The 115,343-nt window shown below is 35.0% G+C and carries 108 protein-coding genes and 4 pseudogenes (2 of these 112 only partly in view); 16 read left to right on the top strand and 96 right to left on the bottom strand.

All coding sequences use genetic code 11. From position 1 onward, the window contains the following. The 9 genes from K412_RS0115415 to yfmF all read right to left on the bottom strand — a co-directional run. Positions 1-513, bottom strand: the beginning of a protein-coding gene (locus K412_RS0115415) for a UDP-N-acetylmuramoyl-L-alanyl-D-glutamate--2,6-diaminopimelate ligase (protein WP_024833936.1). The gene continues 951 nt to the left of window position 1, outside the view; only the first 513 of its 1,464 coding nucleotides appear in the window; its start codon is at positions 511-513; the stop codon falls past the left edge of the window. 69 nt (positions 514-582) lie between these two features. Continuing rightward, positions 583-2,787 carry a penicillin-binding transpeptidase domain-containing protein gene (locus K412_RS0115410; RefSeq protein ID WP_024833935.1) on the bottom strand — a complete coding sequence of 735 codons (2,205 nt, stop codon included), beginning with the start codon at positions 2,785-2,787 and terminating at the stop codon, positions 583-585. A gap of 271 nt (positions 2,788-3,058) precedes the next feature. Next, positions 3,059-3,544 carry a cell division protein FtsL gene (locus tag K412_RS0115405; protein ID WP_024833934.1) on the bottom strand — a complete coding sequence of 162 codons (486 nt, stop codon included), beginning with the start codon at positions 3,542-3,544 and terminating at the stop codon, positions 3,059-3,061. Positions 3,545-3,727: 183 nt separating this feature from the next. Continuing rightward, entirely contained in the window at positions 3,728-4,669 is a 942-nt protein-coding gene (gene rsmH / locus K412_RS0115400; protein ID WP_024833933.1) for a 16S rRNA (cytosine(1402)-N(4))-methyltransferase RsmH, read from the bottom strand. A 23-nt stretch (positions 4,670-4,692) separates the two neighbouring features. Beyond that, positions 4,693-5,124 carry a division/cell wall cluster transcriptional repressor MraZ gene (gene mraZ / locus K412_RS0115395; protein WP_024833932.1) on the bottom strand — a complete coding sequence of 144 codons (432 nt, stop codon included), beginning with the start codon at positions 5,122-5,124 and terminating at the stop codon, positions 4,693-4,695. Positions 5,125-5,360: 236 nt separating this feature from the next. Next, positions 5,361-6,482, bottom strand: coding sequence for a rod shape-determining protein RodA (rodA, locus tag K412_RS0115390; RefSeq protein WP_024833931.1), 1,122 nt, complete (start codon positions 6,480-6,482; stop codon positions 5,361-5,363). An 18-nt stretch (positions 6,483-6,500) separates the two neighbouring features. Beyond that, positions 6,501-7,574, bottom strand: a complete 1,074-nt coding sequence (gene lgt, locus K412_RS0115385) for a prolipoprotein diacylglyceryl transferase (RefSeq protein ID WP_024833930.1) — start codon at positions 7,572-7,574, stop codon at positions 6,501-6,503. Between the two features lie 24 nt (positions 7,575-7,598). Then, complete coding sequence (gene yfmH, locus K412_RS0115380; RefSeq protein WP_024833929.1) at positions 7,599-8,882, bottom strand: EF-P 5-aminopentanol modification-associated protein YfmH; 1,284 nt, start codon at positions 8,880-8,882, stop codon at positions 7,599-7,601. Between the two features lie 26 nt (positions 8,883-8,908). Then, a complete protein-coding gene (yfmF, locus tag K412_RS0115375; RefSeq protein WP_024833928.1) occupies positions 8,909-10,213 on the bottom strand; it encodes an EF-P 5-aminopentanol modification-associated protein YfmF in 1,305 nt (434 codons plus the stop codon). Positions 10,214-10,384: 171 nt separating this feature from the next. Here yfmF and K412_RS22575 point away from each other — a divergent pair, with 171 nt between their 5' ends. After that, on the top strand, positions 10,385-10,561 hold the full coding sequence (locus tag K412_RS22575; protein WP_173585600.1) for a hypothetical protein: 177 nt from the start codon (positions 10,385-10,387) through the stop codon (positions 10,559-10,561). Between the two features lie 68 nt (positions 10,562-10,629). Here K412_RS22575 and K412_RS0115365 read toward each other — a convergent pair whose 3' ends face one another. The 32 genes and pseudogenes from K412_RS0115365 to K412_RS0115210 all read right to left on the bottom strand — a co-directional run bounded on the left by K412_RS0115365 (position 10,630) and on the right by K412_RS0115210 (position 45,900). After that, the gene (locus tag K412_RS0115365; protein ID WP_024833927.1) at positions 10,630-11,847 is read right to left on the bottom strand and encodes an ABC transporter permease; all 1,218 of its coding nucleotides are present in this window, start codon (positions 11,845-11,847) and stop codon (positions 10,630-10,632) included. 27 nt (positions 11,848-11,874) lie between these two features. Then, the gene (locus K412_RS0115360; protein WP_024833926.1) at positions 11,875-13,212 is read right to left on the bottom strand and encodes an efflux RND transporter periplasmic adaptor subunit; all 1,338 of its coding nucleotides are present in this window, start codon (positions 13,210-13,212) and stop codon (positions 11,875-11,877) included. A 28-nt stretch (positions 13,213-13,240) separates the two neighbouring features. Then, on the bottom strand, positions 13,241-13,984 hold the full coding sequence (gene yknW, locus K412_RS0115355; protein WP_242835643.1) for a YknW family membrane protein: 744 nt from the start codon (positions 13,982-13,984) through the stop codon (positions 13,241-13,243). Between the two features lie 55 nt (positions 13,985-14,039). Further along, the gene (locus tag K412_RS0115350) at positions 14,040-14,768 is read right to left on the bottom strand and encodes an ABC transporter ATP-binding protein (RefSeq protein ID WP_024833924.1); all 729 of its coding nucleotides are present in this window, start codon (positions 14,766-14,768) and stop codon (positions 14,040-14,042) included. Between the two features lie 24 nt (positions 14,769-14,792). Then, positions 14,793-15,806: a hydrogenase expression/formation protein HypE gene (hypE, locus tag K412_RS0115345; RefSeq protein ID WP_024833923.1), complete on the bottom strand. Its 1,014-nt coding sequence runs from the start codon at positions 15,804-15,806 to the stop codon at positions 14,793-14,795. Position 15,807: 1 nt separating this feature from the next. Continuing rightward, the gene (gene hypD, locus K412_RS0115340) at positions 15,808-16,893 is read right to left on the bottom strand and encodes a hydrogenase formation protein HypD (RefSeq protein WP_024833922.1); all 1,086 of its coding nucleotides are present in this window, start codon (positions 16,891-16,893) and stop codon (positions 15,808-15,810) included. Further along, the gene (locus tag K412_RS0115335; protein ID WP_024833921.1) at positions 16,890-17,114 is read right to left on the bottom strand and encodes a HypC/HybG/HupF family hydrogenase formation chaperone; all 225 of its coding nucleotides are present in this window, start codon (positions 17,112-17,114) and stop codon (positions 16,890-16,892) included. The genes hypD and K412_RS0115335 overlap by 4 nt, the downstream gene beginning before the upstream one ends. A 104-nt stretch (positions 17,115-17,218) precedes the next feature. After that, entirely contained in the window at positions 17,219-19,585 is a 2,367-nt protein-coding gene (gene hypF / locus K412_RS0115330; RefSeq protein ID WP_024833920.1) for a carbamoyltransferase HypF, read from the bottom strand. A 20-nt stretch (positions 19,586-19,605) separates the two neighbouring features. Then, complete coding sequence (locus K412_RS0115325) at positions 19,606-20,541, bottom strand: bifunctional riboflavin kinase/FAD synthetase (RefSeq protein ID WP_024833919.1); 936 nt, start codon at positions 20,539-20,541, stop codon at positions 19,606-19,608. Between the two features lie 21 nt (positions 20,542-20,562). Next, positions 20,563-21,492 (bottom strand): tRNA pseudouridine(55) synthase TruB, encoded by a 930-nt coding sequence (truB, locus tag K412_RS0115320; protein WP_024833918.1) that lies wholly within the window; start codon positions 21,490-21,492, stop codon positions 20,563-20,565. A gap of 2 nt (positions 21,493-21,494) precedes the next feature. Continuing rightward, complete coding sequence (locus K412_RS0115315; RefSeq protein ID WP_024833917.1) at positions 21,495-22,457, bottom strand: DHH family phosphoesterase; 963 nt, start codon at positions 22,455-22,457, stop codon at positions 21,495-21,497. Between the two features lie 33 nt (positions 22,458-22,490). Then, the gene (rbfA, locus tag K412_RS0115310; protein WP_024833916.1) at positions 22,491-22,844 is read right to left on the bottom strand and encodes a 30S ribosome-binding factor RbfA; all 354 of its coding nucleotides are present in this window, start codon (positions 22,842-22,844) and stop codon (positions 22,491-22,493) included. A 234-nt stretch (positions 22,845-23,078) separates the two neighbouring features. After that, the gene (gene infB / locus K412_RS0115305) at positions 23,079-26,438 is read right to left on the bottom strand and encodes a translation initiation factor IF-2 (RefSeq protein WP_024833915.1); all 3,360 of its coding nucleotides are present in this window, start codon (positions 26,436-26,438) and stop codon (positions 23,079-23,081) included. Beyond that, on the bottom strand, positions 26,425-26,763 hold the full coding sequence (locus K412_RS0115300) for a L7Ae/L30e/S12e/Gadd45 family ribosomal protein (protein WP_024833914.1): 339 nt from the start codon (positions 26,761-26,763) through the stop codon (positions 26,425-26,427). Before K412_RS0115300 ends, infB begins: the two co-directional genes overlap by 14 nt. Further along, entirely contained in the window at positions 26,756-27,028 is a 273-nt protein-coding gene (rnpM, locus tag K412_RS0115295; protein ID WP_024833913.1) for an RNase P modulator RnpM, read from the bottom strand. The genes K412_RS0115300 and rnpM overlap by 8 nt, the downstream gene beginning before the upstream one ends. 61 nt (positions 27,029-27,089) lie before the next feature. Continuing rightward, positions 27,090-28,238, bottom strand: a complete 1,149-nt coding sequence (gene nusA / locus K412_RS0115290; RefSeq protein ID WP_024833912.1) for a transcription termination factor NusA — start codon at positions 28,236-28,238, stop codon at positions 27,090-27,092. 33 nt (positions 28,239-28,271) lie between these two features. After that, complete coding sequence (gene rimP, locus K412_RS0115285) at positions 28,272-28,730, bottom strand: ribosome maturation factor RimP (RefSeq protein ID WP_024833911.1); 459 nt, start codon at positions 28,728-28,730, stop codon at positions 28,272-28,274. Between the two features lie 355 nt (positions 28,731-29,085). Beyond that, a complete protein-coding gene (locus K412_RS0115280; protein ID WP_024833910.1) occupies positions 29,086-33,378 on the bottom strand; it encodes a PolC-type DNA polymerase III in 4,293 nt (1,430 codons plus the stop codon). 75 nt (positions 33,379-33,453) lie between these two features. Beyond that, a complete protein-coding gene (gene ispG / locus K412_RS0115275; RefSeq protein WP_479691923.1) occupies positions 33,454-34,503 on the bottom strand; it encodes a flavodoxin-dependent (E)-4-hydroxy-3-methylbut-2-enyl-diphosphate synthase in 1,050 nt (349 codons plus the stop codon). A gap of 21 nt (positions 34,504-34,524) precedes the next feature. Beyond that, complete coding sequence (rseP, locus tag K412_RS0115270; RefSeq protein WP_024833908.1) at positions 34,525-35,811, bottom strand: RIP metalloprotease RseP; 1,287 nt, start codon at positions 35,809-35,811, stop codon at positions 34,525-34,527. Positions 35,812-35,855: 44 nt separating this feature from the next. Continuing rightward, a complete protein-coding gene (locus K412_RS0115265; RefSeq protein WP_024833907.1) occupies positions 35,856-37,001 on the bottom strand; it encodes a 1-deoxy-D-xylulose-5-phosphate reductoisomerase in 1,146 nt (381 codons plus the stop codon). A 35-nt stretch (positions 37,002-37,036) separates the two neighbouring features. Next, positions 37,037-37,864 (bottom strand): phosphatidate cytidylyltransferase, encoded by an 828-nt coding sequence (locus tag K412_RS0115260; RefSeq protein WP_024833906.1) that lies wholly within the window; start codon positions 37,862-37,864, stop codon positions 37,037-37,039. A 59-nt stretch (positions 37,865-37,923) separates the two neighbouring features. Then, on the bottom strand, positions 37,924-38,679 hold the full coding sequence (locus tag K412_RS0115255) for an isoprenyl transferase (protein WP_024833905.1): 756 nt from the start codon (positions 38,677-38,679) through the stop codon (positions 37,924-37,926). A 71-nt stretch (positions 38,680-38,750) separates the two neighbouring features. Then, positions 38,751-39,011 carry a hypothetical protein gene (locus K412_RS0115250; RefSeq protein ID WP_024833904.1) on the bottom strand — a complete coding sequence of 87 codons (261 nt, stop codon included), beginning with the start codon at positions 39,009-39,011 and terminating at the stop codon, positions 38,751-38,753. A gap of 5 nt (positions 39,012-39,016) precedes the next feature. Further along, positions 39,017-39,574: a ribosome recycling factor gene (frr, locus tag K412_RS0115245; RefSeq protein ID WP_024833903.1), complete on the bottom strand. Its 558-nt coding sequence runs from the start codon at positions 39,572-39,574 to the stop codon at positions 39,017-39,019. Positions 39,575-39,626: 52 nt separating this feature from the next. Beyond that, positions 39,627-40,334 (bottom strand): UMP kinase, encoded by a 708-nt coding sequence (pyrH, locus tag K412_RS0115240; RefSeq protein ID WP_024833902.1) that lies wholly within the window; start codon positions 40,332-40,334, stop codon positions 39,627-39,629. 142 nt (positions 40,335-40,476) lie between these two features. Next, on the bottom strand, positions 40,477-41,124 hold the full coding sequence (gene tsf, locus K412_RS0115235; RefSeq protein ID WP_024833901.1) for a translation elongation factor Ts: 648 nt from the start codon (positions 41,122-41,124) through the stop codon (positions 40,477-40,479). Between the two features lie 125 nt (positions 41,125-41,249). Beyond that, entirely contained in the window at positions 41,250-42,011 is a 762-nt protein-coding gene (gene rpsB, locus K412_RS0115230; RefSeq protein WP_024833900.1) for a 30S ribosomal protein S2, read from the bottom strand. Positions 42,012-42,169: 158 nt separating this feature from the next. Continuing rightward, entirely contained in the window at positions 42,170-43,498 is a 1,329-nt protein-coding gene (locus tag K412_RS0115225; RefSeq protein WP_024833899.1) for an MATE family efflux transporter, read from the bottom strand. A 180-nt stretch (positions 43,499-43,678) separates the two neighbouring features. Beyond that, a pseudogene (locus K412_RS0115220) lies at positions 43,679-44,098 on the bottom strand (sigma-70 family RNA polymerase sigma factor); the annotation flags it as partial. Beyond that, complete coding sequence (locus tag K412_RS0115215; RefSeq protein WP_024833898.1) at positions 44,046-45,704, bottom strand: recombinase family protein; 1,659 nt, start codon at positions 45,702-45,704, stop codon at positions 44,046-44,048. The gene K412_RS0115215 and the pseudogene K412_RS0115220, both read right to left, overlap by 53 nt. Positions 45,705-45,711: 7 nt before the next feature. Then, entirely contained in the window at positions 45,712-45,900 is a 189-nt protein-coding gene (locus tag K412_RS0115210) for a hypothetical protein (protein ID WP_024833897.1), read from the bottom strand. A gap of 205 nt (positions 45,901-46,105) precedes the next feature. Between K412_RS0115210 and cooS the strand changes: the two genes are divergently transcribed. Genes cooS through K412_RS0115190 form a run of 4 tightly spaced genes read left to right on the top strand, consistent with a single transcriptional unit; the run spans position 46,106 to position 50,601 of the window. Continuing rightward, complete coding sequence (gene cooS / locus K412_RS0115205; protein ID WP_024833896.1) at positions 46,106-48,097, top strand: anaerobic carbon-monoxide dehydrogenase catalytic subunit; 1,992 nt, start codon at positions 46,106-46,108, stop codon at positions 48,095-48,097. A gap of 22 nt (positions 48,098-48,119) precedes the next feature. Continuing rightward, a complete protein-coding gene (locus K412_RS0115200) occupies positions 48,120-49,058 on the top strand; it encodes an ABC transporter substrate-binding protein (RefSeq protein ID WP_024833895.1) in 939 nt (312 codons plus the stop codon). Between the two features lie 15 nt (positions 49,059-49,073). Continuing rightward, on the top strand, positions 49,074-49,841 hold the full coding sequence (locus tag K412_RS0115195; RefSeq protein WP_024833894.1) for an ABC transporter permease: 768 nt from the start codon (positions 49,074-49,076) through the stop codon (positions 49,839-49,841). Beyond that, positions 49,831-50,601 (top strand): ABC transporter ATP-binding protein, encoded by a 771-nt coding sequence (locus K412_RS0115190; RefSeq protein WP_024833893.1) that lies wholly within the window; start codon positions 49,831-49,833, stop codon positions 50,599-50,601. Before K412_RS0115195 ends, K412_RS0115190 begins: the two co-directional genes overlap by 11 nt. Before the next feature lie 117 nt (positions 50,602-50,718). On the opposite strand, the gene K412_RS0115185 is transcribed toward K412_RS0115190, so the two are convergent. From K412_RS0115185 to K412_RS0115135, 11 genes are all read right to left on the bottom strand, one after another. Further along, positions 50,719-50,967, bottom strand: coding sequence for a hypothetical protein (locus K412_RS0115185; protein WP_024833892.1), 249 nt, complete (start codon positions 50,965-50,967; stop codon positions 50,719-50,721). A 2-nt stretch (positions 50,968-50,969) separates the two neighbouring features. Next, positions 50,970-51,719 carry an ABC transporter permease gene (locus K412_RS0115180; RefSeq protein WP_024833891.1) on the bottom strand — a complete coding sequence of 250 codons (750 nt, stop codon included), beginning with the start codon at positions 51,717-51,719 and terminating at the stop codon, positions 50,970-50,972. A 60-nt stretch (positions 51,720-51,779) separates the two neighbouring features. After that, on the bottom strand, positions 51,780-52,703 hold the full coding sequence (locus tag K412_RS0115175; RefSeq protein WP_034847600.1) for an ABC transporter ATP-binding protein: 924 nt from the start codon (positions 52,701-52,703) through the stop codon (positions 51,780-51,782). Positions 52,704-52,856: 153 nt separating this feature from the next. Continuing rightward, complete coding sequence (locus K412_RS0115170) at positions 52,857-53,588, bottom strand: CPBP family intramembrane glutamic endopeptidase (RefSeq protein WP_024833889.1); 732 nt, start codon at positions 53,586-53,588, stop codon at positions 52,857-52,859. After that, a complete protein-coding gene (locus K412_RS0115165) occupies positions 53,581-54,036 on the bottom strand; it encodes a CPBP family intramembrane glutamic endopeptidase (RefSeq protein ID WP_198527700.1) in 456 nt (151 codons plus the stop codon). The genes K412_RS0115170 and K412_RS0115165 overlap by 8 nt, the downstream gene beginning before the upstream one ends. A gap of 181 nt (positions 54,037-54,217) precedes the next feature. After that, the gene (locus K412_RS0115160) at positions 54,218-55,576 is read right to left on the bottom strand and encodes a YcaO-like family protein (protein WP_024833887.1); all 1,359 of its coding nucleotides are present in this window, start codon (positions 55,574-55,576) and stop codon (positions 54,218-54,220) included. Positions 55,577-55,600: 24 nt separating this feature from the next. Continuing rightward, entirely contained in the window at positions 55,601-56,707 is a 1,107-nt protein-coding gene (locus tag K412_RS0115155; protein WP_024833886.1) for a hypothetical protein, read from the bottom strand. Continuing rightward, positions 56,707-57,645 carry a SagB family peptide dehydrogenase gene (locus tag K412_RS0115150; protein ID WP_024833885.1) on the bottom strand — a complete coding sequence of 313 codons (939 nt, stop codon included), beginning with the start codon at positions 57,643-57,645 and terminating at the stop codon, positions 56,707-56,709. Before K412_RS0115150 ends, K412_RS0115155 begins: the two co-directional genes overlap by 1 nt. 509 nt (positions 57,646-58,154) lie before the next feature. Further along, positions 58,155-60,083 carry an asparagine synthase (glutamine-hydrolyzing) gene (asnB, locus tag K412_RS0115145; RefSeq protein WP_024833884.1) on the bottom strand — a complete coding sequence of 643 codons (1,929 nt, stop codon included), beginning with the start codon at positions 60,081-60,083 and terminating at the stop codon, positions 58,155-58,157. 267 nt (positions 60,084-60,350) lie between these two features. Next, positions 60,351-60,782 carry a sigma-70 family RNA polymerase sigma factor gene (locus K412_RS0115140; protein WP_024833883.1) on the bottom strand — a complete coding sequence of 144 codons (432 nt, stop codon included), beginning with the start codon at positions 60,780-60,782 and terminating at the stop codon, positions 60,351-60,353. A 104-nt stretch (positions 60,783-60,886) separates the two neighbouring features. Further along, positions 60,887-61,825, bottom strand: coding sequence for a DUF4825 domain-containing protein (locus K412_RS0115135; RefSeq protein ID WP_024833882.1), 939 nt, complete (start codon positions 61,823-61,825; stop codon positions 60,887-60,889). Between the two features lie 190 nt (positions 61,826-62,015). Between K412_RS0115135 and K412_RS0115130 the strand changes: the two genes are divergently transcribed. The 3 genes and pseudogenes from K412_RS0115130 to K412_RS20935 form a co-directional block, all read left to right on the top strand. Continuing rightward, complete coding sequence (locus K412_RS0115130) at positions 62,016-62,228, top strand: spore coat associated protein CotJA (RefSeq protein ID WP_024833881.1); 213 nt, start codon at positions 62,016-62,018, stop codon at positions 62,226-62,228. After that, positions 62,218-62,586 (top strand): spore coat protein CotJB, encoded by a 369-nt coding sequence (locus K412_RS0115125; protein ID WP_242835640.1) that lies wholly within the window; start codon positions 62,218-62,220, stop codon positions 62,584-62,586. The genes K412_RS0115130 and K412_RS0115125 overlap by 11 nt, the downstream gene beginning before the upstream one ends. Positions 62,587-62,592: 6 nt before the next feature. After that, a pseudogene (locus tag K412_RS20935) lies at positions 62,593-62,691 on the top strand (manganese catalase family protein); the annotation flags it as partial. 9 nt (positions 62,692-62,700) lie between these two features. Here K412_RS20935 and K412_RS0115115 read toward each other — a convergent pair. The 5 genes from K412_RS0115115 to K412_RS22570 form a co-directional block, all read right to left on the bottom strand. Continuing rightward, a complete protein-coding gene (locus tag K412_RS0115115) occupies positions 62,701-64,308 on the bottom strand; it encodes a recombinase family protein (RefSeq protein ID WP_024833879.1) in 1,608 nt (535 codons plus the stop codon). Next, the gene (locus tag K412_RS22950) at positions 64,274-64,402 is read right to left on the bottom strand and encodes a hypothetical protein (RefSeq protein WP_278244543.1); all 129 of its coding nucleotides are present in this window, start codon (positions 64,400-64,402) and stop codon (positions 64,274-64,276) included. Before K412_RS22950 ends, K412_RS0115115 begins: the two co-directional genes overlap by 35 nt. Before the next feature lie 117 nt (positions 64,403-64,519). Next, a complete protein-coding gene (locus K412_RS0115105) occupies positions 64,520-67,105 on the bottom strand; it encodes a glycoside hydrolase family 44 protein (RefSeq protein WP_024833878.1) in 2,586 nt (861 codons plus the stop codon). Between the two features lie 375 nt (positions 67,106-67,480). Further along, positions 67,481-69,085 carry a recombinase family protein gene (locus K412_RS0115100; protein WP_024833877.1) on the bottom strand — a complete coding sequence of 535 codons (1,605 nt, stop codon included), beginning with the start codon at positions 69,083-69,085 and terminating at the stop codon, positions 67,481-67,483. A gap of 68 nt (positions 69,086-69,153) precedes the next feature. Further along, positions 69,154-69,306 carry a hypothetical protein gene (locus K412_RS22570; RefSeq protein ID WP_173585599.1) on the bottom strand — a complete coding sequence of 51 codons (153 nt, stop codon included), beginning with the start codon at positions 69,304-69,306 and terminating at the stop codon, positions 69,154-69,156. A gap of 737 nt (positions 69,307-70,043) precedes the next feature. On the opposite strand from K412_RS22570, the gene K412_RS21445 reads away from it, so the two are divergent. The 4 genes and pseudogenes from K412_RS21445 to K412_RS20925 all read left to right on the top strand — a co-directional run bounded on the left by K412_RS21445 (position 70,044) and on the right by K412_RS20925 (position 76,184). Next, positions 70,044-71,024 carry a hypothetical protein gene (locus K412_RS21445; RefSeq protein ID WP_024833876.1) on the top strand — a complete coding sequence of 327 codons (981 nt, stop codon included), beginning with the start codon at positions 70,044-70,046 and terminating at the stop codon, positions 71,022-71,024. Between the two features lie 697 nt (positions 71,025-71,721). Continuing rightward, a complete protein-coding gene (locus tag K412_RS0115080) occupies positions 71,722-72,153 on the top strand; it encodes a hypothetical protein (protein ID WP_024833874.1) in 432 nt (143 codons plus the stop codon). Positions 72,154-72,324: 171 nt separating this feature from the next. Continuing rightward, positions 72,325-73,179 carry a tyrosine-type recombinase/integrase gene (locus K412_RS0115075; RefSeq protein ID WP_024833873.1) on the top strand — a complete coding sequence of 285 codons (855 nt, stop codon included), beginning with the start codon at positions 72,325-72,327 and terminating at the stop codon, positions 73,177-73,179. A gap of 20 nt (positions 73,180-73,199) precedes the next feature. After that, a pseudogene (locus K412_RS20925) lies at positions 73,200-76,184 on the top strand (Tn3 family transposase). Positions 76,185-76,356: 172 nt separating this feature from the next. Here the strand turns inward: K412_RS20925 and K412_RS0115065 are convergent. The 11 genes from K412_RS0115065 to K412_RS22565 all read right to left on the bottom strand — a co-directional run bounded on the left by K412_RS0115065 (position 76,357) and on the right by K412_RS22565 (position 90,138). Continuing rightward, positions 76,357-76,887: a hypothetical protein gene (locus tag K412_RS0115065; RefSeq protein ID WP_024833872.1), complete on the bottom strand. Its 531-nt coding sequence runs from the start codon at positions 76,885-76,887 to the stop codon at positions 76,357-76,359. A 198-nt stretch (positions 76,888-77,085) separates the two neighbouring features. After that, positions 77,086-79,479 carry a VirD4-like conjugal transfer protein, CD1115 family gene (locus K412_RS0115060; RefSeq protein ID WP_024833871.1) on the bottom strand — a complete coding sequence of 798 codons (2,394 nt, stop codon included), beginning with the start codon at positions 79,477-79,479 and terminating at the stop codon, positions 77,086-77,088. A 23-nt stretch (positions 79,480-79,502) separates the two neighbouring features. Then, positions 79,503-80,096 (bottom strand): hypothetical protein, encoded by a 594-nt coding sequence (locus K412_RS0115055; RefSeq protein WP_242835636.1) that lies wholly within the window; start codon positions 80,094-80,096, stop codon positions 79,503-79,505. Positions 80,097-80,193: 97 nt separating this feature from the next. Further along, complete coding sequence (locus K412_RS0115050; RefSeq protein WP_024833869.1) at positions 80,194-81,585, bottom strand: DUF4179 domain-containing protein; 1,392 nt, start codon at positions 81,583-81,585, stop codon at positions 80,194-80,196. A gap of 60 nt (positions 81,586-81,645) precedes the next feature. After that, the gene (locus tag K412_RS0115045; protein ID WP_024833868.1) at positions 81,646-82,164 is read right to left on the bottom strand and encodes an RNA polymerase sigma factor; all 519 of its coding nucleotides are present in this window, start codon (positions 82,162-82,164) and stop codon (positions 81,646-81,648) included. 312 nt (positions 82,165-82,476) lie between these two features. Further along, the gene (locus tag K412_RS0115040) at positions 82,477-83,145 is read right to left on the bottom strand and encodes a hypothetical protein (RefSeq protein ID WP_024833867.1); all 669 of its coding nucleotides are present in this window, start codon (positions 83,143-83,145) and stop codon (positions 82,477-82,479) included. 570 nt (positions 83,146-83,715) lie between these two features. Next, positions 83,716-83,877: a hypothetical protein gene (locus K412_RS22350; protein ID WP_157833834.1), complete on the bottom strand. Its 162-nt coding sequence runs from the start codon at positions 83,875-83,877 to the stop codon at positions 83,716-83,718. A 23-nt stretch (positions 83,878-83,900) separates the two neighbouring features. Beyond that, positions 83,901-85,115: a MobP3 family relaxase gene (mobP3, locus tag K412_RS0115030; protein ID WP_024833866.1), complete on the bottom strand. Its 1,215-nt coding sequence runs from the start codon at positions 85,113-85,115 to the stop codon at positions 83,901-83,903. Between the two features lie 92 nt (positions 85,116-85,207). Further along, positions 85,208-87,661 carry an SIR2 family NAD-dependent protein deacylase gene (locus K412_RS0115025; RefSeq protein ID WP_024833865.1) on the bottom strand — a complete coding sequence of 818 codons (2,454 nt, stop codon included), beginning with the start codon at positions 87,659-87,661 and terminating at the stop codon, positions 85,208-85,210. A gap of 562 nt (positions 87,662-88,223) precedes the next feature. Next, positions 88,224-89,426 (bottom strand): hypothetical protein, encoded by a 1,203-nt coding sequence (locus tag K412_RS0115015; protein ID WP_024833863.1) that lies wholly within the window; start codon positions 89,424-89,426, stop codon positions 88,224-88,226. A gap of 70 nt (positions 89,427-89,496) precedes the next feature. After that, positions 89,497-90,138, bottom strand: a complete 642-nt coding sequence (locus tag K412_RS22565) for a hypothetical protein (protein WP_024833862.1) — start codon at positions 90,136-90,138, stop codon at positions 89,497-89,499. Between the two features lie 415 nt (positions 90,139-90,553). Between K412_RS22565 and K412_RS0115005 the strand changes: the two genes are divergently transcribed. Then, positions 90,554-91,843, top strand: coding sequence for an IS110 family RNA-guided transposase (locus K412_RS0115005; RefSeq protein ID WP_024832178.1), 1,290 nt, complete (start codon positions 90,554-90,556; stop codon positions 91,841-91,843). Between the two features lie 292 nt (positions 91,844-92,135). Here the strand turns inward: K412_RS0115005 and K412_RS0115000 are convergent, their stop codons facing one another. The 12 genes and pseudogenes from K412_RS0115000 to K412_RS0114935 form a co-directional block, all read right to left on the bottom strand. Beyond that, on the bottom strand, positions 92,136-92,534 hold the full coding sequence (locus K412_RS0115000) for an ASCH domain-containing protein (RefSeq protein ID WP_024833861.1): 399 nt from the start codon (positions 92,532-92,534) through the stop codon (positions 92,136-92,138). Continuing rightward, positions 92,512-93,564 (bottom strand): acetyltransferase, encoded by a 1,053-nt coding sequence (locus K412_RS0114995; protein WP_024833860.1) that lies wholly within the window; start codon positions 93,562-93,564, stop codon positions 92,512-92,514. The genes K412_RS0115000 and K412_RS0114995 overlap by 23 nt, the downstream gene beginning before the upstream one ends. Further along, positions 93,533-94,108, bottom strand: coding sequence for an ATP-binding protein (locus K412_RS0114990; RefSeq protein ID WP_024833859.1), 576 nt, complete (start codon positions 94,106-94,108; stop codon positions 93,533-93,535). Before K412_RS0114990 ends, K412_RS0114995 begins: the two co-directional genes overlap by 32 nt. 305 nt (positions 94,109-94,413) lie before the next feature. Then, a complete protein-coding gene (locus K412_RS0114980; RefSeq protein WP_024833858.1) occupies positions 94,414-94,872 on the bottom strand; it encodes a DUF6364 family protein in 459 nt (152 codons plus the stop codon). A 466-nt stretch (positions 94,873-95,338) separates the two neighbouring features. Then, complete coding sequence (locus K412_RS0114970; protein WP_024833857.1) at positions 95,339-96,361, bottom strand: DUF3991 domain-containing protein; 1,023 nt, start codon at positions 96,359-96,361, stop codon at positions 95,339-95,341. An 8-nt stretch (positions 96,362-96,369) separates the two neighbouring features. Further along, positions 96,370-96,969, bottom strand: a complete 600-nt coding sequence (locus K412_RS0114965) for an ankyrin repeat domain-containing protein (protein WP_242835634.1) — start codon at positions 96,967-96,969, stop codon at positions 96,370-96,372. Positions 96,970-97,003: 34 nt separating this feature from the next. Continuing rightward, a pseudogene (locus tag K412_RS21930) lies at positions 97,004-97,072 on the bottom strand (ParA family protein); the annotation flags it as partial. Positions 97,073-97,207: 135 nt separating this feature from the next. Further along, the gene (locus K412_RS22560; protein WP_173585624.1) at positions 97,208-97,381 is read right to left on the bottom strand and encodes a hypothetical protein; all 174 of its coding nucleotides are present in this window, start codon (positions 97,379-97,381) and stop codon (positions 97,208-97,210) included. Between the two features lie 343 nt (positions 97,382-97,724). Next, the gene (locus K412_RS21435; protein ID WP_024833855.1) at positions 97,725-98,357 is read right to left on the bottom strand and encodes a hypothetical protein; all 633 of its coding nucleotides are present in this window, start codon (positions 98,355-98,357) and stop codon (positions 97,725-97,727) included. Between the two features lie 326 nt (positions 98,358-98,683). After that, positions 98,684-98,950 carry a hypothetical protein gene (locus K412_RS0114945; protein WP_024833854.1) on the bottom strand — a complete coding sequence of 89 codons (267 nt, stop codon included), beginning with the start codon at positions 98,948-98,950 and terminating at the stop codon, positions 98,684-98,686. A gap of 1,477 nt (positions 98,951-100,427) precedes the next feature. Next, positions 100,428-100,742, bottom strand: coding sequence for a TnpV protein (locus K412_RS23070; protein ID WP_422784877.1), 315 nt, complete (start codon positions 100,740-100,742; stop codon positions 100,428-100,430). An 880-nt stretch (positions 100,743-101,622) separates the two neighbouring features. Next, positions 101,623-102,399, bottom strand: coding sequence for a hypothetical protein (locus K412_RS0114935; protein ID WP_024833852.1), 777 nt, complete (start codon positions 102,397-102,399; stop codon positions 101,623-101,625). 222 nt (positions 102,400-102,621) lie between these two features. Between K412_RS0114935 and K412_RS0114930 the strand changes: the two genes are divergently transcribed. Then, a complete protein-coding gene (locus K412_RS0114930; protein WP_024833851.1) occupies positions 102,622-103,701 on the top strand; it encodes a type I restriction endonuclease in 1,080 nt (359 codons plus the stop codon). 63 nt (positions 103,702-103,764) lie between these two features. On the opposite strand, the gene xerA is transcribed toward K412_RS0114930, so the two are convergent. Together xerA and K412_RS0114920 are read right to left on the bottom strand one after the other, a co-directional pair. Further along, positions 103,765-104,757, bottom strand: coding sequence for a site-specific tyrosine recombinase/integron integrase (gene xerA, locus K412_RS0114925; protein WP_024833850.1), 993 nt, complete (start codon positions 104,755-104,757; stop codon positions 103,765-103,767). A 154-nt stretch (positions 104,758-104,911) separates the two neighbouring features. Further along, positions 104,912-105,286 (bottom strand): helix-turn-helix domain-containing protein, encoded by a 375-nt coding sequence (locus K412_RS0114920; RefSeq protein ID WP_024833849.1) that lies wholly within the window; start codon positions 105,284-105,286, stop codon positions 104,912-104,914. Between the two features lie 874 nt (positions 105,287-106,160). Here K412_RS0114920 and K412_RS0114915 point away from each other — a divergent pair. Then, positions 106,161-107,159, top strand: a complete 999-nt coding sequence (locus tag K412_RS0114915; protein WP_024833848.1) for a hypothetical protein — start codon at positions 106,161-106,163, stop codon at positions 107,157-107,159. A 7-nt stretch (positions 107,160-107,166) separates the two neighbouring features. Then, positions 107,167-107,613, top strand: coding sequence for a hypothetical protein (locus tag K412_RS0114910; RefSeq protein ID WP_024833847.1), 447 nt, complete (start codon positions 107,167-107,169; stop codon positions 107,611-107,613). A gap of 41 nt (positions 107,614-107,654) precedes the next feature. Here the strand turns inward: K412_RS0114910 and K412_RS22555 are convergent, their stop codons facing one another. The 14 genes from K412_RS22555 to K412_RS0114840 all read right to left on the bottom strand — a co-directional run. Beyond that, positions 107,655-107,825: a hypothetical protein gene (locus tag K412_RS22555; protein ID WP_173585615.1), complete on the bottom strand. Its 171-nt coding sequence runs from the start codon at positions 107,823-107,825 to the stop codon at positions 107,655-107,657. 1 nt (position 107,826) lies between these two features. Beyond that, positions 107,827-108,531, bottom strand: coding sequence for a M15 family metallopeptidase (locus K412_RS0114900; RefSeq protein ID WP_024833846.1), 705 nt, complete (start codon positions 108,529-108,531; stop codon positions 107,827-107,829). Further along, positions 108,521-108,820, bottom strand: coding sequence for a hypothetical protein (locus K412_RS0114895; protein WP_024833845.1), 300 nt, complete (start codon positions 108,818-108,820; stop codon positions 108,521-108,523). The genes K412_RS0114900 and K412_RS0114895 overlap by 11 nt, the downstream gene beginning before the upstream one ends. 139 nt (positions 108,821-108,959) lie before the next feature. After that, the gene (locus K412_RS0114890; RefSeq protein WP_024833844.1) at positions 108,960-109,169 is read right to left on the bottom strand and encodes a hypothetical protein; all 210 of its coding nucleotides are present in this window, start codon (positions 109,167-109,169) and stop codon (positions 108,960-108,962) included. Between the two features lie 12 nt (positions 109,170-109,181). Further along, positions 109,182-109,307, bottom strand: a complete 126-nt coding sequence (locus K412_RS22945) for a CD1375 family protein (RefSeq protein ID WP_278244542.1) — start codon at positions 109,305-109,307, stop codon at positions 109,182-109,184. Beyond that, positions 109,307-109,651 (bottom strand): hypothetical protein, encoded by a 345-nt coding sequence (locus K412_RS0114880; RefSeq protein WP_034847590.1) that lies wholly within the window; start codon positions 109,649-109,651, stop codon positions 109,307-109,309. Before K412_RS0114880 ends, K412_RS22945 begins: the two co-directional genes overlap by 1 nt. 28 nt (positions 109,652-109,679) lie before the next feature. Then, a complete protein-coding gene (locus tag K412_RS21430; protein WP_024833842.1) occupies positions 109,680-110,591 on the bottom strand; it encodes a hypothetical protein in 912 nt (303 codons plus the stop codon). Between the two features lie 4 nt (positions 110,592-110,595). Then, complete coding sequence (locus tag K412_RS0114870) at positions 110,596-111,123, bottom strand: YmfQ family protein (protein ID WP_024833841.1); 528 nt, start codon at positions 111,121-111,123, stop codon at positions 110,596-110,598. Further along, a complete protein-coding gene (locus tag K412_RS0114865; protein ID WP_024833840.1) occupies positions 111,123-112,169 on the bottom strand; it encodes a baseplate J/gp47 family protein in 1,047 nt (348 codons plus the stop codon). Before K412_RS0114865 ends, K412_RS0114870 begins: the two co-directional genes overlap by 1 nt. Beyond that, the gene (locus K412_RS0114860) at positions 112,162-112,584 is read right to left on the bottom strand and encodes a DUF2634 domain-containing protein (protein ID WP_024833839.1); all 423 of its coding nucleotides are present in this window, start codon (positions 112,582-112,584) and stop codon (positions 112,162-112,164) included. The genes K412_RS0114865 and K412_RS0114860 overlap by 8 nt, the downstream gene beginning before the upstream one ends. Next, on the bottom strand, positions 112,581-112,838 hold the full coding sequence (locus tag K412_RS0114855) for a hypothetical protein (protein ID WP_024833838.1): 258 nt from the start codon (positions 112,836-112,838) through the stop codon (positions 112,581-112,583). Before K412_RS0114855 ends, K412_RS0114860 begins: the two co-directional genes overlap by 4 nt. Further along, a complete protein-coding gene (locus K412_RS0114850) occupies positions 112,839-113,891 on the bottom strand; it encodes an XkdQ/YqbQ family protein (RefSeq protein WP_024833837.1) in 1,053 nt (350 codons plus the stop codon). It abuts the gene before it with no gap. 14 nt (positions 113,892-113,905) lie between these two features. Continuing rightward, positions 113,906-114,556: a LysM peptidoglycan-binding domain-containing protein gene (locus tag K412_RS20905; protein ID WP_242835632.1), complete on the bottom strand. Its 651-nt coding sequence runs from the start codon at positions 114,554-114,556 to the stop codon at positions 113,906-113,908. Continuing rightward, positions 114,553-115,343 carry the 3' end of a tape measure protein gene (locus K412_RS0114840; protein ID WP_024833836.1) on the bottom strand. It continues 1,345 nt past the right edge of the window, so only the last 791 of its 2,136 coding nucleotides appear in the window; its start codon lies beyond the right edge, outside the window; the stop codon is at positions 114,553-114,555. The genes K412_RS20905 and K412_RS0114840 overlap by 4 nt, the downstream gene beginning before the upstream one ends.

Below are 115,343 nucleotides of genomic sequence, written 5' to 3'. Positions count from 1 at the left end.
TACATTTTTATCAATCATATCATTGAAAAGGCTCTGTAAATCATATGATTCTGGAGTTGTTCTGGAGGTGTATAATACCTGATTTCCTATAAGATTGGCAACAGTGCCTATCAGTCCCATATTATGCCCTGCAGCCTCTAGAATTGATTTAACCATATAGGTAGTTGTAGTTTTACCTTTTGTTCCTGTAATGCCTATAAGGTTCAATTTTGAAGACGGATGGCAAAAAAATGCATCTGATACTGCTGCAAGTCCAAACCTTGTATCATCTATCTCAACTGTTGTAATCCCTTCAGGTACTTCAACATGCTTCTGAACTAGAAATGCCTTTGTTCCATTTTCTATAGCATCATTTATGTACTTATGTCCGTCAACTACAGTTCCTTCAATACAAACAAAAAGACTGCCTTGTTTTGATTTTCTGGAATCATATGCTATACTGTCAACTTCCACATTAAGACTTCCATTAATTTCTTTGATATTCAAATCTTTTACAAGCTCTTTTAGTTGCAAATAAAAACACCTCCAAATATTAGAATCCAATGCTTTCTATAAGTATTGCCCTGTTTTTTTACCACTAAACTAATCTGAAACTACATTCCTGAATATAACTTCTATAACAGCACCTTTCTTAACTTTTGTACCTGCATCTATATTCTGGCTAACCGCTGTTCCGGTACCGTTGACACGAATATTAAGTCCAAGTTTCTTAAAAGCTTGGGTCGCATCATAAACAGACTTGTTCTTAACGTCCGGAACCTTAACTGTCGCTTCCTCTTTTGCCTTATAGGTATAGAGTATAACTATAGATTGCTCATGAAGTAACGCGCCAAATTTCGGAGTCTGATCCTGTACAATTGCCTTTTTGTCAGTGTTGCTTCCTTCTATTTTATACTCTAGTTTGTTTTGTTTCAACAGTTTAACTGCCTCTTCCACTGTCTTGCCCTTTACATTTGGAACCTGAACCTCCTGAAGCAACTGCTTTTTGTCTTCCTCTGTGTATTCCTTTTCAACACCCTTATAGCTGAGAATATCATCTATAAGCTTTCCTACAACAGGAGCAACCAGCATACCGCCTCCGGGATTGTACATATCAGGATAATCCAATACAACCAGCACACACAGGCTTGGATTGTCAGTAGGCGCAATGGCTGAAAATGAAACTATGTATCTCTTATTTTTTCCTACAATATTTAGTTTTTGAAGTTTTGGGTCCACTATTGTTTCCGATGTACCTGTCTTACCTCCGATTTTGTAGCCCGGTATCTTAGCATTTTTACCTGTACCTACATCTACAACCCCTTGGAGTATAGATTTTAATGTATCGGAAGTTTGTCTAGATATTACTTTTCTTACAACTTTTGGCTCAAATTTCTTTATTACACTTCCTGTTTCGTCTACTACCTCTTTAACAACATGAGGTGTTATCAGGTCTCCTCCGTTTGCAATTGCACCATATGCCTGTATAAGCTGTATAGGTGTTATCTGGAAACGTTGTCCAAAGGAAGCTGTTGCCATGTTTACCTCTGTAGGGTTTGTAAACATTATACCGCGTGCTTCACCGGGTAAATCAATTCCTGTTTTATCATAAAAACCAAATGCTTTTACATATTTAAAAAACAATGGTACTCCCAATTTTTGGGAAAGACGCACGAAAACAGGGTTACAGGAGTTATAAACCCCTTCTCTGAAAGTTTCATGTAAATGGGCGTTTGGTTTCCAACAATTTATGTTCCACCCTCCAACCTTTACAGTAGCATCGGTAACCTGTGTATCAGGGGTAATAGCGCCCTCTTCAAGGCCTGCCGCTGCTGTAATCGGCTTAAATGTGGAACCGGGCTCATATGTATCAACAACTGCTTTATTTCTCCATACCGTCTGTTGGAGATATTCTACATCTTCCTTGCTTTTTCCAGTCCAGGTTTCAGGGTCTTTTCCCTTTGGAACTCCTCTGGGATCATTCAAATCAAAATCGGGTTTTGAAGCTAATGCAAGTATTTCACCGTTTCTTGGGTCCATTACTATTGCAGTAGCTCCGTTTAATACATTATTATCTGAAATTGCCTTTTCCAAAGCCTTTTCAGCAAAATACTGAATTGTTTCGTCTATTGTAAGAATAACATCATTACCGTCCTGAGGCTGTATGAATTTTTCATCGCTCATACTCAATGCCATTCCGCTTGCGTCTGTTTCACTGAGAATTTTACCGGGTACGCCCTTTAAGTATTTCTCCATCATCTTTTCAACACCGTCAAGTCCATCATTGTCTATATTGGTGAAGCCGATAACGTGAGCAGCCAGATTTCTATTGGGATAAAATCTCTTTGTATCTTCATCAACATAAATACCGGATATATGGTTTGTACTCTTCCACTCCCGTACTTCGTTTCCTACTTCCCTATCTACTTTTTGTTTTATAAGTTCATATTGGTTATTCTTAGTAAGCTTCTTTTTAATTGTTTCCATGTCCATGTCAAGTATAGCTGCAAGTTCACTGGAAATCTTGTCTAAATCCAGTTTTTGTTTTTTTATCTCCTGAGGACTTGCACTTATAGTATCTACTGAACCGCTTACAGCTAAAGGTTTCATGTTACGGTCATATATAGTACCTCTTTTGGCACTTATAGTACGATTCTTTGTCTGTTGATTATATGCAAATTCCTGATATTCTTTACCGCTATATATTTGAATCCATGCAATTCTTAACACTAGCATAAGTGTTAGTATGGTAAAAACACCAAGTATAAACAAAAGCCGTTTTTTTATTTTCAAATTTACTCCAGCCAAAGCATTCTCCCCCTTGTTGTCTATTAATGTAAAATGTCCCGTTTAGTAATTAATATTGTATTTTAATAAAATATATTATTAAATTTAAAATAAATTGTCCAAAAATAAAAACTATAGACTTAATATAATGTTATATTAAAAAATCTATAGCTGCTTATTCATAATTAATTATATTCATTTTTAGCCCCCCCATGGATATCCGCTTTGTTTGTTGTCGGATATATAATATATTATCATGGTCTGTTATCTTGAATCAACCAAGGAGATAGGCTTAATAAATCATATTTACGAACTTGTTAATGCTTTTGCGCATACCATTGAACAATGCCGTTAGTTTTGACTGTTCCTTGTTTGCTGTAATCGTAACATCTTTTTTTGGTATACTTACATACACAATTTGTGACTTGTCGGGCTTATGCATGTCCAGCTTTGTTTCTGCAATTTGTCTTATATTCTTTAAATCCATAGCATTCTGTATATCAATAAGCAACAATTGATTTTCATTCTGTATCTTGGTATACTCACTTTTCAGTATATTGCTTTCATAATTTAACTTACTGATTTGTGCATATCTGAGCATAACAACAATAAACATTAGAAAAACAAGAAAAATGCTTGAGATAATTCTGACCTTTACTCTTTTGTTATCCCTTGCTATCTTTTTTGACTTGAGTATGGCATTGTCTTCATATGGGTCATATTGTATTTTTTCCGCTAAGGAACCGTGTACGTAATCATTTTTTTTGGTCTCTGCCACTCTTAAACACCCCCGTCAATAATAAAGATAATTGGGGAATCAGCTATAAAAGCTTGATTCCCGTTTCCATTTTTAAAAGTTTTAGCTTTTGTTTCTCAGAACTTTATCAATAGTATTTAAATTAATTCTTCATATGTTGATATATTATGATTTTCATTTGTTATCTTAATTTTAGGTTTTATACTATATTTTTTGCAGAACTCTTAATTTAGCACTTCTTGCTCTCGGATTTTCCTCAAGTTCACGACTATCCGAAACAATAGGTTTTTTATTTACAAGCACTGCCCTGGGCTCTTTTCCGCAAACACATACCGGAAAAGAAGATGGACAAGTGCATGGATTTACCATTTTATTAAACTGAGTCTTAACTATCCTATCTTCCAGTGAATGGAAAGTTATAATACACAGCCTTCCTCCACTTTTAAGCAAATCTACACAATCTTCAATTGTTTGATTTAATATCCCAAGTTCATTGTTGACTTCTATCCTAATTGCCTGAAAAGTTCTTTTTGCCGGATGAGGACCATCCCTTCTTGCTGAACTTGGAACCGCTCTCTTTATTATGTCTACCAATTCATAAGTAGTTTCTATGGATTTGTTCTGTCTGGCTTCCACAATGAATTTTGCTATACGAGAAGCCCATTTTTCTTCTCCGTAGTCACGGATAATTCGGTATATATCCTCCTCGGAATACTTGTTTACCACGTCGTAAGCCGACAGGCTGGACTTTCTATCCATTCTCATGTCAAGTGGTGCATCATGTTGGTAACTAAATCCTCTGGATGCTTCATCCAATTGATGTGAGGAAACTCCCAAATCCAGAAGAATACCGTCTACTTCATAAATTCCTAACTCGGAACAGGCATTACGTATATTTTTAAAATTGGTATTTACAACCCTGAAATCTGCTGAAGAATTAATTCCACCTAGCCTCTTAACCGATGTTTCTACAGCAAAGTTATCTTGGTCGAGACCTATCAAACAGCCTTTTTCACCTAGTCTTTTATATATCTCTGATGAATGTCCCGCTCCTCCAATTGTACCGTCAACATAAATACCTTCCTGATTTATATTCAGATTTTCTATACACTCATCAAGTAATACGGATTTATGTTTAAATTCCATTATTCACCTCAAAGTTTTTCCGGCTATATACCAAGTAATGCCATCTTTTCCGCAATTTTATCCGCGCTGATGTTATCATCGCTATTGTAAGCTTCCCATGCTTCCTTTTTCCATATTTCTACTCTTGAGGACACACCAATTACATATATGTCTTTTTCAAGTGCAGCATATTCGCGCAGATTCTGTGGTATCAATATCCTTCCCTGTTTATCAACTTCACATTCAGTTGCTCCTGAAAAGAAAAATCTGATAAATGCCCGGACGTCCTTATCGGTAAATGGCAAGGATTTTAGCTTGTTTTCCAAGCTTGTCCACTCCTCGGATGAGTACGCAAATAAACAACCGTCAAGTCCCTTGGTTAGTATGAACTTTTCACCTAACCCTTCACGGAACTTTGAAGGTACTATTGCTCTTCCTTTAGGGTCAATTGTATGTTGGTATTCACCATAGAACAATTTTTACACCCCACATCCGAATAAGTTTCCTCCACTTCCCACCACTTTTCACCACTTATAAACATATTTTATTGCAAAACTTAGTAATTATCAATATATTTCGGATAATTGGAATAAAAAAAATAAAAGACAGGATATTAATCCCGCCTTTTATAGGTCAGTAGTACTAGATTTTATGGGTTTTTGATGTAGCACCTGTAAATCTGATTATTTCCCAATAACAAATACTATACACACTAAGTACTAAACAGTACTTTTTTTCGTCTTGATGAAACACTTAAAACAATACCTGTGGCTATATAATTGGCCAGTACTGCACTTCCTCCCGCACTTACAAAAGGAAGTGGTAAACCTGTAACTGGAAGCAGACCTATGCTCATTCCGATATTTTCAATAAAATTAAATGCAAACATACCTGTCACACCTATTACAAGAAATGAACCATAGGAATCACTTGAGTTTTTTGCAATATAAATACATCTTAAAAGAATTATCAAAGCTAATATTATAATTATAATAGCACCAATGAATCCAAACTCTTCTCCAACCACCGAGAAAATAAAGTCTGACTCGTTTACTGGTACATTCCTGCTTTGGGTTTGCAACCCACTTCCGTAGCCTTGTCCAAACAACTGTCCTGAGCCCACTGCAATCTTTGATTGAATTACATTATATCCGGCCCCCTGTGGATCTCTGTCAGGTGAAATAAAAGTAAGAATTCTCTCACGTCTATTTCCATTCAGAACATAAACCCAGATAAAAGGTAATGAAAGCAGTAATCCTCCACTCAAGATAAATATGTACCTGTAAGGGATTCCAGCAATATATATAAATATAAGGAATATAAATACAAATACAAGGGCTGTTCCCAAATCCTTTTGCAGTAGTACAAAACCTATGGAAACCATTGAGTATACAACGAATTTTATAATATCTGATTTATTCTTTTCAGTACTATCTTTGATCCTCTCCAAAAAAACCGAAGCCAGAATAATATAAGCTATCTTCGCAAATTCTGATGGTTGAACACTAAACCCGGCTATTTGCATCCAGCTTCTACTTCCCAGGTCATCTCCAGAGCCTATAAATAAAACAAGAACCATCAAAGACATTGCACCAAAAAAAATAAATAAACTGAGAACCTTTAAATCCTTATAATCTATTATGCTTAAAATAAGACATAGTGCGATTCCCATTATCATAGCAAGTATCTGAGACTTCAGAATATTCGGTCTGGTTCTTACTGCACTGCTGAGCACAATAAGCCCTACTGCTGATAATACTAAAACCGATATAAACAACATGTAGTCAAATCTTTTATAAGGATTTGATGTTTGCGACTTTTCAACGAAATACATTTTTCACCTTTTCCTAAATTACTTGCTGTCAGTTATTTTATTATCTTCTTCTTCATTATCTTCTTGTGAGTTTTCACTGTTGGCAGGTTCATTTTCACCAGATTCTTCCCCAACATCCTGTGTATTGTCTGCTTCCTGCAAATTCTCAGTGCTTTGCTCATTATTTTCAGCTGCTTGTTCTTCTTCCAAATACTTAAGAACATTTGCATATACGCTTGGTTCTGTTTCTGCCTCTTCACACACTGCATTTTTTGCTTTGTTTCTCAGAACTATCACCAATACACTGAAAGCGATTATCATTATAATAGATAGAAATTGTGACACCCTTAGATTACCAAGCATCAGACTATCTGTTCTAAGACCTTCTATAAACGCTCTTCCTAGACTATAGGATATAAAATACAAGCAGAATATCTCACCGCTGAATTTCTTTCTTTTTCGCATCCACATAAGAAATGCAAAAATCAAAAGACTCCATAAGCTTTCGTATAAAAATGTTGGATGAACGGGTAAATCAGGATTTACAGTTATACCTAACGTTTCTTGAATTGAATCGGATTTATTTGTTAAATATGAAGTTATTGTAGAACTGGTCATCCCCCATGGAAGACTTGTATTTGCTCCAAAAGCTTCCTGGTTGAAAAAATTCCCCCAACGCCCAATCGCCTGTCCCAGAGCCACATAGGGTATCGCAAAATCAAAAAGCTTCATTGTAGGAATTTTTTTATATCTTGCAACAAAATAAGCAGTAACTATAGCACCTATTATTCCTCCATAGACTGCTAAACCGCCTTTTCTAAGGTTCACAATATCAATGAGGTTGTCTCTATACTCAGACCAACTGAAAACAACATAGTATATCCTTGCACATATTATAGCTGCCGGGGCTGCAAACAGCATCAAATCTATTATTGTATCCGGAATTAGATCGTATTTTGTTGAATCTTTCATTGCCCATAACACACATATCAAAAAGGCAGCGGCTATAATAATTCCATACCAGTATATTGGTTTACCAAAAATGTAGAAAGCAACTCTTGGTACCTGGAAACTCCAACCGAGTTCAGGAAAGCTGACTAATGTACTATCCATTTCTAACCTCCACAAAAACACTTTTTATTTCTGCTTAACAACAGATAACGCCATGCGCTTAATGTCAAAATGACTGTCAAATACATCTGTAATATAATCAAATTTCATTTTATCATAAACTTCTAGATAATCAAACAATGTAACCCCCTTAAAATATAAATTTATAAAGGATCTTGATATATTTTCCAGTGAATTTAACTGTCTTAAAAATCTTCCTTTTGAAGCGTTAAGAAGTCTGTTAAAGTTCTCCTGATCAAGCCCTTGTTTTTTCAGTAATTTAATTTCCTTTGTAACCATATCCTGAACCTCTTCCGGGTTTACAGATTCTCCTCCGAACATTGAATATGCATAACTATTCTCTAAAGAAAAATCCATTTCAAAGCTGGAATTTATAAGGCTCTTGTCATACAGTTCTTCGTAAAGTCTTGAACTTTTTCCCATAAGCATTGACAACAGAACTTTTATAGCAATCTCATATCTAAGGATTTCATCACCTTCTAAGTCAAAATTGCTGTCTTTAAATCCCATATAAAATATAGGTGTTGATACCGGCATATTTTGCTCGATATAACTTTTGTTAATATCCGAACTTTCTTTTGGAAAGATTCTTTTAATTTCAGTAGACTTATCCGATGTCTGTATGCAATTCTCAACCTGCTCAAAAACTTTAATGTGATCCACGTCACCAACCACTGTTATGAGCATATTTGATGGATGGTAAAAGGTCTTATAGCATTTATACAAGGTTTCTTTTGTAATTTCACTTATACTGTCAATAGTACCCGCTATATCATACCTTACAGGGTGGTTCTTGTACATTGCCTTAAGTAGATTGAAGTTTGCACGCCATCCTGGATCGTCACGGTACATATTGATTTCCTGACCTATTATCTTCTTTTCACGTTCAACGCTTTCATCTGTAATATACGGATTTTGAACAAAATTTAATAAAAGCTTGAAGTTTTCGCTAAACAAGTCTGTACAAGAAAAAAGGTATACAGTTTGGTTAAAGCTTGTAAATGCATTAGGTTTTGAGCCCAAAGCTGCAAACTTATCCATGACACTTCCGTCTTTTTGCTCAAAAAGCTTGTGCTCCAAAAAATGTGCAATTCCGTCAGGAACTTTTGTGGGTTTACTTTCTCCTGGTATGACAAATTCATTATCTACGGAACCGTATTGGGTAGAAAATGTAGCGTACTTTTTGTAATAGCCTTTTTTAGGAATTACTATACAATTTAAACCACTGGAATGTTCATACCGGTAAAATAATTCGTTATACTTTTTATATTCAATAGTATCAAAATTCATAAGCTCCTCCGCTTCGTATACCTTTTTTAATTGCTGTTTTCATGTGATTTTGAAGTCAAGAAATATATCGTATCCAACTGAACATTATCTGCCACCTTGATAATATCATCAACCGTAACTCTATTTACTTTTTCAACCAAGGTTTCCATGGTATCATGTGTACCGTTTATCAATTGACTCAAATAAAAATCTACTACATAAAGCTGACTGTCCTTTAGTGACATAATTCCAGTTTTTATAGACTTTAAGGTAGCCTCATATTCATACTCTGTTATGTTCCCTGAACGTATTTCATCCAACTGTTTCATAATTATTTCTTGAGCAGTGTCTTTATTCTTAATATCAATACCACTTGCAATAACCATTAAACCCTTAAACTTTTCCAAACCTGCAAACACATAGTATGCAAGCCCTGCTTTCTCTCTGACATTCTGAAAAAGCTTTGAATGCATACCTCCTCCCAGCAAGCCGTTAAAAACCAATAGTGCATAATAATCATTATCAGCAGGATGTACATGTGTTCTGAAACCCATACACAGCTTGGCCTGATTAACATCCATTTTATCTTCGTATTCTTTTACTTCTTTAACACATTTAAATATAATACTAGAATTCAGTTTTTGAGTTGGACTTCTTTCCACAAGTGACAGTTTTTCTTTTATAAAAGCTTCATCTTTCTCTTCCATTTCTCCGGTTATAAAAATCTCTGCAGGGAGTGATGCTATTTTTTTCTTGTAGTGCTCGTAAAGTTTGTCATTAGTTATTTCATCTATTTGCTCTATCGTGCCGTATTCATATAGCCCAAATGGTTCATCCTTGCACATTAGTTCATAGCATCTTTCCATGCTGTACTGAATCTTATCATTTGTTCTGCCTTTGACAATCATTTTCAGATTATTTTTTTCCTGTTCTACATACTGTTCATTAAAGGAACCATTCTTTAGCTCAGGTCTGAAAATGATATTCATAAGAAATTCAAATGCCTTTTCAAAATTTCTTTGCTTTTCATTAGTATACTTATCTGAAATATATTCAAAATAAAAATGTATTATCTGTCTTTCGCCTTTTTTTACAATGCCACAGTCAAACACTGCACCATACATTTTTTCAAGATACAAATTAATTTCTTTTATATTAGGAAGTCCCTTGCAGCCTCTTCTCAATACTGAAGGGAAAAGTGCGTTTAGAGCAACCGTATCCTTATTCAAATTATCATGAAAGAAAATATTAATTGTATTTGTTTTGAATCTATTAGATTTAATATTGTAAACCGTTATCCCATTCTTTTCAAACAATTTACACAGCTTTTCCTCTACATGGGTATCAATCATAAATAACTCCTTTAATTACAAATTATAGAATTTTTACTTATCATACTATAGTATAATAAAATTTTTCGTTTATATTCAAGCTAAACAAAGTTATTGAGTAATTAAATATGTTATTAATGCAAATAATAGAATTGAATAAATAAAGTTTCTACGTAAAAGGGAGGGCTATAATTGAACGGACGAAACAGAAAATATGCAAGAACAACAAAAAAAAGTCAACAGTTGCCTGATACATCTGAGGATACAGAATTTTCACTTTCTACTACAATGGCTTTAGGAATTGTCGGGGGAGCTTTTCTAATCGGAATGGTGTCTGGAACACTGGTCTCAATGTGCAGAAGAATTTAAAACCGTAGTAGAAAAGTTTAAGCGGCCAAGCTCCATAAAAAGGCTGGCCGCTTAAAGGAAAGTTCTATTTATTCGTACCTCAGTGATTCTATTGGGTCAAGGTCGGCGGCCCGTTTTGCAGGATAAACTCCAAACAACAGTCCCAAAGCAATAGAGCCCAAAAAGGCAAGTACAATTACCTGTATATTCAGAACTGGTGGGATTTTTACTATTGATGAAATTATAAAGCCTCCTAAAATACCCATAATTATACCAATTACACCACTTATTCCCGTAAGTATAATTGACTCGGTTATAAATTGAATTACTATATCTCGTTTTCTAGCACCAAGAGCCTTTCTCACACCAATCTCCCTTATACGCTCAGTTACAGAAACCAGAAGTATATTCACTATTCCTATACCTCCTACAATCAATGTAATTACAGCTATAACCAGAAGTACTGAGGAAATAACATTAAGTACAGTATTCAAACCATCCTGAAAATCAGAATAGAATTGTATTGAATATTTATCCTTATTTCCATGCTTATTTTCAAGGGTTTTTATTATTTTATCGGCCATGTTTTTCAGAGCAGTTTTATCCTTTTCATCTACCGAAACATAAATATAATTAAACTGCTCTGAATCAGGATAATATGATTGAAGGGTAGTCATAGGAATTATAAGGGTTACCGGTCTGTTTTCATTATTAATCATTCCTCCAAAGGGAGTTTCTTCAGTTTTTGTCACTCCTATTACCCTAAGCCTTAAAGTACTTCCTGAGCCAAGTGTTACCTTAAGTTTTTGTCCAATGGGATTTATCTTTCCAAAATTAGCTTCTGCAAATTCTTCATCAATTACAACTACATTTGATCTTGTAGAGTTATCAATCTCATTTATCATTCTGCCCTGAGCCATATCCACAGGTACAATGTCCTTATACTGAGATGATATACCGTGTATACTGGCATTTCTTGTTTTGTTATCAAGTCGGATAGTTCCTGATCTGTTCACATCTGTTCCAACATTTTTTATCTCTTTAACGCTTTTACTTATTGCTTTCAGATCATCGCTGACCAGCATATCATTGGTACTCAGGCTATCAGTCTTGTAAGAGACAATCAGTATATTCGCTCCGATTTTTGCAAATTCGCTATCTACATAGCTTTGCGTCGCATTTCCGATTGCCACGATAGTTATAACCGAAAATACACCCATAATTATACCAATCATCGTCAGGACGGAGCGGAGCTTGTTTGCTCTGAGACTGGATAAAGCCTGTTTGAAGCTCTCAATTATATTCATTTTCTGTTTATCCTCCAATCCCGTTTACTAATCTTTAATTTTAACACGGGCTCCATCCTTATAAGCAGGAGTTGGATTCATAACAACTAGATCGCCTTCCTTTAATCCGCCTCCTACCAATTCTGCTTTCATATCCGAAGTTGTGCCAAGCTCAATTTTCTTTTTATGCATAGTCTTTTTGTCAGGGCTTATTACAAATACATATTTATTATCATCTTTGTCCTGCCCCAGCATATCAAGGTCCACAGTAAGTACATTTGAAATATCTACAGTTTTAATATCACAACTTACAGTGATACCAGGCTTCATAGAAGGAGTAATATTATCAATGCTGACAACTACAGGAATAACCGTTTCAGCAGAACCGGTGTTGGTGGTATTAGACTTTGCTATAGGAGCAACGCTTTTAACCTTACCTGTAACTTCTTCTGTTTCAGGAATGGAATCTCCGTTTATTTCCACAGCTTGTCCAGGCTTCAAAAGTTTGGCATTAAATTCATTAATATTAAGCTTAACTTCTAACTTATTTGGATTAATAACCACGAACACAGGCTGGCCTGCTATTGTATAAGAACCCTCTGCAACATTTACCTGAGAAACTATCCCATCCATTGTACTAAACATCAATGCCTTGTATTTCTTAATCCTATTTTCGAGATCCTTAATTGATAATTCTGTTGTTTGTATTGCTATTTTCTGTGACTCAATATCTATTTGCTGAATTGTTTTAGATTTACTGTTTGCTTTACTGGTCTCGTTTTGGGCATCTTTCTTTGCCTGAAGTGTTAATTTTGCAACACTAAGCATATCCTGGGCATCTTTTAATGTATTTTCAGCACTATCAAGTTCAGCTTTTGATATAGCATCTGCATCATATAAAGCCTTTTTTTCGTTGCGGTTTTTAAGTGCCTGTTCATAGGCCCTCTGTTTTGAAGCAACATCATTTTCTGCTGCCTTTATTTCATTCTGATTGTTTACAGTACTGATGGTTGTATCAGATGCCATTGCCTTTTTTAACAGCAATTCCTGACTTTTCTTCTGGAGTTTTTGAGTTTCAAGCTGGGTATTCAGATCATCTAAATCTATATCTGCAAGCTTTTGTCCCTTTTTAACAGTGTCGTTTTGCTTAACATATAGTTTGGTCACTTTCACTGGATTATCAATGTATACCTCAGATTTTTCTATTTCAGAAACTATACCATTTGCAGAAATAAATGAACTGACATCACCTTTTTTTATTTCACCAGTCTGTACTGTAAAAACAGCACCGGAACCCACTGAGCCGGCATTTTTCACAACACCCACAGTAATTAGAGCCACTATAACAACAGCCAGGCTCACCCCAATAAATATCTTCTTTTTCATTTCAACCTCCGTGTCCCCGAGAAAATTTCTATAGTATTCCTGATATTCTAAATTCTGTTATCCCTGCATACAACACTTGAATAACAAATATAGCAGCTACAATCAAATACGCTTTCTTTTTTGGCATCTTACTAACTGCTGCAACACCTATAGCAATTACTACATATTGCCATATACTGAACACGTCCAAAAATTTTGCCATACCATATATAAAGTTTCCTTCCATCTTAGGCATTAGTACAGCAATACTGGTATAGCTCATAAGGTCGTAAACACCTGTAATATTTGTTTTAATTATATGTACCACGGTTGAAAGTATTGTAATCACGCCGGCATACCCAGTTATAGATAGTACCTGTTTAAAACTTCCCTGTCCCTTGAATATTTTAATGATTCCCCACAAAATCAAGGCACCAAGAACCCAGGTTATAACAACACCTATAGCCCCTGCAACTGGTCCTGTAATCGTAGCAAGATTTACGGCATTGTTAAGTTGCTCTGCAGTCATTTCAAGATTTTGTTGAAAAACCAATTCTTCTGTGCCAGTCCTTACAAACTCTTTATACATTGGAATCATTGCGAGAACAGCAACCAGTTGAACAACTGGCAAAAAAATAAAAGGAAAAGCTATCCTGGGCCTTTCAGCAAGGTTCTCCATTACTTTACCCGGCCATAAAAATACTCCTGCCACTCTTTTAAAAAAATTCATCTCACTTTTTTGCGGGAGATTAACAACTCCGTTAACAGATACTTGCGTATTTTCTTCCATCATATTACCTCCGTGGCCACTTATTGCGGCAAAAATTATATATATAAGTAATCAACTTCTAAGCTTCTTCCTTGTACTGACTTAATACAGTTCTTGCGTCAAGTGGGTTCTGGACTATTTCATCGCTTCTTAGCATACCGTCTTTAAAGCGTAATATTCTTTTAGTATGCTCCGCAATGTCCGGCTCATGAGTAACAAGTACAATAGTAACTCCTTCACGATTCAAGTCCTGAAATACTGTCATTATTTCTTCCCCTGCCGTACTGTCAAGGTTTCCTGTTGGTTCGTCGGCAAGTATAATAGCGGGAGAATTGACAAGGGATCTGGCTATAGCAACCCTCTGTTTCTGTCCTCCGGACATTTCGTTAGGTTTATGATGCAGCCTTTTCTCAAGTCCAACCCTCTCCAATGCCAGCATAGCTCTTTTGCGTCTTTCCTTAGCACCTACCCCCGCATATATCATTGGAAGTTCTACATTTTGCAGTGCAGTAATTCTTGGAAGTAGATTGAATGACTGAAAAACAAAACCTATTTTTCGGTTTCTAACCTTTGCCAGTTCAATTTCATTTAGAGTAGAAATATTGACTCCATCCAGCCAATATTCACCTGTAGTGGATTTGTCAAGACAGCCAATAATGTTCATTAACGTTGATTTTCCTGAGCCTGACGGCCCCATTATTGCAACAAATTCTTCTTTGTCTATATTTACATTAACATTCCTTAACGCCTCAACCTCTATCTGTCCATTTTTATAAACTTTACCTAAATTCTTTATTGATATAATCAATTTTTTTCGCCCCCCAAAATAAAATTAGCATATACGAGGGAGCTGATCCCCTGCAAGAACACTGATAATTCTGTTACCACCACTAAGTGCCTTTAGCAGAACCTTTGGTTCACCTGCCCCAGTCACTTCTCCTATTATCCTTGCATCTTTTCCGTATTTGTTCTTATGAAGAGCTTCCAACACTTTATCCGCCTTATCTTCACTCACAAAGCAAAGCATTTTCCCTTCATTAGCCATATATAAAGGGTCCATCCCCAAAAGCTCGCAGACGCCCTGAACCTCTCTTTTAACAGGTAAGCTGTCTTCTCTTATCAAAATTGAAACATTACTTTGAAGAGCTATCTCATTGAGGGTTGTGGCTACTCCTCCCCTGGTAGGGTCTCTTAAAACATGAACGTCCGGCACAACAGATAATATATCTTGAACCATGCCGGATAAAGGAGCACAATCACTCTTTATATCAGCATTAAAACCTATGCTTTCCCTTTCGAGAAAAATACTGCTTCCATGGTCGCCTATGGTGCCAGATACAATAATTTTGTCTCCAACCATAGCATTTCTACCAGAAATGTTTAATCCATCTGGGACTATCCCTATGCCTGAAGTATTTATAAATATTTTGTCAGCCGCTCCCTTTTGAACTACCTTAGTGTCGCCTGTTACTATTTTGACACCGCACTCACTGGCAGTTGCACTCATAGCTTCAACTATTCTCTCCAACTCTTCCATACCAAAGCCCTCTTCTATAATAAATCCGCAGCTTAAATAAAGAGGCTTGGCTCCGCTTGTTGCCAAATCGTTAACAGTACCGCATACTGCCAGCTTACCTATGTTGCCGCCATTAAAAAAAATGGGAGTCACAACAAAACTGTCAGTAGTAAATACCAGATTCCTTGCATCGCCTAGATTCAATCTAGCACTGTCATCACCTTGTGACAGTATATCATTGCTAAAATGCTTCTTAAATATTTGCTCTATCAGCTTTGAAGTAGCAGTACCTCCGCTACCGTGAGCTATGGTTATCATGTTTTTTTCCATTTTATCCTCCATATTTATAATAAGCAGCACAGGTTCCTTCAGAAGAAACCATACACGAACCTACCGGGTTTTCCGGAGTACATCTTTTTTTGAAAAGTTTGCAGTCTAAAGGACGTTTTTTCCCCTTAAGAACCTCACCACACAAACATCCTTTTGGCTCAGGTGTATCCTTTTGCTTAATATCAAACTTTTTTGCAGTATCGAACATTTCGTAATTTTTTACAAGGCCAAGACCTGATTTAGGAATCATTCCCATTCCACGCCAAACTGAATCCACAGGCTCAAAAACTTCATACATTTTTTGCTGTGCCTTTACATTTCCTTCCTTTGATACAATTCTAGAATACATATTTTCTAAAATTATTTTCCCATTTGTAATATTATCTATCAGTACTTTAATGGAATATAGGATGTCCAAAGGTTCAAAACCTGCTACTACACCTGGCTTTTGCATATTATACGCAACATAATTAAAAAAGTCTGTACCTATTATTGCAGAAACATGTCCCGGATACAAAAATCCATCAATCAACAATTCTTTGTCTCCTGCCAAAGTTTTTATTGCTTCGGGCATAGTCTTGTTTGCAGTTAAAACCGAATAATTCTTAATGCCCTCACTTTTTGCCTTTGATACAGATAGTGCTATTACCGGAGTTGTTGTTTCAAAACCAACTGATAAAAAAACAACCTCCTTATCTGGATTTTCTCTCGCCAATTCTACTGCATTAAGGGGAGAATATACCATTTGGACGTTGCTGCCTTGAGCCTTTTTGTGAATTAGTGTACTGTTATTCCCCGGGATTCTCATCATATCCCCGAAAGTTGTAATAATAACATTTTTATTATCTGCAAGTTCTGTAGCACTGTCAATATATGATGTAGACGTTACGCAGACTGGGCATCCCGGCCCTGAAATCAATTCTATCTGAGGGGGCAAAAGCGAGCGGAGTCCATATCTTGAAATAGCCATTGTATGAGTTCCGCATACTTCCATTATCTTTAGTCTGGGCCCAGAGTAACCTTGAAGACTTTGCACAATTTTACTTATAACTTCGCTGTCCCTGAATTCATCTATATAGTTTCTCATTTAATGCCTAGCTCCTTTATTTCGTTGAAAATATCAATAGTTCTAAGTGCCTCTTCCTCATCAAGAACCTGTATGGCACATCCTGCATGCACAAGAACATAGTCACCCACCTGTACGTCATCCAAAAGCTCTATTGAAACCTTGTTTGTTACTCCCATCATTTCAACATTACCGCTGTTTCCATCAATACTTACAACCTTTGCAGGCAATCCTAAACACATATATTAATCCTCCTATTATTATATTTATCAATCAACTATATTTTATAAATAAAAATTTATACATTTACACACATTAATGAGTATATACCCTGCTAAGTTACATTTCAATCTTCAAGAGTTGGAAAATCATGCTCTTTCTTTTTCAACATTTCTGCAATTGCCATTATTGACTGTCCCAATGAAATTCCTCCGTCATTTGATGGAACCTGAGAATGGGCAAATACCTTAAATCCTTGCTTTTCCAGTAAATCAACTGTTATTTGAAGAAGAGTTATATTTTGAAATACTCCTCCGCTTAAAACAACATTATTCAAATTACTTCTGTTTCTGATATTCAAACATCCTTGAAGTACAATATCCGCTATTGTGGCATGAAATCTGGAAGATATGTATTCCAACCCGTTTTCTGTCAGAATATCATTAACAATCTGCTTAATAATGCTGCTTGTATTAACTTTAAAGCCTTCTTCTGAATTTTCAATATCAAAGTAATATGGCTCAGTACAGCAAACATCAGCATAGTACTCCAGTTCAATAGCCGCCTGTCCTTCATAGCTGATATCTGTCTTTATACCGAGTAAAGCCGAAACCCCATCAAAAAAACGACCCATACTTGAAGTCAGAGGACTGTTTATTCTCTTTTCAAGCATTTTTAATGTAAAAATAATCTCTTCCTTATTTCTATTTTTAAATGCGGGAAGCCTATCCGTAATTTCCATTATATTGTCAAACATGTCCTTCTCTGAGGCGTATAAATAACTTAAAGCCATACGCCATGGATGTTTTACTGCCGAATCACTTCCCGGCATCATAACATAGTCCAGATGTCCGACTCTGCGAAAACCAAAATAACCTCCCGTAAAAAATTCTCCGCCCCATATGTTACCATCCTCACCGTAGCCTGTTCCATCAAAGGAAACTCCTATTACATTACCTTTCAGCAGGTTCTCTGCCATACAAGAGGCAATGTGTGCCTTGTGATGTTGAACTGCAATTTTATCAATGTCTGGTTGACTAAGTGCATATTGAGTTGAATAGTAATTGGGGTGAAGATCATACGCAATACACCGAGGTAAAATATCAAACAATCTTTTAAAGTGTTCAATCCCACTACGAAAAGCAATATTTGTACTTTCGTTTTCTAAATCCCCAATATGATGACTCAAATAAAAGTTCTTTCCTTTATTCAGACAGAAAACATTTTTGAGCTCTCCTCCGCAGGCAAGTATTGACGGTATTTCAACATCTTCATCCAAACCAAGCAGTTCTTGAATATTTATATGGATGGGTTTAGGCACATAACCTCTCGCCCTTCTGATGATATACTCTTTGTCCCTGAATATTCTGGTTACTGAATCATCAGTTCTTATATAAATCTCCCTGTTGTTTGTAAGGTAGGCATCTGCAATTCCCTCAAGTCCTTCCATCGCTTCCTCATCCCTGTAAAAAATAGGTTCACTGCTTAAATTTCCGCTGGTCATAACCAATAGCTCCGGAAAGCCTTCTTCTTCAAACAGCAGATGATGAATGGGAGTATAGGGAAGCATAACCCCAAGATACCTGTTAAGATGAGCAATGGCATCTGGCAGTATACCGTAATCAATTCTTTCAAGTAAAACTATAGGACTTGCAGGTGAATTTAGTATACTCATTTCAGCAGGACTTATTATACAGTACTTCTCAACTGTTTTTAAATCTTTTACCATAAGTGCAAATGGCTTGTCATCTCTATGTTTTCTGTATCTGAGTCTTTCAACGGCCTTATTATTCAATCCATCGCATGCCAGGTGATATCCTCCTATGCCTTTAATAGCAACAATATAGCCCTTTTTAATCATATCAGTAATATACTTTATACATTGACTGCTGGTTTTTATATCTTGTATCACTTTACCTGATTCATCGGCAACACTTAGACTCGGACCGCAGTCATGACAGGAAACAGGCTGCGCATGATACCGTCTGTCTGAAGGTTTTGTATACTCTTGCCTGCAATTTTCACACATTTCAAAACAGTCCATAGTAGTCTTATCCCTGTCATATGGGATATTCTTGATTATGGTAAACCTCGGACCGCAGTTGGTGCAGTTTATAAATGGATACTTATATCTTCTGTCGTTTTTATCTTTCATCTCTCTAAGGCAATCACGGCAAGTTGCAACATCTGGTGAAATGAAAACAGGCCCCTTGGAATCCTTATGACTGTGCCTTATTTCAAAATTCCTAAAGCCTTGATATTCTATCTCTTTATATTCTATTGATTCAATTACCGATAAAACTGGTGCCGATTTTTTTATTTCATCTATAAAATCGGCTACCATATGAGAATCCCCATCAATCTCTATTATTACGTTACTGTCATAGTTGCCTACCCAACCTTTCAGACCAAAAGCTTCAGCAAGATTAAAAATGAAAGGTCTGAAGCCAACTCCCTGTACAATACCTGTTATGATAATTCTGTAACCTGTCATATATAACTATAATTTATCTCCTAACTAACTATGCTTAAGTAATCTCTTGCAATCTTCATATCCTTTGTGATTTGATTTACCAATTCTTCTACATTGTTAAATTTCTTTTCATCACGTATTTTTTTCAAGAAAAACACTTCAATTTTTTTACCATATATATCCTGATTAAAGTCCATAATATGAGTCTCAACTGTTATCTGTTTTACATCCTCAAAAGTAGGGTTATAGCCCACATTAGTCATACTATTGTATAGTTTCCCGTTTAGAAGGGTTTTGGTAATATATACACCATTGTGGGGCAGTACAAGAAACTTTTCAGGATGTATGTTTGCTGTAGGAAAACCTATTGTATTACCTACACGCCTCCCATTAACAACCTCAGCAATAATTGAATAATTTCTCCCCAACAGTTTATAAGCTGTTTCAAGATTTCCGCTGATAATAGATTGTCTAATACTGGTACTGCTTATTATCTCACCATCACAGGTAATAGGCGGGATAACTACTACCTTAAATCCATACTTCTTTCCAAATTCTTTTAATAAAGGTATGTCTCCCTCACCCTTATAGCCAAATCTGTAGTCATGGCCTGCAACAGCAAGCTTTATATTTAGCTTATTTTTAAGAATATTAACAACAAATTCCTCAGGAGACATTCTTGAAAATGCTTCATTAAACTCGTCAAGATAAAGATAATCAAGAGTAGTTTCACTTAAAAGTTCTATTTTCTTTGTTTCTGTAAGAAGAAGAGGCGTAATAAGCTTTTTTCTCAGAATATTTTCAGTATGTTTTGTAAAAGTATATACCACCGATGACAGCCCGTTTAATTTTGATTCTCTTATTAGTGTGTTAATAAGTGCCATATGTCCTATATGCAAGCCGTCAAAATTACCAAGGCCGACACCAGTATAACAGTTGAATATATTATTAGAATCATTTGAATGAATAACCTGCATATAATGTCTCCTTAACTTTCGTCATTTAAAGAACTTCTTTGATTTTAAATAAAAAGTATTTCCCTTTTCAAAAACTTCTCCCAGCCCGAGAAAATTATTATTATCATATACTCTGTAAAAAGTTTTTTTATATTTATTTCTTCCTACTTCCAACCAGACTCCGTTATTATACTTGAAAAGTTCTTCCTTATTCAAATTTATACTATCATACTCTTCAAATATCTTTTCAACAGGCAATAAGTAACCTTCAAGAGATTTGGTTTCCGACAAATGTACTACTTCTTCAATTGTCAAAGCGTTGTCAAGGTCATACTGTCCTGCTCTCTTTCTAACGAGAAATGACATATGACCGCCGCAACCAAGCTTTTCTCCAATATCATTGCATAATGTTCTTATATATGTTCCCTTTGAGCAGTGAACATCAAAAAGGACTTTTTTTACTGTAAACTCTTTTGCTACTCCTTCAGTTTCAAATGTTACACAATCATCCCAAATTCTGATAAGGTCTATATTATATATTTCAATGGTCCTTGCTTCCCGTTCTATAGTCTGACCTTGTCTGGCTAATTCATAAAGCTTCTTACCTCCAATCTTTATAGCTGAATACATTGGAGGAAGCTGCTGAATAGCACCGACAAAACTCATGATTGTTTTTTTTATTTCATCATCATTAACTTCCACGGGAAATGAATCCAATACTATGCCGGAAGAGTCCTGGGTATCAGTTGAAATTCCCAATGTCAACTCTGCACGGTAAACCTTATCCTTGTCTATCATAAATTCTAAAGCTTTGGTAGCATTACCAATACATAACGGTAAAACTCCAACAGCTGAAGGATCAAGAGTACCTGCATGTCCAATCTTTTTTTGACCGGTTATTTTTCTCATACATCCAATTACATCAAAGGATGTCATTCCTGCAGGCTTTAAAACATTTAAAATACCATTCATACTTATCCCCGTTTAAGTTTGTCCTTAATAGTGTTTATCAATTGCTCTTTAACGTCTGATATACTGCCATTTATTGTACACCCGGCAGCCCTTTTATGTCCACCTCCGCCAAAAGAGGCTGCAATTTCAGAAACGTCTACATACGCTTTTGACCTTAAATTCACACGAATTTCATTATTACTTTTTTCTTTTATTAAAACCGAAACCTCAACTCCTACTATGGACCTTCCGATATTTACAAGTCCATCGCAGTCCTCATCTTTAGCTCCTGTTAGCCGTAATATGTCTTGTGTTATAACTGTTACGGCCAGCAAATCATTTTCATACAGCTCGAGAAGCTCTATTGCTTTCTGGGTAAGCTTAAGCTTTACAAAAGATGTATTATCAAATATTTTCTGTGACAGATCAGCAACATCAATACCTGTCGATAGCAACTCTGCTGCTGTCCTATGGGTTTCGGCAGTTGTATTGCCGTACTTAAAACCACCTGTGTCTGTTGCAATGGCAGTATAAAGGCACTTTGCCATATCGGTATCTATTTCATATCCAATTTCATTGAGAAGTAAAAATATAAGTTCACCTGTTGAAGCCGAAGAAGCATCAACATGGTTATACTGAGCAAATTTAGTATTTGTAATATGGTGATCAATGTTTATGGTAACTGGAGCCTTAAAAAAGCGGTCTGCTCTTGTACCAAGCCTTCCGTTGTCACCAGTATCGAGTGCAATATTCAATCCCATAACTTCATCGCTTTCACTTATAAATCTCGCAAGCTCAATTCCAGGAAGGAATTTGTAATTGTCAGGTATACTTTCTTCCATATACACAATTACCTTTTTGCCGGCTTTCTTTATTGCCAAAGCCAAAGCCAGGGATGAACCTATAGCATCTCCATCGGCAGAAACATGGGGAAAAATAGCTATGCTTTCTGCCTTTTCAATTGCCTTTATTATTTCTTTTTCCATCGTTTTATCCCCCGATAAAATTAATTAAACATGCTACTCGGTAAATTCCTTTTTAGCATCATCAAGAAGCTTGTTAATATGAATACCATGTTCAATAGAAGTATCAAGTTCAAAGTGTATTTCAGGTGTATATCTGAGCTGTACTCTATGCCCAAGCTCACGTCTTATGAAACCTGCTGCACTCTTTAAAGCACTAATTGCATTTTTCTTTTGCTCGTCATCTCCTAAAACACTGATAAATACCTTTGCGTATCTTAAATCTTTGGTTACAGTACATGAAATTATACTAACCATATTTGGAAGTCTAGGATCCTTTATTTCATTTTGAATTATATTGCTTATTTCCTTTTTTACTTCTTCTGATATTCTTACTATTCTATCTGCCATACTATTAGCCTCCGTCTGCCGCTATCGGCTGAATATTTTTTTAATACTTCTCCCTTATTCACATGCAAAGAATAAAGGAGGCTAATCATACAATTATACTATTGCAATTATTGACATTTATCTGTGGTTAAATACAGTATGTCAATTCATATTCAAATTTCATTTTAATATGTAAATAGGCTGAATTGGACAAACCTCCAACTTCAACCTATTTTAATTACAGTACTATTGTTGTTATCTCTTTACTTCCTCCATAATGAAGGCTTCGATTACATCGCCTTCCTTAATGTCATTGAAACGCTCTATAGATACACCACATTCAAAGCCTTGAGTAACTTCCTTAACATCGTCTTTGAACCTCTTGAGAGAAGCAAGTTTACCTTCATGGATAACAATACCATCTCTAACAACTCTAACCTCGGAATTTCTCTGTACCTTACCGTCAGTTACATAAGCACCACCGATGGTTCCCACACCTGAAACCTTAAATGTCTGCCTGATTTCAATATGTCCGAGTACTACTTCCTGATAGGTTGGTTCAAGCATACCCTTCATAGCAGCCTGTACATCTTCTATTGCCTTGTAAATAACGCTGTACAGTCTCATGTCAACTTCTGCATTCTTTGCAGCCTCAGTAACATTTGCACCCGGTCTTACATTAAAACCAATGATTATAGCATTTGATACCTGAGCTAAAGTTACATCTGATTCGGTAATGGCACCAACCGCACCATGTATAATCTTGACTCTTACCTCTTCATTGCTCAATTTTTCAAGAGACTGCTTTACGGCTTCAACTGAACCCTGAACATCTGCTTTTATTATAATATTTAAATCTTTTACTTTACCTTCTTTTATCTGAGTAAACAGATCCTCAAGAGTAACCTTTGCAGTTGCTTTAAATTGTTGTTCCTTCTGTTTGAACTTACGCTTCTCAACAAGCTGCTTTGCTACTTTTTCATCAGTTACTGCATAGAATACTTCTCCTGCTTCAGGAACCTCGTCCAAACCTAGTATTTCAACCGGCATTGAAGGTCCTGCTGCTTTGATTGAATAACCTTTGTCGCTTGTCATTGCTTTGATTCTACCAAATGCTGAACCTGCAATTAACGAATCTCCGATTTTCAATGTACCTCTCTGTACAAGAACAGTAGCAACAGGTCCTCTTTCCTTATCAAGCTTAGCTTCGATAACTGTACCTTTTGCCTGTCTTTCAGGGTCTGCCTTCAATTCAAGCATATCTGCAACCAAAAGTACCATTTCAAGTAATTGATCTATATTTTCTCTCTTTTTTGCGGAAACAGGAACCATTATTGCATCTCCGCCCCATTCTTCCGCAACAATTCCATATTCTGTAAGTTCTTGCTTAACCTTATCAGGATTTGCACCTGGTTTATCTATCTTATTTATTGCAACTATAATTGATACATTGGCAGCCTTTGCATGGTTAATTGCTTCAATAGTCTGCGGCATAACACCATCATCAGCAGCTACAACGAGTATTGCAATATCTGTTACCTGAGCTCCTCTAGCACGCATTGCAGTAAACGCTTCGTGACCCGGTGTATCCAGGAAAGTTATAAGCCTGTCATTTGCCTTAACCATATAAGCTCCAATATGCTGTGTAATTCCACCTGCTTCGCTGTCTATAACATGTGCACTTCTGATAGCATCCAGTAATGAAGTTTTACCATGGTCAACATGTCCCATTACAACGACAACTGGAGGTCTTGGCTTAAGCTTTGATTCATCCTGAGTTTCATCATCATCAAATAGTATATCCTCTTCGCTTACCTGAACAGCTTTCTCTGTCTTTACTCCGTATTCTTCAGCAATTATGGTAGCTGTTTCAAAATCAATCTCGTTATTGAGAGTCGCCATTACTCCATAAGCCATCAATTTCTTAATAATTTCTGTAGATGTCTTTTTAAGAGACTCAGCCAAATCTTTTACTGTAAGCGACTCTGGAATAGTTATTGAAGTAAGTACTGCCTTAGGAGGAATGTACTTCTCCTTAACCTTTTCATTCTTTTTATTTTTGTGCTTTTTCTTTTTACCATCATCGTTATAAAATTCATTAAAAATATAGTCTTCAGATAGAATTTCAGAAACTCCCTTCTTTTCTATAACTATCCTCTGAGGCCTGAATCTTTGCTTTGTAGCTGAACTGTTGTTCTTAGGAGTTTCTTTCTTTTGCTTTTCTTCCCTCTTAACACTCTTGTCGAAATCCCTGCCTTGGAATTCTCTTCTTGCCTCATTTCTCTGTGAGTCAAAAGCTTCCTGTGCTACCGAAGCATCCGGCTTTGGTATATCCAGATTTTGTTGTCTGGACTGACCCTGTGGTCTATCATGCCTCTTACCATATTGACCTTGCGCTCTATCTGACTTCTGGTTATTATACTGACCCTGTGGTCTGTCTGTTCTTTGGTTATTGTACTGACCTTGTGGTCTGTCCGACCTTTGGTTATTGTACTGACCCTGTGGTCTGTCTGTCCTTTGGTTGTTGTACTGACCTTGTGGTCTGTCCGACCTTTGGTTGTTGTACTGACCCTGTGGTCTGTCCGACCTTTGGTTGTTGTACTGACCCTGTGGTCTGTCCGACCTTTGGTTGTTGTGCTGACCCTGTGGCCTGTCTGTTCTTTGGTTATTGTGCTGGCCTTGTGGTCTGTCTGTTCTTTGGTTATTAAACTGACCCTGTGGTCTATCTGTTCTTTGAACAGGCTTTTCTGTTGCCGAAACGTTGTTTACGGATGAGTTGTCGTTTTGAGCAGCTACCTGAGGTTCAGATTTACCCTGAACTTCTTTATTATCAGGTGAACCTGTCTCTTCCTGATTCTTAGTCTCGACACTCTGATGTGGCTTTATTTCCGGCTGTGTAGGTGATTGATCACTCTCAGCCTTATTATTACTTTTTTGTCCTTCTTTTTCAGCAGCAACCTTATTGTTTATCTGTGCTGCTTCCGCATTTGAGCTATCATTTAATACCTTAGATTCATTTCCCTTGTTATCCGCCACAATTTTTTCCTCTTTATGAATGTCCTGATTTATTTTTGAACCACTTAAACTTTCTTCTTTTGCTACTGGTGCTTCCTTTGGCAATACTTTTTGTTCATTTTTGCTGACTGCCGAATTCTGTTTATTTTTAAATTCTGGTTTAACTTCTCTTACAAATCCAGGTCTTAACCCTGATGTACTTGATTCTACTTTAACAAAATCATTTCTATAATTTTTCTTTTGGACATTTTTTGTTTCATTCTTTGAAAAATTGTTTGACTGCGATGAATCATCTGTTTTAGTGTCAATAATTATTTCAGTTGTTCTTATAATTCTTGGTGCACTCTTATTTTCTTTCTTTACTTCCTTTTTTACTTCTTTCTTCTTTTCTACTGTTGTATTATTACTTTCTCCAACCTCATTCTTTTTATCATCATGTCTTATAACACCTATATGATTATATAGTGCATCTAATTCATGAGGTTCAAGAAGGCTCATATGATTTTTGACGTGTATATTTATCTCAGCAAGCTTTTCCATTAACCTTTTACTTGTAGTATTAAGTTCTTTGGCAAGCTCGTATATTCTAGCTTTTTCCAAAACCTTCACCCCCTGTTTCGTTTGTTGAATTATCTATTAATTTAAGAAGGCCATTTTTAAAATCTTTTGATATAATTGAAACTACCGCTCTTAAATCTTTGCCCGTATACTTGCCAATTTCAAGCTTTAGTCCATACTCCCTGTACGGAACAGAGTGGTAATTACACATACTTTTAAATTTGTCCTTCGTGTTTTCAGAAGCATCCTTTGCAACGACAACAAGTTCAGCTTTTCCAGACTTTATTGTCCTTTCACAGGTTTCATCGCCTGATAACAGCTGACCTGCCTTCTTTGCAAGTCCTAATAAGGAATAAACCTTATCCATCGTTTTCCTCCAATTGGTTTTTTAGATTATCATAAATGTCCATGTCAATTGTAGTCTCAAAAGCCTTTTCCAGTCTTTTAGCCTTAATCGCCTGTTCAAGACAATGGGCACTTCTGCATATGTATGCACCTCTGCCAGGCTTTTTACCAACGAGATCAATACTGATTTCTCCCTCATTATTTTTTACCACGCGTATTAATTCCCTCTTTGGCCTCATTTCCTTACAGCCAAGGCACATACGCAATGGAATCCTTTTTTGCTTCATCCATCCACACCTTCCATATTTTAGTTTAATATCTCAAAATTCCCCTAAAGGTGGTAAAGGGTCATTCAATCGTAAAATCTTCATGGTCATTATTATCATAATTTATACTGTCTGTATCTGTTTCGTCAAAAAAGCCACTGTTTATACTATCGTCAAAGAGTTGTTTCTCAATTGACTGTCTCAGTTGGGATTCACTTTTTATATCAATTTTCCAACCAGTAAGCTTTGCAGCAAGCCTTGCATTCTGGCCTTCCTTTCCTATAGCTAATGAAAGCTGATAGTCAGGAACCACAACTTTTGCAGACTTTTCATCCTCGTCCACGTCTACCCTTACGACCTTAGCAGGACTTAAGCTGCTTGATATATAATCTTTTGGATCGTTACTCCATTTAATGATATCAATTTTTTCGCCTCTGAGTTCATCAACTATAGCCTGAACTCTGGTACCCTTTTGTCCTACACAAGCTCCAACAGGGTCTACATTTTCATCTTTAGAGTACACAGCTATTTTAGTCCTTGAACCCGGCTCTCTTGAGATACTTTTTATTTCAACAGTACCATCATGTATTTCAGGCACTTCTAATTCAAAAAGCCTTTTTACAAGGCCTGGATGTGTTCTTGAAATCATAATCTGAGGACCTTTTGTAGTCTTTTTAACCTCTACAATGTAGGACTTCAAACGTTCATTGAATCTGTATTCTTCACCGGGAGTCTGTTCAGTAGGTCCAAGAACTGCTTCAGTTTTACCAAGGTCTACTATTACATTTCTCTTTTCTATCCTTTGAATTATTCCCGTTACAATGTCGCTTTCCTTATTATAAAACTCATCGTAAATAATTCCTCTTTCTGCTTCTCTCAGTTTTTGAACAACTACCTGTTTAGCTGTTTGGGCAGCTATTCTACCAAAGGACCTTGGAGTTACTTCCAATTCAACGTAGTCCCCTATTTCAAGTGTAGGATTAAGCTTTGCAGCCTCCCCAACGGATATATCCATTGCCTCAACATCAGGATTTTCAGCAACTTTCCTGAGTGCAAATACTTTTACATCCCCTGTTACCCTATCTATATTGACTTTAACATTCATTGCTGAACCAAAGTTTTTCTTATATGCAGAAATAAGTGCAGCTTCAATAGCCTCAATAATTATTTCCTTCTTGATTCCTTTTTCCTTTTCCAGCTGTTCAAGAGCTAATATCAACTCAGCGCTCATCTTCTTGTCAACCTCCGTTTACTAATCAAATATTTAAAATTTAATAACCCTTTTTACTATAGCAACCTTGTCTCTTTCAAACTGGACATCGTGGCCATCTTGATTAATCACAATAAAATTATCCTTTAAGCCAACCAATTCGCCTTCAAATACTTTTTTGCCGTCTATAGGTTGAAAAACCTTTACTTCAACAAGTTCTCCCTTATATTTAGTAAAGTCTTTCTCTGTTTTCAATGGTCTGTCAAGGCCTGGTGAAGATACCTCTAAATAATAGCTCTGATCAATAGGATCGTTTTTGTCAAGTAAATCACTTATCTGTTCGCTAACTGCCTGACAATCATCAATACTGATACCGCCGGGCTTGTCGATATAAACTCTCAAGTACCAGTTGGCACCTTCTTTAATATACTCAACATCCACCAACTCATAGTTTAAATTTTCTACGACCGGTGATACAAGCTCTGTTATAGTTTGCTGAATATTTTTCTTCATGTTTTTTTCTGCCTCCGTAGTTAGGGTTTAAGACCGGTTCAGTGTTGCCTCTTTCTATATTTAATGGCACAAATTTTTGAAACACAAAAACGTAGGCACTATAAGTGCCCTTGTAATTATTTCAACATGAACCAGACAGCTTACTGCCCTTGTTATAAGTTTACCCAGTTATACTATTTTAAGACCTAATAGAGTTCGGATAAACAATAAAGAGTGGGATTTCCCACTCTCGGTAGTCAAGTCTATTAAACCTCTATCCTAGTGTATTATATCACTATTATATCTAATTATCAACAGTTTATTGCTGTTTTATAAAAAATTGCTTATATTTTAAAGTACTTTTTATATTTGATTACTAAAACAAACAAAGCTGATTACTCTCCGGCATTCCTTCCAGTACGTTATTTCTTTCCAGAATTTCAATAACGGATTTACTGATTTTTGCCTTAGTCCTAAGCTCGTCAATAGACAGGAATTCTCCGTTTTTACGGGCATCAACAATGTTCTGTGCCGCAGCCCCTCCCAGACCCTGAAGTGCATTCAAAGGAGGCCTTATACTTTTATCTTCAATTATAAATTTTGTCGCTTCTGAACGATATAAATCTATCGGAAGAAAATTTATCCCTCTTGCGTACATTTCATTTACAACTTCAAGTATAGTAAGAACATTTTTCTCTTTTGTAGTAATATTATTACCCTTCATTTCAAATTCCTTTATTTTATTTCTTACCTTGTCCTGACCGTGAGCCATCATTTCAGCATCAAAATCATCAGCTCTTACCGTAAAGTATGTTGCATAGAATGCCTCAGGATAGTATACCTTGAACCAGGCTATTCTGAACGCCATCATAACATACGCAGCAGCATGGGCCTTGGGGAACATGTACTTTATTTTTTTACATGACTGAATATACCAATCAGGAACGTTATTTTCTTTCATTATTGCCTCATACTCGTCTTTTACACCTTTCCCCTTACGTACATCCTCCATTATCTTGAAGGCAGTTTTTGGGGGTAATCCTGCGTGCATCAAGTAAATCATTATATCGTCACGACAGCATATACTCTGTGATAGAGTGGTGATTCCATCTCTGATTAAATCCTGAGCATTATTAAGCCAAACATCAGTACCATGTGAAAGTCCTGATATCCTAATCAATTCAGAAAAGGATTGGGGTTTTGTGTCTAGAAGCATTTGTCTTACAAACTTTGTTCCGAACTCTGGAATAGCAAAAGTTCCTGTCTCACTTCCTATATCTTCAGGTTTCACACCAAGTGCTTCAGTGCTGCTGAACAAACTCATGGTTTTTTCCTCACCTATAGGAATTGTTCTGGCATCCACTCCTGTTAAATCTTCAAGCATTCTGATTACCGTAGGATCATCATGGCCCAGAATATCAAGCTTTAGTATACTTCCATGAAGAAAATGGTAGTCAAAGTGTGTAGTTACTATTTCTGATTGGGTGTCATCCGCAGGACGCTGTATTGGTGAAAAATCAAATATTTCCTTATCCTTGGGTACTATCATTATTCCGCCAGGATGCTGTCCTGTAGTTCTCTTTATACCTGTACATCCTTTTACCAACCTGTTTATTTCAGCGTTTGTTACCACTATTCCTCTTTCGTCAAGATAATTCTTGACATATCCATATGCAGTCTTTTCGGCAACTGATGCTATTGTACCTGCCCTGAATACATAGCCCTCTCCAAAAAGTTCTTCTGTATATTTATGTGCTACAGGCTGATAATCCCCTGAAAAGTTCAAGTCAATATCAGGCTCCTTGTCACCGTCAAAGCCAAGGAAAGTTTCAAAAGGAATATCATAACCGTCTTTTTTAAGCTTATTGCCACAATTAGGACAATCCTTTTCTGGCATATCAAACCCGCAGTCATAGGTACCGTCAAGAATGAATTCAGAATATTTGCACTTTTCACATACATAATGAGGCTGCAAGGAATTAACTTCTGTTATGCCCGACATATTTGCTACAAAAGATGATCCGACAGATCCTCTTGAGCCAACCAAGTATCCGTCACTTAGAGACTTTGAAACCAGTTTTTGTGCTATGAGATACATAACAGCAAACCCATTTTTTATAATGGAATTCAACTCTTTTTCAAGCCTTTGAGCCACAACCTCTGGCAATTCTTCTCCATAAATTTCTTTTGCACGGCTCATTGCCATATTCTCTATGTCCTGCTCCGCACCCTCTATATTCGGAGGATATGTTCCCTCAAGTACCGGGGCGATGCTTTCAATCATATCAGCAATAAGATTTGTGTTTTCTATTACCACTTCCCGGGCTTTTTCTTCACCCAGATAGCTGAACTCCTCAAGCATTTCTTCAGTGGTTCTTAAATAAAGTGGTGCTTGGTTATCCGCATCGGTATACCCTTGTCCTGCCATTAGTATTCTTCTGAACACTTCATCCCTTGGGTCCATAAAGTGAACATCACAGGTAGCAACCACTGGCTTTCTATGCCGTTCTCCAAGTCTTATAATTTTTTTGTTGATTTTCTTTAATTCTTCTTGGGATGAAACCTTACCATTATTAATTAAAAACTGATTGTTTCCCAAGGGCTGAATTTCCAAATAATCGTAAAAGCGTACTATTTTGGAAATTTCATCTTCACTCTTATTATTTAATATAGCTCTATATAACTCCCCTGCTTCACATGCACTTCCCAGAATAAGTCCTTCTCTATATTCCATAAGAAGTTTTTTAGGTACTCTAGGCTTTTTATAAAAGTACTTCAAATGAGATTGGGAAACTATTTTATAAAGATTTTTAAGTCCCACCTTATTCTTTACCAAAATAATGGCATGATAGGAAGTTCCTTTAAGGTTTATCTCCCCATCAAATGCATTCTCTATATCCCTTATGCTTTTACAGCCCTTTTCTTTAAGCATTTTTATACAATGTATAAATATTTTTGCAGTAGCCATTGAATCATCAACTGCTCTGTGATGATTTTCCAATTCAATTTTCAAATGCTTTGCAACAATATTGAGCTTGTACTTGCCAAGTTCCGGAAACATTTTTCTACAAAGCTCCAATGTATCTATATATGGGTTTTTAATCTTTTCTCCCATTAATTTTGCATTGTGCTTTATAAATCCAACATCAAAGTTTGCATTGTGGGCAACTAGAACACTCCCTTGAATAAATTCCATAAACTCATTCAAAACCTGTTCAATTGGAGGGGCATCCTTTACCATATCCTCAGTAATACCTGTCAGCTTAACTATAAAGCTTGGAATAGGTACGCCAGGATTGACAAAAGCACTAAACCTATCCACAACCTGCCCGTTTCTGACCTTGACAGCTCCGATTTCTGTAATTCTATCCTGCTGAGGGTTTAAACCTGTTGTTTCTATATCGAATACAACAAAATCATCTTCCAGAGAATGTTCTTTTATATCATATACTATAGGTGTATTATCATCCAGAAGATAACATTCAAGTCCGTAAATGACCTTAATATTGTTCTTCTTAGATGCAGCGTAGGCATCAGGATATGCTTGAACTACACCGTGGTCTGTTATGGCTATTGCCTTGTGTCCCCATTGAGCAGCACGTTTTACCAAATCTTTTACTGGAGTTACTCCGTCCATTGAACTCATTTGAGTATGGAGGTGAAGTTCAACACGCTTTTCCTCTGCATCGTCATGCCTTATTTCCTTTTCTGTTTCAGTAATGTCATATGCCATTATGGCAAGCTCTTTTGAAAATTTGTCATACTGGGCATCACCACGTATGCGTAAGCAAACTCCTTCTGTTATTCTCTCTGAAATATTAGCGAAATCCTTCTTTTCAACAAACATTTTTACAGTAACAGAACTGGTATAATCTGTAACATCAAATATGTAAATGAATTTGCCGCCTCTGATTTCCCTAGATTCTGTTCTGAAAACCTCACCTGTTATGGCAACTTTTCCTGAATCTGGTGTTACTTCGGATATCTTCATAATACTATCTGTAAAAGGCTTTCCTGTAATAACACCTCTTTCTCCAGAGCCATTTGACTTAAACTCCTGCTTTTTCTGTTTTTGCTCTGGAGGAGGAGCAATTATTGCAGAACTAACTACTTTTGCCTCATTCTTAACCTTTTCTGCAACATACTCCTCCATTATTGCATGGTCTACATGCATATCACAAAATTCAACCTTTACACTTTGGCAAATAGTATCCTTAATATGCTGTTCTAACATCAAATGGCAGTTTTGTGATTTTAGAATATCAGAGCCTGTTGTCATCAGTTTTATTAGTATTTTGTTACCTGAAACCTCATATTTTGAGCCAGGAAGAATACCCCTGCACAAGGCAACCTTTGCAGTAAGCATCTGAATAAGCTCATTCCACATGGTGCTCAGGTACTCCTCTATGCTGCAATTCCTGCTGCATTTTACTATTAAAGTAAGATTTGGTGCTCCAAGCTTTTGCCTGAGACATTCTTCTGCTTTCATAACAAGAGCAATACTCACAATATCTGAACTTATAGTATGTATTTCAATCTTGCTTGTCTTTATGAAAACACTCATTCTTTCTACTTTTAAATGCTTTAGCGTAGAAAATTCCCCGTCAAAATCCATTTCATCGGGGAATAAATCACATAAAAATCTATTTGTATTATTTGCACTGTCCATAGCTTGACCCCATTTTATATAAATCTTTTGTGCCTTGTATTTATGTTGAATATATGCTTTTAATCTGGCACCAAACTACATCTGACTTATCTCTTTTATTAATTCCTCAACTACATTTTCCTGAGGAATTTTTCTGACTATACGACCTTTCTTAAACAGCAGAACCTCATTTATACCGCCTGCGATACCTATATCAGCATCCTTTGCTTCTCCTGGTCCGTTTACGGCACATCCCATAATTGCTACTTTGATATTTTTATCCATTTTTTCCAGATAAGGCTCTATACTGTTTGCAATATCTATAAGATTAACTTGAGTTCTTCCGCAGGTGGGACAAGAAACAATCTCTATACCTTTTCTTAATATTCCCAAAGATTTCAGTATCTGCTTTCCTGCTTTTATCTCATCAACCGGATCTCCCGTTAATGAAACCCTGATGGTGTCACCGATACCTTCAGCAAGAAGGCAACCTATGCCAACTGCTGATTTTATAGTTCCTTTATAAACTGTACCTGCTTCTGTAACTCCAACATGTAAAGGATAGGAACATTTTTCAGAAAGTAACCTGTAAGCAGCTATTGTCATTGGTACACTAGATGCTTTAATGGAAATAGCTATATCATTAAAATCAACATTTTCCAGCAAAGCAACGTGTGCTAATGCACTTTCCACCATACCTTCCGCTGTTACACCGCCGAATTTCTCTAGAATTCCTTTCTCAACTGAACCAGAATTAACACCGATTCTGATAGGAATTCCCCTCTCCTTAGCCATACCGGCTACTATCCTGACCCGGTCATTTCCGCCAATATTGCCAGGATTTAAACGTATTTTATCAACTCCGTTTTTCATACATTCTATTGCTAGTCTGTAATCATAATGAATATCAGCAACAATAGGAATTTTTACATGCTTTTTTATCTCACCTATGGCCGTTGCAGCTTCATTATCCAGAATTGCCAATCGTACTATATCACATCCAGCCTCTTCAAGTCTTTTAATCTGGTCAATAGTAGCCTTAATATCTCTTGTATCGGTATTGGTCATAGATTGAACAGAGATTGGAGAATCTCCTCCAATGAAGATATCTCCAACTCTTATTTTTTTTGTTTGCTTTCTTTGTATATAGTCTTCCAATTTAAACCCCTATCCTCTTCCTATTCTTAATATATCATTAAATGTTGCATATATCATTAGCATTATAAGGAATACAAATCCTATCATAGAAATCAGAGCTTCTCTTTCAGGACTCAGAGGTTTCTTACGGATACCCTCAACAAGTAATAACACCAGCTTACTTCCGTCTAGTGCCGGGAATGGTATAAGGTTTACCAGTCCAAGGTTCAAACTAATCATAGCTGTAAATGATAATAGGTTAATAAGTTTATCCATTACTGACGGTCCCTGCTGCACTACATCTTTTATTGTAGTAGTTATTCCTACTGGTCCCATAAGTTCACTTGCAGGAACTGTTCCGGTAAACAACCATCCTATTGAGTAATAAATTGACCTTGCAATTGATATGTTATATTTTACTGCTTGACCTAAAGTAGCAAATATTCCGCTTTTGGTATGATTAAAATCAACTCCAATAGCATAGTATTCAGGATTTTTTCCTTGCATTGGCACTACCGGAGTCAATTCTATGTCTTTACCGTTTCTGTTAACTGTTATAGTTACGTTATTCAACTTTATTTTTTCCAATGCTTCTGCTATATCCTGACGGGAATTAACAGGTGTTCCGTTAAGCTTTACAATTCTGTCTCCATCTTTAACTCCGGCCTTCATAGCAGGAGATTTGTCGCTTACATTTGCTACTACATTGGATTCACTGCCATTTTCCGCCTTAGGTGAAAAACCGAGCTTATATCCGGACATTCTGTCTGGTTTAAAACTAATAGTCTTACTTTCACCATTTCTTCTTATTTGAAGGTCTATGCTTTCATTGGTAAGAGGGTATGCAAATATCTCAAGGTCATTTACCTGATATATGTTTTTCCCATTATATTTTTCAAGAACGTCTCCAACCTGTATTCCGGCCTTTTCGCCTGCTGAGCCCGGTAATACAGCCTTAACCTCATTTGTATAAAACCCTGAGTAAGCCATAATTGCAAATGCAAATAACACTGCAATAATTATGTTCATTATTGGTCCCGCCGCTATTATTGCAGCTCTTGCTCCAATGGGTTTTTTATTAAACGCCCTATCGTCATCAGAGGCTTCTTCTTCTCCTTCCATTTTTACATATCCGCCTAATGGAATTAGCCTTAATGAGTAAGTTGTTTCGCCTCTGACAAAACTAAAGATTTTAGGCCCCATAAAAAGTGAAAATTCATTAACTTTTACATTGAATGCCTTTGCAACTAAAAAGTGACCCAATTCATGAATTATTATTAAAAAACTCAAGGCCAATATAGCCAGTAAAATACCCATACAATCCTCCATAAGCCGTAATCGGCAGAATAATTTAATTTTAGTTAATTTATAAGTTGTTTTGCTGTTTCCCTTGCCCAGCAATCCACTTCTATTATATCATCCATACAAGGAGAAATATTCACATTATGTTTTTGCATTACTTTTTCTATTGTTTCTGCAATTTCAGTAAAGCCTATACGATTATCCAGAAATGCTGCAACCGCAATCTCGTTTGCAGCATTCATAGCCGCAGCCATTGTCCCACCTATATCCAATGACATATATGCAAGACGAAGACATTTAAATGTGTCTATGTCTGGTTCTTCAAAGGTTAACGGAGGACATTTAAGAAAATCCAGCTTTTTAAAATCATTTTGGCATCTGTCTGGGTAGGTTAATGCCAACTGTATCGGTATTCTCATGTCAGGAGAACCAAGTTGCGCCATAACCGAACCATCCACATATTGTACCATTGAATGTATTATGCTTTGAGGATGAACCAAAACCTGAATACTGTCCAACTCCCTCTGAAACAGCCATTTTGCCTCGATTACCTCAAGTCCTTTGTTCATAAGAGTTGCTGAATCAATTGTTATCTTGTTTCCCATACTCCAATTGGGATGTTTTAATGCCTGTGCGGGTGTTATATTTTTAAGCTCTTCTATTTTCTTACCCCGAAATGGGCCCCCTGAAGCAGTTATTATTATTTTTTCTACCTGCTTGTCTTTATTCCCCAAAAGGCACTGATATATAGCCGAGTGTTCACTGTCCACAGGGAATATATTTACATTATTTTTTTTTGCCTCTTCCATTACCAGCTGCCCTGCAGTTACAAGTGTCTCCTTGTTTGCAAGTGCTATATTTTTTTTGTGCCTTATAGCATGCATTGTGGGTACCAAACCTGCTGTTCCCACTACAGAGGTAACTACGGTATCAGTTTCAGAGTGCTCTACAACCCTTTTCATACCGTCTTGTCCCCACAGCACTTCTACGCCGGTATCTTTTAATCTATATGACATTTCTTTTGCCAACTCACTATTCCCAACCGATACAATATCAGGAGAGAATTCACGTACCTGCTTTTCCAAAAGCTCTATATTTGAATTAGCTGATAAAGCAGCAACTTTAACCCCAAGGTTTTTTGCTGCCTCTAAGGTTTGTCTACCTATGGAACCTGTTGAACCTATTATGGATATAATTTTCGCCATTGTTACACCACCGAAAGCCTAAGAAAAGCCCTTAATTATTTTATAAATAGAACCAATACGTAATATATTACAGGAGCAACAAACAAAATACTGTCAAACCTGTCAAGTACTCCACCGTGTCCCGGCATTATATTTCCAAAATCTTTTACATTTACATATCTTTTTATAGCTGATGCAGCCCAATCACCTATCTGTGATATAATTCCGCAAAATAGGCCAAGTAAAACCAATACAACATAACTCATCTTTAACCCAAAGAAATTATAAACAATAATACCAAAAACTATCATAAGCAAAACACATCCAAGTACTCCGCCTATAGCACCAGCAATTGTTTTCTTGGGGCTTATTTCAGGCATTATCTTTCTTTTACCAAACAATCTTCCAAATGTATATGCCAGAGTATCAGTTCCCCATGCCCCTATAAAAATCAACCATATGAGTATGTTTCCATATTCCATGTTTCTTAGCATTATCAAAAAACTCATAAGAAATGGAATATACGCTACACTAAAGGCTGTTGCACAGGCATCAACTATATTGTATTTCTTATGTCCGAATACAATAACCGCCATACTAGCAAAAATAATAAGGCAAACAGATATTCCGGTCATTGTGCCCAAATCCAAACTATACCAGCCTGTTTTTTCAAGTCCCAAAATCAATAATGGAGCAATTGATAGATATCCAACTATTTTTATAGGCTGTATTCCTTTTGTTTTGGATATGGAATTATAAAATTCATACAAACCAATTGCAGCTATAATGCTAACTGCAATTCCCAATACAATAGAGCCCATATATAGAACACCAATTAATAAAACCAATCCAACCAGTCCGCTTATTATTCTTGTTCTTGCCATAAGAACCTCCATGTTTTTTTAAAACACTGCATGATTAATTATATTCATGTTTAGTGTGATTAATTTTCTATTCCGCCATACCTACGATTTCTTTTCTCAAATGCTTTTATTGCCTCGGCAATATGGCTCTCGTTAACATCAGGCCATAGTGTATCAGTAAACCAAAACTCTGTATATGCACATTGCCAAAGCAGATAATTACTGATTCTCTGCTCCCCGCTTGTTCTAATGAGTAAATCTGGCTCAGGTGTACCTTTTGTATACAAATGCTGCTCCATTTGATTTTCATCTATATCATTTATTGTTAGTTTTCCGTTTTTTATTTCACTAGCTATATTTTTAACTGCATGTAATATTTCAAACCTAGAACCATAGTTTAGTGCAATATTCAAATTCAATCCATTATTTACACTGGTCATCTTTTCAACTCTTGCAATTTCCTTTTGAAGTTCCTCCGGAAGTCCGTTAATATCGCCGATAACCTTTATTTTTACATTACTTCCTTCCAGCTCTCTTTCTGCGTTACGAAGGAATTCTAAAAGTAAGTTCATAAGTGCATCAACTTCGCTTTTGGGTCTTTTCCAGTTCTCGGTGGAAAAGGCGTATACTGTCAAGTATTTAACTCCCACCTTTGAGCAATAAATGACAACCTTTTTAAGCGTCATTGAACCTTCTCTATGTCCTACGTTTCTTGGTAAGCCTCTCTTTTTTGCCCACCTTCCGTTACCATCAGGAATTATTGCTATGTGTTGCGGAATACATTGAAAATTATTGTCTAATCTCTTTTGGGGGAATATCCTGTTAAAAAACCCCATATATTTTCCAACTCCTATTTATATGTATTTTTACATACAATACGTAATGATATTTAAAATAACCCCTCGATTTAGAGGGGTTTACAAACAAGTATATTTAAGCTTTTATTATTAATAGCCTTTGCTCTTATTACTCTGAATGAATCATCATATTCAGTAATACTCATTTTAGGCGGTGATGAAATAGAAATACCGTCTATGGAATATCCCCTGTATTCGGCCGCTTTTAGTGCATCTCCCACCGTATATCCGATAAGGCTGTTACAGAAAGAGGTCATCTTAACCTCTTCATTTCCTGTACAACCATTGTTTTCTATTTCCGTATAACCCAACGAAGTTATACCTCCATTATTTCCTTGTCTTTTGCTTCAATAATTTTGTCTATTTCTGCAATATATTTGTCAGTAAGGTTTTGAATATCCTTTTCTGCATCCTTTAAATCATCTTCTGTTATTTCGCCACTCTTTTTCTTTGCTTTCATGGTTTCAATAGAATCTCTTCTAATTGATCTTATAGCAACTTTTGATTCTTCGCCTTCTTTTTTTGCTTGCTTTGTAAGTTCTTTACGTCTTTCTTCTGTTAACGCAGGGAAAACAAGCCTTATAACCTTACCGTCATTGTTAGGATTGATTCCTATATCAGACTTTTGAATTTCCTTTTCAATGTCTTTTAGCAGTTTCGCTTCCCAAGGCTGAATTGTGATAACTCTGGCTTCAGGTACAGATACTGTTGCAACCTGCTGAATAGGAGTCGGTGCACCATAATAATCAATTGTCAGTTTATCCAATATTGCAGGATTCGCTCTTCCTGCTCTAATTCCAGCAAGATTGTCTCTTAATACATTTATGGTTTTTTTCATTTTTTCTTCGATTGGCTTGTAAAGTTCCTTATCCATAAATCTCCTCCTTAAATTGATAATTATATAATACATTTATTTATGAAGGATTTCAATATATAGTAGTACCAATCTCTTCACCTTTTACAGCTCTGATTATATTATCCGGATCATTTAGGCCAAAAACCAAGGTTGGTATTGCATTATCTTTGCAAAATGAAGCGGCTGTCAAATCAAGTGCACATAGTCCTTTGTTCAGGTACTCCTGATAGCTAAGCTTGTCATATTTTACCGCATTAACATTCTTTGAGGGATCACTGTCATAAACTCCATCAACGTTCTTTGCCATTAATATAATTTCGGCATCTATTTCAGCTGCTCTTAATGCTGCCGCTGTATCAGTTGAGAAATAAGGATTCCCCATTCCACAGGCAAATATTACTATTCTTTTCTTTTCAAGATGTCTTACAGCTTTTCTTCTTACATAAGGCTCAGCAATCTGCCTCATTTCAATAGCAGTTTGAACTCTAACGGGAATATCTCTAGATTCAAGTGCATCCTGCAATCCAAGAGAATTAATTACCGTTGCAAGCATTCCCATATGGTCTGCAGTTGTTCTGTCCATACCTTTTCCGCTTCTGCCTCTCCAGAAATTACCTCCGCCTACTACAATAGCTATTTCAGCACCCATTTTATGCACTATTGATATTCTTTCACATATTTCGTTTACTGTATCGGTATCAATACCGTGTCCTTTATCACCGGCAAGTGCTTCCCCGCTGATTTTTAGCATTACTCTTTTATATTTTAGTTCGCTCATGGATATTTCCCCCGTTCAATTCGTAATATATGTAATCATTGGGTGAATACATATCTATAGTAAAATTGTTACATATTTTCGAGTATATTTTCAAAAAAGGCCCGAATAAAGGGAACATACAATAAATATGTTCCCTTTTATATTAACCATTTATTTGTTTCATTACTTCATCAGCAAAGTTTTCTTCTTTCTTTTCGATACCCTCGCCTCGTTCAAATCTAGCAAACCTTCTGATTGAAATATTTTCACCGATATGAGCTATCTTTTCAGTCAACAACTGTCCAACTGTCATATCCGGATCTTTTATAAATGATTGTTCCAACAAACAGTTTTCAGCATAGAATTTTTCAATTCTGCCTTCAACCATTTTTTCTATTATCTTTTCAGGTTTTCCTTCATTTCTTGCTTGAGCTCTTAATATTTCCTTCTCCCTTTCAATAACTGAAGCAGGAACATCTTCTCTCTTAACATATTCAGGCTTGCTTGCAGCTATCTGCATTGCAACATCCTTAACAAACTGTTTGAATTCGTCTCCTCTTGCAGCAAAATCTGTTTCAATATTTACTTCAACAAGAACACCAATTCTTCCATCGCCGTGTATATATGCCTCAACCAAACCTTCAGCTGCAATTCTTCCAGCTTTCTTAGCTGCGGCAGATAAACCTTTTTCTCTCAACAATTCAATAGCTTTTTCAGCATCTCCGTTTGCATCAGTGAGTGCTCTTTTGCAGTCCATCATTCCTGCTCCGGTTCTTTCGCGGAGCTGCCTTACCATTTCAGCAGTAATCATCTTTGAATCCTCCAAACCGTTATTATCCTACTATTAAAATAAGACTAATATTTAATTATCATTTTATTATAAACATAAGGATAATTATCAGGCTTTGCCTGATAATATACCCTTTTAAAATCAAATTATTCTGCTGCTTCTACAGCTTCCTGTACTTCTTCAACAACTTCAGCTGTTTCTTCAACAGGAGTTTCTGAAAGTTGTTCTCCCTGACGTCCTTCTATAACAGCATCAGCCATTTTAGCTGCAATAAGCTTAACAGCTCTGATTGCATCGTCATTACCTGGGATTACGAAATCAACTTCATCAGGATCACAGTTTGTATCAACAATAGCTACAACTGGGATACCAAGTCTCTTTGCTTCAAGAATAGCATTTCTTTCCTTCCTTGGGTCAACAACAAACATTGCACCAGGAAGCTTCTTCATGTTCTTGATTCCGCCAAGATTCTTTTCAAGATCAGCCATTTCTTTCTTTAGCTTGCTTACTTCTTTCTTAGGAAGAACTTCAAAAGTTCCGTCTGCTTCCATAGCATTTAACTGATTAAGTCTGTCTATTCTCTTTGTAATAGTTTTGAAGTTTGTAAGCATTCCGCCCAACCATCTGTTGTTTACAAAGAACTGTCCGCTTCTTTCAGCTTCTTCCTTGATTGAATCCTGTGCTTGTTTCTTAGTTCCAACAAACAATACATCCTGTCCGTTCATAGCTACTTCTCTTATGAAGAAGTATGCATCGTCAACCTTTTTTACTGTTTTCTGAAGGTCTATGATGTATATACCGTTACGCTCTGTAAAGATATATTCTGCCATCTTAGGGTTCCATCTTCTAGTCTGGTGACCGAAGTGAACACCTGCCTCCAAAAGTTGTTTCATTGAAATAACTGCCATAATATAAACACCTCCGTTAAAGTTAATACCTCCGCATTTCTGTCTCATCGGACCTGTCCGACACCTTAACTTAAAAATGCGTGTGTATTTTGCCGTTTGATAGTATAACACATTGAAAAATATTTATCAATCTTTTTAATAATTTTTTAGAAGACACTTCATTTATCTGTTTGTGGCAAGTATTTTTCATACCGCCTTGCAAATACTCTTCCCAAGAACGGAATTCCCCTTGTTACCCAGTCAAAGCACCAGGCTACCCATATTCCCATAAGTCCAAGGCCTGTAAATCTAACTAACATATAACCTCCAAAAACCCTTATAACCCACATACTCATTATGGAAATCACTGTTACAAATACAACATCCCTTGTACTTCTCAGACATGCTGGCAGTAGAAAGGCCGCTGGCCAAAAAATCGGTATACATATAAGTGTAAGATATGTTATATGCAATGCAAGACTTGCCACATCTGGTGCAGGTGAATACAGTTTAAGAAAATGGTGTACAAATGGGAAAAATACTAGAGAAACAGCACCTAACAGTACCATTGTATAAACCATTAGCTTTTTTATAATCTTGTTTAAATCCTCTTTTAATCCTGCTCCGGCATAGTGGCCTACAACTGTTACTGCTACTATTGTTATTGCATTCCCCGGTATATTCAGAAGTGAGTTGGTGGAGCTTGCAATACTGTTTGCAGCAAGTGCAGCTGTTCCAAGGGATGCCACTATTGTTTGCACCAAAAGTTTTCCTCCGTTAAAAACAAGACTGTCTATCCCTGCCGGAAGTCCTATATATAAAACAGGCATTAATATTTTTGAAGTAATCTTAAATGAGCTGTGCAAAATATCCAAATGATGTGACTTAAGTAACGAATATCCTACAATGATTGCTCCTGTTAGTCGAGCACATATCAGGCCGATTCCGGCTCCCAGTACCCCGAAATCAAATTCAAAAATCAAAAGGGCTCCAGCCATAAAATTAACCAAATTTGATGCAACAACTGCAAACATTGATGCTCTGAAATTATTGCTTGCCCTTAATATACCTGTACATACATCAAAAAATCCCAGTATCGGATATGATATAGCTGAACAAACCATGTATGTTCTGGCAGCCGACTTAACAGTGTTTTCGGCATCGCCAAAAAGGAAATTTATTATCTGGTTTCCAAACACATATAGTCCAAGTCCTGCTATTGTAGACATTAAAAGCACAGCCGTAATTGCCTGAGCTGCAGTCTTTGAAGCGTCTTTCCTGTTTGATGCTCCCAGATGCTGTGCTATAGTAACTGTGGCACCTGTGGACACAGCAACAAACAGATTCATAACTACAAAGTTGATAGAATCTACTATGCCTACAGCTGATACTGCAAATGCCCCTAATCCGCTTACCATCATAGTATTTACCACACCTATTGCCGTAGAAAGAAACTGTTCGGTCAGAGCAGGAAAAAAGAGGCGTAATAAATCTTTTTTGGTATACAAAGTATTATCACGGCCTTTTGTAATTTAATCAATAAATTAAATAATTTTCGACATTTTTCACATATATTTTAACTCTGAAAAGTATTATATGCAACTTTCGAATACCAGTATACAAACGTATATTTTCTATTTGAGCCATGATATGTAGAAACTGCTATCTTTACATCCAAAAGGCTGCCATTAATGGCAGCCCTCCGGTTTAAGTTCCTTGCTTAATTTTTTTATTGCTTTCTTTTCAATTCTTGATACATATGATCTGGAAATTCCCAACATTTTAGCTATCTCTCTCTGGGTTTTACTTGAACCGTTTAGGAGTCCATACCTTAATTCCAAGACTACCTTTTCTCTGTTTTTCAAGGTACCTTTCATTTTGCTGTACAACTTTTTAACCTGCATTTTTAATTCAACCTCGTCGACTACGGACTCGGAATCATTACTGATTAAGTCTATTAATGTTATTTCGTTCCCCTCTTTATCTACACCTATAGGGTCTTGCAGAGAAACTTCATTCTGAATTTTCTTGGATGCTCTGATTTGCATTAGAATCTCATTTGCAATCCTTACACTCCGGCAACATTTTACTGCTGTTAAGCCAAATCTTTATCTGTATGCCATCCCATGAAATAAGTTCAATTGCACTTTTTAAAATCTCCCTCTTTTCCTCCGTATCCATTAGATTCATAATACAGTAACCCGGATTGGATAACATTTGCACAAATTCCTCTTGGTTGACCTCTTCAATGTATTTTTTTTCAGGAGCTTCATCCAATTGTTTGATTTTGCTTTTATATATTTCGATATCATTTGAAATATTTTTCATGCGATTTAATATCAAGGATTGTATATTTTCGTCTCCTTGTTTTGCTGCAAGTCTTATAAGGTTCTTCATCTCTGTTTCTGCTGCTACAAGTTTGTCTTTTATTAGTTTTAATTCAGGGTTTTGAATAGTATACAGGCTATCATTCAGGGTCATTAATAAGCCGGGGCTAACTTTCGGGGGATAGTCTTTTATGAGACTGACTAATCTTTTAAGTATTAAGGAGTCCAAAAGATTTCCGTTTATATTTGGAGTATCACAACGAATTTTATTACTTTTTTCTTTCAACTCACAAATATAGTAGTAAACCTTTTTCCCTTCCGAATCCAGTCTTGAAGTTGTTTTGGGTCTCATATAACTGCCGCAGTTTTCACATTTTAGTATCCCAGACAGCAGTGCACTTGTATTTTTAATTTTCCTATAGGCTTTTGTTTTATTTCTTTTCAGCAACTTCTGAGCTTCTATCCATTTACCTGACGGTACTATTCCCGGATGCATCCCTACGGCTATTATCCAATCCTTTGGCTCTCTGTATTTTTCTCCTAATGTGTTCTTCCCCTGCCTTGTTTTGTTGTAGGCCATAAGTCCGTTAACACCGTTGAATTCCTTTATATCTGAATATATCTCATACCCCTGTTGGGATAAAAAATTGTATAAATTCCTATCAGCAATTGCATATACGGGATTTGTAAGTATAAATCGCAAGGAGAACCTTGAAAAATCCACTCCATTTTTTGTTGTAAGTCTGTTTTCAAGAAGGTTTTTCTCTACCTTTGTTATTGATTTGAAAATAATAAATTTATCATAAATATCTTTTACAAGTTCTGCTTCTTCAGGTATAATCTTAAGCCTGAAAATTCTGCTCTGCTTTATGGACGAATCATTTTTATCCAGCATTTCGGATTTATACCCTGTTGGGGTAATACCTCCAAGCCATCTTCCTGTTTTTGCAAGCTGCAGCATGTTATCTCTTATTCTTTCAGCAATGGTCTCTCTTTCCAGTTGAGAGAATACCGATGCTATATACATCATAGCCCTTCCCATGGGCTTAGTTGTATCGAATTGCTCCTTCACAGAAATAAAGCTTACGTTATATTTTTCAAGTTCATTTATCAACTGTGAAAAGTCAGATACATTTCTGCTTATACGATCCAGCCTGTAGCAGATTATTATATCAATTTTTTTACTTCGTGCTTCCCGCATCATTTCCTTGAACTTGGGCCTGTTTGTATTCCCCCCTGAAAATCCCTCATCTTCAAAAATTACAAATTCGTTTTCAGATAGTCCAATATTTTTTATAGCATATTCTTTGCACATTTGAATTTGATTTTCTATACTTTCTCCTCTCCCGGTAAACCTGCTTTTTCTGGAATAGATAGCAGCTCTCATGGAAAAATCACCTGATTTCCTTTATTATTCTTCTAAATATACAAGACTTTTGTTTATTAGGAATTTCTAATTTAATCAGATGTTTTATTATAAATTCACCATATGCTCTTCCTATTTCATTTTTAAGACACATAGCTTGTTCATTAGTCTCAGGAGTAAAAATAATAATTTCATATTCCTTTTTCTTCTTTCCCATCTTTGAACTCCCTGATTTACTCGCTGTTTATCTATATGATAGTACTACTCGTACAAATGTGTTTCAGAGAATTCTTTTTAATTACATAGTATTTATATATGAATTATTTAAAATTATTATTGACTTTTTATAATTAGGTTATTATAATCATTTCATACTATTTTTACCGGTTTTCTATGGATTAATTAAGGGGAGAGCAAAAATAATGGATTTTAGATATCATCATATAAAATTTGATCATTCAGAAAATCACCACCATAATGATTCAGGCTGTAATGATTATGCTACAGCCGTAGCTGAATACAGGAGAAGTTTTGCTTCTAAGAAGGATGTTCTTCAAGAAACTCCTGATCCTGCAGTTAAAGCTATGCTTTTACATATGGAAGAAAAAGGGATTGATACTGTTTTCGACAGATTTGATGCCCAAAAGCCACAGTGTAGCTTTGGTCTTGCGGGAGTTTGCTGCAGAATATGCAACATGGGGCCATGTAAAATTACAAAAAAGAGTCCAAAAGGTGTTTGCGGAGCTGATGCCGACGTAATTGTAGCAAGAAATATTCTTAGGAGCGTAGCTGCAGGCGCTGCAGAACACGGTGGCCGAGGACGTGAAAGTATGCTGGCTTTGAAGTACGCCTCTGAAGGTATAGCAAATATTCCTATTGAGGGAGAAAGTAAAGTATTAGCCACTGCTAAAGCATTTGGTCTTGACACTGAAAATAAAAGCATTAAGGAACTAGCGGGATTAATTGCCGACATCCTTCTGGAGGATTTGTCCAGAACTGTTCCGGGACCTCATCGTACTCTTAATGCATTCGCTTCTAAAGAACGAATTAAGGTATGGAGTGAGCTTGATATTCTTCCTATCAGTCCTTACCATGAAGTTTTTGAGAGTCTTAACAGAACAGGTACAGGAAATGACAGTGATTGGTATAACATTATGAAGCAAATGATGAGGACAGGAATAGCCTTCGCATGGTCCTGTGTTTTAGGTTCATCCATTGCTATGGACAGTTTGTTCGGACTTCCTGTAAGAAGTACTTCAAAAGTTAATATTGGTGCTTTAGAAAAAGGTTATGTTAACATAGGAATTCATGGTCATTCTCCGATTTTAGTAAGTGAAATCGTAAAGCTTGGCAATTCAGATGAATTTCAGGAATTAGCAAGGAAAAACGGAGCTTTGGGAATCAAGTTTTACGGTATTTGCTGTTCGGGGCTTTCTGCAATGTACAGATATGGCGGAGTTATACCCCTTTCTAATGCTATCGGTGCTGAGTTGGTTCTTGGAACAGGAGCTTTGGATTTATGGGTAGCTGACGTTCAGGATATTTTCCCTTCCATTATGGAAGTTGCAAAGTGTTTTAAAACAACTGTAGTTACCACAAATGATTCTGCAAGATTGCCCGGTGCTGAGCATTACGGTTTTGACCACCATCATTCTAATATGAATCAGACTACTGAGCTCGCAACAAAGATTCTAAATAGGGCTATTGAAAGTTTTACCCAACGAAGAGAGATTCCGGTTTATATTCCACCTTATGAAATTGAAGCTGAAGTAGGTTTTTCCGTTGAATATATTAATAAGCATTTCGGAAGTGTAAAGCCTATTGCAGAGGCCCTAAAAAGTGGAGAAATTCTTGGTATTGTTAACCTTGTGGGCTGCAACAATCCACGTATTGTTTATGAAAAGGCCATAGTTGAGCTTACAGACATTCTTTTAGAGAACAATGTTCTGGTTCTAACTAACGGGTGTGCCTCCTTTCCGTTGATGAAGCTTGGATATTGCTCTACTGCTGCTTTGAAGCGTACAGGTGATAAACTAAAAGGCTTTTTAAAGGATCTTCCTCCTGTATGGCACATGGGAGAATGTTTAGATAATGCAAGAGCATCCGCATTATTTAAAGCTGTTGCAGAGGCTTCGGACATTTACATAAAGGATATGCCTTATGCTTTTGCCAGTCCTGAATGGTCTAATGAAAAGGGAATCTGTGCGGCCCTTAGTTTCAGATTGCTGGGAATTGATTCTTATCACTGCGTTTATGCACCTACTCAAGGCTCAGATAATGTAACAGAATTTATGAGTAACGGATTTAAGGATATTCTGGGTTCGAGAATGATTGTAAATGTTAATCACACCGAATTGGCAAATGAGATTGTCAACAACCTCAAAGAGCAGAGAAAAGCTCTGGGATGGGATTAAAATGATTTTATGGAGGGTAACTATGAATTTTAAAAAGTTTATTATAGCATCTTTGCTTTTAGGAATAATTACAGGTACTGCAGCCTGCGGAAAAACTGCAGATATAAAAACCGTAAAAATTGCCTATCTTCCAATAACTCACGCTCTTCCTGTGTTTGTGGAAAATGAATTACAGGATAAAACAGGTCAAAAATATAAAATTGAACTGGTCAAGTACGGCTCATGGCCTGAATTGATGGATGCCTTGAACACAGGTCATATTGACGGTGCATCAGTACTTATTGAGCTTGCCATGAAAGCAAAGGAACAGGGTGTTGGAGTCAAGGCTGTAGCACTTGGACATAAAGATGGCAACGTAATTGTTGTATCCCCTAATATTAAAACTGCATCGGATTTAAAAGGTAAGAAATTCGCCATTCCCCACAGACAATCCTCACATAATATCCTTTTGGGACAAATGCTTCAAAATGCCGGACTTTCTTACAAGGATGTAGACATTGTTGAACTTCCTCCTCCTGAAATGCCGTCAGCCCTTGCTCAAGGCCAGATAGCTGGATATTGTGTTGCAGAACCATTCGGTGCAAAGTCTGTGGCTTTGGAGGCAGGAAAAGTACTTTTTGAATCAAATGAATTATGGAAGAATTCCATATGCTGCTCTCTGGTTTTGTCTGACAAATTTATTAGCAGCAATAGGGATGCAGCAAAAGAGGTTGTATCCAAATATAGAGAAGCCGGTGAATACATAGATTCCCACAAGGGCGAAGCAAATACTTTTGCAAAGAAATATCTTAATCTCGACGACAAGGTTCTGGATTTATCCATGAAATGGATTTCCTACAATGACCTTGAAATTACAAAAGAAGCATATGACAGTCTTACTTCTAAAATTAAGGAATTCGGTATATCTTCAAATCCTCCGACTTATGATGATTTTGTAGATTCAAGCCTTTCCAAAAAATAGAAGGGAGAATAAATCATGAAGAAATTGATTCATATTATAGTGTCGTTCACATTATTATTGATTTTATGGCAGACAGTCGTGTGGTTTGGACCCTGGAATCAAGCCCTACTTCCCTCTCCTGCAGATGTAGGAAAAGGATTTGGGGAGCTTATTCTAGACGGAACTCTTTTTACAGGTATTAAAGCCAGTATGTACAGGTTTTTCATAGGATATATTTTAGCTGCCATTACGGCAATTACTCTGGGTCTTATTCTGGGTTGGTTTAGAAATGCATGGAGTTTTGTAAATCCTGTAGTACAATTGGTAAGGCCTATTTCACCAATAGCATGGTTTCCTTTTATTGTACTTCTCTTTGGGATAGGAGACCTTCCTGCAATTGTCATAATTTTTATTGCAGCATTCTTTCCTATACTTTTAACAACTGTAAGCGCTGTAGGTAAAGTTGACCCAACTTATATTAAGGTTGCAAAAAATTTTGGTATTAAGCAACCCCATCTACTTACAAAAATAATTCTGCCTTCCGCTTTTCCTGCCATTGCTTCAGGTCTGCATATAGCATTGGGTACAGCGTGGGTGTTTCTGGTAGCAGGCGAAATGGTTGGAGCTCAGACCGGATTAGGTTTTATGATTATTGATGCAAGAAATAATCTAAGATCAGATTTATTGCTATCAGGAATATTATCCATCGGTCTTATAGGACTTATTTTAGACAGTTTGATTGGTCTTGCAGAGAAGCAACTCTTGAAAAGATGGGGAGTTATTGGAGGTAACAATGTTCATTGATATTAATGATGTTTCAAAAGAATATTTACAAAGCAATTCAACTTTTAAAGCCTTGGATCACGTATCCTTGCAAATTGAAAAGGGAGAGTTTATATGCCTACTGGGTCCAAGCGGCTGCGGCAAGACTACACTTCTAAATTCCATTGCAGGCTTTGAAAAAGTTAACACAGGCAGTATACAAATAGACGGTAAGCAGGTGTTGGAGCCGAGCATCAGCAATGTAACCATTTTTCAGAACTACGGTCTTCTTCCTTGGAGGACAGTGCAAAAAAATGTTGAGTTAGGTTTGGAAAGTAAAAAGCTATCTAAAAAGGAAAGACATGATATTGCCAGTAAATACATTGATTTAGTTGGACTTTCAAAATTCAGCAAAAGCCATCCCTCTCAGCTATCAGGCGGTATGCAGCAACGTGTTGCTATAGCCCGCGCTCTGGCTGTTGATCCTGAAATTATTTTTATGGATGAGCCTTTCGGTGCCTTGGATGCATTAACAAGGCTTAAAATGCAGGATGAAATTTCAAATATCTGGGAGAAGCAGAAAAAGACTATTATCTTTGTTACTCATGATATTGAAGAAGCTGTTTTCCTTGCTGACAGGATTGTTATAATGACTCCTAATCCTGGTAAAATTAAATCTATTATTAGTGTTCCATTGGCAAGAAAACGTGACCGAACAAGTCATGATTTTTTGAAAATTCGTGACAGAGTATTTTCTGAGTTTAACATGAAAAGTCCTGATAAGACAGAATACTATATTTAGCATGTTTAAATTGTTTCTGTAGTGTTAGAAATCCTTTTTTCTCCAGACACTACAGAAACATTTCTTTTCATCTATGTTTCAGGTAATGTTGTCAATCCCAATTAATGTTTCTTTAGCCTACTTTACACAATTATGTAATTTTTTTAGTTTACTACTGATCATTGACTCAATTAGCTGTATAGTATCAAAATTCTCAATTACCAATTCTTCATCTTCAAAAAAAATACCATACTTTTCCTCAATTTCAATTATTAAATACATAAAGAAACTTTGGTGTATTTTACCCTGTAAAAATAAACTTTCATCTTTTGAAGTAATTTTAACCAAGTTATTCTTTTCTATAAAATTCAAAATAAAGGTATCCACTCTTACTCCCACCTGAAAAATTTTATTGATAAAGCAAAGCATACTGCCATAACACCAACAAGTATTAAAATACTCTGCCAGCATGAAGAAATGCCATCCCCTAACCATACATGTTTCATTGCCTCAACTACATGAGTCACAGGTAAGACTTTTGAAATGCGTTGCATAAAATCAGGCATAATCTCTATAGGAACAGTCGCCCCTGTTAAAAAAAGCATTGGAAAATAAATAAGATTTGCAGTTGCGCTGGCAGCCTTCATGTTTGGTGCAATACTGGCAATGAGAAATCCTATGGAAAAAATACTAAAAATCGATAAAAGAAAGACAAGTATAACTTCTAGGGCATTTCCTGTAAAATTAAGATTAAATACAATCTTTGCAACTACAATCAACAAAGCCATTCCAGTAATTGTCATTAATGTGTTAACACATACTTGCGAAACAATTACATACGCTGGTTTTATTGGTGTGGCCATATATCTTTTGAGCACTTTTTTCTCTCTGTATTCACATATAGTGAGAGGCAAGCTCATAAGTCCCGTTACCGAAATAATCATTCCTGCATATGCCGGTACTGATACATCTACCATTCCTGCCCCACCATACAATTCATTAGGAGTATTTCCATATATCCCCCCAAAAAGTAAAATCATTAGAGTAGGGAATACTAATAGGAAAAATATATTGATAAAATTACGTAAAAACAATTTAAATTCAAATATTGTTAGCCTTAACATTATTTTTGATTTCATTGTAACCTCCACTTCGCCACCCCATGGTGGTTCAATTAGTAATGAATAATGGCATATCTTTTAATTTTTATCATGAGTAACTTCATCTTCCGGCACATATCCAACCATATCCAGAAATACATCTTCTAAATCTGGGCTTTTAACAGTTAAATCCTTATACGCTATATTATTCTCAGTTAAATATGCTAACACGCGACTTACATAATCATCAGCTTTACCAAGCATAGTAATAACATCATTTTCCTTTTGTACGGTTACTTCAAACCCTAACTTTTTCATGCTTTCAATATCAAGATTGGCAGCCTTGAAAGATATTTTTTGCTTTAAATTGTATTTGCTAATAATACTGTCAACTGTCCCTATGTTTTGTATGTGACCCTTACTCATTATTGCAATTCTGTCACAAAGGGTTTCCACCTCATCCATAAAGTGTGAAACAATTACAATTGTAAGCCCATTTTCACGCAGCTTTAAAATCAAATCCCACATCTGTCTGCGTGCTTTTGGATCCAAACCTGTTGTAAGCTCATCCAAGAAAACTAATTTAGGATTTGAAATTAACGATAATACTATAGCCAATTTTTGTTTTTGCCCACCAGAGAGTTTGGAAATATATGACTTCCTTTTTTCTTCTAACCCCATTGTATTAAGTAATTCATTATAGGGCATAGGATTATTGTAAAAAGAAGAAAACAATTCACAAATTTCATATACTTTTGCCCGGTCCTGATAAGAAGTATCCTGTAATTGAACTCCCATTATTTCTTGTAGCTTTTTTCTATCCTTCCAAGGATCAAGCCCCATAACACTAATTCTGCCACTTGTTGGCTTACGAAGGCCTTCAATGCACTCAACTGTAGATGTTTTTCCCACTCCATTAGCTCCAATAATACCAAAAATCTCACACTTATTTACCGAGAAGGAAATATTATCCACAGCACAGAAGTCTTTATACTTAATACTAAGTGAATCAACTGTAATCATTATAGCAATACGCTCCTTTACTAAATAATGTTCAAAGCTTATGAAATACGCCAGTGCAGGCGTTTGGCATTTGCTATATGTATCCAAAGATTAATGGTAAGACGCCTTACCATAATATTCCAAGTATACAATAATTATATCATAGTTTTAAACCTATGACTTATAATCATTTCCGTTTGCATAAAACCCTGCAAAGGAAGCATGCATAATCATGGACGGAATAATGCTACCAGTTGCAAAAAACATAATACTTCCTACTATAGAAATAGAAAAACTAGAAAAACCAAGAACCAATCCCTGTACCTTTGTATCTGTCAATAAAACCTGATTTAATACAAAAGCTACAGTAATCAGAAGAACTGCTATACCAGTATTCATACCATTTGAAACCAACCCTTTAAGAAATACTCCTCTAAAAAATACTTCTTCAAAACTTGCACTTAAAATCGGTAATAACCATGCTACCTTTTTTGGTATTTGAAAAATACCTTCTATCCATTTAATTCTGGATATCTCACTTGCAATATCCATACTCGGCACTAACTTCAGGCTAACAATAATGAATACAGATACTAATGACATAGCAGCCACGACTCCAAGGATTATCGTTGCAAAAATCTTAAGACTCATCACAAAGGGAAATAAGTTAAAAATATGGATTTTTGCCGTTCTTGCCACAACAATACAACTTATTGTAGGCAAAGCACAATATAAAAAAGATGCAAAAACCGAATAAGAGTAGGATGCCGGTAATCCAAACAAGGACGACATAAAAAGGGTTATCCTATTTTTTGTATATGTATTTTTATAAGACTGCTTAAATATAAAAAGCCATACAAACATACAACAGTAACCAACAACAGCAACAATTAAAGATTTATCCATTTTTCTTGCATCTCCCCATAATTAGAATAATTATATTCTGTAATGAATGTGCAATAAGCGGAACAAGGATACATCCTCCACTAAGCAAAAATATAACTGCAAAGATAATCCCACTAATAGTTTTTTGCAAAAATGTCGTAAATCCATAATAGAGATGGTTTAAACCATACACAACGGAACTTATAAATACAAATGCACCAATACCCCAGTTTAAATTATCTATAATTACAGTACTCCACAGTTGTCTATATATAAGTTCTTCAATGATTGCAAGGAGGACAGTTAAAATGCATCCAAATACAGAAATCCTTGACCAGTTTGCATTTATGGAAATCCCTTTGACCTTTATTTTTAATAACCTAAGCATTATTCCGCCAACAGCTAATTCTATAGCAATTAACACAGGCGCAGAAATGATTGCCATTATATACCATATAAATTCGGACATAATAACAATCTTACCGTGCATAGGTATTAAAATTAAGCTTAGTAATAATAAAGCAGAACTTACGATTACACAATTCATTAAATATAAAATTTGTTGATTTTTTCTTGGGTACCCTCTGGTAAAGTTGAGAGCAATTTGTGGAATCGAAACTGGGTACACCGTTGCTAATAGTACTAAAAGGCTATGGCAAAGGATGTGGATATTCATTTGTTACACCACCAAATTTCTTCATTCTAGGATGATTCTTAAAAGGAAAACCAGGTAAACACATACCACAAAGTTCAGGTATCAATGTTCTTATAACACTCCACCCTTTATCTATAACCTCAGGCGGTGTAATATCTACATAAACTGCATATTCACTAACTTTTGCTACTTCTTTTAGCAAATGTGAAATTTGAGCATCAACATCGTTTTCCCAACGAGATTCTATTTCCGACAATTTTATTGTCTCTCCTGTAAGTTGCTCCAATAAAGCATCAATTTCTTTTGCTTTATCGGGAACCCCATAATATAAAACATTGGTATCCAAATCTGCAAATGCAGATGTGGTATTAGAAAATTCTATTTTTTCAGGATCAAACAATGCATTAAACATATGCATAAATATGATGGCTGTCGCCTCCATTGAGCCTCTTAAAACACCATTTTTTGCATTCAAATCTCCTTGGGTACCAACAATTAAATATGGAAGCTTTTTATCTTTTCTCTTAAGTATATTAAGATAAACCGGTAAGTCCATATCTGGCATAGTTACAAGTAATGGAATCACCTCATAAGGAGAATCCTTTCCAAGTCCGCAATCTTCAAGACATTTTAAAACATCCGGGTCATCTATTATAACTCTTTTAGATTTATGCTTTGTGTACCATGAAAGGACAAAAGAATCTATTTGGATATATTCCACTAATGCATTTAATAAAGCTTTTTTTAATGAACGATGGGATGCAGTTCCTGTTGAAAAGGAAGGTGTAAAGAATTTTTCACCTTTCTCAGAATTCTTAACAAATCCGATACACAATATTTGCATAGGTACCCATACGTCTTCACCAGGATGAACCAATGATGCACATTTAATCCACCCGATGATATCGTCTTCTGTTGCATGTACAGGTGAATATTCTGGCATCATCTGGGCTAAGACCTTTTGCTGCTCACTGGAAAAAATATTAAGGTATTCTAATGGCATTACCTTTCCTTGCTTTTTCATTTCTTTATAACTACAATAAACTGCTTTCTCTCTTAAAATCTTTTCTGTACTTACAGACGAATAACGTTCTACACTTTCCCCAATTAACTTAATCAATGCTTCCTCATGATACATTCCATATCCACTCAGATGGTACTCAACATGTTTCTCAGGATTATTGAAAGTTATTTTATGATAGTTGGGCATACGTCCTGTTACAGATTTTAGACAAGGCTCAGGCGGCATGTGAACCATAGGTGCTAAAACCCCATGCAAAATGCCTGTTTGATTTCCACCAATATATTTATATTGATTCATAATATGTTCATACGATGGATAAAATCTTATCATATTACCACTCCATATTTTTAATATTTATTTAATCTTAATTGTATTAGCAACCATTTCATCTACTAATGCACGTGACGAAATATTTTTCTCTTCCAACTTAATCTTAGAAACAGCACCACATGCAGGACAGAACGGCACACGTAAAATATCCTGAGCCTGTATCTCAAGAGTTGGAAGGTAAATAGTTAACAATCTTCCGGTAAATTTAGAAACCCCGATTTTTCTTATCAAATAAGCCTCAGAAACTGCTAAGTTCACCAACAAGTTTAATAATGGAACAAGTCCTTTATTTCCTTTAGACGTATACTTCGATGAATTTTTTTCAACCTTAACAAAATTGTGATATTGAACATGGTCTTCCAATCTTGCAAGGGCTCTCAATTCAAAGCATTCTAAGCATCCTGTGGAATATGGATTAGTAGCAAGTGCACAAACCACTGGTCCATCAATAAAAGTAAAAACTATTGGAATTTCAGCTTCTAGACAAATTCGATTTATGTTTCTCATTAAAATAATAGAGAGGTTTTTCATACAACCAACAACAGCATCATACTTCTTAAACATATCTTTAAAATGACTCATCTGTTGTACACGAGACAAGCCATCCATATTGGAAGTCAAATCTGCATTTTTAATTTCCTGCATTGTTTGAGCATCCATGATATTTAAATTAAAATTCATTTCTTTTGCAAGACTTATAGCCGAATTCACAGTATATTCATCATCTGCAAAAAATAAAACTTGCTTTTTATCTGCATCATCTTCCGATTTAATATCTTCATGTTGTAAATATCCTAACAAAGCTAGTGTCAGCTCTTCATCTATACCCTTTGTTTCAACCGATGTAATATAGTTTGTTGCACGAAGCTCGTTTAATAATGATTGCACCACTTCTTTTTCATATGGCTCCAGAAGTACTTCATTAATAGTTTCCTCATTGTACCCCTCTTCACTTTGAAGATCATTAAATACCTTTCTCATAAAAGTAGCCAAATTTTCTGTTAATGTAGACAAATCTAATTCTGCTTCCTCATAATTTAATACGCCCATACGCAAACGAATTTCATTTGCACCATTATCATAAACATTTACATTATCACGAAAAACCAAATTATTAGAATCTTTAGACATTAAATAACTCCTCCATTTCCAAAAACTGTAAAATGTATGACTTGCTTACTAAGTCCATCAAGGCCAAATCTTTTTTCAATAAATTGCTTATCATATCCTCCTAAATCACATGCACCATATCCCAGTGCCGTTGTAGTCAACTGTGCATTTTCTGCTATTTCCCCTGCTTCAATGAATGCATACGCAGCACCCGCATTACCGTATTTATGAGAATTTGTATACAATTCATATACATATGCAATACAAAAAGCTGAATCTTCAACTTTTATATCTCCAAAACCAGCAAGAGCATTCAAATCTTCCTCACTATATCCCTTCTCTATTAACCTGAGAGAATGTGTATAAGGATAATATTCATAAATCCCCTTCTCCAGTCCATCGATATTCCATGCAACAATATATAGTTTAATTGGGTAAAAGCCGCCTCCTGATGGAGCAGCACGAAGCATAATACGTTCTGCATCCGCCTCTTTATCTTTTAATTGCAGATATCCTGTAATCCCCTGTGAGTAGTAAAGAATGGTTGCGAAGTCATTTAAAGGAATAGAGCCTTTAAATGTTCTTACACTTCTTCTAGCTTGTAACACTGCACTGAAATTAGCTTTTATTTTTTTTGCCTTGGGGAGTTTTATTATGTCATCATATGCCTGTTCTTTTTTATTACGCATTGCAAATGAAAGCATTGCATCCCTTGCACGAAATCTGCTAATTCCAATTCTAAAGTCAAGCCTTGCGCTGTATGTACGAAAATTAAGCAAATACTCTTCACTAATAAATCGATTTACCCTAGAGTGATATATTCCCTTTAGTACTACTTCAGGGGTGCAAACAACTGTAGTATCGGCATAAGGTGAAATCAAAGCATATTGTGAACTCATACTTATAGTTTCACGATAATGTGCATGTTCTTCTAAATACTTCTTCCCCTTGCTATCCATGTAAACATCTCCTTTTATATTTAACCTCTTTATAAATTAAAAGGTGTTATTTGTACTTTATGAGCAGGTTAGAATTGTTACATAAACTCCAACCTGCTCATTCTTCGATAAAGATACTTGCAAAGTCGCAGTTTATAAAATGCAACCAATTAATCTTTATGAAGATTAACCTAGAATAATCTTATGTACTATCGAATTAGCAACATGTGCAGCTGCAACATGAACAAGCTGATCCAGTACATGTAGTCGATGCTCCGGGGCTTACTTGAACTGTCCCCGTTACGATACTTGTTGCACAATTGTATCTGGTGTGCTTTAACATACGTTTCACCTCCTTTGTTCAATAAACCAAGTCTTGTACCGCTTTGCTCAAATGTCAAACACTAAGCACAAAACTTTATTTATCATTTGATATATGATAAGATTTCCTCTTAAATAATTGGATTTATCCAAATATAAAAGGAATTCTTATACATAAATTATTTCATTGTATTTATGTAAAACCTATTCTAAACAAATTTTCCATAGGCTGATTCAAAAAGCATATGTGTTGTAATCACATAAATCATAGTCATATCTTGTGTAATATTTCTTTGAAAATTATCTGAATTTTCCTTTAATTCTTTTATTAGCTTATGGACTTTACCGTAATCAAAAACACCATACTTATCAAAGGTGTTTTTAGTCAAATAGGTTTCAAATTGATTAATATTTTTTAAGAAAAGCTCTACTCCTGGTGTAGAGTATTGATACTTGGCTCTTTTTATGATTGGTTCAGGTACAATATCAGAAAATGTTTCTTTTAAAATATACTTTTCATTGTAACCTGCTAACTTTAAATTGTCTGGAATAGAATATGCAAGTCTAATTAAGCGACGATCAAGGAATGGATATCTTCCCTCTACGGAATTTGCCATTAGTACCCGGTCCCCTTGTGTTGATAAAAGATAACCTGATAAAAGTAATTGCATCTGAACAGCTTGACACTTCTTTAACACAGTCAACTCTTTTGATTCCAAACTAAATTGCTTAAAGACCTCGTCAGATATTTTTTTCAAGTCAATGCATGCCTTGTTTTCTTGATTGAAATATTCTAGAATAGAAGAACTGGCTGTAATGCGTGACTGCATAGAATAGATAAACTCATTACTTCCCTGGAAGAAAGTTGAATAATATTTTTTATAACCTTCTAGTACATAGCTGCTAATCATATTGCCCGATGGAATGAAATTTTTAATTCCATCTGTACGAATATTGGATGCGGGATTTAGTGAACAGTACTTTCTATAAAGTGTTTCTTTATAGATATCATAACCATAAAACAGCTCATCTGCTCCTTCTCCACTCAAAACAAACTTGACACCATTTTTATGCGCTGCTTTGGAAAGCATATACATTGGAACAGCACCCAACTTATATAGTGGAACCTCACAATGTTTTATTACTTTTGAAAGTTGTGAAATGATATCTTCATCACTGACCGTAATTTTTGTGTGTTGCCCTTTATTCCCTTCTAAACCCAATGCCTGGTATGCAGATTCATCAATTCTATAATCTTTAAATCCTAGAGAAAATGTAGGAATTTCATCATATCCACATTCGTATAATAATTTTATCAAAATCGTAGAGTCAAGTCCTCCACTTAAGTAAATTCCCCATTTTACATCTGAATCACACATAAGCCTTTCTAAAATGGCTTTCTTAAGGGTTGTACGTATTTCATTCTTAAGCTCATTAATACTACTATAATCAAACTCTTGAGCATAGTCACTAAAACGATGGTATAGTTTTACCTGTAAACCATTTTTTTTATCAATTATGGCATACCCTGATGATGGAATCTGATAGATATTCTCAAAAACCGTTCGTCTCTCTGCAGGTGACCAGTATACAAACTGTTCGTACAACCCCTGCATACTTGGACGAATTTCAACTTCATCCACCTGCGCAATTGCTTTAATCTCCGATCCAAAATATACTGTATTATTTACTACAGAATAAAAAAGAGGACAAATGCCATTCCTGTCTCGAGCGATAAACACCCTACTGCCATACTGGTCGTATACTGCGAATGAAAACTGGCCATCAATTTTTTCCAGCATTTCCACTCCATATTCCTCATATAAATGCACAATAACTTCAGCATCGCATAATGTATTAAAGGCATGTCCCTTTGAAATTAACTGATTCATTAATTCTATATAATTGTATATTTCGCCGTTAAATACTGCAACGATGGACTTATTCTCATTAAACATGGGTTGTCCCCCATTCTTCGTGTCAACGATACTCAGTCTTCTCGCGCCTAATTGAACCATAGAACTATAATAGTAACCCTCACCGTCCGGTCCTCTATGTACGATAGCACCAGTCATTTTTTCAATTAACCGGTCAGGAATACTATTTTCTAACGAAACAGCTCCCACAATACCACACATTATAATTCTCCGTTCTACAGACGAACCAAACATTTAAACTTTAGTTTTCTGTTTTTGTAAACACCTCAAACTCCTCACGGTAAATTACATAATTTTATAATCTGCAACATATTATGTGATTCATATTTTCTCTTTATTACCAAATTATACCACTGTTTACCATTATTTTCAATACTTTCTCCAAAAGTTTACATTATATTGGTTAAAACAAGTTTTAGTAATATGTAACCTTTATACTTAAATTTGAAAACTTAAACCCTTTACTTTTTAATTTTTTGACAACAGACATATCTGAAATGCTTTCCAATGTAGAGTAGTGGTATTAGCCTCTGAATGTTTCCGTAGTGTTAGAATTGCATTTTCTATACACCTGGCAGCATAGGTTGCAAGACGAGTTCCTTTATCCATATTAAATGTAGATATTGCTTTAATCAAACCTATTGTACCTATTGAAATAAGGTCATCACTGTCACTGCCGCACGAACCGTATTTTTTTACTATATGTGCAACCAGCCTCAAGTTTCTTTCAATTAGAATGTTTCTTGCTTCCTCACTACCATTTTTGTATGCCTCAACATAGTATTGCTCCTCCTCCGGTTTTAAAGGCTGGGGGAAGGAATTCACATTTGATACGTACCCAATCATCACGAAAAAATTGCTTAATACATTAAATATTGTGTAAAATAGTATATCAATCAAGCAAGGCACCCCCCATGATAATGAAGTAATTAATACCTCAAAATAGTGTACCTTTCCATTCTATGATTATATATATAAAATGATGCATGTCCAAAAATAAAATGTTATTTTACATCTGCTATGACATTAGTATTTTCTTCTATAGTATATACTATACCTTCTTTGTTAATGCAAAGTATTTGCTCAGCAATCTTTATTCCTTCGTTTAGCGCTTCAACTTTAACAGTTATTTTATCAGCCTCGGAACTTGTATCATCTCCTGTAATTGGACTCCAATAAATAGGTGTATCTGTCGGGACTGTCAATGTCTTCTCCCGATTTTCGGAACTAATATTTATCATTAGTATGCCATTTGTTGCTGTATATCGTATTTTATCTGCTTTCCCCTCATAGGTAGACATAATTTTCAATCCAAATACACTGGACATGGCAGGAGAATAATTTTTCATTGAATGTATTATTAGATTGTCATTATTTAATGTAATAGCAAAGTCGCCGAACTTATTTTTGTCCTTTGAAAATTCTCTTAAATCTTCATTATAGTCTTTTTGTACTTCTTCTCTGGTATAGTTGTATTCAACTGACCCATTATTTGTATGACATATAAAGGTAATATTATCCAGGTTTTCTATGAGACAAAACATCATTGCAGCATTTCTTTTAAAAGCAAGTTTCAATCGTTCTTCATTTTCTATTTTTGCTTTTTGGTAATCTCCTTCAACTAAATTCTGAAAATTATAATTAACAGTCACTCCATAAGGAGCTTTTTCAGTTTGAAGTGATACTTCTTCTCTGTAGTTGCTAAACTGCAGGTTGTCAATAATATGTAAAACCTTGCTGTTGTTTCCTACGTAGGGAGTTTTATTTTCAAATAAGTTATCTGCATTGTAAACTTGTCCTTTTGCATCCATCTTTGTACTATTGTTAGAATCAATAGTTTCGGGGGTATTCCCCTTGGTAGCAAATACTAATATAATTACTAATGCAAAAACACACATAATAGAAATAAGTACTGTCACAACTTTTTTTGCAGACTTATTCATAATAGATTACCCCCTCATAAAGAACTGATTTGTTTTATATTAAATATTACACTTGTAAGATATTTCCTGTCAAGCGCTATTCATTTATTTTCATAATTAAATTAATTCAACTTTATGTAACTTAAATAATTATGTCTTCATATTCTAGATATAGAGGAAGTTATTCGTTTTATTTGAAAGGAGAAGCATAATGGATGACTTAGTAAATGGTTACGATTATCAGGAAAGAGCCGACAGTGCTATAAAACCCTTTAACTCTTCTAAAATATCACTAGCAATGGCATTTGTTCCTGCACAGCTTTGGGAAAAACCCTTTGATGTGAATGAAGGACTAGACAGAGGTACTCTTTTCCCGTCACTTGATAAACCTTTCTTGGGAGGGGGAAACAGGTATGAATACTAACATAGGTATGGGCGGCATGGGCCATATGGGAAATATGGATGATTGCGGCAATATAGGCGGCATGGGGCAACCAGGTATTCCCAGTGGTATGAAGCCTCTCAATGAGCGTGAAGCACTGCTTTGGAAGATTCAGGCTTACGAATTTGCCTGTACAGAAGTAGGTTTGTTTTTAAATAACAATCCCAACGATAAGACAGCACTGTCTTATTTTAAACAGTACCGTGACATGAAAAACCAGTTGGAATCTGAATTTACCAAAAGGTTTGGTCCCCTTACCGCTACTCACATGGATAATGATTTATCTACCTGGAAATGGATTGAAAATCCATGGCCATGGGAAATCGGACGGGAGGTGTAATAACATATGTGGATTTATGAAAAAAAATTGGAGTACCCGGTAAAAATAACCAGACCAAATGCGGCTCTTGCTAAAGCTATAATAACTCAGCTTGGCGGCCCGGATTTCTAGTTTTTATAAATTAAAAGTATATTCAAACTCAAGAGAATAATTATCATTAATATATATTTTGCTTATTAATTTACGTATTATTTCATACTGAAATTCAGAATCTTCATTATGTAAATTTACTATTATTTCTTTTATCTTTTTTACTAGCTCCAAATAACTTGTTTCGGCAGGTATGGATTTTATTATTTCAAGTTTATTTAATAAAGAAAGTTTCTGAAGGCGAAGCTCATCTAACCGTGTTTTATATTCCTCTATGGTAATTACTTCTTCTTCGTAAGCTATTTGTTCTCTTCTCATTGCGTTTTCAACAGCTTGAAGCTTGTCTTTAAGTCGTTGGTAATCCATTTTCTCTTTATTAAATCTTGTATCGTAAAGGAATTTCTTACTATTAATTATTTCCTCCAGTTTGTCATAGGATAAAAGAATATCTTTTACCTTTTCAATTACCTTTCTTTCAACAATATCCATGTGATAATTTGCCTTTCTGTTCTTGCAAACACCGGAGGTTTTTCTGTCAAAGTAATAGTAATAGTAATCCTCTCTTGTTCTTTCTGACTTATTTTTTAACTTTGCCTCCTTTTTTGGGAACCTTCCTCCATATAATTTACTGCCGCATGACTTGCAGTATACCAGTCCTGATAAAAGGTATTTTTTCGTGCAGCTCCATTCTTTTACTTCATTTTGCTTTTTATCCTGAATCAACTGCTGAATTCTATCGAATTTTTCTTTTGTAATAAGCGGTTGGTGGGTATTTTCCCGTACTATCCATTGTTCACGTGGTCTTACCATTCGTTTTGCCTTACCTGTATCATCACGTACTGTCAAAGTTACATTGTATATGGTTATACCTAGGTATACAGGGTTTGTCAGAATGGCATATATGGAATTGGTACTCCAATTGACATTTCCCCTGTTTGTCCTAATTCCTTGTGAGTTAAGATATTTGCATATTTTAAGCCTTCCCCAGCCTTCAAGAAATTTATCCACTATCATTTTGTACACTTCTGCTGTTTCAGGATTTATTACAAGGTGCTGACCGTCAGGAGACAACATGTATCCGAAAGCAGGCGTTGGTACATTGGTTTTTCCTTCCCGTGCCTTTATCATCTGAGTTATTTTAACTCTTGAACCAGTTACTTTTCTCTCTTTTTGTGCAAGTCCTGCATGTATTACTAGAAGAAACTCATCATCGTCAGTCCTGCTGTCATAGCCTTCTTTTATAGAAATAAAAAAAGCTCCTTGATTTGCAAGGCTCCTTTTAAGTTCAATTATGTCAAGTATATCACGGGAGGTTCTGGATATTTCCTTTGATACAATGCCTTTTATTTTTCCTGATGAAATATCGTTTTTCATCCTCACCATTTCCTGTCTTAGGTAACTGTATGCACCGGTCTTCATGTCTATGTAAAAATCAATTATTTTATAACCATTAACACTTGCCCATTCTGATATATATTTTTTTTGATTTTCAATTGAAGATATCTGACTGTCCTTTTTTGTAGATATTCGTATGTATCCTCCTACCTCCAAGCCAACTTCTCCTATAGAATTTCTGATATCATTATACTCTTCGAACTTATTTGCAATAACCAAAGGAGGAATATACTCCATTTTCTTTTTCACCCCTTGAATTTAGCGTTTTTTCTTCTAAGGCTCTTTTTATAAGAATTTCAATAACTTCATCAATCACTTCATTTTTAGTCATAAACCCACCCCAAATCTATTATATGGGGGAGAAATACTTTTGGTGATTTGCTTCTTAGTAAAACAAATGCTCCCAAGGGTAATAACCCTTTGGAGCATTTGTTAATTTATTACTATATTACCAATCTATTGAATCTACATACATTGTAAAGTTGCCTTCTCCAGATGTTTCAACCTGTATACCAAACTGGGCCTGGGTTAAGGTAGTATCTGTAGTAAGAGGAAGTGTTACTGTAAATTCATTCCAGTCACCCTTCTTTATCATGTCGTAGCTCTTCCATGAAGAATTCCATTCTACTGCTGTCCAATCAGGATTATGTGGCATATAGTATGGCTGAATTGATTTTATTGGAGCTCCTTCAGGAATCCAAATTCTGAATGTCATTGATTCTCCTGGTTTTAGAACATGTACGCTGCTGTTTATTTCAGCGTCTACTTTACCGTCTTTTGAACCTACAGCTTCCCATTTAAGTGACTTATTTCCTTGGAAAGCCTTTTCAGAGGTAACTGATAATTTTGTTGTTGTAGGTTCATTTGTTGTAAATCCGTTTAATTCTCCATCTTCAAAATTAATATCAGCATTATCACCTGTAGCTGATTCTATAGCAACTGTATCCGTTACTGAATTTGACAAGCCTTGTTCATCAAAAACTGTCAATTTTATTGTATATGTTCCTGGAGCTTTGTACTTGTGGATAATTTTAGCGCCAGTACCTTCTGTTCCGTCACCGAAATCCCAAGAATAAATATGAACATTTCCGTCAGGGTCAGATGAAGCAGTTGCATCAAAATTTATGTTATCTCCAGTAAATGCTGCTTTTGGTGATACTGTAAAGGCAGCCACCGGTGGTTTGTTTTCTGTTATATTTTTGAGTGGTAAGCTAGATATTTTTCCAAGCAAGTATTGTCTTAATATTCCGAAATCTACTGCGTCAACAGAGTTATCAAGATTTAAATCATATTTTTTATCATAATTTGATTCAGCGTTCAATAAAAATTTCTTAAATAATGCATAGTCTATAGCATCAACAGTTCCATCGTCATTTGCATCACCGTACAGTAAAGAAGGAGTATTTGAATCAAGCACTATGTGGCATACGGTTAATGCAGGTATTGTGTAAGTTAATTTGTTAGCGTTTATAGCATCTATAGGAGCTTTTTCTGTTATATTTGCACTACTTCTGTCAAATGACCATACTCTTCCTGATGTATACTGCTTGTCGCTGTTTATATCAAAGTTTACTGTCATTGGACTATCATAATTTTTGTTAATTAGTATAACATGTAATTTTGAATCGTCTTTTGAATCAACTGAAGCATATACAGAAGTATTTTCTATATCAGAAGTTTCTGCTTTTACCTTTATGTCTCCATATTTTGAACCGTTACCGTCGTAGTTTGTATACATGTTTATACCTGCTGCTGTGTAGCTTCCGCCACCCCAAACAGTTGCAAGATAAACACCGTATTTACCGAATACACCCAATACGTCGGCTTCAGCTATACCACCAGTTATGTGGTTATCAGCACCATATGAATATTCTGTGAAAGCAAGCTTTGTTCCAGAGTTGTATTTATCTATGGATTCCTGTACCTTTGGAATCAAAGGAAGTCCAAAGCTGCACCACTGTGCTATCCAGCTGTCTTCTGTATATGTAGGATCCCATAATGTTCTAGCTGCCTGTAGACGTGCTTTGTTACATAATATATTTGTTGGGTCTTCTCCAAAGCATATTCTTTGTCCTCCACCCTTTGCTTCAGGATACCAGTGCAAATCAAGAACATCTATCAAACGTGTTCCTGCTTCAGTTGAAGCCTTTTTCATGCTGTCCAGATAATAATCAAGGAACCATGTGTAATCGCCCTTTAAACCTGCCCAATCTGGTGCAGACTGAAATTCGTTATATTCAGCAAATCCATATGCTACAAGACCAAATGTTTCTGCACTTGGGTCCACGCCCTTTACTGCTTTTGCAAGGTTTATATTCTTGTCTACAATCTCTGCACAGGTTGGCTGTTCAGGATGAATTCTTGGGTGTGTACTTGGCCATAGAGCCGGCTCATTGTCAATAGCATATCCTTTTATACCTGTTGGTGTAGAGGCAGTTCCATATTTATTAACAAGGAAGTTTACCAACTCATCCATGTATACGTAGTTGTCAGTTGTATCCGGAGTAAGAGATAAAGGTCCATCTTTTTTGAATTTTACCTCTTTCCATCTTTCTGACGGTGCTACTTCTTCTTCTGTTACAGTTCCATTCGCATCTGCAGATACATATCCAGCTGCCTGCAAAGTTACTAATGAATACTCTTCGCCTGCTGCAATATTTTTGTCTTGGAAATCTGTTATAACTACGCCCGGTTCATCCCATTTTTCTTCAGGGATATTGTTGCTTGTCAGCAAATAAGTGTCGCTAGAATGCTGCCAGTCACTACCTGCGTTGGAGTAATTGTTTTCCCAGTTGTAACCTGTTGTTCTGTTACCACCTAATCTTTTTGAAGTCAACTTTGCATTATTGAATTCCCAGTTACCTCCATAAATATAAGGGCTTATTGCAGCTCTCTCAGCATTTGTGTCTATACTTACATTTATTGCTTCGCTTGCAGCTACTGAAGAGATGCTTGCAGGAATCATAGTTGTAAAAAGCAATGCAGATCCAACAACCAATGCTCCAACCTTTCTCATTTTTGTTACTTTCGCCATTTAACTTAAGTCTCCTTTTATATTTTTTTTACTCATTCGATTCCACTCGGGCAAATTATAATTTCTATATCCTCCTTTCTTTTTTAATTTTCGCCCTAATGTTCAAATGATAATTTAAATCTGTTTTTTAACATATTTTTACTATATTAACTTAAATTATATCATAAATTAAAGTAATATATTGTTAAAATTTCTTCATTTTTGCATGATTGTGTTTAAAGGGCGAATTTGTAAAAACTTGAAATCCGGCGGGCCTGATGGAGAACTTGCTGCATCTCTACGTTACCTGAATCAGAGATATACAATGCCCTATGAGCAAGCAAAGGGTACCCTCACAGATATAGGTGTATCTGTATCAGTAGGGTACATCTTAAATCAATTGTCTATAAAGCTGTATTCAACACTATAGTTACCATTTTTACCTTTGCTTTTATACTTTAGTTTTATTGGCTCAGGCATACATGTTAAGTATAATTCCATAATGTTATTTTTATATAAGATAACCTTTTTTACTGTCAGCTTAAATACTTCCTCTGAATCTTTTTCTTCAATCCGGTTAACCAGAGAATTTATCCTGTCTATATATAGCTGTAGCTTATCTGCATTCCTGCTATTTATAAGATTGATTTCTTCAATATTTTTAATCTCCGTTTTAGCTTTATTTATCTCAAAGTCATACCTTTTATTCATTAAAACCATATCATCCTTAGATATGCTTCCTTCAATCATTAGGTTAATTACTTCCTGCTTTTTACGGTTCAGGTCTTCTATTTTTCTTGTAAATGAATCCGTACTCTTTATATCAGTCAACTTGTTCAATTTCTTAATTTCCGATACCAACTCGGATATTATTTTTTCTTTATTTGAATTTATTGAGTACAAAACTGTTTTTACTATTTTACTCAGCACTATGTGATTAATGCTCTTATTGTTGCAACCAACCTGATTTCCATTTACATCAATCTTGAGACTGCCATAACTTTTAGCCTGATTACATCTCCAAGCCTTGTAAACTTCCCCGTTTTTTAGTTTTTTGCTTCTCCCCACAAATTTACTTCCACATTCGCCACAAATTAGCTTTCCCGAGCACCAATATTTATTGCTGTATTTGCTTTTTTGCTCCTTTGATGCTGATCGTTGACTAATCTGTTCTTGTGTTGCATCCCATAATTCCCTTGATATGATAGGTGTATGATGGTTTTTTATATAAATAATCTCTTCTTCTCCCCTGTTGTATTTCTTTTTATGATTTAAGTAATTTGGAGTTATGGTCTTTTTTTGGGCCAGATCTCCAACATATTTTTCATTTTTCAGAAGTCTCAAAATTACGGTATTTGACCACCTGTTTTTATATCTTTTTGATTGTATATTGTCTTCATATAGCTCTCTAGCAATTACATGAGTACCTTTTCCTTCGATGGTATACTTGTGAAAAATTAATCTTACTATTTCAGCTTCTTCCTCATTAACAGTTAAAACGCCTTTATATAAGTTGTATCCAAATAGCTCTCTTCCAAAAACAACACCCTGCTCCATCCTTCTTTTTTGTCCCCACTTTACCCTTTCGGATGTTTTTCTACTTTCATCCTGGGCAATAGCTGACATGATAGTAAGCCTTAATTCACCATCTCCGTCAAGAGTATTAATATTATCATTAATAAAGATGACACCTACTCCAAGCTCTTTAAGCATACGTGTATAATCAATACTAATCTTTGTATTCCTTGCAAATCTTGAAATCTCTTTTGTTAATATCAAATCCAACCTTTTGTATTTAGCATCAGAGATCATCCTCTGAAATTCCATTCTGTTCTCGGCCTGGGTCCCACTAATTCCCTCATCAGCATAAATGTCAACAAATTCCCAGTCAGGTCTATTCCTTATATATTCTTCAAAATATTTTTTTTGGCTCTGAAGTGAATTTACCTGATCATCCTTTTCCGTTGAAACTCTGCAGTAAGCACCAACTTTTACTTTCATACATTTACCTCTGATTATATAAAATAAGAGCCTACTTTTAATTACAAGCAGGCCGTTTGTAGGAATCACTAGCTATTAATTGCTTTAATCACCTGATCATATTGCTCACCAGTCAGCAGCTTCTCTTTATACAGCTGCTTGATTATTCCTATTTTAAACTGGCGGGTAAATATGTTACTTTCTTCTGAAGTAAGTTCAATCCTGTTATTTTTAATTGTCATACTATCAACCCCCAATACATTCTATTCAAAAGTAAATAAATGGTTAATTCATTTTCACAGCACATCCACGCACTGGCATATGGAAACTGCATTCCAGTGCATGGTCTATTGTGAAAACACATAAATTAAATTATCTTTTTCGCCAATTCAAACTTTAATTATAATTTCCTCGCAGGGTTTAACCTCTTGGCTCCGCTCCGGTATTATCAGCAGCTATTTGTGCCTGGCATATTGCCATTATCCATGTGAACCGCCGAATGCAGTTCTCTTTATACATAGAACACAAAATTTATTTCACTGCTGTACAATTGGCGTACATATTCCACTCCTCATCTATAGTCAAATGTCCAAGCAAACCCATCTCACATTTAACTATTTATTTCCTTTGCTGTTGACGGACGCCTGAGACACCGATACAATTAATGGGGTATAGGCAGATTTTTGCAAAAATCGTACGCTAAGGGTATCTATATAGAAAATCATTTTATTTTTGTAAGTTAAGAAGTGAGTTTCTTGTGTAGCATCTTGTTATCACTGGCAAGTAAGCTTCCATTTTAAAAATATAGTATGATCAAAACCACTTTACTATAAAATCTACTATCACTATAAAGGTAATACAACATAATTGAATAAATATAGTCAATTTTATTTACAGTTATTTACAATTATGGTATCATGTTAATAACTTAACTAGTTGAGAAATTTAATTTACAATCAAGCAAGGAGAAAATTTTTATATGAAAAAAAAGATATCTGCATTACTTACGGTAACTCTCATATTTAGTTTTTTATCAACAGTAACATTTGCTGCTGACAGAGAATCGGATATTATTAAAATGCATCAAAATCAAATTTCCATTAGTTCACAAAACTTTTCATATGAAAAGCCTTTAAGCAAAGATGAAATAAACAAAAAAATCAGTGATATTCAAGAAAACTATCGAAAAAGCCACAAATCAACTGAATCTGAGAGAAAGGCGGCTTTAGAGAAAGCATCAAGGATTGAATCTATTTTTAATACAAGTAATAAAAATATTTCCGATCCTCAGCCATCATTTAACACAGCAGCTGCCTCATCTTCATATGATTCAAATAAAGCGAAATTAAGAGAAGGAAACTTTATTGAGGGGATTTTAGATGATGATGAAGGGATGACTGCATCTCAAATATATGCTTTGGGTATAACAACTGCCAATAGTGCTAGAAGTATTGCAGCATCTCAATATCCAAATGATGTTATGCTTCAAGATGCATATAGACATTTTACATGGAATTTTATATCTACTTTTAATAGTTCTCTCGGAATGAACCCTACCTACATAGGAACTGTTAATCATGAATGGGGATTACTTTTACTAGAACCGATGACAAACTATTATGATTCTCAATATCAAAGCTATATAAGTGACGGGTATTCTAGTGAAAATTCTTCAGTATGGGCTTTTTCAGATACTGTTAATTACATTCCTATTATGAAAGAGACAATAGTTAGATATTGTAAAGCAGGTTACAGTTTCTTTAGTGGTTTCATGGATGCAAGTAATATCATGGATTTAACTAACAACTTTGAAGGCAGATATTACACTTTTAATTTTAGTGCTAGTAACTATAAGGGTGCTTTTGACAAAGCAATTGCAGATGGTGCTATTATAAAAAGTGAAAGTTCAGTTGGAGATACACAGAAAAGAAATTTGTGGAATTTGCAAGCTTATTATTAAAATTATTAAGTTAAGTATAAAAAGTAACATGGTTCAAAACCATGTTACTTTTTATACTACGTGAATAAGCGAGGAAGATATATGATTTATTTGATTTGGACAATAATTACATTGGCTCTATCAATTACAGGAATGATAGAGTTTAAACCATACTACCATACTGATGATATGGCAAATCCTTTATTTACTGATTTTACTGCCATAGCACTTTTTTTACCTTCGTATTTCATTTCGTTATGGTTGCTTACACATATTATTTATATATTTGTGTCCAATCAAAAAATAAAAGTAATATCTATTGCATTTGTACTTGTCGGTGGATTCATACTATCGCTCAATTTCCTGGATTTTTACTCTATTACGATAAAAATATTAGTTTCTGTTATAGTCATGTCTATAACTTTTATTTATTTTCTTATTACAACATTTCTATTTCGAAAAAGTAAACTTTTTAATAAACATGTATGAGTCTTTTTTTTAGAAATTTCAGGCGTGTGCTCTGTACATGAGGATTTGTACCTCCAATTCTATAAAGACATCTAATACAACACAATATAAATTGTATTGCATAGTTAATCAAAAAATGGTAGTATATCCTTATATTATGCAACACAATTTATGCAATTAACAAAAATACTGATGCAACACAACTTAACTCATTATTATGTGAATAGAATTACCAGGGAGGATTAATGTCATGGAGATGTTAAATGACAAAACTGATTATACTGAAATTTACCAATCACTTGAAAAGAAATTTCAAGAAGAGCGGATGCCTTGGGAACCAAATAGTGTATCTGAGAAATTCTTCGCATTTGGGACTTCTCATAACAAATATACAAAAAAGGCAAAAGAAAATTTAACACTTATATGTATGCTGTGTGGAAATACTGATACTGTAAGTAAATTATTTCATGTTCCAGAACCTACTTTAAAAACATGGCTTTATAAGGTAAAGAAAATGAACCCAAATTATAGGTATGAATGGTATCCTCTTATATTAGATTTTGATTTAAATACTAAAATAAAAATATTATTCGATTTTTTATCTGAAAATGAGACTCATGTTTCATATCTGACAAGACTGTCCACAGAAGTTATAAGTAAATTAGTAAATGAAAATAAATAGGGGTAATGGGAGCATTTGTGTCATGTAGTGAAAAGTAGCTTATTATTCACAGTTAATGACAATAGCCTTTTGCGCTATTTACGTTGCCCTTGGTGACACGGATGCTCCCACTGCCTGTTTATAAAAATCGGTGAATTCTTCACCAATAAATATTTTAAGAATAAGAGACAGGTGAAAATTTTGGATGAATTTATGCAATACCTTACCAATGAAGGGAAAAGTATCAATACAATAAAAGGCTACATATCAGATATAAGAGACTATTTCAAATGGTTTGAGGAATCCTTCTCAAAGGAGTTTACAATACTGCTCCATCAGAATGTAATGGAGTATAAAAGCTATCTTCAAAATATCCGTAGAAATGATGCCAAAACCATTAATCATAAACTAAGCAGTCTGTTGAAATATAACCTATTTCTTATTGCCAATAACTATCAGGATGATATTGCTATTGATAACAGTGATAAAATAAAAGTGCAGCTTCAATATGCTTCACCGACTAAGGTAACTGAATTGGAAGTAAAACATTTTTTACAGACTGTACTTGAAAGCAGGAACACCCGTAATTATGCATTGATGGTTCTTATAGCTTATACCGGCATGAGAATTTCGGAAGCTCTTAATATCAGGATGGATGATTTTGATTTATCCGGAAAAGAGTGTGTTATCAGAAATGGCAAAGGTGATAAGCAAAGGACTGTAATACTTAATACCAAGGTTATAAATGCAATTAGAGGGTATTTGAAAGACAGGGATAATATTAAATCATCACAGAACTCCGATTACCTTTTTGTCAGCAAGAAAAACAAAAAATTGGACAGAACAACGGTCAATAGGATATTTCAAAAGTATAGTGATATAATCACTCCGCACCAGTTAAGACATTTCTTCTGTACCAATGCTTTAGAAAAAGGTATGCTTCCACATGAAGTTGCAAATCAGGCCGGGCACTCTAACATTCATACTACTTTACTGTATACGAATCCTGATAAAAAGAAGCTTCAGGAGAAAATGGAGAAACTATAGAAATTATAGGGGAATAATTTATGGGGTACTTAAAAAGTAGAGAATTATTAACAGAGGAACAACGTCAGGAACTAAAACAAATACCGGCTGATCTGAATGCAAGAGAAATGGCAGCATACTATTCGTTTTCTCAGCATGACATTGGAATCATAAACCGTCACAGGAGAAGCCACAATAGGCTTGGCTTTGCAGTACAGTTAAGTGTACTTCGCTATCCGGGATGGCCTTTAACCGAAATTGACAGTATCCCATACAATGTTCTTGAATATATTGCTAGACAGATTGATGCAAGTCCTGATGATTTCTTTTTATATGCTCAAAGAGATCCAACCAAACGTGAGCATCTTGAAGAAATCCGTCAGGAATATGGCTATAAAAGCTTTTCTGTAATAGATTATCGTGGTATAGCTTAGAGCCTTATCCCCTATGCCATGGAAAATGGCAATTCAATGTATCTCATTAGAACGGCACTTGATGAACTGAGAAATAAGAAGATCATAATTCCGGCAATAACTACTGTTGAAAGAATCGTTTGGGATGTAAGAAATAAAGCAGAAGCTAAGATATATAAAATTGTAAATGACTGTCTTGATGATGAACAAAAAAGACGATTAGATGGAATGCTTAATACAAAGGTTGAAAATGGTATTACTCGTTTGGCATGGCTCAAGGAAATACCCGGCAACCACTCCCCTGAAACCTTTATCAAAGTAATAGAAAGGCTCGAATATGTCCGTTGTCTGAATCTTTCTATCCATACATCAGGTATACATCAAAACAGGCTCAGACAATTATCAAGGCTTGGGGCAAGATATGAACCATACGCTTTTAAAAAGTTTGATGCATCAAAAAGGTATGCTATACTTGCCATATTCTTACTTGATTTAAGTCAAGATTTAGTAGACCAAGCAATAGAGATACATGATAGGCAAATGAACAGTTTGCTATCCAATGGCAGAAAAATTCAGCAGGAAATGCAGGTTCAGAATGGCAAGGCCTTAAATGAAAAAGTGGTGTATTATGCAAGCTTAGTTAAAGCACTTGTAAAAGCAAGGAATGAAGGTCTAGACCTATTTCAGACTATTGAGGTTGCTGTCATGCCGTGGGACAAGCTCATTTCATCTGCTGAGGAAGCCGATAAGCTGGCTCGGCCTATGGATTATGACTATCTTGATTTATTGACTACCAGATTTAATTATCTCAGAAAATATACCCCAACACTTTTGAGTAGCTTAGAATTTAAGTCCAGTAAATCAACCAAACCACTGGTTGATGGATTAAATATCATAAAAGATATGAACAAAGCAAAAAAGAGAACTATTCCATCGGATGCACCAATATCCTTTATTCCAAACAGATGGACAAAACATGTATTTCAGCCGGACGGTTCAATTAACAGACAGTATTATGAATTGGCTGCACTTACAGAATTGAGGAACTGCATACGTTCCGGTGACATATCTGTTGTTGGCAGCCGTCAGTATAAGCACTTCGAAGATTACCTGTTTTCAAGAAACGAATGGGAGTCGGCTCGTGATGCAGGGACAAGGTTAGATGTTAGTACTTCATTTGATGAATACATTCAGGAAAGAATGCAATCACTGAATGAAAGGCTGCAATATGTATCCAAAAGCATTGAAGGCTTGGATGGTATAACTATTGAAAATGGTGAGATTCATGTAAAAAGGCTTGAAAAGGATACTCCTGATGAAGCAAAAGCTTTCAGTCAGCTCCTTTACAGTATGCTACCAAAAATAAAGCTTACGGATTTATTGCTTGAAGTAGCGAACTGGACTAATTTTGATGAACAGTTTGTACATACGTCCACTGGCAAAAAACCCAAGGAAGAAGAAAAACCTATTGTCATGGCTACACTTATGGCAATGGGCACAAATGTCGGTCTTGTAAAAATGGCAGAAGCCACACCTGGTATCACATATTATCAAATGGCCAATACTGTTGAATGGCGAATGTATGATGATGCCTTTAATAAGGCTCAGGCCACCCTTATAAACTTCCATCACTCATTGTTATTGCCGACCTATTGGGGAGAAGGAAAAACTTCATCAAGTGACGGTATGCGTGTACCTATCGGTGTAAATGCCTTGAATTCTGTTCATAATCCGCACTATGGCTCAGGCAAAGGAGCAACTATTTACAGATGGGTTAGTGACCAGTTTTCATCTTTTTATGCTCAGGTTGTTAATACAAACACAAGGGATGCCATTCATTTCGTAGATGGGCTACTGCACCATGAAACAGATCTGGAAATACAGGAGCATTACACCGATACTGCCGGGTATAGCGACCAGATATTTGGATTATGTCATTTGCTTGGATTCAGGTTTGCCCCAAGGCTCAGGGATTTATCAGATTTGGATTTATTTACGTTTAATCAGCCTTCGGAATTTCCTAAAATAGAAAAGCTTTTGAAATCCAAGATAAATAAAAAACTTATTCAGGAAAACTTTGATGATGTACTGAGACTTGCCCATTCCATCCGGGAAGGTAAAGTGTCAGGTTCTCTCATAATGAGTAAGATTGGTTCATATGCAAGACAAAATAAACTGGCTGCTGCCCTGAAAGAAATGGGCAAAATAGAAAAGACAATATTCATCCTCGATTACATATCCAACGAAGCTTTACGCCGAAGAATTCAGAAAGGACTTAACAAAGGTGAAGCCACAAATGCATTGGCTAGAGCTATATTCTTTGGCAAACGTGGTGAACTGCATGAAAAGGCACTGAAAGACCAACTGCAAAGGGCAAGTGCCCTGAACATAATCATCAATGCTATAAGCGTATGGAATACAGTGTATCTTGAAAAAGCTATAGAATATCTGAAGGAGAAAAATGCCCTGAAGGAAGAGCTGCTTAATTATATATCTCCTTTGGACTGGGAGCATATAAATTTCTTGGGCGAATACACCTTTAACATGAAAAACATTACATCATTGACCAACTTACGGTCACTAAATGAACCAAGCAATTTGAATATTCCTTAGCGTACAAATTTGATCAGAATTTAAGGGGTATGGAAGCTTAGCGTACGATTTTTGCAAAAATCTGCCCATACCCCTATTTGTAGTGCTTTATTTAAAGTAATTCTCTTTTCTTAATTTTTTAATTAACAATAGTAAGTGGGTACCTTTATTATAATTGTCCTCATATGTTAAATTAATTTACGAAAACAACATATGTATAGCCTTTACCACCATTTATCGTTGCAAGATAATCTAACCTAGCTTGTATAGCATTAACAGGTCCTTCAAGTGCAACAGTTATTATATAATCGTGGCCCGCAATAGCTTGGAATGGAACTAGTGCTGCTTCACCCCCACCAGTATATTCAACATGTTGTTCAGATACAACATTATTAGCAGTTATATCATAGATTGATAAGTAAGTATATGCATCAGTGACTCTTAAGGATGAATTATTTTGAAGTTTTAAAGTTCTTGTTTGCGTTGTAGGACTTTGAAATACATAATTATCAGTATCTTCAATATATCTTATTGTACCAAGACATAGATAAGGACCAGTAGATGTTCTCCAAAGTATTGTTGCATCTTCATCATAATCATTTGGCTCTGCTTCTAAAGTTTGTCCATCACTTGTTCTTATTGCTGGAGTATACGCAAAAACCGAAGTACTAAACGTAGCTAAAATAGTTACAATTAAAATAAGAAAAACTAATCCTTTTTTCATAAATACATACAACTCCTTATTAAATTATTTTTTAGTAAGGATATTATATACAAAGCTGTGAAGGATGTTGCACCTCCGTATTCGCACTCCCTTTCTTACCATAATTTGTATATATTACCTTTTATTTACATATTATATATTTTTCGTTATGACTTGTCAACTTTCTAGGTTTTACTTTATCATCGCATTTAATTTTTACTAATAAAAATCATCCTCCCTCCTTGAAATTGTTCTCCTTAAAAGATTTGGCTGTTGCTGTGGTTGCTGCATCCCCTCGCATTGTTTCTGCCAATACTTCCAACACTCGCTCCAAAGCTCTATTTTTTCTGCTTCCTGTTTGGTCATTCTCTCAATTCTTTGTTTTTCTCTGTAATCTCTTACCTTTTCATTGTGTTTCTTATTACCAAGGCCAAGCATTGTGTTGAAGTTCCATTTTGACAAATCCGGGGAATACATTATTGCCGGGTTTTCCTTGGATGTAACTAGGCTATATGGTCTGTCAATTTGAGCTATTTCGTTTGTCATTAGTAATGCTCTGCCTGTCAGGTTTACACTTGCGGATGATGAAGGTGTTTGGTATTTACTGCTTTGACTGGATAGTGAATAGGTTGATACAGTGTAGTTTCCAAGCTTTTCTGATATTTCTTTCAGAGTTTCGGGAGAGTTTGTCTGCAAGTAATCCCATACCTGACAATTTCCTTTTATTGTTTTAGCAACCTTTTCATCGTACTTGCTTTCCAACTGAGCAAAGTCCTGAAGGAATAAGTTGAATCTCATTCCTCTGCCTCCGCCAACTGTAAGTAGTGTGTCAAAGGAAGGTATAGCAGCAAAGTTTCCAAATTCATCAAGTATAAAGTTTACTCTTTTTTTAAGACGTCCTCCCCTGCCATCACTTTCATTTACCAACTGTATGTAATGCTGAAGAACAAGTAATGATGCAATGCTGTAATATGTTGTTCGCTCATCTGGAAGTACCATAAACAGTGCTGTCTTTTTTCTGCCGAGGTCTTTTGGGTTGTAGTCACTTGCCATGGTCATTGCATTTATGTAACTTGATGTAAAGAGCTTCAGTGTAGTAAGTGCTGCAGTATAAAAACTTCCTCTTGTTCTCTCAGGAGCTATTTCAGATATGGCTACCAACGGCTTGGCAGGATGATTGTCCGGCAATTCTTTGACGTATTCCACTATGGGAATATTCTTTCCAATTGGCTTGCACATTTCAGCTATGAAGTAATATACATTGGTCAATGTCTGGTACTTTCTACGTTCCCCTTCTCTGTTGTCATATACAACCGACATTATGGCACAGGCTATTGTTGAGGCTTCACCGTTGTTCCATATTTTTTCGCCTTTCGCATCTCCAACCAGGATACCGACTAAATCCCATACACATTCTGTTGCCTTGGGTATGTTATCTTCATCTATTGCATCTATTATTGGCTGTAGAAGATTGTACCTATCGCTTTTTAAGGGATTCTTGAAGTCCAGGATTATAACGTTGTACCCAAGTCTTTTTAAGAAGGTTCCTGTATACTGGTTCAATTCTCCCTTTAAATCCGATACAATCATACTTTCTCCCGCTAGAGCTAAAAAACATATACTTTGTATTACCAGTGTTCGACTTTTACCTGAACGGGTTGCTCCTATACCTAGTAAATGTGTATCATCGCCAATGTAATAAAAGAGTTCCTTTCCTCCACGAAGCTTTTTCATTCCAATAACCATTCCACCAGAACTGAAGCATTGAGTATCGGTCTGGGCAATGGTTTCAATACTTTTTGGTTCTATATCAGCCTTTGAATCTTTTTTTGAAACATCAAATTCACATTCAAATAAATCGGCAAGCTTGTCAATGTTCCGCTGCTCTTTTATTTGCCATATACTTGGGAAGTATTTTTTCAGGTTGTCATCTACATATCTCCTGAATCTTTCTTTTAGTGTAGGCTTAACCTTCTTTGTATGCTGCATACTTTCCCATATACTCGGAAAGTACTTTCTAAGGATTTCATCATAATATAGTCTGAGTTTTTCTCGGAGTATATGCCTTTTTTCTTCTGGCAGTACCTTTTCCACAAACCATTTAATATATTGAAAATGTAACTTCTTTTGCTCCTGCTTATCTTCCTTGTCAATAACATGCTTTTTTATTATGGCCCTATCCTTTTTCCCAGCTTCTAACAAAGCTATATAGAATTCATCTTTATGATTTAAAACTGCTGTATCAAAGGCTTTTGTTTTTTCCTTTTCAGTCATCCATCTGGCTGATCCGAACTGGTTCTGCCCTGCGGCTACCGGTGTATATATCTTGGGTGTTATACACTGTAGCTTGCTAATATAGTTTCTGCTGTAACTTACCATAAGTGCTGCTGCTAGACAGAAGGATAGTCCCTCAAAGCATAAAAAAAGCAGTCGGTGTTTTTTGACTGTTTTTATGCTTTCGATACATTCTTTTATAGGGTAATATGTTGGTGCGCTGTCAGCTCCTATTAATATCATATGAAACGCCATTGAGGCAAATACACAGAATACTGACAGTATTATAAATACAAAAAATACAGTGGCGTACTGTACTTTCAAATGTCTGTTGTGCATGAATATGTCCCTCCTTGCACTATTTATTTTTCAATATCCCAACCGGTTGATTCCATTTCCTTTGCTTTTTCCTTTCTGGCCTGCTTGGAAAGGTCGCCACCCATAACATGCTTACGGGATATGCGATTCTTCCTATTATTCTTTGTAAGCCTTGCCAGAGTTGAAAAAATTTCTGTTAACAACTGTCCTGTCGCCCGTTCTCTAATACCGGCTTCAAACTCTTCATTTTTTATATCCCACTCCTTTTTAATAAATTTCCTTGTAAGCCCCAAAAGCTTGTTTGCGATAATCTTCTCAGCCTCCTTTTCATATTCATCAGCTTTTGCATCCAGTTCCAATTCCTTTAATGAATACATTCCGGCAATGTCCAGCTTTGATTCAACATACTCTGATATGGCTTCCTGTAGGTTTTCATCTATGTCAACCAGCTCTCTAACTAAAGAAATAAGCTTGTCCTTTACATCAGGCTTGAGATACTCAAACTTTAATGAACCTTTTGGTATCTCTTTTCTTATTTCAAATAGCCTTTGAGCCAGGTATTTGCAGAATTGACTATCCGGTTTATCAAAAAAGAATAAACTTGCGGAAATCCACCAATGAAAAGAATTTATTGACAAAAGTCGTTTTATCTTTATTTGAAAAAAATACATAAAAATCGGGAGGTGGACTATAAATCCAACCTCCCTTATTTACTCATATATTGATAAGCTCCAACTATTCACATAAAAGAACTTTTACATCCTCAGCTATTTGAAATGTGTTCTCATAGCCAACACTTGGTTCAAAACAATATACTTGTATGCCATCTTCACCTTTAAAATAATGATTGCATGATATAATCGCGTCGTCAGTTTTTAGAGATATCTTCATAATATCAACTGCAGGAGAGCCATTATCTGATTTAATATATACTCTCGTTTCACTTGCAGAAAAGACTACACGTTCTATTTTATAAGTTTTACCATTGTAACTGAAGTTTTTATTTATCTCTAATTTTTTAGTATAATTCCCATCTAAATTCGCCTTCTCCAAATTAAAATCAAAACTCCAATTGCCATTTATACTTGTGTTATTAGTATTAACACAATTTGCAATAACATTTATTCCTTCTGTGGCAAGAGTATTATTCTCAACATGATACCTTCCAATAAGTTTATATGATTGATACCCAGCACTTACTTTTTTAGATGATTGATCATTATTGGAATTAATTGTGAAAGGTATTATTTGTTCATTTATTGTTTCCAACTCCTGACCTTTCTCGTAAACAAGTTTGAAAAATACCATACTATCTTTATATTCTTCCTTTATTTTGTATTCAATTTCTATAGATGCTTCTCCTTCCGTTACTTGGTACCTTCTAATTACGAAAGATTCAATATATGGTATTATCTTATCAAAGTCTTTTTCTAAATTATTAACACTCTTATCGTTTAACTGTATCCCAGTATTAAATTCCGATAAGCTTTCCTTATTATTATTGGTGTTTATCTTATTAATTTTTAATATAATGTTCTTATCTAAGTAGCTACTTAGGGGTTCTATAGAATAAACAATCTTTCTTTCATTTTTTTTATTATCGTAGGAATATCTCATTATACCACCTGTTGAAATACTCTTACCTTTTCTGTCCATAATTTGAATACTATCAATAGTAGCGTCCTTAAGATTCGTTTTTTGACTATTGAGTGATAAAAGTAGTACGGAACGATTTGCATCATTAATTATTCCATTAATATTTACCGTGACTCCATTATCAGTATGGCTCTGATTTATGACTTGCCCAATCCCTTTATCTATAGCACCACTGACTCCTTTGTCATGGTATGCATTACCAAATATTTTGCTTATACTATTTTCAATATATGCCCGCGCAGGAGTAAACGTAAATGTTAATAGTAGTGTTAAACATGCAGCTGTTGCAATAGATAATTTCTTGAGACGATTCCTCTTTTTATCAGAATTACAAATATTGCTTCTTAAACTATCCTCCCGGTAACTGTTATCTTCCAAATCCCGTATCTCGTTCTTGATCTCGTCAAATACTTCCGGGATCTGCTTTTGAATTCCTGACGCCAAATGATTAAGTATTTCCTTTCTTTTCATAATAAACTCCTCCTTAAATCACTGTTGCTTAAATTTCTATAGTATTAATTTTAAAAATTTTTATTCTTGGCTTAAATCTATATTCTTTCTAAGCTTTTCTAATGCCGATCTATATTTCCACAATACTGTCCCTAATGGCATTTCAACTATTTTTGATATTTCTCTATGCTTTAACCCCGAAATGGCCTTGAGTACTACAATCTGTCTTTCACTATAATCTAAGACCTCTAAGTATTTTAACATTGTGACCCTTTCGAGTGGATCTTCGGATAAAAATTCTATATTATCAAATACTTTATTATCAAAGTTAGTTACTTCATTAAGTCTTTTCCTATAAATGTCTAATGCCGCATTTCTTGATACACTTATAAGCCATGCTTTTACATTTTTTATGCTGTTTCTTTTTAAATGTAAAAAAAGCTTAATAAATACCTCCTGTAATATGTCCTTAGACAGTTCAGTATCCCTTAATATGGAATACGCAATTGCAAATACGTCCTTCTTATATTTATTATACAAACTTTCGAATTCTTGAATATTGCCTAGTGATATCTCTATTAGTTGTTTATCATAATCCACATCAAATTCTCCTTTCAAATATATAGACGTATGAAGATAAGGTTTTTATTGGTTAAAATAGATTATTTAAAAATATTTGATTTTATCATATAATAATTTGGTAAATTTGTTAACATACATGACTATTAAAGCTATCACATTGATTTAAAAATAAATGCAAACTGTATAGTTCCCCAGTTCATGGTAGTAGTTTGTCACTCCTTTATTATTGTTAAATGCTTAAATTCTAATATATATAGAATGGCTGTCTCATTAATAAACAAGACAGCCATTGATAATAAATTTTATTATTTATTGTAAAAGTATTTAGTATTAAAGAGTATACCAGAATTTCGCAAAATATACTCCATTGGGGTCATACGCGTAACCTGTAGCATAATAGGTATCATCTGCTAAAATATTGTCTGCCCATACATCGTAGGATACCTTATGGAATGTTGCATAGGTTTTTACATTAAGTTTCTTTCCGGCTGGTACAGGTGTGGTACTTGACTTAGTTAATGTCACTTCTCCCGTAACACTAAAACCAACCTTGGCTGAAATATCTGAAACAGAAACACCAAATTCACCACTATATGTAGCTGAAACTTTCTCTGATATTTGTACTACCGCCGTGTCTGGTCCATTCCAGGTTGAATCGTCCAAAAGGTCATCTGTACTGTTGTACCACCCGCTGCCATAATCAGTTGTTGACTTAATATAATAGTCCCAAACTACAGCATTAGTTCCAACAGTGTTTGTAGTGTTTTGGGGGGCTATAGTATTATCTGCCCTAACAAGTTCTACCTTTTCTATTTTATAACCATCAGGCGCCTTTTCATTATATAACTCCATTAAATCTTTCATTTCCTGCTTGTTAGTAAATTCCGTCTTTGTATATAACTCCCCGTTTTCAAACACCTGGGTTTTTTTGTGAGACTTTGAATCAACTTTATCTATGAAATCTAAATTGATATATCCTCCGTTTTTTGCTTGACTCAATATGGTTTTAAAATTTTCGTTAGAACTTATATTTGTTTCAGACTGGGCAAAAACGGAAAATGACTGAACACATAGAGATGCAATTATTCAGCTTGCAATTAAAACTTTTTTTAATCCTTTCATTTTTAGACCTCCGTAAATTTTTTTGGTTAAGTAGTGTTACTCCAATAATCCATATACACTAGAAATATAATTCATATCAGATTATTACTTTATTTGACTCTATAGAGCAATAGAAGACATGTCTCTTTTATACTAACATTTATTTCCATTTTTGTAAATATATTTATATCTCCCTCTGTAATCTTTCATTGTTTCTTATTGCCAAAACCAAGCATAGTGTTGAAGTTAAATTTTGAAAGATCGGGAAAATACATTTTTCGGGGTTTTACTTGGATGTAACGGTTGGTTATAAGTAACGGCCTTCCTGGCAAAATTTACACTTACCAAAGATGAGGGTGTCTGTAGGTAATGCAATTACTGACAAGTTCCTTTTATTGTTTTGGCACCCTTTTCATCGTACTTGCTTTCCCACTGTGCAAAGTCCTAAAAGAATACATTAAACCTCATTTATACTTTCAATTCATTTTTTATAGGGTAGAATCTTGGTGCTCTGTCAGCTTCTATTAGTATTTTATGAAATGCCATTGAGGCAAATACACAGAATACTGAAAGTACTATAAATACAAAAAATACAGTGGCGTACTGTACTTTCAAATGTCTGTTGTGCATGAATATGTCCCTCCTTGCACTATTTATTTTTCAATATCCCAACCGGTTGATTCCATTTCCTTTGCTTTTTCCTTTCTGGCCTGCTTGGAAAGGTCGCCACCCATAACATGCTTACGGGATATGCGATTCTTCCTATTATTCTTTGTAAGCCTTGCCAGAGTTGAAAAAATTTCTGTTAACAACTGTCCTGTCGCCCGTTCTCTAATACCGGCTTCAAACTCTTCATTTTTTATATCCCACTCCTTTTTAATAAATTTCCTTGTAAGCCCCAAAAGCTTGTTTGCGATAATCTTCTCAGCCTCCTTTTCATATTCATCAGCTTTTGCATCCAGTTCCAATTCCTTTAATGAATACATTCCGGCAATGTCCAGCTTTGATTCAACATACTCTGATATGGCTTCCTGTAGGTTTTCATCTATGTCAACCATCTCTCTGACTAAAGAAATAAGCTTGTCCTTTACATCAGGTTTGAGATACTCAAACTTTAATGAACCTTTTGGTATCTCTTTTCTTATTTCAAATAGCCTTTGAGCCAGGTATTTGCAGAATTGACTATCCGGTTTATCAGAAAAGAATTCTGCATCTGTAAGTGTTGAATATTCTCTCTTGCTCATTTTATCCAGATAGGCTTCAAACTCACCTGTCATCTCATTTGTAATATCCCTAAGTAAATACTTTTTCTCATCTCTTTTCTCATAATATTCTTTCAGCTCATCCTCAAATATGTTCTTGACCAGTTTACCTCTGATTTTGTCCGGTACTTTGGGATTGACCCAGTTTTTTCGTATCTCCTGACGTTCATCCCAGAAAACAATATGTACATGGGGATGGCTGGGTGTGTTATGAGCTGCAGCAACCCATTTGAAATCTGACATCTTTATGTTGTTTCCCTCTGCAATTATCCTGATTTGTTGTTTTATAAGCTCTTGCCATGCCTCTTTTGTTATCGGTTCTCCTACCTTTATTGCTGCATTTTCAGGAGAAAATGAAATTACTGATCTGAAAATGTTTTTTCCTTCTTCGGACTTTTTCTTGACTATATTCATTACATCCTTTATCTTATGTTTGACTTCGAGAGTATCGGAATCATACAAGTTACCGAAAAGTCCATGCTTTTCTCCCTCATTTTTTATTGCTCCGGGACGAGTACCAATATACCGGATATGCTCAGCATTTTTATTTGGTGTGCGAGTTTCATTTACTGGCTTAAACCACTGTTTATAGAAAACTGCTGACAAAAGTAATCACCTTCTTAAATGGATTTTGGGTAGAAAAAAGATGTATGCATCTCAGCCATACATCTTCATAATTTGAAATTTACAATTGCAATTTACTTTGCATCTAATAACTCTTTATATTTATCTATCCCAATACCTATTTTCGCTCTTTCTTCAAATTTCATTTCTCGTTTCCTATCCAAGTCACTAAACTTGTCATGTTGTTTTAGATACTTGAATATAGATATTATCATTGAATAATAAAATTCATTATACCGAAATAGTTCCAATCCCTCAAATAGCTTTTCTAATGCAGTGTTAATACTATTTCTAAATTCACCACTGTTTAATTCTTTATCTTGTGCCAAATAAAAATATGTTTTACCTAATGAATGAAGTGAATGTGGAAGGTTTTCCTTATTTTGCACATTTGTATCAAAACACTTTAGTGCATCCTTATATAATCTTTCTTTAAGAAAAAGCTCACCCTTCAGGTGAATGATGAAAGCTATATTCTTACTATTGTAGAATTTATCTATAGCAGCATCTAAAATTTCATAGCAATCATTATTTGTTAAATTTCTTTCATCATCTGATATTATTGCATTTAATACTGAACCAATAAATCGTTCCTCATAAGGATTTTCTGTAACAGCACTTATTAGAGATAAAATATCTTCCTTTTCATTTTTAAAACTCCCCTTATAATGGATATCAATAATAAATTTCGATATGTAACGGTGTCTACCTCTAATAAAATGATTACCTTGGAGAAATTCTTCAAATAAATTTCCTCTCGCATCGCCTTTAAATATTTTCTTAATAAAGTCATCCCATTCAAAAATAAATTTTTTTTCTATTGCACGCCTTAATACTTCCCATTTTATCATTAAATCGTATTGGTATGTCTGAGATACAAGTCCGTATGCCATTTTTGCCTCTGGAGACAGATCCTCATATTCTGAACAAATAGACTTTGAAATATTACTTCTATCAATGATTTCTAATAAAATCTTAATTAGGTTCTTACTTGTACTAAATTTCTTTATCATTGCACTTTTTTCAGCCTTATTACTTATAGTTACCAAATTTATTTCACTCAATTTGGATAATAACTTCTCACACTCAATCTCTTCAATAAAGTCTTCCATCTCCACTTGGTAATTAACTGGTTCTAACTTTGCCTTATTAAACTCATTCACCGAATTTTGCCATTCAGAAAATCTAGTTGCCATACAAAAAGTAATAGGAATATTATTTTCAGTAGCTTCTTCTATCATTTTATGGATTTCACCTATATTTATAGTTAAATTGTCAATAAAAACTACAAATCCACTATGAATTTGTTGATTTACATCTTTTAATATTCCCCTCTTATAGTTGGCTTGTTGTTTAAATACTAAACACAAAATATTTTCTTTTATTAAATTATATGCAATTCTATATAATGTCGTAGTTTTTCCTGAAACTGCAGGGCCACATAATAATACCTTCTTTATTCCAGTATTATGAATATCAGAAAATATCCTATGAACATCGTACGAAGTATAGTCTGTACATGTTTTGGTTTTTAAATCAACTACTTTTAATTTCCTGCTTATATCATACTCTTTAATTATTATTCCCCAGTCTGCATTACCACCTCTATAAAAATATTTACCATCAGAAGGGTACAAACTTTCAGGGTTATAATATTCAAAACATTCTAAAATATTGTTAATAGTTCTTGGTTTTAATCCTGATAAAGGAGAATTTTTTGTAACCATTGCTTTTATCCGTTGCAATTTAATCTGATAATCAGATTGTGATCTATTATCTAAATAATCAAAAAAGTCATCTGATGATGCTTTAATGTGCTTTATATTATATATACTTAATTGTAGCTCATCGTCTTCAGACAATTCTGGTGAAACAATGTACTTCTCTTTAATCGATTCCCATCTTGGCGTAGCCATAAAGCAATCTAATATATCTGTAATAATTTTATCCTGAAAACTGTATCCTATGAAAACAAAAGTATCATTTAAGTCATCAGTTAATCTGGAAACAATCCTTTCATTGGCAATTTTGCTTTTCTTTAAATCTGTCATCGTTATAATTAATGGATGTTTCTCATCAAATGCTTTTCTAATATCACCGTTAAGCTTATATAACGGTATATCATTATCGTTGTACATATAACCTGGATTTTCTATATCTTCGTTAACATACTGATAGTAATCTTGTTTTTCATATGATTTCTCAATTAAATCATCATAATTAGTTGTGTAAATTGCTTTCCATGGTAACGATGAAATTTTTCTAAAACTTTCACTTGGTTTCTGCTTACTAAACCTTTTTCTAATTATTTTCTCAATTTCTTCTCTATAACCACTACCTACTAAAAGTTGTGTATATTTAGCTAAATCTTTCGAAAATTTTATTTCAGTATTTATTTGACCATAAATATAACGTGAAAGGTCTTCTCCAAAGCATCCACCTGATTGTACTGTGGCACCCGAACCTAAAAATAAAATACACTTTTTATCTTTAATTTTATAATACAGGCTATCAGGGAAATTTATCATAAATAATACTCCTTAATCTCTTTTTATTTAGTATTGTATAATTATTATATACCAGATTTTTCTATATTTCATTGAAAATAATTTTTTAACTAAAAAACATTCCATAAACTGGATAATATGTTATAATTATATGAAACTTAAAATAACTTATAATAAGGATGTGATTTCTATAAAAAAAAATTTAAGCTTTTTCTTAATCTTTTTAATTGGAATTGGGTTCATGTGTGTATCGTTATTTGAAAATGCTACAAGTTATAGTATTATAAACACAAACTTTTTCGAAGATTTTTCTGCAATTCTCTATTTTTTAGGTTATTTAATAGTAGTATTATTTGGACTACTTACTATAATAACTGCAATAGGAGAAGTGCTTAAAAATAAAGTTAAAAAATAAGTGAAAGGTTCAGTCATGACCACCCGTAGCAGGTGGTTAATTATTTCGCATGGCTCATTTCTCTTCCGAGAAACTCGCCTCATGCTCAACAGGCTAAAGCCCATAATAGAAAAGGGGTTTAATATCCGACAATTTGGATATTAAGCCCCTTTTCACATATTAAAAGTATTACCAGCTTATCCCACTTATTCTATCTGGTAAACATGTTAATTTACATGTAAAATCAACCGCAGTAACTGGCGATGTTGTCCATGAATCGACAGTATAGATATTCCTTAATGCAAATAAAGCAGAAGTTGTACTTTGTGGTACGTAAGCGGTGATTCCTGGTTCAAATGTGAAAGTACTGTGTCTTGCATCACCTAGGCTATCAAATTCCGCCGTCCAATTTGGTGTCCATTTGTCTGGAACGTTTGCAGTAATATCTACATCTGTATTATTTTTTGTCCAGCTAAAACCTGGTGCACTATCGATACCTACACTAACGGTATATGTACTTGTATCAATAGCATTATATGGACCATATTTGTAAATCATGCTGTCAGTTTGTGGAGTAGATAAATACATTTGAGTAACCATTTTTTCACTTACCCACTTAGAATCATATCCTTGTGTAGTTAATGCCTCACCTGGAGTACATGTTATATAAGAGTGAATACTGTAGTAGTCTCTACTATTTGTATCTTGTAGAGTTTGTACCTCATAAGAAATCTGCATGTATCCATAAGGGGAACCTGCCTTGCTATTACCATAAGTTCCTATTGATTTCCAACTTGAAGCAGCCATGGCTGTTATAGTAGGATTAATATCTTTAATTATTTTATTCTTGTCTTTCTTCAAACGCGGTTTTACTATTTCCTTTATTACTCTTTTTACTTCTTTTATACTATCTTCTTTAGAATAATTTTTTGCGACTGATATGTCTTGAATATTAAACTTATTGTCTTCTCCAATATAAAATATTCTAGCAACGGTTTTTAAATTTTCATCTTTTTCAGATTCAACAGTAATCGGATACTCAATTTCATTATCTATTCTCAAACCGGTACCATCATAATTATATAATGCAAAAAGTTTACCCTTTCCCAGTAGTTTTTGTATTTTACTCTTGTTATTCTTTATATCGCTAAAATTTTCTTGTGTAATAATCATATCGCTATTGAAATCCATAGTCTGACCTTTTACAATATTTAACGAAGATTCGGATAATGCCTTGAACGTATCACCTAATTGTGAATCATTAGAAAAAACAGTGATGGATAAATAATCCGATTCAGAGTTTACTGCAAATGTAGTTGGAATACCTGAAAAACATATGCACAAAGCAAGTACCATAGTAAAAATTTTAAAAGTTGCTTTTGTTTTTTTCATAGTTTAATCTCCCTTTTATGTATAATAATTTAATTTATGTAATATTATGGTGCCATATTATAATAATTTATCAATAGAAAGAATTCGACATAATATTTAATTCATTTTTCATCTTAGGAATTTTATATCCCTTTCCTTTTCCTACTTTTCCAATAAAAATATCAACCGGATGCTCCCTATTTCTATTCTTATAATCAACAATATCTATTGTCACAAGTTCACCGTTTGCATTTCCATTCCCCACGTAATACCCCTGTTCCGAATCATCAGATATGTAATTAAGTAGGCTTTTTATATCAATTGATTCTTTTTTACAGTTAGTCCCTTTCATTTCTATTCTACTTTTTATATCCAAGTTTTCTTCAAGCACTGACAGAAGGCTATTCATAATTCTTTTTTGTAAAAAGTAGTCATAGTGTAATAATGAATATGTTTCATTACAAGCTCGTTGATATAGTCTGTCAACTAATGCTTGCCTTACAGGATCAATATACGTCAAATATGAGAAATATCCAAAGTCAGTGCTGGCACAATATTTTCTATCCGGTCTACACTTTTTGTACTCATTGTAGAACTTTACTAAAGCTTCTCTTGCCTCAAGATTCTTTGCCTCTGTACACTTATTTGACCAATCACTATTCCCGTCCAATATTTTAGTCAAAAGCCTATATTTTTTTAAATAATAACCGCTCCATTTATCTATTCTCTTCATTTTTAATTCACTTCCTTGTACAATTATTTTGTATTAAATCAGTGACCAAAGCCACTGTTCGACCCATTAAAAGTCATAGTTAACATAACACTTCAAATTTTATTCTTTTCCAAACATCAAGCACATCATCCGGCTTCACATCTTAGCCATTATGCCAGCGTTTGTTGGCCTGAACTTTGACAATCATGTATAATATCTTCCGGACTTGGAAGGTGTGTGTTTCACCTCCTGGGACGGACCTTGGCGGGCCGATTACCCGTATGAAAGAGTATTTTTCCATTCCGGTAAGTCTACATGATTTGGCTGGTTGAGGCCAGCTTTTTAGCTGGTTCCTCGTGTCACATGCAAGGTTGTTTGCTTACATGAGAAGGAATGGAGGCTTTTAAGTCCATTAATTTTTTAAGGAGGCATTTTGATGAATTTCAGACCTATTGCAGGAATCGATGTAGGTAAATTCTTCAGTGAGATGGCAATTCTTTCTCCATCCAATGAAGTGATTGCCCGCATGAAGATCCACCATGATTCCAGTTCTGACGTTGAAAGAGTCGTTGAATTACTGAAAAAAACGGAAAAGGACTTTGATTCTAGGCCTTTCGTCGTCATGGAATCCACCGGGCACTATCACAAAATCCTTTTCCATTCACTTTGTAAAGCTGGATTGGAGGTCTCCATCATAAACCCCATCCAGACTGATTCTATCAAAAATATTGGAATCAGAAAAGTGAAAAATGATAAAGCTGATGCCCGGAAAATTGCCCTGCTATACAGATTTCAGGAGCTTAAAACTACTAATATCCCCGATGAGGATATTGAATGCCTGCGAAGTCTTTGCCGACAGTACTACAAGCTCTCTGACGAACTTACTGCCTACAAAAACAGGCTTACGGGTATTGTTGACCAACTCATGTTAAACTTCAAGGATGTATTCCCCAACATCTTTTCAAAGGCTGCTCTTGCAGTATTGGAGAAATATCCTACGCCTGCGCATATTCTTAAAGCGAACAGGAACAAGTTGATTGCACTGATCCAGAAGAATTCTCGCAGAAGCCTTAAGTGGTCAACTGCAAAGTATAATCTTTTGGTCTCCAAAGCCAGAGAGTTTGCGCCTTTGACTGTTCATAATTCCTCGAACATTGCTATGCTGGGTGTCTACATATCCATGATCAGAACTCTGGAAGATAACTTGGCGAAGGTCCTAAAAACCATTCATCTATTGATCGCTGAAGATATGGCAAAGGATATGCCCATGCTAGCATTAACTCTTGAACTTTTTCAGAGCCTGCCAGGTATTGGCCTTCTTACTGCTGCCACCATTCTAGCAGAAATCGGCGATTTTTCCGCTTTCTCTAAGCCGGGAAAACTGGTTGCTTACTTTGGCATTGACCCCTCTGTGATGCAATCCGGAGAATTTACCGGCACACGGAATAAAATGTCCAAGAGAGGTTCCAGGCTACTTCGCAGGGTTCTTTTTACAACTGCTCTTGCCAATATCCGAACTAAGCGGAATAAAGAGGCTTGCAACCCTGTATTACTTGAATTCTACAAGCAAAAATGCCAGAGTAAACCTAAGAAGGTAGCTTTGGGAGCAGTTATGCGTAAGATCATCATTTACATCTTTGCTGTTCTAAGGGACAGAAAACCGTACCAGTTACGCAGTCCTCAGGAACATGCTCAGATATTAGCAGCAAAGCATATAGCAGCTTAGCAGTACCTGCACTTGATGTTTAGTTTTCAAGGATCAGTATTTCATTTTAGACCAGCTATTTTATGTCTACTTCGCAAAGGTGGTCTTGTTGTTATGCATTTTTTCTATGTCAGGAGTTTTCAAAAATTCATAAAGCTTTTTCTTAAAAACTCTTGACTTTAATTAGCTGGTCTTAAATTATAATTTTTTAGTTATAATTCTTGTTTAGCTTTCTTTTCATAAATCTTTTCATAATAAAAAAACACGCAATCACTAGAGATTACGCGTTTCTTATATTGATTCGTATAAATTTTTACGTATCCAAAAGAGCTTCCTGTCTTTTATCAAAATACCTGTAAGATTGAGGTGCAACGAAATTATCAAATATCTCATATGGATTAATTGGTTTATCATACATATGGAAGTCTTTTATTTTTATAGCATAGGCTTCATCCCGGCCTTTAAAGTAGCTGTTAAAAAACTCCTTTGATATACCTGCATATTTTTCAGTTACTTCCCATAAATCATCAGGTGACTTAGAAATTATATCCTCAACCTTAAATTCACCGACTATTTTTCCTACTGGCCTACAAGCATAAATTACAACACTATCAACATCCTGTTTAAAAATCCTTCTCCTATATTCAAATCGTTTTCTACCTCTTGCCATTTCCTGTACAAAATCTGGTTTAATCGATAATAAAACCTTCATTTACCTCGCCGCCTATTAAAATATTTTGGAATTGCTCATCAGTTATCTTAAAAAATCCCCAATATATATCTCTGTCGAACATTAGTTCTTCTATCATTTTATGCCTATTAATTTTTTTAGTCAAGGCGATATTATATGTCATTTTTATAACCGTACAACCACCTTTGTTGTACCAGTACTTTAAATCTCTTTTGTCAAAAACACTATATTTACTTGCATACTTATAAAAATGATTAAAATCTTTAAATTCATTCTGTTCTCTGACTTCTTCAACAACGCAAATTGATGTAACAACCGATTTATATTCTGCTTGCCCAGGTTCCGGGGATGTCCTATAAATAATTAGTATGTCTCCATACTTTAATTTATTCACATCTCTCATACTGCAAACATAAATTTTATGTATTGAGTTGGTATATGAAACATCAGTAAGAATGTCCATTTTTTCTGTTCGTAAAATTGAATCCGGGAACATTATGGAATGATATTGAGGATAGATACTTAATACATATTTATCTCGTTTTTCTGGTTTTATAAGCGGATAATCAATATTTACATCACCTGTGATTTTACTTAAATTTTTCAAGAGGACAATTTCTTTTCCATTTGGCGTTTCCTTTACGCCATACTCTAAAAAGCCATAATTTTGGAATAGTTTAATTAGTGTAGTTTGTTTCCCAAATACAGTTACGTAGCAAAAACTTGCATTATTAATGATTGCATAATCTAATGATTTTTTTATGAATCTCTCGCCCAGTCGTGTTCCATGAGGATTTATTTTAAATGTTCCAATTTTAAGTACATTTTTAGCTTCTATTGATGGTGTTATATCATCAACGGTATCATGCTCCATCTTAAAGTATAGAAATCCTTCGATATTATTTTCATCATCATACTTGATATATGCCTTGCTATTTCCTTTACGTATAAACCAATCTTCAAATTCCTCGTAATCCGCCTTAAGTGAATCAAAAAACCTATCATTTAAATCTATCTCATTAAATTTTAAGAGTTGCAAATTGTCGCTCATCAAACTTATCCTTTCCTAAATTATTGTTAAGGTAATCCAAAATAGTATCAATATTATCTTTTTGAATATCATACGTTAAATGATTTACGTGAAGCTTTTTGGCTACATCTTTTGAATAATTAAGTTCAGAATCTTGAAAATCACTAATGAAATTTTCAGTGTATTGAGAATTATCTCTTAAATTAAGGCGATTTTTAATGATATTAGGCTCACCAACCAAGGTAATAATAGCGATTATATTTAACTGTTCGAATGTACTATACGGAATCCTTTTTATGTTTTGATTACTATCTAGCAAACAGAAATGTCCATCTAATACTAAACATATATTCTCAGGTACATTTTCTTCTATTGCGGTAATTAAAACATCTTGGTTTTTATTAATATTGGGGACTCGTTTATTAATATCTGTTTGATCCTTTTGGAATATTCTTATTAATTCACTTGCCGAATATATATTTAGATGCGTCTTTTCTTTCAATAATTCACATAAATAACTTTTACCAACACCATGAATCCCACCTATAAATACAACTTTTCGCATGCAACACCCCCCTCAATGTCAATAGAACCACAAATAATTATACAATATACTTGCATATATGTAAATTTATTGTAATTGTAAGTTTACTATATCTCAAGCGGATTAATTCTCTTACACTGATGTTCAGTCACTCCTTCTTTCATCAGCGCAGTATATTCAACCTCTGGATCAACTACTATCACCTTGCACCCATCGGATTTTTTTCATATATTCTCCTACAGTTGTCACATACCCAACTCCCAGTGAATTTTTTTTGTTTTCTGTTTCCACAGTCTCACTCTCCTGTTCCCTTAAAAATAATGGCCTTACTTCACCCTCCTACTATCCTTACCCACTTCATCAGCCTGGCTCAAATATTGGTCTATCTCTACATCCTTCTTCTTCATATACTCAACTCCAAGCCGTAAACTTCTGTTAATCATCTCATAGAAAGCTTCCTGATCCTCGTCACTTATCAGCTGAATAAGTCTCAAATTTGAATACATAGTTCCAGCTGATGCTTTTCCTATTTTCATAAGCATTTTTACTATTCTGTTTATTTGCGGTTCCAGTACTTCCTTCAGCTCTTTGTGAATGATTTCTGTAATAAAATCAATGTCCCTTTTATAGCCGTCAACTGTTAGACCCTTTTCAACAAACTCTCTGACTATATCTGAAACGGATATACCTCTGACAGCTGCAAGCTTTTTCATATCTTCAATACTTTTGGCTTTAAACCTAATTGACCTTTTGAGTTCCTCCGGGTTAGTTTTCTTTTTAGTCACTTTGCACCTCCTGACAAAACAAAAGTCGTAGCATTATGCCACAGCAACACAGTTACCTTCTCTTATTTATTTATTTAATTTTTTTGTTAATTTCAAACTTTATATATTCCTATTCTAAACCACATATTACTCCAACCTCTAAAACCCTTACTACATCAACATTACACCTTTTCTGCCACCCCTTTGCCACCCATATATTACATCGTCACCCGTTGCCAACTCTGTTGGCAAGCTGTATACCGTCGGGTGTGTCACCCGACTATTCCTGCCGTACATACCCGCCCCAAAAAGGTGCGGTTTTCTGTACGGAAATCGGGGGATTCTCCCCCATGCCCCCTGTTTTTTCAGAGCAAAACTCTGAAAAAGGATACTGAAAAAAGAAATATTTTTGAGTAATTTTCATGTTCACCTCAATATTTTAAGAAGGCTGCCGGAAATCTCATTATCCAACAGCCTTCCATCTTGTTTATAAAGCTGCCTCAAGTTCTTCATTGCTTCCCATAAGAAGCTGCAAACGGTCTTCTTCATGTCTGTTCGCTAAGTCCTGCTGTACAAGTCGTATATTCAGCAGATCCTCATTCCAATCCTTCGCAAGAGGTTTTTCTATAGTTGTGTTGTAACCTAGTTTTGCATATTTCTCTGCATACTTATTAGCTGCTTCTTGTCCCCAGTTTGGTGCAGGTTTTCCGTTAGAGAACTTTGCCTCATCATCATTATCCAATGCAAAGGTTATATTTTTTATTTCCGGATGTCGCTTTAAGTAACAAGCCAATGCATTATCAGATAGACAGCCTAGTGCTATCCTGTGTTCCTTTTTCCATTCCATACCAAGACTTTTATATATACTTGCATGACTTATTGCATCTATTGCAGCTTCGTATACTGTGAGGCTGTCTCCTTTACCTTCCATTTCAAAGCAATAGTTCATATTACTTCCCGGAACAATTCCTTTGAATGATAAGCCGGTTACTGTTCCACGCTGAAAGGCCTGCCTTGCTTCACCATTTTCATCATAACCTACAAATACAATATTGTGATGAGGTAGGCTTTCATATATTTTTTTCTTGTAAACAAGATCGGTTACTATATCCTTATCCAGCCCGCGGGTTTTTATAAGGTATGCAAACAATCTCTTGTACGGACTGGCTTTATCCGGAAGTTTGAATTCTACCTGCTTTTTTTCTACAGGTTTATGCTGTTTCAAGCTCGCTTTTTGAGTTTGTTGGATTTCTCCGTCACCTACAAGGTATTTCATAGAATCTACCCAACTCATATTTTCAATAAACATTAAGAACTGTATTGGGCCACCTCCACGTTCAGCAGCCCAGCAATAGAATGAGTTTTTGGTATCGTCGATATACAGGCCTCCATGATTCTTGATATGATAGTTTGAACCACGTTTTTCCGGATTATATCCAAGCTGCTTTGCTAATTCGTATATGCTGACGTGATTCGCTTGATAAATTTGATCATCTGTAAATCGTTTCATCTATCGTATCACTCCCAACTACTATCAAATCCATCATACACACCATATTCACCAACGACTTCATCTTCTGGTGTCTCCTGTACTGACTGCAATTTATTGTCTAGTTCATTTTCAGTTATTCCACTGTGTTTACATAGCTCTTGTAAGAAATGAATATTTGGTCTTACATCTTTTATTTGACTGATATAGTTTGTAAGGTAATTGATATCTGCCCCATAGTTTATTAGGACTTTTGCTGCCTCAAGCTTGTTGGTTTCATAGCATGTATAGAGGGCTTCACCATTGTTTGAATTAACATCAGCTCCTCGGCTAATAAGTGTATGCATTGCATCAGCATCCTTATGCTGTGCTGCATAATAGAAAAGTGCCGGTGCATGTTCATCTATGTTTCGGCATTTCATAAGACCTGAATTGAGTAGTCCATATTTTCCGGCTCGTATTAATTCTTTGAATATTACTGTATCATTTAAGGCTTTTGAACTTGACTTAATAAATTTTTCTGCATCTGCATCCGGTAAGGTGGTTAATGCATGACTGAGAAACCCTCTCATGGTATCAAACTGTGCTTCTCCATGTAGGTTTGCATCTGCATATTTGTATATACTCAATGCTGAATCAATGTTATTGTCTATTGCTGTTACAAATGTTTACAGCGGTTGTGGTTTTACCTACACCGCCTTTTTGATTTGCAATTGCAATTACTTTTCCCATTTTTGTTTTTCTCCTCTCATTATTCTGGAATAATTTTTTATAAAAAAATAACAGGCAATAAGCCTGTTTCTTTATGTATTGATTTAATTTCTATAGAAAACCGTACTCCTTACGGTGATTTCTCATCGACGGATACTATTTTTCTTTAATAAATTTGCTTGGTCCAAATATTATAACAACTGCTATAAGAATTATTATTATTGAATATACATTATCTGAGATTAAATGTGCCCTTTTTGAAACAAGTGTCATAATTAATAATACTGATAGAATAATTCTAATAATAAGAAGCTTTTTTTTATTTTCCATAAGTGATTTCTCCTTTCTATTAACAGTAAATACCTAGTTAATATATTTAATAATTTTAAAAAAAGAACACTAAAATCAATAGCTACTATAATAAGAATACTAGGTATTCAAATCATAGAATAAAAATATATGTATAGTCAAGTAAGATATCCTTCTCAACAAAACCGAAGATTTCATACTTGTTTTTCAAGTATACAAAGTTATCCCATTATGATATTTTATTTTTTAATTTTCCACTAGAAAATTGATCCATAGGATTTTTATTGTAAGAGAAAAAAATTGCAAATCCTGCTCAATAATATTAAGCAAGATTTACAATTATTATACACGGTGTATATTTGTTTTACTGCCATCCGTAAAATGTGCAAGCATTAAGTGGAACATCGATTGGTGATATAAAATTCCAACCTGCAAGCCATAAGTTGCAGTCAATAATTACTCCCCCTGGGCATAATGCCAATACAAATCCTACAGAAGCTATAATTTTGGTAACTACTGCTTCTGGTATCCATATCATTCCAAACCCAATACCATTTCCTAAATTATTTACCACTGTTTTGGATAAGTATATTCTTGCACCCCACCAATACATATCACATTTTGTTACTCCTTCATGATAAGTTGTTGCTGCAGCAAATGTATTGTTTGATTCTGCATTCGCTTCTTGTTTTTTGGGGTCAACTATCATAATAGAATCTTTATTTATTTTATTAATTATTTGATTATTTTTGTTAATATTAAATTCTAATTTATCATACTCACTATCTGATAATTCTTTTTTTGCAATATTATCAATAGAGAACTGACCATTTTTTAATGAGACATACTGATTAAATTTGCTTATTTCTTTTTGTGTTAATATGTACTTTTGTTGCGAGGTTGTATCACTTTGAAGTGATTTAGCGGAAACAGCTGAGGTAAACGATAATAAAACTGTAAAAACTAATAAAATTGCTAAAAAACGATTTTTTTTCATATAAGTCCTCCTAAGGTGAAATATAGTTTTTTAATGAAAAATTGTAAATATTTACTAAGTTATGTTACCAGTTAATTTCTTAACTATCAACTGGCAGTATATTGATATTTAGCAAATACTCCAGATTATACGAAGTTGACTTACAATATCTGCCAATTGCTTATTCTTATTTTAATTTCTTTTTTGGCTACGTAACGTAACCATTTGATATGAGAAATCCTTGCAAAAGAGGTCTTATGTTCGACAAACATCGCTTTTCAGTCCTTTGATTTTGACATCCTAATACTCAAATATCCATAAATTTTCCTCACCCTTTCCTAAATTATTTACATCTCCATTTCCTGCTCTTCTTCATCAGAGACTACATACGAAGCATTTATTGCTACCTCTTTGTCTTCAATTGATGCCTCATCTCCCAAAACTTCATCCTGTTTGTTTAAATCAAGCTCAATGTTTAGTTCTGCCTGACGTGCTAATTTTGTCTTGTATTCTTCCTCGTAACGCCACGGTTTTTCATATTCTGCCTTTGCTGTTTCAAAGTCCTGGTTAAGTTGTTCCAACTGATTACAACATCTTTGCAATGTCGGTTCCATTCCTTCCAGTGCATTGTCTATACGTGTGATATTCCCGATGGGATTCCCACCAAGCTCAATTGTGTACTGATATTTGCCTGTAATATGTAGATTAAACCCGCTCAGAAACTCATTGTATTCAAGCTTTAAATCAAAACCTTTGTAGGTTCCGACACTTATGTATAGTTTTTGACTTCCGGCTCTGCAGGGATATATTCTTCTTCCTGATTTTCTTTTCCGGTATCATTTGTATCTATCCTTGCATGTAGTTTTTCAACTACTCTGTCAAGTACTTCTACTAAATTGAAATTGTCCTCTGCAACAAGGCTTGTATATTTTCCGTCACTTCCAAACATTCTTTTATCAAAAATCATTTTCCCAAGGAGCATATCAGGATTATCCAGATAATACTGATTTACAGGTACTCCGTCATCAGTCTGTCCCAGTCCTGTCCAAGCCGGTTCTTCATCTAAAATAATTGCGTGCTCACGCTTCTGAAGAAAAATGATATCTGTTGTTACATCTGTATTTGCTATCTGCCTGAAGGCATTGTTTGGAAGCCTTATTGCTCCTATCAGTTCGGCACGTTCCGCAATGTATCTTCTGAAAGAACCGTTTGCCTTATCCAGCGTTCCTTTGCTGGTTATATATGCTATAATTCCACCGGGACGAACCTTGTCCAATGTCTTTGCAAAGAAGTAATCGTGTATGTTAAGGTTGAGCTTGTCATATCTTTTATCATGGAGCTTATAGTCTCCAAAAGGTACATTTCCTACTGCAATATCAAAGAAATTATCCGGATAGTCTGCATCTTCAAACCCCTGAATCCTTATATCAGCCTTTTGGTAAAGCTGCTTTGATATTCTACCCGATATGCTGTCCAGTTCTACGCCATATAACTTGGACTTATTAGAAACATCTTCAGGAATTAAAGAATAAAATAATCCAGTACCCATAGAGGGTTCAAGGATGTTACCTCCTTTAAAGCCAAACCTGTTTAAGGCTTTGTATATAGCTTTGATTACTTGTGAATCTGTATAATGGGCATTGGGCGTAGATGCTCTTGCACTGATATATTCCTCATCAGTAAGAAGTTCTTTTAATTCCTGGTACTCCCTTTCCCAGCCTTTAGTTTCAGCATTAAATACCTGTGATAATCCACCCCATCCAGTGTATCGAATAAGAATACTTTGTTCTTGGCTTGTTGCAAGACGGTTTTCCTTTTCGATATCCTTGAGCAGCTTAATTGCTTCGACATTGGCTTTATATTTTGTCTTTTGACCACCAGCACCAATATCATCTGAAGGATTATAAGTATAATTTATTCTAGTTTTATTTGAAGCAATATTAAAAGTTATGTTTTCACTTTCTACATCTTTCTTAGACCGCTCAGATTCTTCATCTTTAATAAATTCCAAAAGCGTTTGCTGTTTTTGAGGCAAAATAATAGAGCCACCATTTTCTGATGACTCTTTAACTTCGTCACTTTTATTATCCTTTATCTCGGAACTCTGACTACTTCCTTCATTACTATTTCCTGAGCCGTTTCCCTGATCCAGTTGTTGTATCTGGCCAACTCGGTAAAATCCTCCGTCTGAGGTATCGGGTGTTTCTTCTTCAGTTCTTGTTGAACCTTGTCCATCATTTCCAATGCCTGATTGTCTATCTGATAAATTGTACTGAACCACGTACCCTGTATTTTCAATTCTTGTACTCTTTTGGGGTAGTTCTGCACTAGGTATTTCACTGCCTCCGCTGCGAATATCCCTTCCGGTATTTTGTCCAACTCCCGATTCTCGTCCGGTGATATCATAGGATATAATATCCCGTCTGCTCCCTCCCGATAATCTGTTTTGGATATCGGTTCCTGTTTCTTTATTTCCCTTGCTTCTTTGCTCATAGCTTCCTGCATTTCTTCCGGTGTCTCCGGATACTCCACCAATCCAATTCCTTCTATGTATTTGGCTCTCATTTCTATTTATCTCCTTATTTTCATAAATTCGTGCCGGCTTTTCCAAAAGTCTTAAAACCTGTTTGCTTATTTCACATATTATTGAAGCATACTCAGTTGCTTGGCCTATGTCAATCTGTTTCAAAATATCCTCAAAATGAAATTTTCCTTCAGTATCAAACTTAAGCCTGCTGAACACAGAATATACAACACTTTGTTGTACAAAGTAATCAAAGTATTCTCCCGGGTACTCATGTTTGTCTAAAAACTCAGTACATAAACTTTCTACAAAGCCCTCAAAATCCCTTTCTTTTTCTACACCTAAATATTCCATAACGAAACTTTGTGCTGCATCTGTTTTTATTGTGTAGCTTTTAATTCTACTTGTATAGTTACCGTGTGTATCTGATATATCAAATAAATACCGTACACCTTTACTATTAGCATCATAAACCTTAATTGCCCTGCTACCACGATTTATCCATCTTCCTACTCTTTTATTCCATGTATCCATATCTGCAACAATAGTTGCATCAGGTCTTTGATTGTAAATAAGGACAGTTTCGTAAAAACCATACTTGAATAACTGTCCTGAGAAACCTAGAAACTTTTTCCACTCGCTGTCACTCCTCGTAATCTGCTTCATAGTTTCATTAAACATTGTTTTGAAACTAAGCATTTTCCTAAAAATCCTTTCTGTATTAATATATTTTATTTCGTAAGATAAGAAATGACTTTTCACTTACCGAATTTCTTGATCATATAGCTCAATATCTTCCTCAATAGCTTCTGATTCATTAACTAAGTTAGTAATAAACCTAGGATCATTCCTGTAAATCCTTGCTTCAATATCAGGAATTATGTCTTGTATTTTTTCTTTTATTTGTCTAAATATTTTGTAACTGTCATCATTGTTAATATCAAAATCTTCGAGCTTTACAATTCCGCTATATATAGCCATCATTTCAGTCTCACTCAACAGCTTACTTTTTCTCATAAATCCGGATCTGATAACAAAATTCTCTTTTGCTCCAGTATAGTTATCACTAAAATAAATTCCGGAGTGAACACCCATTTGTGAGCCTCCTTTATCTCTTTCCCATGTAACATATTGATAGCTATTAACCTTATGCAATGAAGAATTTATACCTTCTGTTTCACAAGCAGCAAGAATAACGTTATTGTATTCAGCTAGAACCCTATAATGTTTGAGCCCTTCAACTTTCATAGGCTCAGCTCTGTTAAAAATCAATTCCTGTTCCTCAAGCTCATTAATAAGGTCTCGGATTAAATTGATTTCCTCCTGCTCAGAAGCATTATGATATGTAATCGTACCTTCAATACAATTGATATCACACAAATCTCTGCCGTCTTTGGTTACACATATTTTTTCAGTATCCCAATTCCCTTCCTTTCCGCTGGTATTAACTGATTTAGCTCCATAGCCCATAGTCCTCAGATAATAAATTAGCTTACCTGATATTGCCCCATATAATAATTTTTCTTGGGTTCTTTCCATTTATTTACCTCCATTCATATTTATGATATAATTCACACATAATAAAAACCCTTGATATCAAGGGTTTCAAGTCATTAATTCAAATCGTCCTTTCGGTACGGATATAGGTACAGAAGAATTAGTACCATAATGTTATCAATGATTAAATCTAGTTGCATAATTAATAGATTAACTATAAAATGTAATTATTGGAAATTTAATTATAATTAGGCGGTGTTTATTATGGATTTTATTGATGAATTAAAGCAATTCTCCAAAAGAGTAGAAAATATAAAAGATAAAATTCTTACGGAGGAAGCAACTAAAACTTCTATCATTATGCCGTTTTTTTCATTACTAGGCTATGATGTTTTTGACCCACATGAGTTTCTACCTGAATTTACAGCTGATGTAGGAATTAAGAAAGGTGAGAAGGTTGATTATGCTATAATAATGGACGGGAAACCTACAATTCTTGTTGAAGCTAAATGGTGCGGTGAAAACTTAGACAAGCATGGTTCCCAACTATTCAGATACTTCGGAACTTCCGAAGCCAAATTTGGAATATTAACTAATGGTATAATATATAAATTTTATACCGATCTGGACGAATCAAACAAAATGGACATGAAGCCTTTCTTAGAATTTAATATTTTAGATATTAAAGATGGCTATGTGCAAGAACTTAAGAAGTTTAACAAAATCAATTTTGATATAGAAACAATATTTAATACAGCCTCTGAATTAAAGTATTCTAATGAAATAATTAAGTTAATGACCCAACAACTCAAAACACCATCGGATAACTTTATTAAATATGTTTTGGGAGAAGTATATTCCGGAATAAAAACACAAAACGTTATAGAAAAATTCCGAGATATTATTAAGAAATCCCTAAATCAGTTTGTAAACGAATTAATGAATGATAAAATAACAACTGCCTTAAAATCAAGCAACGAGATTCAAGAAGAATCTGCAGCTGTATTAAATCCTGAAACTGAAATTAATACTCATGAATCAAAAATAAATACAACTCAAGATGAACTAGAGGCTTTCTTTATTGTTCGCCAGTTTCTTAGCGAAATAGTTTCAAGAGATTTGATAACCTATAAAGATACCGAATCCTACTTTGGAATATTATATGACAATAATTCTTGGAAATGGATTTGTAGGTTTAAACTTGATGGAATAAAAAAATATATATTTCTCCCGGATACTGGAAAAGGTCAACTAAAATATCCTTTGGAAAACCTTGATGATATATCAAACTATAAACAATCTATTCTTGATGTTGCAAGAAGATATATAAAAGATGGCCAATAAAAATTCAAATACTACACACCAATAAAGAGTGCAAATGACGCTCTTTATTGGTGTTCACATTTCTTAAGCTATAAATTTCTTATGATTAAGCTGTACTTCTTCATTATTAAGATCCGCATAAATTTGTGTTGTAGCCGGGTCTGTATGACCTAGAATTTTCTGAACGGCTTGAATACTTGCACCGTTATTTACGGCCGTTGTTGCTGTAGTGTGTCTCAATAGGTGTGGATGGACTGATTTTGTTATTCCTGCCATCTTCCCTAACTCATTAAATATCTTTTGATATCCCCGATGTCCAAGACGGTTAAATGGCTTTTTAGCACTCACGAATAAGGCTTCGTTTTTATCTGCCCTGGTTTCTAAATAACTCCACAAATGAACCTTTGCTCTAGCATTTAAAAATACCGTCCGTTCTTTATCCCCTTTTCCGATTACATTGACCGTCCCCTTATTCCAGTCAATGTCCTGTTTATTTAATTTATAAACTTCATCCAAGCGACAGCCGGTGCTGTAAAAAAACTCCATCATAGCCTTATCCCTTTTGGTTTTACATGTCATTCTGAGTATTTCCATTTCTTCCTGGGATAATGCCTTTCTCACTCTTTTTGCCTTTTTGGCAGGTTTAACCTTCCTCATAGGACTCTTTAAAATATAATCCTCTGCTTCCAGCCAATTAAAAAAACTTCTTAAAATACTAATTTCTGTATTCAATGTTGATTTCTTTATTCCCGTTTGCGAATATTGTGCCAGATATCTTCTTATATCCATTACATCTATGTCTTCGATTCTTTTTTGTACATTTTTTGAAAACCTGGTCAAATGCAGGCTGTAACTCTTCAACGTCTTTGATGATAAACCTTCTAATTTTTTAGTTGTGATGAAAAGAACCAATTTTTCTGGAATTCCCTCATAAGGAACAATTGCGTTTTCGGCAGGCTGCAAATCATAATTATAAAGTTCTTCTTCTAAAATATTTCTAACCTGAACTGCATCTTCATGAGCAAGAAACTCAACAGCCTTGCCCATGATACGAATAATTACATCTTCTTTTAACATAATTTTATTTACCCCTCTCTTGTACGAGGAGATAAGACAGTGATATAATTAGTTTGTCTCCTCGTGGGACGTACTGGGGTTTGGTGAACTTATCTTGCCGGATAGCACCATCCCCTCTTTTGTCCAGTTATTTTTAAATTTTGTTGTATTATAATTAATTTCGATATCTAGCTAAAATTCTATTAACAGTCGCTGTCCCAACATTTAGTATAGCTGCAATTTCCCTTACTGTATTTCCGGATTTTCTTAACTCTAATACTTCATTGTCAGAGAGTTTTCTTTTACGGCCAGCATTACGCTCGTTATATTTCTTGTTTGCCTGTATACTTTTAAGTAAGTCATATCTCGCTTGTAAATCGTTAAACTGTTGTACTAGAGCATCATACTCAGCTTTTGGTACAACATTATACTTTAGAAGGATGTTTTGCTTTTCAATTATTAAATCGTGTTTATCTTTTTGCAAGTATTCAATTAACCTTTCAAGAGATTTTACTTGTTCTTCATAGTCTTTGATTGTTTTTCTTTTCATAACATCACCTTATCATAATTAATTATGATACAATTATATCCACTTTTTGTCATTGTGTCAATATTAATTATGATACATAATTGAAAATACTATTATCTATCTATATTGTGTTTTTTTGCAATATATTGTATAATTATTGTAACACATCATATCTAACAGAGAGATGGATAAAAACTACACAAAAAGCGGGCTATTGCCCGTTTTTTGTTTGTATGATATTAGGCTAATGCGAACTAATACATAAGGTTTAATTTTCCGTTGTTTGTGATGTGATACTTTGATATTATTGTCTTATGCAATATGGACTTTTAAAATAAAATATGAAAGGAAATCTTAAAATATGTATGTTCATATTTTACTCATTGCCTTTATATTATTGCACCCAGAAGTACAGAATCAAATTGTATTTTTGGCCTTCTGGATTATTCAGAAATTTAAGCAATAGTATAATCCTGATAGGGTTCCATCCCTGTCAGGGGCAATTTCAGCAAAGAATGATAAAATAAATGTTTTAAGATTTCCCTATAAAATAAAATAGCGATAGTCCATTAATTGGGATTATCGCTATTTTTTATAGTAATATTATTACATAATTTAGTATTATAGTTATATTTTAGGATTATTTATTCCCTCTTATTGTAATACTTGTTATATTTGTGTAAGGCTTTGATAAATATAAAATAAATGTAACCCCAAATTTAATAACTTGTATTTTTAAAATGAAGGTGTTTTGCTATTTTAGCGGTGTAGATTCAATCATTATAAACTGAAATTGTAAGAGCAAATATTGCAACATGGTTGACTATATATTTTTTAAAATATACAATAAATAGTATTATTTGTATATTTTTATATATTTAGGGAGGAATTTGTAATGAGCACAAAAACTGGAACTATATATTTTTATCAACTTCAATTTTTCAAAAATCTTCATAGTAAAAAAGCTGACGGAACTTTCGCACGTGAATTACTATCTACAAATGAGTTTAAATCCGAATTTAACAATTTGCTAAAAAAGAATCTAAACAATTTTAACTCATTATCTTTTGCGGATGAATTTTCTTTTGAACTAATTGGGACAGGAAATAATATAAATAATATCCAAAGTCTTGATGAAGAAGAGTTTACTTTAAATTCATCTTTTCTGTTTGGGAAAATAGGTAGGATGAAAGATATATTCAACTTTCAACGAAGGAATAAAAAGACTTTAGAAACAAATAATATAGAGAAGGAAATAGATGAATTTTTTGAATGCTATACATACTTTTATATGTTTTTTGAAGAAAATAATAATAAACCAGTAGTAACGATTGCATTTTTAAGATCACAAGCGGCACCTAATATAAGATGCTTAAAATTAATATCAAAACTAATGAGTAATCCTGACTATATAATAGAAATAGAGCCGATTACTACCGAAGATGGTCTTGCAGTACTAATGAATAAGCGTATAATTAATAGTATAAACTATAGTGTTGCTCTTCCATCCGACGATGAATTAGCTAAAAGTATTTACGGGATTAATGATGAAGATTTATTCGATGCTTTTTGTAATTTAAGTAGTCTGAATATGACGCTATCTTTAAGGGGTCCCAAAGGCAAAAATATTATAAATGATAAAAAATCGTTGAAGATAATATTTGATAAACTATCCTCATTCTCTAAAGAAAAAAATGCTAAAAAAGTTTCAACAAGTGCAAACGCCAAAAACGAAGACGAAAAAATGATTGAATACAACTTTTTAGATAATACTTTTATATCTAAAGCCACTTTTAATATTATACCAACTGTTAACTGGGAAGACACTGTAAGAAACGAAATGCATGGACATTATATGAATCTAAGAAATGACTTGTTAAATTTTGTGAGGTGATGTTCGTATGGAAATAAAATCTAACATTATGCGTTTTTTCTGGACCAATATTGTGCTTTTTTTCGTATCAATATTATCAGTTGCTTTTTTATTTAAATATAATTGTTTTAAAGTTAATCCAACGCAACCTATTGATTTAATAAGTTATAACGCAGTAATATCGGGGTTTTTATTTACAGCATTGAGTATTTTAATAAGTGCTTTATCTAACGAAAGAATAGCCAGGTTAAAAAAATATCATTATATAGATAAATACTTTGCGGCTATAATAATTGCACTAATTTTAAGCATATTAGCACTAATAATTAACTTTGCCTATCTATACTTTACTATAAAATTAATTATTGATAATATCGATATACTGCAAAAGATTGTAATTGCGTGTTCTTTTATAAGCTCTGTTTTCTTTATACAGGGAATCTATTATATTATTAAAACTTTAAAAAAGTACTAAATAACAGCCCTCAAGGATTTCTCCCTGAGGGCATTTCTATATTATGATTTATTTAGCTTTACCGCAAAGAAAAAGGACACCGCCATAGTTGCCATTGATGCAAGTTTTTCAGGATCTACTTTGCCGGCTGCGGTGAATCCAATCATTGCACCCACAAGGGCAAAGGTTACTATTGTCTTGACATCTATCAATTTTGAAAATTTCTCTTTCATATTATGTACATCCTCCCATCTTATTGACGATATTCATAACAAATCTGTCAAAGTATTTTAATGTTTTAATTACCCCCAGCCATATGCCAGGGTTGGATTGAGTCGCTTTGATAACTTCCTCGGCAGATTTGAAGTTATTACCCAGAATCTCTTGGCAACACTGTAATACTTCCTTTGCTTTTGCCTTTGTTACAGGACCGGCAATGCCGTCTGCCTTTAGTCCTGTCATACTCTGAAATATTTTTACGTCCATATCTTTTCCTTCTCCTTTCAACACACTGTCTCTGATTGCTTCTTTTTGTTTCTGGCTAATTCCGTTATGTTTTAGCAACTGCACATGCCATGGCTCATAGCTCATTGGTTTAACAAGCCCATACTTTTTTAATTCGGCATTAGTAAGGGACTGAAACCAACTATCTGTTATATCCATGGCTATACAATAACAATGGTTTGATTTACCGTAAGCAGCAGCCCAACACTTCCCGTCAGGAGTATACACGGACCCGTCTGATTTTTGATATGCACCTTGGCTTTTTCTCTGTGCCAATGATTGCGCGTTTATAAGCCTTTGTTTCGCTAAACTCCTGTATCCGGAGGTACAAAGACAATCCTTTCCTTTTTTAACACACAGAGTATTAACTGCGGCAATCAATTTGGGATAAACAAAACATTCATCAGTATATTTGAATTTAACACTATATGACATGTTCTTTTGCCTCCAATCCATCTATTCTTTTATGTGCTGACTTTGCAGACTCTTCAACACCTTTTACACGTTCAGCTAGTGCAAAATGTCGTTCTTCTGATGTTTCTTGCTTTCGCTTTAAATCATCAACGCCAGCTTTTATATAACCTACATCTGATATCAGTGTTCCGGAATTCTTGCCTGCATCTGAACTTTCTTTTTTTACTCCGTTCCGATAGCCAATGTAACTAAATACAATGCCACTCAAAGTTCCGGCCACACTAATAGCTACTAATACATTAACTTCCATTTATCAAGCCTCCCCAATGATGTATTTTTGTAAAACAAAAAGAGAGCCAAATAAATGACTCCCTTTTAGGTCGTGATATTATCCTTATGTCTTTTAGATAGCCCCGGATTGCACCGGGGTTATCTAATCAGTTTGTTGCCTAGCCTTGGGGTAGTGGTTGACCGTAGCCATCCAACCCAATAGCGTTTAGTCCAGCTAATACAGCATCTTTTAGTGCTGCTGGTACAGTGTCAATTGTGCGATGTGTAATATCTGTGTGTACTATCAAAGCTATGTATACATCTACCATATATCCGTCACCTCCTTTAAAAGTTAATATATCCCATATAAGGCGTAATCGTTTAAACACTGTTTTACCTCCCTATTTTGATGTATCTACTATGTTGTCTTGTTCAAGTTTCTTTTTAACTTCTGCCCTAAATTTTTCAGGTATACTGTCAAGTTCCCTTACTCCATTTTTAATCAGCGTTATATACACTTCTAACATTAAAAACCACCTCCAGGTAAGCTAGCTTTGATTGCTATCATTTGCTCGTACACTTCGGCTAGTGCCTGCATTAGAGTGAGTGTGGTTGCCATATTTGCCTGTCGTGTTTGCGCCAATTGGTCAATGCAGCTTTGTATTTGCTGTTTTATATCTCCGTATGGATCTGGTGTGATCTTTATGACAGGTCGATGTGGACTTATTGATGTATCCATACTTTCTATATAAGACCCATCCTCCAATTGCACATCCATGTATGGTACTCCTTGCGGTGTATATACATTAGTTCCTTGCTGTGTTAATAATATCTTACCTTTTAGGTCATAGATAACCCTTACCATTTGCATTATTAAAATACCACCTTTCATGTTTTTATTATTCAAAAGCAACATAATCACAGGCAATCCATGTGTCTGAAGTGGTAGCATAAAAAGTTGCTGTAAATCCTGTTGACAAAATTTGAAAATTATAGCTGCTTGAAGCTATCAAACTAGATTGCATTGAAGTTCCAGGTTTCATATAAGTGTAAAAGCCTTTTATGCCTGTACGACTTAAAAAGGGTGTATCAACTAATAGTATGTATTGAAAATATGTTCCTGGGCTTGTTCTTGTTCCATAGATATACACAAGTCGCGGTTTAAATGGGAGTCCATAAACATTCACTTGTGTAGAACCATCGTAAGAATACCCAGCATCAAAAGTACCGCTTATCCATCTTTTATTATTGTTTGTGCCAATAAGGCGTTGTCCCATAGAATAAGCAATCTTACCCACAATAATATCAGCAGCTGTTGCTGTAGCATCCGATGTGTAGGTTCCAATTTTAATACCATCTTCAGTACCAAAAGGGACATCCATTTTTACATCATCTGGCGTGGCTGTTCCATATTCCCCCCCTTCACCCTGTGATATAAAATTTCCTGTAGTAGCATTGTAGGCGAGGGTGTAAATACCATTTGCTTTCCAGTTTGATACAGGTATTCCATTTGCTTTAACTACGTTTTTTATTCCAATACCATCAGGATTTAATGTCACTTGACCAGTACTATCAGCATTACATTTTATTTGTAATCTTTGCCCATCTATTAACTCTGTCAAGCCTAAATTTGCTGTGTATTCATTATTAACATTTGTTGTCACAGCATATGGTATATGTTTTAATATATCCACCGTATGAAGGTGTAAGCTAGCATCAATAATATCCATGTTATTATTGATAACTTCAATGTCTGCTGTTTCATTTAAGTCAGGCTTTTCAAGATTGTAGTTTTGTGTATATGTTGCCATTTCATTACCTCTCTTTCAAATTGCCCCATGTATTTTCTTTTACCTCTCCCCATGTCAATGTTTTGGCATAGCTCCATGGGTTGTATGTAAATTCATAAATCACATCAAGATGTGCTGGTTTTATATCTTCTATAGCTTTTTTAAGATCATCAAGGTTTGGAGGAATACCCTTCAAACCAACAAATTTAATTGTAAAGCAGTAGTCCGGGTTATTTTCGATAACATCTACTTCCCCATTCGCATAACTTTCACTTACGTTTTTAATCATTTCTTTAGTTGTTGTACCAGCTCCACGTAGTTTGCTCATTATTCTGGTACGCCTGTATTCCAATGGCTTAGAAACGTCAATTTCGATTCCTAATGCTTTTTCCCACATATTCAGGCCCCATGTTGCTGTCGATACATTTAACTGTAAGAACAAATCATCTTTAGCTATATTTAAAGCCTCTGTCCAATGTTCAAAGGCTCCCTGTAGTTCTATAACTTCCCTACTGTTTTTATAGTTGGGCGGTAATAAGTCAATAAGTGCCATCAGGTTATCACCTCAACATTCTGTAATACAGGTACCTTATTATCAGCAATAGTTATATTTGCCGTACCTCCATTAATCGTAAGTGATGTATAGTCCATTACACCGCTAATATCAAGGAGCATGTATACAATACGATTATAGACAATTGTATATTTTTCAAATGATATGTCTTTTAAATATGATTTCAAACTTGCTTCAAATTCTGTTCTTACCGTGTCAAGGGTTGTACTACTATCTATAATTATTTTTGCAGTGATATCTACACTTAATTCCTGCGCACTTTCAACTGTTACCGTTGCACCAATAGGCCTGTTTGATTCTATACACTCAGCACAATTATTTAAAATTGTTGAATCTACAGGCTTTTTCTCATTGTTAACTATCAAAACCTTCACCGTCCCTGGGCCATTCCATAACGGTTCAACTTTTACAGCTCCCACTCCATTTACAGATAAGGCCCATTGCTTATAATGTGCTACATTTCCAGAAGTTGCCGGGCTTCTCAAATAATCGTTTAACCTTTTTACAAGATCTGTATCTGATTCAGGGTCAGTGCCACCAGTTGCTTTTTCATTTGTAACAGTACTTAAACCTCCTAGGCTTATTAGCTGTTGAGTAATAGTACCTACATCAACATTGTATTCCTCTCCTATTTCTACAGCCGTAGCATTTACCATTGCAACTCCTGCTGTTATTGTTACCGTCTCATCAGTCTCAAATTGAAGTCCTTCCACTGTTAAAAATACCTTCCCGGCTGGTATTAGCGTTCCGTCTGTTCCTGTAAAATTTAATGTTGCTTTTGCTGCTGTCCCGGCTTTACGAGTTATACCATATTCAGCACAGCGCCTATCTATATATTCTCCAGAAGTTTCATCTACAAAGGCAATTGGAATTAAAGCATCTAGGGACTGATAACCCTTCCAGATTTCATAGGCAACGGCACTTATCATGTCATTTGTGTAACTACCTTCATTGACATTTATGTCTGTAGAAAGTCGTCCTATTAAATCACTTTTAATGCTTTCTGCTGTTAAGTCTTCATACATCTATATCCACCTCCCCATAAATTGTCTCAATTGTGCAGCTTATTTTTATAATTTCATCACTAAACGCTACATTTATATTTAATACACCAGTGATGTATGGGTTTATAAGCAAACATTCTTGTACATACCTTGCAGCTTCTGATTGTTTTAATTCATCCGTAAATGGTTGCCCTATAAGGGATTCGATTTCACTTCCAAAATCCCATGTATATATTTCATATCTGAAACGTGGAGTTGTAAGTGCCTTCCACGCCCAAACAAAAACGGCTTCCTTTCCTGTTAAAATAACAGGTGAGCCGTTTTGATATACGGGAATATTTTTTTCGAAATCCCATTTTACTTCTTTGTATAGTTCCAGTTCTGTAGGTGTTTCATCTATTTGTGGTTGTATGCTCGGGAATAGTGTTGTACTCATATACTCACCACCTTGCAAAGTATTATATACCGCTGTTCATCTTCAATGGGTACCAGAAGCAGCATATCACCTTCCGTGAATGTATTAATTATACTGTTTTTCAGCACCGAATCTTTATCCTGTATTGTGCCTGCCACATCAAGTTGTAAAGGATTAGCCGTAACAACGGTACCAAAACGAAAGTTAGCAGGTATTTGAGATTTACTGACTTGTCTAATAGTTTTAACCATCGTTAAAAAAGGGTTATCTTCCATTTACTTTCCTCCCGGCTTATGTGTATAGTCCCAATTTCCGCTTGTGCTTGATTTTGTTTTACTTCCATCCTTGTTTGGGAGAGCTCCAACATCTTGTTCATCCATAATGTTTTTAAAGTTAACAACCAATTTGTTGTAATACTGCCCACGCTTCCAGGTATGAGTATCACTATCAATGTAAAACAGTCCGTATACCCCGGTGTATGGTTCCCGAACTACTACAGTACCTCCGGTAATGTTTGCAATGTTTCCCAAATTCTCTATGGTTATCTTTTGACTTACTCCATTATCTGCTATCAGTTTTTTGGCTTTTGCAATGCCATTCTCACCTTTTGCCTGCTTAAGATAGCTTTGCAATACTCCGTAAAGCTTTATTGCTTCACTGTCTTTTTGTGTTGATATAAGTTTGTCTTTATCATTGTAAATAACAACCTGATTAACCATATTAGATATGCTTTCAGTTGTTGATGCCGACATTAGGTTACTACCGCCTTCTATCACCAGTGTTTCATTTGTGACAGCTTTTTCTATAATATTTAACTTTGAGCCAGTGAAGCGCATTAAATATTTTTTGTCAGTTGCTTCTGAGGCTAATGTATAAGCTGTTTGAATCATACTATACAAACTTACTCCGATAAAATTCCGGGATACTTTCACATTGGGAGCCACGATTGAACCAAGTTGGATTCCAAAATCAGTACAGATTCTTTTTGCTATTGCTGCAGGAGTTGTATTTTTAAATTTATATGACGCTTCGTTACGTTTAAGGTATATGCCACGATCATAGCAGGTTATATTTATTGTGCTACTGTTTGTGTCCTTCTGCCGTTCAAATATATATCCATCAAACAATATCATAGTATCTTGCATCAAAATTACACTATTCCCCAGTTCGCATTTAATAGCAGGAAGATTTTTGTCTGTAGGTGATGATATAATCTCAAAGTCAAGAGTTCGTGAGCATTGTTGGTAATCTCCCGACCAGGTAATTGACTGTACAAATTGAGTTACATCTACAGTGCCAGTACTGTTTGTTATTAAAAGTTTGATCATATATTATCCCTCTCTTACAAAACTGCCGGAAGTTTTAATGTTTTTCCGGAACTAATAAGGTTTGGATTCTTTATTCCATTGACTGCAGCAAGTTTTGGGTATAATGCAGCATTGCCATAATGCTTTCTGCAAATTGCACTTAATGTATCTCCCCGTTTTATAGTATAACTTTTTGATGGGGATGTTTTCTTTTCAGTACTACTTCGGCTACGATTACCAGTTTTATTGGTTTGTACTACTGACAATGTTTTGTAATTACGCATTGTTATAGTCGCATAAACATCTCCTGTACCATCTTTTTCACCGTAGGTAATGTCAGATATAAGCACCGGGGTATTTACCATTGTATCTGATATTATATAGCGTAAAACCGTGTGGTTATCGCACCATTCCTCAAACTTTTTAACATAACTGTAAGGATTTAAATCTGCCTTTGGCTGGCAAAATGGATATTTTTTTGCCGGAAACATACAATCTACTTTGTAAGTTGGTGCAAGCTTATACCCGGCAACACTAACATCACCCAGAGTATGAATATTAATTGTTTCTACGTTTATCCCGTGATTGACTTCGAAACTAGAAGGTGTAACAGGTAATATAAGTTCTTTGTTTTTTATCGTATCTTTAAATATAAATTTAATCAGTTTTACCACCCTTTCTATCAATCTGCCAGCTCATTGGCTCTATTCATTTGTCGCACTATTTCAATTGCTACCTTTTGTATGTCTGCCTCTTCTCTTATTACAAATGAATTGCCAGTTATAACCGGTGCTGCATTTTGTCCATATGAACGGTTTTCACTTGCAGTAAGGACTCTTTCACCTTCATGCAACACTGTCGGAAAATTATTATAAGGTACGTAACTTAATCCAACCGCATATCCGTTACCAAACCCGAACTTATTTTTACCTGAACTCTGAATATTTCCGTTACTGCCACCAAACAAATTAGTTATTGCATTTGAAGGATTTTTATCTATTGATACTACCCCGGAATTTGATAAACCAAAGGTTATTTTGTTATCATCGGATTTGTCTTTAATTGCTGAAGCTAACCCTAATGAAAATTGTTTTCCCATTTGGTATCCGGCATCCCAATATGATTGATTTAACCCAGCATCATTTTTTATATTTTCAGCAAGAGTTTTATTTGTTTGGATTGCTAACTGTGCACCTTCACTGGCGTTATATTCATCTTGTGCGATTGCTTGGGCTTCTGCTAGAAGTGCCCCCATCTTGGCACCAGCATCCTTTGAACCATCTGCTGCGTATTGGGTATACTCCTTGTACATTTCGGATAGTCTTGCCTGAGTTTTCTCACTGAACTCAGAACTGATACTTCCACTCATTACCGCACTTAAAGCATTTCTTTTAAACTGCTCTGCCAAATTTTCAAGCGATGCCTTCCATTGTCCTATCTGGTTGTATGCTTCTTGCATCTTTGTTCCGCTAT

This window comes from Ruminiclostridium josui JCM 17888 (assembly GCF_000526495.1).
In the GTDB taxonomy this organism is placed as follows: domain Bacteria; phylum Bacillota; class Clostridia; order Acetivibrionales; family DSM-1351; genus Ruminiclostridium; species Ruminiclostridium josui.
Note: the sequence above shows the minus strand (reverse complement) of the source record. Positions and strands in the feature narration are given on the sequence as shown.

Excerpts from the sequence above, each read along its gene's own strand:
- K412_RS0115080 (WP_024833874.1), top strand. The coding sequence starts at position 71,722 with ATGGAGATGTTAAATGACAAAACTGATTATACTGAAATTTACCAATCA.
- K412_RS0115170 (WP_024833889.1), bottom strand. The coding sequence starts at position 53,588 with ATGGATAAATCTTTAATTGTTGCTGTTGTTGGTTACTGTTGTATGTTT.
- K412_RS0115165 (WP_198527700.1), bottom strand. The coding sequence starts at position 54,036 with ATGTCCGAATTTATATGGTATATAATGGCAATCATTTCTGCGCCTGTG.
- rsmH (WP_024833933.1), bottom strand. The coding sequence starts at position 4,669 with ATGGAATTTAAACATAAATCCGTATTACTTGATGAGTGTATAGAAAAT.
- K412_RS0114865 (WP_024833840.1), bottom strand. The coding sequence starts at position 112,169 with ATGTATGAAGACTTAACAGCAGAAAGCATTAAAAGTGATTTAATAGGA.
- K412_RS0115135 (WP_024833882.1), bottom strand. The coding sequence starts at position 61,825 with ATGAATAAGTCTGCAAAAAAAGTTGTGACAGTACTTATTTCTATTATG.
- K412_RS0115215 (WP_024833898.1), bottom strand. The coding sequence starts at position 45,704 with ATGAGAGCTGCTATCTATTCCAGAAAAAGCAGGTTTACCGGGAGAGGA.
- hypF (WP_024833920.1), bottom strand. The coding sequence starts at position 19,585 with ATGACAGGTTACAGAATTATCATAACAGGTATTGTACAGGGAGTTGGC.
- K412_RS0114995 (WP_024833860.1), bottom strand. The coding sequence starts at position 93,564 with ATGAGCGACAATTTGCAACTCTTAAAATTTAATGAGATAGATTTAAAT.
- K412_RS22570 (WP_173585599.1), bottom strand. The coding sequence starts at position 69,306 with ATGACAATTAAAAATAACAGGATTGAACTTACTTCAGAAGAAAGTAAC.
- K412_RS0114895 (WP_024833845.1), bottom strand. The coding sequence starts at position 108,820 with ATGGAAGTTAATGTATTAGTAGCTATTAGTGTGGCCGGAACTTTGAGT.
- K412_RS22350 (WP_157833834.1), bottom strand. The coding sequence starts at position 83,877 with ATGCACAACAGACATTTGAAAGTACAGTACGCCACTGTATTTTTTGTA.
- K412_RS0115315 (WP_024833917.1), bottom strand. The coding sequence starts at position 22,457 with ATGGAAAAAGAAATAATAAAGGCAATTGAAAAGGCAGAAAGCATAGCT.
- K412_RS0115115 (WP_024833879.1), bottom strand. The coding sequence starts at position 64,308 with ATGGAGTATATTCCTCCTTTGGTTATTGCAAATAAGTTCGAAGAGTAT.
- K412_RS22945 (WP_278244542.1), bottom strand. The coding sequence starts at position 109,307 with ATGTTAGAAGTGTATATAACGCTGATTAAAAATGGAGTAAGGGAACTT.
- yfmH (WP_024833929.1), bottom strand. The coding sequence starts at position 8,882 with ATGAATTTTGATACTATTGAATATAAAAAGTATAACGAATTATTTTAC.
- K412_RS0115335 (WP_024833921.1), bottom strand. The coding sequence starts at position 17,114 with ATGTGTTTAGGATTGCCTGCAAAGGTTGTAAGTATTGATGGAAACAGC.
- K412_RS0115365 (WP_024833927.1), bottom strand. The coding sequence starts at position 11,847 with ATGAATATAATTGAGAGCTTCAAACAGGCTTTATCCAGTCTCAGAGCA.
- K412_RS21430 (WP_024833842.1), bottom strand. The coding sequence starts at position 110,591 with ATGGCAACATATACACAAAACTACAATCTTGAAAAGCCTGACTTAAAT.
- K412_RS0115325 (WP_024833919.1), bottom strand. The coding sequence starts at position 20,541 with ATGCAGGTTATTCATTCAAATGATTCTAATAATATATTCAACTGTTAT.
- K412_RS0115280 (WP_024833910.1), bottom strand. The coding sequence starts at position 33,378 with ATGGACAGTGCAAATAATACAAATAGATTTTTATGTGATTTATTCCCC.
- xerA (WP_024833850.1), bottom strand. The coding sequence starts at position 104,757 with ATGTTAAAAGAAGATGTAATTATTCGTATCATGGGCAAGGCTGTTGAG.
- K412_RS22950 (WP_278244543.1), bottom strand. The coding sequence starts at position 64,402 with ATGACTAAAAATGAAGTGATTGATGAAGTTATTGAAATTCTTATAAAA.
- rodA (WP_024833931.1), bottom strand. The coding sequence starts at position 6,482 with ATGTATTTCGTTGAAAAGTCGCAAACATCAAATCCTTATAAAAGATTT.
- rseP (WP_024833908.1), bottom strand. The coding sequence starts at position 35,811 with ATGGGTATTTTACTGGCTATATTGGCCTTGAGTTTTTTAATAATAATT.
- K412_RS0114855 (WP_024833838.1), bottom strand. The coding sequence starts at position 112,838 with ATGGAAGATAACCCTTTTTTAACGATGGTTAAAACTATTAGACAAGTC.
- K412_RS0114935 (WP_024833852.1), bottom strand. The coding sequence starts at position 102,399 with ATGGAAAGAACCCAAGAAAAATTATTATATGGGGCAATATCAGGTAAG.
- K412_RS0115160 (WP_024833887.1), bottom strand. The coding sequence starts at position 55,576 with ATGATAAGATTTTATCCATCGTATGAACATATTATGAATCAATATAAA.
- asnB (WP_024833884.1), bottom strand. The coding sequence starts at position 60,083 with ATGTGTGGTATTGTGGGAGCTGTTTCGTTAGAAAATAGTATTCCTGAC.
- K412_RS0115175 (WP_034847600.1), bottom strand. The coding sequence starts at position 52,703 with ATGATTACAGTTGATTCACTTAGTATTAAGTATAAAGACTTCTGTGCT.
- K412_RS0115260 (WP_024833906.1), bottom strand. The coding sequence starts at position 37,864 with ATGGCAAGAACAAGAATAATAAGCGGACTGGTTGGATTGGTTTTATTA.
- K412_RS0115265 (WP_024833907.1), bottom strand. The coding sequence starts at position 37,001 with ATGGCGAAAATTATATCCATAATAGGTTCAACAGGTTCCATAGGTAGA.
- cooS (WP_024833896.1), top strand. The coding sequence starts at position 46,106 with ATGGATTTTAGATATCATCATATAAAATTTGATCATTCAGAAAATCAC.
- truB (WP_024833918.1), bottom strand. The coding sequence starts at position 21,492 with ATGAATGGTATTTTAAATGTTTTAAAGCCTGCAGGAATGACATCCTTT.
- K412_RS0115210 (WP_024833897.1), bottom strand. The coding sequence starts at position 45,900 with ATGGGAAAGAAGAAAAAGGAATATGAAATTATTATTTTTACTCCTGAG.
- K412_RS23070 (WP_422784877.1), bottom strand. The coding sequence starts at position 100,742 with ATGATATCACCGGACGAGAATCGGGAGTTGGACAAAATACCGGAAGGG.
- K412_RS0115300 (WP_024833914.1), bottom strand. The coding sequence starts at position 26,763 with ATGGATAAGGTTTATTCCTTATTAGGACTTGCAAAGAAGGCAGGTCAG.
- hypE (WP_024833923.1), bottom strand. The coding sequence starts at position 15,806 with ATGGAAAAAAACATGATAACCATAGCTCACGGTAGCGGAGGTACTGCT.
- rbfA (WP_024833916.1), bottom strand. The coding sequence starts at position 22,844 with ATGGCAGATAGAATAGTAAGAATATCAGAAGAAGTAAAAAAGGAAATA.
- pyrH (WP_024833902.1), bottom strand. The coding sequence starts at position 40,334 with ATGAGCGAACTAAAATATAAAAGAGTAATGCTAAAAATCAGCGGGGAA.
- rpsB (WP_024833900.1), bottom strand. The coding sequence starts at position 42,011 with ATGGCAGTTATTTCAATGAAACAACTTTTGGAGGCAGGTGTTCACTTC.
- K412_RS0114990 (WP_024833859.1), bottom strand. The coding sequence starts at position 94,108 with ATGCGAAAAGTTGTATTTATAGGTGGGATTCATGGTGTTGGTAAAAGT.
- tsf (WP_024833901.1), bottom strand. The coding sequence starts at position 41,124 with ATGATTACTGCTGAAATGGTAAGGCAGCTCCGCGAAAGAACCGGAGCA.
- K412_RS0115060 (WP_024833871.1), bottom strand. The coding sequence starts at position 79,479 with ATGCACAACAGACATTTGAAAGTACAGTACGCCACTGTATTTTTTGTA.
- K412_RS0114910 (WP_024833847.1), top strand. The coding sequence starts at position 107,167 with ATGGAAATAAAATCTAACATTATGCGTTTTTTCTGGACCAATATTGTG.
- hypD (WP_024833922.1), bottom strand. The coding sequence starts at position 16,893 with ATGAGAAACTATATAGATGAATTCAGGGACAGCGAAGTTATAAGTAAA.
- K412_RS0115150 (WP_024833885.1), bottom strand. The coding sequence starts at position 57,645 with ATGGATAGCAAGGGGAAGAAGTATTTAGAAGAACATGCACATTATCGT.
- K412_RS0115050 (WP_024833869.1), bottom strand. The coding sequence starts at position 81,585 with ATGAAAAGAAAGGAAATACTTAATCATTTGGCGTCAGGAATTCAAAAG.
- K412_RS0115195 (WP_024833894.1), top strand. The coding sequence starts at position 49,074 with ATGAAGAAATTGATTCATATTATAGTGTCGTTCACATTATTATTGATT.
- K412_RS0115190 (WP_024833893.1), top strand. The coding sequence starts at position 49,831 with ATGTTCATTGATATTAATGATGTTTCAAAAGAATATTTACAAAGCAAT.
- K412_RS0115105 (WP_024833878.1), bottom strand. The coding sequence starts at position 67,105 with ATGGCGAAAGTAACAAAAATGAGAAAGGTTGGAGCATTGGTTGTTGGA.
- K412_RS0115025 (WP_024833865.1), bottom strand. The coding sequence starts at position 87,661 with ATGATAAATTTCCCTGATAGCCTGTATTATAAAATTAAAGATAAAAAG.
- K412_RS0115130 (WP_024833881.1), top strand. The coding sequence starts at position 62,016 with ATGGATGACTTAGTAAATGGTTACGATTATCAGGAAAGAGCCGACAGT.
- rimP (WP_024833911.1), bottom strand. The coding sequence starts at position 28,730 with ATGAAGAAAAATATTCAGCAAACTATAACAGAGCTTGTATCACCGGTC.
- K412_RS0114860 (WP_024833839.1), bottom strand. The coding sequence starts at position 112,584 with ATGAGTACAACACTATTCCCGAGCATACAACCACAAATAGATGAAACA.
- K412_RS0115360 (WP_024833926.1), bottom strand. The coding sequence starts at position 13,212 with ATGAAAAAGAAGATATTTATTGGGGTGAGCCTGGCTGTTGTTATAGTG.
- K412_RS21435 (WP_024833855.1), bottom strand. The coding sequence starts at position 98,357 with ATGAAAAAAAATCGTTTTTTAGCAATTTTATTAGTTTTTACAGTTTTA.
- K412_RS0115000 (WP_024833861.1), bottom strand. The coding sequence starts at position 92,534 with ATGAAGGTTTTATTATCGATTAAACCAGATTTTGTACAGGAAATGGCA.
- K412_RS0115155 (WP_024833886.1), bottom strand. The coding sequence starts at position 56,707 with ATGTCTAAAGATTCTAATAATTTGGTTTTTCGTGATAATGTAAATGTT.
- K412_RS0115180 (WP_024833891.1), bottom strand. The coding sequence starts at position 51,719 with ATGAAATCAAAAATAATGTTAAGGCTAACAATATTTGAATTTAAATTG.
- K412_RS0115125 (WP_242835640.1), top strand. The coding sequence starts at position 62,218 with ATGAATACTAACATAGGTATGGGCGGCATGGGCCATATGGGAAATATG.
- K412_RS0114870 (WP_024833841.1), bottom strand. The coding sequence starts at position 111,123 with ATGGCACTTATTGACTTATTACCGCCCAACTATAAAAACAGTAGGGAA.
- nusA (WP_024833912.1), bottom strand. The coding sequence starts at position 28,238 with ATGAGCGCTGAGTTGATATTAGCTCTTGAACAGCTGGAAAAGGAAAAA.
- K412_RS0114900 (WP_024833846.1), bottom strand. The coding sequence starts at position 108,531 with ATGTCATATAGTGTTAAATTCAAATATACTGATGAATGTTTTGTTTAT.
- K412_RS0115005 (WP_024832178.1), top strand. The coding sequence starts at position 90,554 with ATGAATTTCAGACCTATTGCAGGAATCGATGTAGGTAAATTCTTCAGT.
- K412_RS22555 (WP_173585615.1), bottom strand. The coding sequence starts at position 107,825 with ATGAAAGAGAAATTTTCAAAATTGATAGATGTCAAGACAATAGTAACC.
- K412_RS0115100 (WP_024833877.1), bottom strand. The coding sequence starts at position 69,085 with ATGAAAGTAAAAGTTGGTGCTTACTGCAGAGTTTCAACGGAAAAGGAT.
- rnpM (WP_024833913.1), bottom strand. The coding sequence starts at position 27,028 with ATGAAGCAAAAAAGGATTCCATTGCGTATGTGCCTTGGCTGTAAGGAA.
- K412_RS0114915 (WP_024833848.1), top strand. The coding sequence starts at position 106,161 with ATGAGCACAAAAACTGGAACTATATATTTTTATCAACTTCAATTTTTC.
- K412_RS0114945 (WP_024833854.1), bottom strand. The coding sequence starts at position 98,950 with ATGGAACCGACATTGCAAAGATGTTGTAATCAGTTGGAACAACTTAAC.
- K412_RS0114880 (WP_034847590.1), bottom strand. The coding sequence starts at position 109,651 with ATGCAAATGGTAAGGGTTATCTATGACCTAAAAGGTAAGATATTATTA.
- K412_RS0114920 (WP_024833849.1), bottom strand. The coding sequence starts at position 105,286 with ATGAAAAGAAAAACAATCAAAGACTATGAAGAACAAGTAAAATCTCTT.
- yfmF (WP_024833928.1), bottom strand. The coding sequence starts at position 10,213 with ATGATTGATACCCATGTAGAGGAAAAGCTGTGTAAATTGTTTGAAAAG.
- K412_RS0115255 (WP_024833905.1), bottom strand. The coding sequence starts at position 38,679 with ATGGGGTTTTTTAACAGGATATTCCCCCAAAAGAGATTAGACAATAAT.
- K412_RS0114930 (WP_024833851.1), top strand. The coding sequence starts at position 102,622 with ATGGATTTTATTGATGAATTAAAGCAATTCTCCAAAAGAGTAGAAAAT.
- frr (WP_024833903.1), bottom strand. The coding sequence starts at position 39,574 with ATGGATAAGGAACTTTACAAGCCAATCGAAGAAAAAATGAAAAAAACC.
- lgt (WP_024833930.1), bottom strand. The coding sequence starts at position 7,574 with ATGGATAGTACATTAGTCAGCTTTCCTGAACTCGGTTGGAGTTTCCAG.
- K412_RS0114970 (WP_024833857.1), bottom strand. The coding sequence starts at position 96,361 with ATGAAACGATTTACAGATGATCAAATTTATCAAGCGAATCACGTCAGC.
- K412_RS22565 (WP_024833862.1), bottom strand. The coding sequence starts at position 90,138 with ATGAAGAGAATAGATAAATGGAGCGGTTATTATTTAAAAAAATATAGG.
- K412_RS0115015 (WP_024833863.1), bottom strand. The coding sequence starts at position 89,426 with ATGAAAAAAACAAAAGCAACTTTTAAAATTTTTACTATGGTACTTGCT.
- K412_RS22560 (WP_173585624.1), bottom strand. The coding sequence starts at position 97,381 with ATGGAAAATAAAAAAAAGCTTCTTATTATTAGAATTATTCTATCAGTA.
- K412_RS0115200 (WP_024833895.1), top strand. The coding sequence starts at position 48,120 with ATGAATTTTAAAAAGTTTATTATAGCATCTTTGCTTTTAGGAATAATT.
- yknW (WP_242835643.1), bottom strand. The coding sequence starts at position 13,984 with ATGATGGAAGAAAATACGCAAGTATCTGTTAACGGAGTTGTTAATCTC.
- K412_RS0114850 (WP_024833837.1), bottom strand. The coding sequence starts at position 113,891 with ATGATCAAACTTTTAATAACAAACAGTACTGGCACTGTAGATGTAACT.
- K412_RS21445 (WP_024833876.1), top strand. The coding sequence starts at position 70,044 with ATGAAAAAAAAGATATCTGCATTACTTACGGTAACTCTCATATTTAGT.
- K412_RS0115065 (WP_024833872.1), bottom strand. The coding sequence starts at position 76,887 with ATGAAAAAAGGATTAGTTTTTCTTATTTTAATTGTAACTATTTTAGCT.